This window comes from Exiguobacterium sp. KKBO11 (assembly GCF_001644945.1).
Taxonomy (GTDB): Bacteria; Bacillota; Bacilli; order Exiguobacteriales; family Exiguobacteriaceae; genus Exiguobacterium_A; species Exiguobacterium_A abrahamii.
This window is the reverse complement of the sequence record NZ_LUCU01000044.1, coordinates 170,622-264,420: the sequence shown is the minus strand read 5'-3', so window position 1 is coordinate 264,420 and position 93,799 is coordinate 170,622. Positions and strand designations below refer to the sequence as shown.

General features: G+C 47.3%; 87 protein-coding genes, 1 rRNA gene and 3 riboswitches (1 of these 91 running past the window's edge). Of the genes, 53 read left to right on the top strand and 35 right to left on the bottom strand.

From position 1 onward, the window contains the following. The 8 genes from AYO36_RS14030 to dnaA form a co-directional block, all read right to left on the bottom strand. Positions 1-109 (bottom strand): 16S ribosomal RNA (locus tag AYO36_RS14030); the annotation flags it as partial. Between the two features lie 345 nt (positions 110-454). Then, complete coding sequence (locus AYO36_RS14025) at positions 455-1,498, bottom strand: HD-GYP domain-containing protein (protein ID WP_050678883.1); 1,044 nt, start codon at positions 1,496-1,498, stop codon at positions 455-457. Positions 1,499-1,588: 90 nt separating this feature from the next. Further along, positions 1,589-4,201 (bottom strand): DNA gyrase subunit A, encoded by a 2,613-nt coding sequence (gyrA, locus tag AYO36_RS14020; RefSeq protein ID WP_064300777.1) that lies wholly within the window; start codon positions 4,199-4,201, stop codon positions 1,589-1,591. A 27-nt stretch (positions 4,202-4,228) separates the two neighbouring features. Continuing rightward, positions 4,229-6,142, bottom strand: a complete 1,914-nt coding sequence (gyrB, locus tag AYO36_RS14015; RefSeq protein ID WP_200864062.1) for a DNA topoisomerase (ATP-hydrolyzing) subunit B — start codon at positions 6,140-6,142, stop codon at positions 4,229-4,231. Between the two features lie 10 nt (positions 6,143-6,152). Beyond that, positions 6,153-7,307, bottom strand: a complete 1,155-nt coding sequence (recF, locus tag AYO36_RS14010; protein ID WP_064300776.1) for a DNA replication/repair protein RecF — start codon at positions 7,305-7,307, stop codon at positions 6,153-6,155. 1 nt (position 7,308) lies between these two features. After that, positions 7,309-7,530 carry a S4 domain-containing protein YaaA gene (gene yaaA / locus AYO36_RS14005; RefSeq protein ID WP_023469865.1) on the bottom strand — a complete coding sequence of 74 codons (222 nt, stop codon included), beginning with the start codon at positions 7,528-7,530 and terminating at the stop codon, positions 7,309-7,311. A gap of 162 nt (positions 7,531-7,692) precedes the next feature. Continuing rightward, positions 7,693-8,826: a DNA polymerase III subunit beta gene (gene dnaN, locus AYO36_RS14000; RefSeq protein ID WP_023469864.1), complete on the bottom strand. Its 1,134-nt coding sequence runs from the start codon at positions 8,824-8,826 to the stop codon at positions 7,693-7,695. 191 nt (positions 8,827-9,017) lie between these two features. Beyond that, positions 9,018-10,409 (bottom strand): chromosomal replication initiator protein DnaA, encoded by a 1,392-nt coding sequence (dnaA, locus tag AYO36_RS13995; protein WP_023469863.1) that lies wholly within the window; start codon positions 10,407-10,409, stop codon positions 9,018-9,020. Positions 10,410-11,146: 737 nt separating this feature from the next. Here dnaA and rpmH point away from each other — a divergent pair. From rpmH to AYO36_RS13955, 8 genes are all read left to right on the top strand, one after another. After that, positions 11,147-11,281, top strand: a complete 135-nt coding sequence (rpmH, locus tag AYO36_RS13990) for a 50S ribosomal protein L34 (RefSeq protein ID WP_012371910.1) — start codon at positions 11,147-11,149, stop codon at positions 11,279-11,281. A 166-nt stretch (positions 11,282-11,447) separates the two neighbouring features. After that, positions 11,448-11,798, top strand: a complete 351-nt coding sequence (gene rnpA, locus AYO36_RS13985) for a ribonuclease P protein component (protein ID WP_023469862.1) — start codon at positions 11,448-11,450, stop codon at positions 11,796-11,798. A gap of 104 nt (positions 11,799-11,902) precedes the next feature. After that, complete coding sequence (gene yidC, locus AYO36_RS13980) at positions 11,903-12,757, top strand: membrane protein insertase YidC (protein WP_023469861.1); 855 nt, start codon at positions 11,903-11,905, stop codon at positions 12,755-12,757. A gap of 147 nt (positions 12,758-12,904) precedes the next feature. Further along, positions 12,905-14,287, top strand: coding sequence for a tRNA uridine-5-carboxymethylaminomethyl(34) synthesis GTPase MnmE (mnmE, locus tag AYO36_RS13975; protein WP_064300775.1), 1,383 nt, complete (start codon positions 12,905-12,907; stop codon positions 14,285-14,287). Positions 14,288-14,330: 43 nt separating this feature from the next. Further along, positions 14,331-16,220 (top strand): tRNA uridine-5-carboxymethylaminomethyl(34) synthesis enzyme MnmG, encoded by a 1,890-nt coding sequence (gene mnmG / locus AYO36_RS13970; RefSeq protein ID WP_058265604.1) that lies wholly within the window; start codon positions 14,331-14,333, stop codon positions 16,218-16,220. Between the two features lie 5 nt (positions 16,221-16,225). Further along, on the top strand, positions 16,226-16,942 hold the full coding sequence (gene rsmG / locus AYO36_RS13965) for a 16S rRNA (guanine(527)-N(7))-methyltransferase RsmG (protein ID WP_064300774.1): 717 nt from the start codon (positions 16,226-16,228) through the stop codon (positions 16,940-16,942). Positions 16,943-16,990: 48 nt separating this feature from the next. Continuing rightward, complete coding sequence (noc, locus tag AYO36_RS13960) at positions 16,991-17,833, top strand: nucleoid occlusion protein (RefSeq protein ID WP_055969791.1); 843 nt, start codon at positions 16,991-16,993, stop codon at positions 17,831-17,833. A gap of 38 nt (positions 17,834-17,871) precedes the next feature. Next, the gene (locus tag AYO36_RS13955) at positions 17,872-18,636 is read left to right on the top strand and encodes a ParB/RepB/Spo0J family partition protein (protein WP_064300773.1); all 765 of its coding nucleotides are present in this window, start codon (positions 17,872-17,874) and stop codon (positions 18,634-18,636) included. 37 nt (positions 18,637-18,673) lie between these two features. On the opposite strand, the gene yyaC is transcribed toward AYO36_RS13955, so the two are convergent. Further along, positions 18,674-19,291 carry a spore protease YyaC gene (gene yyaC, locus AYO36_RS13950; protein ID WP_064300783.1) on the bottom strand — a complete coding sequence of 206 codons (618 nt, stop codon included), beginning with the start codon at positions 19,289-19,291 and terminating at the stop codon, positions 18,674-18,676. Positions 19,292-19,473: 182 nt separating this feature from the next. On the opposite strand from yyaC, the gene AYO36_RS13945 reads away from it, so the two are divergent. The 20 genes from AYO36_RS13945 to AYO36_RS13850 all read left to right on the top strand — a co-directional run bounded on the left by AYO36_RS13945 (position 19,474) and on the right by AYO36_RS13850 (position 37,960). Continuing rightward, positions 19,474-20,403 carry a mechanosensitive ion channel family protein gene (locus tag AYO36_RS13945; protein WP_064300772.1) on the top strand — a complete coding sequence of 310 codons (930 nt, stop codon included), beginning with the start codon at positions 19,474-19,476 and terminating at the stop codon, positions 20,401-20,403. Beyond that, positions 20,375-20,563, top strand: a complete 189-nt coding sequence (locus AYO36_RS13940) for a DUF951 domain-containing protein (protein WP_023469853.1) — start codon at positions 20,375-20,377, stop codon at positions 20,561-20,563. Before AYO36_RS13945 ends, AYO36_RS13940 begins: the two co-directional genes overlap by 29 nt. 228 nt (positions 20,564-20,791) lie before the next feature. After that, a complete protein-coding gene (ychF, locus tag AYO36_RS13935) occupies positions 20,792-21,892 on the top strand; it encodes a redox-regulated ATPase YchF (protein WP_023469852.1) in 1,101 nt (366 codons plus the stop codon). A gap of 120 nt (positions 21,893-22,012) precedes the next feature. Further along, complete coding sequence (gene rpsF, locus AYO36_RS13930) at positions 22,013-22,300, top strand: 30S ribosomal protein S6 (RefSeq protein WP_023469851.1); 288 nt, start codon at positions 22,013-22,015, stop codon at positions 22,298-22,300. Between the two features lie 23 nt (positions 22,301-22,323). Then, positions 22,324-22,842: a single-stranded DNA-binding protein gene (ssb, locus tag AYO36_RS13925; RefSeq protein ID WP_023469850.1), complete on the top strand. Its 519-nt coding sequence runs from the start codon at positions 22,324-22,326 to the stop codon at positions 22,840-22,842. Positions 22,843-22,886: 44 nt separating this feature from the next. Further along, positions 22,887-23,117, top strand: a complete 231-nt coding sequence (rpsR, locus tag AYO36_RS13920) for a 30S ribosomal protein S18 (RefSeq protein ID WP_023469849.1) — start codon at positions 22,887-22,889, stop codon at positions 23,115-23,117. A gap of 134 nt (positions 23,118-23,251) precedes the next feature. After that, positions 23,252-25,237 carry a DHH family phosphoesterase gene (locus AYO36_RS13915; RefSeq protein WP_064300771.1) on the top strand — a complete coding sequence of 662 codons (1,986 nt, stop codon included), beginning with the start codon at positions 23,252-23,254 and terminating at the stop codon, positions 25,235-25,237. Further along, positions 25,234-25,677 carry a 50S ribosomal protein L9 gene (rplI, locus tag AYO36_RS13910; protein WP_023469847.1) on the top strand — a complete coding sequence of 148 codons (444 nt, stop codon included), beginning with the start codon at positions 25,234-25,236 and terminating at the stop codon, positions 25,675-25,677. Before AYO36_RS13915 ends, rplI begins: the two co-directional genes overlap by 4 nt. A 19-nt stretch (positions 25,678-25,696) precedes the next feature. Continuing rightward, a complete protein-coding gene (gene dnaB, locus AYO36_RS13905) occupies positions 25,697-27,049 on the top strand; it encodes a replicative DNA helicase (RefSeq protein ID WP_023469846.1) in 1,353 nt (450 codons plus the stop codon). Positions 27,050-27,260: 211 nt separating this feature from the next. After that, positions 27,261-28,553: an adenylosuccinate synthase gene (locus AYO36_RS13900; protein ID WP_023469845.1), complete on the top strand. Its 1,293-nt coding sequence runs from the start codon at positions 27,261-27,263 to the stop codon at positions 28,551-28,553. A 225-nt stretch (positions 28,554-28,778) separates the two neighbouring features. After that, entirely contained in the window at positions 28,779-29,486 is a 708-nt protein-coding gene (gene yycF / locus AYO36_RS13895) for a response regulator YycF (RefSeq protein WP_023469844.1), read from the top strand. A 2-nt stretch (positions 29,487-29,488) separates the two neighbouring features. Then, positions 29,489-31,339 (top strand): cell wall metabolism sensor histidine kinase WalK, encoded by a 1,851-nt coding sequence (walK, locus tag AYO36_RS13890; RefSeq protein ID WP_029343019.1) that lies wholly within the window; start codon positions 29,489-29,491, stop codon positions 31,337-31,339. Further along, positions 31,336-32,652 (top strand): two-component system activity regulator YycH, encoded by a 1,317-nt coding sequence (yycH, locus tag AYO36_RS13885; protein ID WP_023469842.1) that lies wholly within the window; start codon positions 31,336-31,338, stop codon positions 32,650-32,652. Before walK ends, yycH begins: the two co-directional genes overlap by 4 nt. Before the next feature lie 6 nt (positions 32,653-32,658). Further along, complete coding sequence (locus AYO36_RS13880; protein WP_064300770.1) at positions 32,659-33,495, top strand: two-component system regulatory protein YycI; 837 nt, start codon at positions 32,659-32,661, stop codon at positions 33,493-33,495. A 10-nt stretch (positions 33,496-33,505) separates the two neighbouring features. Next, positions 33,506-34,297, top strand: coding sequence for an MBL fold metallo-hydrolase (locus AYO36_RS13875; RefSeq protein ID WP_023469840.1), 792 nt, complete (start codon positions 33,506-33,508; stop codon positions 34,295-34,297). Positions 34,298-34,403: 106 nt separating this feature from the next. Beyond that, entirely contained in the window at positions 34,404-35,693 is a 1,290-nt protein-coding gene (locus AYO36_RS13870; protein ID WP_023469839.1) for a S1C family serine protease, read from the top strand. A 144-nt stretch (positions 35,694-35,837) separates the two neighbouring features. After that, positions 35,838-35,999, top strand: coding sequence for a CxxH/CxxC protein (locus AYO36_RS13865; RefSeq protein WP_023469838.1), 162 nt, complete (start codon positions 35,838-35,840; stop codon positions 35,997-35,999). 72 nt (positions 36,000-36,071) lie between these two features. Then, positions 36,072-36,551: a 23S rRNA (pseudouridine(1915)-N(3))-methyltransferase RlmH gene (gene rlmH, locus AYO36_RS13860; protein WP_023469837.1), complete on the top strand. Its 480-nt coding sequence runs from the start codon at positions 36,072-36,074 to the stop codon at positions 36,549-36,551. Positions 36,552-36,729: 178 nt separating this feature from the next. Further along, positions 36,730-37,794 (top strand): S8 family peptidase, encoded by a 1,065-nt coding sequence (locus AYO36_RS13855; protein WP_082874253.1) that lies wholly within the window; start codon positions 36,730-36,732, stop codon positions 37,792-37,794. Continuing rightward, on the top strand, positions 37,766-37,960 hold the full coding sequence (locus AYO36_RS13850) for a hypothetical protein (RefSeq protein ID WP_064300768.1): 195 nt from the start codon (positions 37,766-37,768) through the stop codon (positions 37,958-37,960). The genes AYO36_RS13855 and AYO36_RS13850 overlap by 29 nt, the downstream gene beginning before the upstream one ends. Positions 37,961-38,101: 141 nt before the next feature. On the opposite strand, the gene AYO36_RS13845 is transcribed toward AYO36_RS13850, so the two are convergent. From AYO36_RS13845 to AYO36_RS13830, 5 genes are all read right to left on the bottom strand, one after another. Continuing rightward, the gene (locus AYO36_RS13845) at positions 38,102-38,965 is read right to left on the bottom strand and encodes a DNA adenine methylase (RefSeq protein ID WP_197484537.1); all 864 of its coding nucleotides are present in this window, start codon (positions 38,963-38,965) and stop codon (positions 38,102-38,104) included. 12 nt (positions 38,966-38,977) lie between these two features. Continuing rightward, positions 38,978-40,840, bottom strand: coding sequence for a hypothetical protein (locus AYO36_RS13840; protein ID WP_064300767.1), 1,863 nt, complete (start codon positions 40,838-40,840; stop codon positions 38,978-38,980). Positions 40,841-41,328: 488 nt separating this feature from the next. Further along, positions 41,329-41,481 (bottom strand): hypothetical protein, encoded by a 153-nt coding sequence (locus AYO36_RS16825; protein WP_156501865.1) that lies wholly within the window; start codon positions 41,479-41,481, stop codon positions 41,329-41,331. 156 nt (positions 41,482-41,637) lie between these two features. Next, a complete protein-coding gene (locus AYO36_RS13835; RefSeq protein ID WP_064300766.1) occupies positions 41,638-41,877 on the bottom strand; it encodes a hypothetical protein in 240 nt (79 codons plus the stop codon). Between the two features lie 15 nt (positions 41,878-41,892). Beyond that, positions 41,893-42,513, bottom strand: a complete 621-nt coding sequence (locus AYO36_RS13830) for an HNH endonuclease family protein (RefSeq protein ID WP_369792036.1) — start codon at positions 42,511-42,513, stop codon at positions 41,893-41,895. A gap of 197 nt (positions 42,514-42,710) precedes the next feature. On the opposite strand from AYO36_RS13830, the gene AYO36_RS13825 reads away from it, so the two are divergent. From AYO36_RS13825 to AYO36_RS13805, 5 genes are all read left to right on the top strand, one after another. After that, on the top strand, positions 42,711-42,908 hold the full coding sequence (locus AYO36_RS13825) for a hypothetical protein (protein WP_023469832.1): 198 nt from the start codon (positions 42,711-42,713) through the stop codon (positions 42,906-42,908). An 82-nt stretch (positions 42,909-42,990) separates the two neighbouring features. Next, positions 42,991-44,178, top strand: a complete 1,188-nt coding sequence (locus tag AYO36_RS13820; protein ID WP_035395462.1) for a DUF4317 domain-containing protein — start codon at positions 42,991-42,993, stop codon at positions 44,176-44,178. A gap of 176 nt (positions 44,179-44,354) precedes the next feature. Next, a complete protein-coding gene (locus AYO36_RS13815) occupies positions 44,355-45,434 on the top strand; it encodes an alpha/beta hydrolase (protein WP_231884721.1) in 1,080 nt (359 codons plus the stop codon). 16 nt (positions 45,435-45,450) lie between these two features. Next, the gene (locus AYO36_RS13810) at positions 45,451-48,210 is read left to right on the top strand and encodes a glycoside hydrolase family 3 protein (protein ID WP_064300765.1); all 2,760 of its coding nucleotides are present in this window, start codon (positions 45,451-45,453) and stop codon (positions 48,208-48,210) included. Positions 48,211-48,241: 31 nt separating this feature from the next. Further along, entirely contained in the window at positions 48,242-48,754 is a 513-nt protein-coding gene (locus AYO36_RS13805; protein ID WP_064300764.1) for an SF0329 family protein, read from the top strand. Between the two features lie 46 nt (positions 48,755-48,800). Here the strand turns inward: AYO36_RS13805 and AYO36_RS13800 are convergent, their stop codons facing one another. Both AYO36_RS13800 and AYO36_RS13795 read right to left on the bottom strand, forming a co-directional pair. Next, complete coding sequence (locus tag AYO36_RS13800) at positions 48,801-49,796, bottom strand: tRNA dihydrouridine synthase (RefSeq protein WP_029343007.1); 996 nt, start codon at positions 49,794-49,796, stop codon at positions 48,801-48,803. 107 nt (positions 49,797-49,903) lie between these two features. Continuing rightward, positions 49,904-51,511, bottom strand: coding sequence for an FMN-binding glutamate synthase family protein (locus tag AYO36_RS13795; protein WP_064300763.1), 1,608 nt, complete (start codon positions 51,509-51,511; stop codon positions 49,904-49,906). A gap of 142 nt (positions 51,512-51,653) precedes the next feature. Here AYO36_RS13795 and AYO36_RS13790 point away from each other — a divergent pair, with 142 nt between their 5' ends. Together AYO36_RS13790 and AYO36_RS13785 are read left to right on the top strand one after the other, a co-directional pair. Continuing rightward, positions 51,654-52,148 (top strand): LURP-one-related/scramblase family protein, encoded by a 495-nt coding sequence (locus AYO36_RS13790; RefSeq protein ID WP_035395470.1) that lies wholly within the window; start codon positions 51,654-51,656, stop codon positions 52,146-52,148. A gap of 18 nt (positions 52,149-52,166) precedes the next feature. Then, the gene (locus tag AYO36_RS13785) at positions 52,167-52,688 is read left to right on the top strand and encodes an NUDIX hydrolase (RefSeq protein WP_064300762.1); all 522 of its coding nucleotides are present in this window, start codon (positions 52,167-52,169) and stop codon (positions 52,686-52,688) included. Between the two features lie 42 nt (positions 52,689-52,730). Here AYO36_RS13785 and AYO36_RS13780 read toward each other — a convergent pair whose 3' ends face one another. Then, positions 52,731-53,954, bottom strand: a complete 1,224-nt coding sequence (locus tag AYO36_RS13780; RefSeq protein WP_050678565.1) for an MFS transporter — start codon at positions 53,952-53,954, stop codon at positions 52,731-52,733. A 247-nt stretch (positions 53,955-54,201) separates the two neighbouring features. Here AYO36_RS13780 and AYO36_RS13775 point away from each other — a divergent pair, with 247 nt between their 5' ends. Continuing rightward, entirely contained in the window at positions 54,202-55,518 is a 1,317-nt protein-coding gene (locus AYO36_RS13775) for a calcium-binding protein (RefSeq protein WP_064300761.1), read from the top strand. 181 nt (positions 55,519-55,699) lie between these two features. After that, a riboswitch (glycine riboswitch) is annotated at positions 55,700-55,777 on the top strand. A gap of 159 nt (positions 55,778-55,936) precedes the next feature. After that, positions 55,937-57,304, top strand: a complete 1,368-nt coding sequence (locus tag AYO36_RS13770; protein ID WP_064300760.1) for an amino acid permease — start codon at positions 55,937-55,939, stop codon at positions 57,302-57,304. Positions 57,305-57,344: 40 nt separating this feature from the next. Here AYO36_RS13770 and AYO36_RS13765 read toward each other — a convergent pair whose 3' ends face one another. Next, complete coding sequence (locus AYO36_RS13765; RefSeq protein ID WP_064300759.1) at positions 57,345-58,874, bottom strand: cryptochrome/photolyase family protein; 1,530 nt, start codon at positions 58,872-58,874, stop codon at positions 57,345-57,347. A 244-nt stretch (positions 58,875-59,118) separates the two neighbouring features. Here AYO36_RS13765 and AYO36_RS13760 point away from each other — a divergent pair, with 244 nt between their 5' ends. Further along, entirely contained in the window at positions 59,119-60,612 is a 1,494-nt protein-coding gene (locus tag AYO36_RS13760) for a malate:quinone oxidoreductase (RefSeq protein WP_064300758.1), read from the top strand. 46 nt (positions 60,613-60,658) lie between these two features. On the opposite strand, the gene AYO36_RS13755 is transcribed toward AYO36_RS13760, so the two are convergent. Then, complete coding sequence (locus tag AYO36_RS13755) at positions 60,659-61,201, bottom strand: ECF transporter S component (RefSeq protein ID WP_064300757.1); 543 nt, start codon at positions 61,199-61,201, stop codon at positions 60,659-60,661. A gap of 250 nt (positions 61,202-61,451) precedes the next feature. On the opposite strand from AYO36_RS13755, the gene AYO36_RS13750 reads away from it, so the two are divergent. After that, complete coding sequence (locus AYO36_RS13750) at positions 61,452-62,021, top strand: hypothetical protein (RefSeq protein ID WP_064300756.1); 570 nt, start codon at positions 61,452-61,454, stop codon at positions 62,019-62,021. Positions 62,022-62,063: 42 nt separating this feature from the next. Here the strand turns inward: AYO36_RS13750 and ahpF are convergent, their stop codons facing one another. From ahpF to AYO36_RS13720, 6 genes are all read right to left on the bottom strand, one after another. Further along, entirely contained in the window at positions 62,064-63,593 is a 1,530-nt protein-coding gene (gene ahpF / locus AYO36_RS13745; protein WP_050678558.1) for an alkyl hydroperoxide reductase subunit F, read from the bottom strand. A gap of 14 nt (positions 63,594-63,607) precedes the next feature. Further along, positions 63,608-64,171: an alkyl hydroperoxide reductase subunit C gene (ahpC, locus tag AYO36_RS13740; protein WP_023469815.1), complete on the bottom strand. Its 564-nt coding sequence runs from the start codon at positions 64,169-64,171 to the stop codon at positions 63,608-63,610. Positions 64,172-64,392: 221 nt separating this feature from the next. After that, on the bottom strand, positions 64,393-65,793 hold the full coding sequence (gene gnd / locus AYO36_RS13735; protein ID WP_064300755.1) for a decarboxylating NADP(+)-dependent phosphogluconate dehydrogenase: 1,401 nt from the start codon (positions 65,791-65,793) through the stop codon (positions 64,393-64,395). A 20-nt stretch (positions 65,794-65,813) separates the two neighbouring features. Next, positions 65,814-67,160, bottom strand: coding sequence for a GntP family permease (locus AYO36_RS13730; RefSeq protein ID WP_055969735.1), 1,347 nt, complete (start codon positions 67,158-67,160; stop codon positions 65,814-65,816). Positions 67,161-67,184: 24 nt separating this feature from the next. Then, on the bottom strand, positions 67,185-68,726 hold the full coding sequence (gene gntK / locus AYO36_RS13725; protein ID WP_064300754.1) for a gluconokinase: 1,542 nt from the start codon (positions 68,724-68,726) through the stop codon (positions 67,185-67,187). Beyond that, on the bottom strand, positions 68,719-69,435 hold the full coding sequence (locus AYO36_RS13720; RefSeq protein ID WP_064300753.1) for a GntR family transcriptional regulator: 717 nt from the start codon (positions 69,433-69,435) through the stop codon (positions 68,719-68,721). The genes gntK and AYO36_RS13720 overlap by 8 nt, the downstream gene beginning before the upstream one ends. A gap of 182 nt (positions 69,436-69,617) precedes the next feature. On the opposite strand from AYO36_RS13720, the gene AYO36_RS13715 reads away from it, so the two are divergent. The 4 genes from AYO36_RS13715 (at position 69,618) to mmuM (ending at position 74,807) form a co-directional block, all read left to right on the top strand. After that, entirely contained in the window at positions 69,618-70,532 is a 915-nt protein-coding gene (locus tag AYO36_RS13715) for a ketopantoate reductase family protein (RefSeq protein ID WP_064300752.1), read from the top strand. A gap of 206 nt (positions 70,533-70,738) precedes the next feature. After that, complete coding sequence (locus AYO36_RS13710) at positions 70,739-72,205, top strand: polysaccharide pyruvyl transferase family protein (protein WP_064300751.1); 1,467 nt, start codon at positions 70,739-70,741, stop codon at positions 72,203-72,205. Between the two features lie 109 nt (positions 72,206-72,314). Beyond that, a riboswitch (SAM riboswitch) is annotated at positions 72,315-72,416 on the top strand. Positions 72,417-72,493: 77 nt separating this feature from the next. Continuing rightward, positions 72,494-73,897: an amino acid permease gene (locus tag AYO36_RS13705; protein WP_064300750.1), complete on the top strand. Its 1,404-nt coding sequence runs from the start codon at positions 72,494-72,496 to the stop codon at positions 73,895-73,897. After that, positions 73,872-74,807, top strand: coding sequence for a homocysteine S-methyltransferase (gene mmuM / locus AYO36_RS13700; protein WP_064300749.1), 936 nt, complete (start codon positions 73,872-73,874; stop codon positions 74,805-74,807). The genes AYO36_RS13705 and mmuM overlap by 26 nt, the downstream gene beginning before the upstream one ends. A 68-nt stretch (positions 74,808-74,875) precedes the next feature. On the opposite strand, the gene AYO36_RS13695 is transcribed toward mmuM, so the two are convergent. Beyond that, complete coding sequence (locus AYO36_RS13695) at positions 74,876-75,298, bottom strand: MarR family winged helix-turn-helix transcriptional regulator (protein ID WP_035395500.1); 423 nt, start codon at positions 75,296-75,298, stop codon at positions 74,876-74,878. A gap of 181 nt (positions 75,299-75,479) precedes the next feature. Here AYO36_RS13695 and AYO36_RS13690 point away from each other — a divergent pair, with 181 nt between their 5' ends. Together AYO36_RS13690 and AYO36_RS13685 are read left to right on the top strand one after the other, a co-directional pair. Beyond that, the gene (locus AYO36_RS13690; RefSeq protein WP_035395501.1) at positions 75,480-75,935 is read left to right on the top strand and encodes a CBS domain-containing protein; all 456 of its coding nucleotides are present in this window, start codon (positions 75,480-75,482) and stop codon (positions 75,933-75,935) included. A 26-nt stretch (positions 75,936-75,961) separates the two neighbouring features. Then, positions 75,962-77,200 (top strand): MFS transporter, encoded by a 1,239-nt coding sequence (locus AYO36_RS13685; RefSeq protein WP_023469805.1) that lies wholly within the window; start codon positions 75,962-75,964, stop codon positions 77,198-77,200. Positions 77,201-77,249: 49 nt separating this feature from the next. Here AYO36_RS13685 and AYO36_RS13680 read toward each other — a convergent pair whose 3' ends face one another. Then, entirely contained in the window at positions 77,250-77,675 is a 426-nt protein-coding gene (locus AYO36_RS13680) for a DUF1801 domain-containing protein (RefSeq protein ID WP_064300748.1), read from the bottom strand. Between the two features lie 85 nt (positions 77,676-77,760). Between AYO36_RS13680 and AYO36_RS13675 the strand changes: the two genes are divergently transcribed. Continuing rightward, a complete protein-coding gene (locus AYO36_RS13675) occupies positions 77,761-78,108 on the top strand; it encodes a WapI family immunity protein (RefSeq protein WP_064300747.1) in 348 nt (115 codons plus the stop codon). A gap of 67 nt (positions 78,109-78,175) precedes the next feature. On the opposite strand, the gene AYO36_RS13670 is transcribed toward AYO36_RS13675, so the two are convergent. Together AYO36_RS13670 and AYO36_RS13665 are read right to left on the bottom strand one after the other, a co-directional pair. Continuing rightward, the gene (locus AYO36_RS13670) at positions 78,176-79,348 is read right to left on the bottom strand and encodes a M20 family metallopeptidase (protein WP_064300746.1); all 1,173 of its coding nucleotides are present in this window, start codon (positions 79,346-79,348) and stop codon (positions 78,176-78,178) included. A 139-nt stretch (positions 79,349-79,487) separates the two neighbouring features. Continuing rightward, entirely contained in the window at positions 79,488-80,318 is an 831-nt protein-coding gene (locus AYO36_RS13665; RefSeq protein WP_064300745.1) for an SDR family oxidoreductase, read from the bottom strand. 135 nt (positions 80,319-80,453) lie between these two features. Here AYO36_RS13665 and AYO36_RS13660 point away from each other — a divergent pair, with 135 nt between their 5' ends. Together AYO36_RS13660 and htpG are read left to right on the top strand one after the other, a co-directional pair. After that, positions 80,454-81,323 (top strand): PDZ domain-containing protein, encoded by an 870-nt coding sequence (locus AYO36_RS13660; RefSeq protein ID WP_064300744.1) that lies wholly within the window; start codon positions 80,454-80,456, stop codon positions 81,321-81,323. Positions 81,324-81,406: 83 nt separating this feature from the next. After that, on the top strand, positions 81,407-83,269 hold the full coding sequence (gene htpG, locus AYO36_RS13655; RefSeq protein ID WP_064300743.1) for a molecular chaperone HtpG: 1,863 nt from the start codon (positions 81,407-81,409) through the stop codon (positions 83,267-83,269). 65 nt (positions 83,270-83,334) lie between these two features. On the opposite strand, the gene AYO36_RS13650 is transcribed toward htpG, so the two are convergent. The 3 genes from AYO36_RS13650 to AYO36_RS13640 form a co-directional block, all read right to left on the bottom strand. After that, entirely contained in the window at positions 83,335-84,918 is a 1,584-nt protein-coding gene (locus AYO36_RS13650) for a Na+/H+ antiporter NhaC family protein (RefSeq protein WP_064300742.1), read from the bottom strand. Positions 84,919-85,029: 111 nt separating this feature from the next. After that, positions 85,030-85,208, bottom strand: a riboswitch (Lysine riboswitch). Between the two features lie 92 nt (positions 85,209-85,300). Then, positions 85,301-86,038 (bottom strand): uracil-DNA glycosylase family protein, encoded by a 738-nt coding sequence (locus AYO36_RS13645; protein WP_064300741.1) that lies wholly within the window; start codon positions 86,036-86,038, stop codon positions 85,301-85,303. 124 nt (positions 86,039-86,162) lie between these two features. Further along, positions 86,163-86,483, bottom strand: a complete 321-nt coding sequence (locus tag AYO36_RS13640) for a heme oxygenase (protein ID WP_064300740.1) — start codon at positions 86,481-86,483, stop codon at positions 86,163-86,165. A gap of 89 nt (positions 86,484-86,572) precedes the next feature. On the opposite strand from AYO36_RS13640, the gene AYO36_RS13635 reads away from it, so the two are divergent. From AYO36_RS13635 to AYO36_RS13615, 5 genes are all read left to right on the top strand, one after another. Then, positions 86,573-87,232: a methyltransferase gene (locus AYO36_RS13635; RefSeq protein ID WP_064300739.1), complete on the top strand. Its 660-nt coding sequence runs from the start codon at positions 86,573-86,575 to the stop codon at positions 87,230-87,232. Between the two features lie 9 nt (positions 87,233-87,241). Next, positions 87,242-88,126, top strand: coding sequence for an ABC transporter ATP-binding protein (locus tag AYO36_RS13630; RefSeq protein WP_231884720.1), 885 nt, complete (start codon positions 87,242-87,244; stop codon positions 88,124-88,126). Continuing rightward, the gene (locus AYO36_RS13625; protein WP_064300737.1) at positions 88,123-88,929 is read left to right on the top strand and encodes an ABC transporter permease subunit; all 807 of its coding nucleotides are present in this window, start codon (positions 88,123-88,125) and stop codon (positions 88,927-88,929) included. The genes AYO36_RS13630 and AYO36_RS13625 overlap by 4 nt, the downstream gene beginning before the upstream one ends. Positions 88,930-89,053: 124 nt before the next feature. Then, complete coding sequence (gene rlmN / locus AYO36_RS13620; RefSeq protein WP_023469793.1) at positions 89,054-90,127, top strand: dual-specificity RNA methyltransferase RlmN; 1,074 nt, start codon at positions 89,054-89,056, stop codon at positions 90,125-90,127. Positions 90,128-90,190: 63 nt separating this feature from the next. Further along, positions 90,191-91,627: a DEAD/DEAH box helicase gene (locus AYO36_RS13615; RefSeq protein ID WP_064300736.1), complete on the top strand. Its 1,437-nt coding sequence runs from the start codon at positions 90,191-90,193 to the stop codon at positions 91,625-91,627. Positions 91,628-91,648: 21 nt separating this feature from the next. On the opposite strand, the gene AYO36_RS13610 is transcribed toward AYO36_RS13615, so the two are convergent. The 3 genes from AYO36_RS13610 to AYO36_RS13600 form a co-directional block, all read right to left on the bottom strand. Next, positions 91,649-92,965: an NAD(P)/FAD-dependent oxidoreductase gene (locus AYO36_RS13610; RefSeq protein ID WP_064300735.1), complete on the bottom strand. Its 1,317-nt coding sequence runs from the start codon at positions 92,963-92,965 to the stop codon at positions 91,649-91,651. A gap of 76 nt (positions 92,966-93,041) precedes the next feature. Continuing rightward, positions 93,042-93,677 (bottom strand): nitroreductase family protein, encoded by a 636-nt coding sequence (locus AYO36_RS13605; RefSeq protein WP_023469790.1) that lies wholly within the window; start codon positions 93,675-93,677, stop codon positions 93,042-93,044. Between the two features lie 52 nt (positions 93,678-93,729). Continuing rightward, positions 93,730-93,799, bottom strand: the end of a protein-coding gene (locus tag AYO36_RS13600; RefSeq protein WP_050678777.1) for a nitroreductase family protein. It continues 566 nt past the right edge of the window; the window shows 70 of its 636 coding nt (coding positions 567-636); its start codon lies beyond the right edge, outside the window — the gene reads right to left on this strand; it ends in the stop codon at positions 93,730-93,732.

The following is a 93,799-nucleotide window of genomic DNA, read 5'->3' as shown; positions in this document are numbered from 1 at the left end:
ATTCCACTGCCTTCCCTCCGAAGAGTTCCGTCAGTTTCCTGCGCTCGACTTGCATGTATTAGGCACGCCGCCAGCGTTCGTCCTGAGCCAGGATCAAACTCTCCATGAAGTGTTTGACTTGCTCGTTGTGTGACCGAAGTCACGATTGACGAAGCTTGCGCTTCATTCGTTTTTGTATTCCGTAGAATACGATTTTTGCCTCATCGTTCAGTTTTCAAAGTTCGTCCGCGCCTGTTTTGGCGACTCAATTAGAATACCAAGTCTGAAACAAGAAGTCAACAACTTTTTTCGAATTGTTTTCTCGTTTGTTTCAAGCGCTTGTCGTTGTTAAGGACATGTAATAATATATCACGCGTTTTATTATTGTGCAACACTTATTTTAAAATTGTTTTTAAAATCATGAACAAGCCTCTTAAACCTTACGATTCTGGCTCAAGAGGCTGTGTATTCTCTATTAATCCATCAACTGAATAATACTATGTTGTCGTTCTTCCATTAAATCAATGATTGTCATCCGTCCTTGTTCTTCATAGGAAATGACAGGCCGATCAAAGACTGGATTCTTTCGCGTAATGGTTGCAATCTTTCCGTTACTCATCAGTACGCGATCACCAACTTCTATTGGTAGAAGTAATTGTCCGAGCAATAGTACATACTTTGAGCAATATTGCATCGGTCTTGCTTTTAAATGACGATAGGCATCAAACGGCGTATATGCTTCTCGGTACGGACGCCAACTCGTCATTGCAGCAAAGACGTCCGCTACGATGAACAATCGTGTGTGATCTGCGATCTTATCTCCTTTTACCTTTAAAGGGTAACCTGTTCCGTCTAAACGTTCATGATGTTGAACAATTAAACGATTGACTGTATCAGAGATGATCGTCTCCTTTTGCAAGGCTTGATACGCCATAGCCGGGTGACGTTGAAAAATTTCTTGTTGCATCGCTTCATATCGTTTCGTGTGACGCCATTCCATGATTCGTGCTAGTCCATAATCCGCAAAATAGGACGCCGTCCATAGTTCATGAATCATTTTCCGTTCTTTTCCGACTGCTTCCGCCAGCATTTGCGCAATTGCCCCTCGATAAATGGCATGTCGCACTGTATAAGCTTCCGTTCCCCGCTCTAGGAAGAATGGTAAGACATCTTGTCTCGTAATCCGTTCTGGAACGGACTGTTTGACCCAACTCAATGCTTCGTATACATTCGGCTTCATTCCCTGTTCCCATGACATGAAGACTTTATTGTAAAAGCGAATAAATTCTTCAAATGGATGTTCCACATGGGCTTCAACTGTTTCAGTCTGCACTTGTTCATCTTTACTGAAATCAGGTCGATCTTCAATGACGACTTCCTTAATTAAAAAACGTTGGATTCGTCGTAACTCATCGCTTCCTATTTTTTTCCCTGCTTCTACGATCGGATGATCCGTATGTAAATAGATGGATTCAGTCAAACGATCCCCGATGCGTAATTGGTCACTTGCCACTCGCATATCGCTTCGTTCCTTTCTCTTCTTTCTATATATGTAGATAAAAGCAGCAGAGTAGTATATCACTCTGCTGCTTTCTTGCTGACGTCTTGCTTATTCTTCCGCTTCTTCTGAAGCATCCGACACGATCTCATTCTCTTCTGACACAAGATTCGTGTCTTCTTCCATTTCATCAGTCTCTTCGCGTTTCAGTTTGGCAACCGTCGCAACACGGTCACCCTCTTCGATTCGAATGACCTTCACCCCTTGGGTATTCCGGCCGACACGTGAAATGTATTGCGAGTCTGTCCGAATGACGATACCACTCTCTGTCATGATCATGATGTCATCATCAACATCAACGATTCGCATGGCAACGATTTGACCGACGCGATCCGTCACCTTACTCGCGATCAATCCTTTACCACCACGAGACTGGCTACGGAACTCGGTCATCGGTGTTCGTTTACCGAATCCTTTTTCCGTAATGACAAGAACATCTTGTGCATCACGTGCAAGTTCCATCCCGACGACGAAATCGTCTGGGCGTAACGTCATCGCTTTGACCCCACGAGCACCACGTCCCATCGAGCGGACATTCGTGATTGGGAAACGAATCGCTTTCCCGCTTGTTGAAACAGCAAAGACTTCATCGTCCGTCGATGCGAGACGAACCGATGTCAACTCATCGTCTTCAAACAATCGAATCGCGATCAAACCGTTTTTGTTGATCCGTGCGTACGCAGACAACGGTGAACGTTTGACACGTCCTTTACGTGTCATGAAGATCAATGATTTTTGCTCATCTTGAACGACTTCTTCCGTTTCGAGCGTTTCTTCCGTCTCTTCAATCTCTCCTTCAATCACCTCGACAGGTGCTTCAGTTGCTTGTTGCTCCTCGAGATAACGTTTGAAGTTGACTGGAATCATCGTCTCGACCTTTTCGTCGCGTTCGATTTGGATGAGGTTGATGATTGGTACACCTTTTGATGTCCGGCTCATCTCCGGTACTTCATATCCACGAATCCGGTAGACTTTCCCACGGTTCGTAAAGAATAGAATCGTATCATGCGTCGAACAAGACAAGAGACGCGTGACGTAATCTTCGTCGTTCGTTCCGATTCCCTGAACCCCACGTCCGCCGCGACGTTGTGTCCGGTACGAATCCGTAGTCATCCGTTTGATGTAGCCACTGCTTGTCAACGTGATGATGATATCCTGTTCCGGAATCAAATCTTCGTCTTCGAATTCGATGTGGTCCATGCGGATTTCCGTCCGACGTTCGTCGTTGAAACGTTCTTTCAACTCCTCAAGTTCTGTCCGGATCAAATCAAGCAAGACTTCCTCACTCGCAAGGATGCGGTTCAGTTCCGCGATCAATTGCATGATTTCGTCATACTCTGCTTCAATTTTCTCCCGCTCAAGACCTGTCAGGCGTTGCAAGCGCATATCAAGAATCGCTTGTGATTGTTTCTCGGATAACGCAAAACGCTCCATCAACTGTTCACGTGCTGCGTCCGCTGTCCGGTTCCCGCGGATGATTTGAATGACTTCATCCAAATGATCGAGTGCAATCCGTAGACCAGCGAGCAAGTGTTCACGTGCTTCTGCTTTTTCGAGATCGAACTGTGTCCGACGACGCACGATTTCTTTTTGATGCTCGAGGTAATGATAAAGCATTTCCTTGAGCGTCAATGTTTTCGGACGTCCTCCGACGATCGCTAGCATATTGACACCAAACGTCGTTTGCATCGACGTCTGCTTATACAAGTTGTTTAAGATGACGCTCGCATTTGCGTCACGACGGATTTCCATGACGATGCGCATACCGCGGCGATCTGACTCATCTCGTAAATCGGTGATACCTTCGATCTTTTTCTCGCGAACGAGATCGGCAATCTTTTCAACGAGGCGGGCTTTATTGACCTGATAAGGCAGCTCCGTCACGATGATCCGTTCCCGGTCTTTTTTCGTCTGTTCGATTTCAGCTTTCGCGCGGACGATGATTGAGCCACGTCCTGTCTCATAAGCGCGACGAATCCCGCTCCGACCAAGAATTTCACCAGCTGTCGGGAAATCAGGCCCCGGAATGTGCTGCATCAGTTCTTGGATCGTGATTTCTGGATCGTGAGATAATGCTAAGACACCATCGATGACTTCGCCAAGCTGATGTGGTGGAATGTTGGTTGCCATCCCGACCGCGATCCCGCTGGAACCGTTGACGAGTAAGTTCGGGAAGCGTGACGGTAAGACTTCCGGTTCGCGTTCCGAACCATCGTAGTTATCTTTGAAATCGACTGTGTTTTTGTTGATATCGCGAACGATCTCCATCGCGATTTTTGACATACGAGCTTCCGTATATCGCATCGCTGCCGCCGAGTCTCCATCGACAGACCCGAAGTTTCCGTGTCCATCGACGAGTTCGTAACGGTAGCTGAAGTCTTGCGCCATGCGGACCATCGTGTCATAGACGGCAGAATCCCCGTGCGGGTGATACTTACCGATGACTTCCCCGACGATACGGGCAGACTTTTTATGTGGTTTATCGGCACGAATACCGAGGTCGTTCATCGCATAGAGAATCCGGCGGTGTCCGGGTTTTAAGCCGTCCCGTACGTCCGGAAGAGCACGTGCGACGATGACGCTCATCGCGTAGTCCATGAAGGACGTACGCATCTCTTGACTGATATTAATATCCTTGATGATTCCGTGATTTTGTTCGGACATGCTTCTGGCCACCCTCTCTGTTCAGCGTTAAATATCCAGGTTCTTGACGTAATGTGCGTGTGATTGAATGAAGTCGCGTCGTGGTTCGACTTGATCTCCCATCAAGATATCAAAGACTTCATCCGCTTCGATTGCATCTTGAAGCTCGACACGCAACATTTGACGACCACTTGGATCCATCGTAGTTTCCCAAAGTTGCTCTGGATCCATCTCCCCAAGACCTTTGTAGCGCTGAATGTCGTACCGTGCGTTTTCAGGAAGCGCTGCAAGCGCCTCTGTCAATTCACGTTCGTTATGCACGTACGTGATGTTCTTCCCTTGTTTGATCCCGTATAGCGGTGGCTGAGCGATATAGACATACCCATGCTCGACAAGCGGACGCATGTAACGGTAGAAGAACGTCAACAAGAGTGTCCGGATGTGGGCACCATCGACATCGGCATCGGTCATGATGATGACTTTGTGATAGCGTGCTTTTTCAATATTGAACTCAGAACCAATACTTGTTCCGAGTGCTGTGATGATCGTCCGAATCTCATTGCTTCCGAGAATCTTATCGAGACGTGCTTTCTCCACGTTCAAGATTTTACCGCGAATCGGTAAGATGGCTTGGAAATGACGATCACGTCCAGATTTCGCAGAACCACCCGCCGAGTCACCCTCAACGATGTACAATTCGGAAATCGAGGCATCACGTGACGAACAGTCGGCCAGTTTACCTGGAAGCGAGCTCACTTCGAGAACACCTTTACGGCGTGTCAGTTCACGGGCGCGTTTCGCTGCCATCCGGGCGCGTGACGCCATCATCCCTTTTTCGACGATTGCGCGTGCATTCGTCGGGTTTTCGAGCATGAACTGCTCAAATGCACCAGAGAAGAGTGAATCCGTAACCGTACGCGCGTCGGAGTTCCCGAGTTTCGTTTTCGTCTGACCTTCGAACTGTGGGTTCGGGTGTTTGACGGAAACGATCGCTGTCATTCCTTCACGTACGTCCTCACCGGATAACGTACCGTCTGCATCCTTCATCAAACCGAACTTCTTCGCGTAGTCATTGATGACCCGTGTCAAAGCCGTCTTGAAGCCGGTCTCGTGCGTACCACCTTCATGCGTCGGGATGTTGTTCGTGAACGAGTAGATGTTTGACGCAAATCCGTCGTTATACTGAAGCGCGACTTCAACTTCGATGCCGTCTTTTGTTCCGTGTACATAGACGGGTTCCGCATGAACGACTTCTTTTGAACGGTTCAAGTGTTCGACGTAGGACTTGATCCCACCTTCGTAGTGGAAGCTACGCGTCATCGGCTCATCCGCACGATCGTCCGTGATGATGATCTTCAAGCCTTTGTTTAAGAAAGCAAGTTCCCGCAGGCGTGTCGCTAGCAAATCATAGTCATACTCGAGCGTCTCTTGGAAAATCTCACCGTCTGGGAAGAAACGAATCGTCGTTCCTGTCTCTTCTGATGTTCCGATTACTTCGAGATCTTGCGCTGGTACACCGCGATGATACGCTTGGTAATACAGCTTCTCGTTCCGTTTGACGAATACTTCAAGTTTCGTCGACAGGGCGTTAACGACCGAAGCCCCAACACCGTGTAGTCCACCCGATACTTTATATCCGCCGCCGCCGAACTTACCACCGGCGTGGAGGACTGTCAGGATGACCTCAACGGCAGGACGACCCATCTTCTCTTGAATGTCGACTGGAATACCGCGTCCATTATCCTCGACTAAGATCGAGTTCCCTGGTTCGATCGTCACCTTGATCGTGTCACAGTATCCTGCGAGCGCCTCATCAATCGAGTTATCGACGATCTCCCATACGAGGTGATGGAGACCCTTTGATGCCGTCGAGCCGATATACATCCCTGGACGTTTACGAACTGCTTCTAATCCTTCAAGTACTTGAATCTGATCGGCACCGTACCCTTGTTCCAATTCCATATCTTCATGATTACTCATCGGTTTTCTCACCTACTGTTTCTTTATATGATGTCTCTTCCAAATCGACCGTCCCTTGTTTCACGTGGAACAACTTCGCTTGGTTGATCGTTTCATGCGCAATCCCGTCGACGCTTGTCGTCGTCAGGATCGTCTGGACCTTTTGTTGCATCGTATCGAGCAAATGTGTTTGACGATGATCATCAAGTTCGGATAAGACATCGTCGAGCAGAAGAAGTGGATATTCCCCTACTTCCTCATGAATCAATTCGATCTCCGCAAGCTTTAACGAGAGGGCTGCTGTCCGTTGTTGTCCTTGTGAACCATACGTTTGGACGTTTCGTCCATTGACTTCCATCTCGAAGTCATCGCGATGTGGTCCAAACAACGTAACTCCTCTTCGGATTTCATTTTCTTTTATTTTACCAAACTTCCGCGTGTAGGACGCAGTCATTCCTTCGACATCGAGTAATTCGCCGCCGAATGTGTCCGAACGATAGATGAGCGCGAGTTCTTCCTGTCCACGACTGATTCCGTCATGAATCGGTCGTGCCCATTTTTCGAGCTGGGCCATGAAATGATGCCGGCGCTGAACGATTTTAACGGCTAGCGTAATCATTTGCTCCGTCAAGATATCAAGGAAGGTCTCGTCTCCTCCCTTCATGGACAGTTGTTTCAGCAATGCGTTCCGCTGCTTCAACACTTTCAGGTACTGGCTCAATTCATGCAGATAGACCGGACTGACTTGACCGATCTCCATATCGAGAAATCGCCGGCGGACTTGTGGACTGCCTTTGACGATATGCAAATCTTCCGGGGCGAATAAAACGATGTTCAGTGCCCCGACATAATCACTCAAGCGTCGTTGCTCTAGATGATTCAGCTTTGCTTTTTTCCCGCGACCCGAGATGACGATCTCTTGGACATGGGAGCCGGTCCGCTTGACGACACGTCCTTCGACGCGCGCTGTTTCTTGGTCCCAACCGATCAGTTCCTTGTCATGCGTCGTCCGGTGCGACTTCGCGAGAGCAAGAACATAGATCGCTTCCAGTAAGTTCGTCTTCCCTTGTGCATTTTCACCAATCAGGACATTTGTTTTTTCGGAGAATGACAGTTCGAGTGCGTCATAGTTGCGATAATGACTGAGTCGGACTGAATCCAGCCGCACGTTAGTTGCCCTCGTTCTTGATGATGAACTGACCGTAGTCTTCTACATCAATGATGTCTCCATCCCGTAATTTACGACCACGTCGCTGATCGACCTCGCCGTTGACTAGAATCGGTACCTCTGCTAAAAACGGTTTGGCTTGTCCTCCGCTTGAGATGATATCCGATAGCTTCAGGAACTGCCCTAATGTGACGTATTCCGTTGTAATTCTGATTTCTTGCATGGATTGACTCCTCCTACCTACATATTATAAATGACGTACTCTTTATTGTACTAAACATTGAGCGATTTAGCAAAATCCCCGAACGTATATACGGTATACGAAAAAGACGGGTCCGATGTCGAAACGATCGAACCCGTCTTATCACGTATTTCGTGTTTATGCTTACGCCGTCCGGACTGGAAGAATCAGTTGCAGGACGTTATCTTGATCGACTGGGTGCAAGATAAATGGACGAATCGAACCCGTGAACTGGATTTCGATATCTGTCGCGTCAAGTGCCTTCAAGGCGTCCATCATGTACTTCGAGTTGAACGAGATTTTCAGCTCTTCTCCTTCAAGCGAAAGAATGCTGACTTGCTCCGAGACTTTCCCGACTTCTGGTGAATGTGAAGAGATCTCGACCGCTGTCGTTCCTTCAGCTGCGAACTTGATGACGTTGTTACGGTCCTCACGTGCAAGCAGTGACGCGCGATCGATCGCTTGGAGCAATTCTTTCGCGTTCATGCGGACAGCTGTCCGGTACTCTTCTGGAATCAAACGTGATGTATCCGGATAGTTTCCGTCGAGTAGACGCGAGAAGAAGAGGACGTGCTTCATCTTGAATAAGATTTGTTGGTTTGTGATCGTGATATCCACATGACCATCCCCAAGCAACTTCGATAATTCATTTAAGCTCTTCCCTGGAACGATGACGTTCTGGAACGAGATATCTGTATCTGTCTCAAATTGAGCACGACGAAGGGCTAGACGGTGACTATCCGTTGAGACACACGTCAAGATGCCTTTATCGGCTGAGAAGTTCACACCTGTCAGAACAGGACGTGTTTCTTGAACAGCGACAGCAAAGCTTGTTTGGCGAATCATCGAACGTAAGAGATCAGCCGGTAAACGGAAACGTTGTCCCCCATCGACTTGCGGAAGGCGTGGGAACTCATCTGGATCAAGACCGTTCAAATGGAATTCCGCTGTTCCTGACTGGATCCGTGTCATGAAGTTCGGTGAGACTTCAAGTGTGACTTCGTCTTTTGGCATCTTTTTGACGATATCGCCGAAGAAGCGGGCATTCAAGACGACACTACCTGCACGGTGAACCGTGACATAAGATGTTCCATTCTCTTCTGCATAGATCGTCCGTTCAATCGAGATTTCTGTATCGCTTCCTGTCAGCGTCATACCATCTCCATGAGCTTCGAGTTTGATTCCTGTCAGAATCGGAATCGTCGTGCGGGATGAGACCGCTTTGGCTACATCTTGTACTGCTTGAATTAAAGCTTCGCGTTGAATGGTGATATGCATATCGTCGTTAGACTCCTCTCGAAAATAATGGGCATGCGCCCATCATAACATAATAATATATTTTTTTAATAATAGTCTTAGGGGCTGTGGATAGTGTGGATAAGTCGGTGGATAACTTGATATAAAGCCAAAAACGGTGTGGATAAGTTGTGGATAACTACCCTACTTTATCCACATGTTTATCCACAGTTTTACGAATGCTTCAATTCATGTTTGATTTGTTCGATGACTTTCCCAGTTTCCCCATCCGATTTGATCAACATACTGATCTTTTCATGGGCATGGATGACGGTCGTATGGTCGCGTCCCCCGAATTCTTCTCCGATTTTCGGTAAAGAGCTTTCTGTCATCTCACGCGAAAGATACATCGCGATTTGACGTGGGAAGGCAATCGATTTCGTTCGTTTCTTCGCCTTCAGATCATCAAACGGTAAGTTGAAATGTTTACTGACCGACTCCTGGATGTCACGAATCGTGACTTTACGCGGTTCAGCGACCGGCATGATGTTATGCAAGGCTTCTGCAGCGACATTTGGATCGATTGGTCGCCCGACGAGATTCGCATAGGCGATAACGCGGGTTAACGCTCCTTCGAGCTCCCGAATATTCGTATCAATTTGACTTGCGATGTAGAGCATGACTTCGTTTGAGACATCAAGTTGCTCCGCATTCGCCTTTTTCCGTAAAATCGCAATCCGTGTTTCGAGATCCGGTGGCGTGATGTCGGTGATTAATCCCCATTCAAAACGAGAACGAAGCCGATCTTCAAGCGTTGGAATCTCTTTTGGTGGTCGATCGCTCGAGATGATGATTTGTTTTTGGTCGTTATGCAGGGCATTGAATGTGTGGAAAAACTCTTCTTGCGTCTGTTCTTTGCCCGCAAGGAACTGGATGTCATCAATTAAGAGGACATCGATGTTACGGTATTTATTTCTAAACTCAACCGTTTTATTATCGCGGATGGAGTTAATGAAGTCATTCGTAAAGCGTTCAGAAGAGACATAGGCAATCCGTGTCCCGAGATTTTGATCTTGAACGTACTGTCCGATGGCATGCATCAGATGGGTTTTGCCAAGACCAACGCCACCATAGATGAAAAGCGGATTGTATGCTTTAGCAGGCGCTTCCGCAACAGCGAGTGAAGCGGCATGCGCAAAACGGTTCCCCGATCCGATGACGAATGTATCGAACGTATACTTCTCATTTAATTGTCCGAGTTCACTCATCGTCAATTCCTCTGTTGGTCTCCGCATGTTCGATGGACGCGATTTCGGAGTCGGTGTTGCCTCAACACGTTCCTCTTCTTGTCGATCGAGCATTTTCTTCGCTTGTCCCTCTTCAATGAACTGAATATCGAGTCGGCTTCCTGTTACTTCCTCAACTGTGTCTTCGAGTAAAGATAAGTACTGGCGCTCGAGCCATGTCACCGTAAATGCAGCTGGTGCTGAAACGAGTAGTGTCGTTCCATTTAGCGTGACGCCTTCTGTGGATTTCAACCACATATCATAACTAGCTTTCGGTGTTCGTTCCTCTTCCTCGATCACAGATAAGACATTATGCCAAAGTTCGGCAGCGTTTTTCATAAATACCCCCCTTTTTTTATCAAGATAGAAAATTTTTGTACACAGGCTTATACACAGACAAAGTTAATGAAGAAACTCGACTTATCCCCATAACGTAAAAACTGTGGATAACGTTATCCACAGGCAGTTGAATCTGTGTATAAAGTTATCCACAGGGTGTGTATAACTTGTTTTGTCCTGAACAATCAGGATCATGTTATGCACAATTAGTGTATCAAAAGAAATGAGCCCTGGCAATGGTTGGAATGATTTATCCACAAGTAAATTAAACCGTCCACAGGTAGTTACCCACAAGCTGTGGATAGTGTGGATAAATTGTGGATAAGAGGTGGATAACTTTTCGAAAGAGGAAGCGTTGAAAAAGAGTTATTCACAAAATACGAAAGAGGACGAAAAAAGGAATCGAAAATCGAGGATTGACGTCGATTTTAAAAAATACTATTGTAGACAAAGTGAAGAGTTATCCACGGAAAGTGTGGATAATGTGGATAAGTCTGTGGATAGGTGGATAAGTCTACAAACATCCCCTCCATGATCCATATGTATTCTATCGCGTAATAGAGTTTACGTAGTCGAATCTTATCGCCTGTTTTCGAACTAGAACTCCATTAAGCAGGACAAGAAATCTTCTGAACTTTCATTGACAATGCCACAATCAGTTTATATAATGTACAAGACTGCCTTAAAGTAGAAAATAACAATTGGTTATAAAGATCTTTTAAAGGAGGTGCAGACGAATGAAACCAACTTTCAACCCAAACAACCGTAAGCGTAAAAAAGTTCACGGATTCCGTGCGCGTATGGCTACGAAGAGTGGCCGCCGTATCTTGGCTGCTCGCCGTCTTAAGGGCCGCAAAGCCTTGACTGTCTAATGCATTGATGCATCCATCACTTCGGGCATGATCCGAGGTGATTTTTTTTTATGTTTTTTCGTGTGTTCGTGCTTTTGTCACATGCGCCCTATCGCGTCGCATGTTTATTCTATGATATGATGAGAGACGACGAATTTTCGTAGTGTCAGGATGGAGTGTGAATAAGGTGAAGAAGGAATACCGCGTCAAGAAAGACAAGGAGTTCCAAGCGGTGTTTACTAAAGGAGCCTCTGTCGCAAATCGGCAATTTGTCGTGTATGCCTTGAAAAAGGAGCAACAGACTCACTTTCGGGTTGGTTTATCCGTCAGTAAGAAAATCGGGAATGCCGTCGTCCGGAATCAGGTAAAACGGTATCTTCGGGAAGCATGCCAGCAGCATGAAGCCTCGATTGCCCCGAATTATGATTTGGTGATCATCGCGCGCAATCCGGCCGCGAAGATGACCGCGCAAGAAGTGGCTGACAGTCTCCGTCACGTGCTCAAACGTTCCGGTGTCTGGATGCGATCAAAAAAATGAATCGTAGCAATGCATCCTGTTGATTTGTACGGCGCTCCCTTTCCTTGCCTTACTATAGAAGAAGATGGCGTTCGACAAAGCGTAAACAATTTCTAGGAGGAATTATGAACAAGAGAACTAAGATTTGGTTAACTCTCGGACTCATGTCCGTGCTCGCGATCGTATTATCCGGCTGTACACCTAGTTCGTATGGTACTGGTGAACCGATCACAGCAGACACAGAAGGTTTTTGGAAACATTACTTCGTTTGGCCGATGGCGTGGTTGATTCGTGAGATTTCACAGTTCTTTAGCGGTGATTACGGTATTGGAATCATCATTACGACACTTCTCGTTCGTCTTGTCATCCTTCCATTGATGATTAAACAAACGAAGAGTATGGGTGGAATGCAAGTCATTCAACCGGAAATGATGAAGCTTCGTGAGAAATACAGCTCAAAAGACCAAGAGACGCAACAGAAATTGCAACAGGAAATGATGAAGCTTTACCAAGAGCATAACGTCAATCCACTTGCAGGCTGTTTACCGATCTTGATCCAAATGCCGATTTTGATCGCGTTCTACAATGCCATCATTTATACACCGGCTATTTTCCAACATACGTTCCTCTGGTTCGACCTTGGGAAACCGGATCCATTCTTCATCTTGCCGATCATGTCTGCGGTACTAACGTATCTGCAACAAAAGATCTCGATGGCAGGTCAAGAAGACAACCCACAAATGAAAATCATGCTCTACGTCTTCCCGATCATGATCTTCATCATGGGTGTTACACTCCCATCTGCTCTTTCGCTTTACTGGGTCGTCGGTTACATCTTCTCGATCATCGTCACGATCGTCATCATGAAGCCAATGCGTGAAAAGATTAAGTTGCAGACGGAAGCGACAATGGCTGCTAAACGTGAAAAAGAAGCGGCACAAGCAGCACCGGCTCCTAAAAAATCGAAAAAGAAACGCTAATACGTGAAGAGCGACGCTTTGTTTTGACAGAGTGTCGCTCTTTTTCTTTTGCGTCATTTCGTGTATAGTTGTTTCGTTATACCCATTGCAACGATTAAGGATTAAATACTCATAAAAAGACAGAAGAAAAACGAGGTGGAAGAACGGATGATGGAATTTGATACGATTGCCGCGATTTCGACGCCGATGGGAGAAGGGGCGATTGCGATCGTGCGCTTATCAGGTCCTGATGCAGTCGCTGTAGCCGACCGTATTTATAAAGGGAGCAACCGCTTGACGGAAGTACCAACCCATACGATTCATTACGGGAAATTGGTCGACCATGAGGCGGACCGTGTCGTCGATGAAGTGATGGTGAGTGTCATGCGCGCACCAAAGACGTTTACACGTGAAGATGTCATCGAATTGAATTGTCATGGAGGAGTCGTCGCGGTCAATCGTGTCCTCGAACTCATCCTCGCCCAACCAGAAGTCCGGTTGGCGGAACCTGGTGAATTTACGAAACGCGCGTTCTTGAACGGACGCATCGATTTGTCACAAGCGGAAGCCGTCATGGATCTGATCCGGGCGAAGACGGACCGAGCGATGCATGTCGCCGTCAGTCAGATTGAAGGACGTCTCTCGAAACTCGTCCAAGACTTACGTCAACAATTGTTACAGACGATTGCTGCGATCGAAGTCAACATCGATTACCCGGAATACGATGCAGAAGAGATGACGCAACAGATCGTCGAACGTGATGCTGGTGCTGTCCGCGCGATTTTGGCAGAGTTATTAACAACGGCACGCCAAGGAAAAATCTTGCGCGAAGGGTTATCCACAGCGATCATCGGTCGTCCGAACGTCGGAAAGTCGTCTTTGCTCAACACATTGGTGCAAGAAGCAAAGGCCATCGTCACGGATATCGCGGGAACGACACGCGATACGATCGAGGAGTACGTCAATGTTCGCGGTGTACCGTTGAAGTTGATTGATACGGCAGGGATTCGCGAGACGGAAGATATCGTCGAACGGATGGGTGTTGAAAAGTCGCGTCAGGCTTTGAAGACGGCCGATTTAATCTTACTCGTCCTGAACGGGAATGATGTTCTGACGGATGAGGACGTCTTGCTGTTTGAAGCAATCAAAGGGATGAACGCGATCATCATCGTCAACAAGAGTGACTTGGCGCAACAGATTGACTTAGCGCGTGTCACGGAGCTTGCTGATGGTCGACCAATCGTCACGACATCCTTGCTCGAAGAAGCAGGCGTTAACGATCTCGAAGCAGCGATTGCGAGTCTGTTCTTTGAACAGGGTGTCGAAAGTCAGGATATGACGTACGTCTCAAATGCGCGTCACATCCAGCTCATCAAACGAGCGAGTCAAATGATTGAAGATGCTCTCGGTGCAGCAGAAGCAGCGATGCCGATCGACATGGTACAGATCGATTTACGACGAGCATGGGATACGCTCGGCGAAATCAATGGTGATACAGCACAGGATAGTTTATTGGATCAGTTGTTTTCGCAGTTCTGTCTCGGGAAATAATTCGAGACGACTGCGTGTGGAATAAGAAGGAGGAACCAGTACTATGGCTTATCAAGCAGGTGAATTCGACGTCATCGTCGTCGGAGCCGGACATGCCGGCATCGAAGCCTCTCTTGCTGCGGCACGAATGGGCTCGAAAACGGTCATGCTGACAATGAATCCCGATATGGTCGGATTCATGTATTGCAACCCGTCGATCGGTGGTCCAGCAAAAGGGATCGTCGTCCGGGAAATCGATGCGCTCGGTGGTGAAATGGCACGCGCGATCGATGCAACGTATATTCAAATGAAAATGTTAAACACGTCAAAAGGTCCTGCCGTGCGAGCATTACGGGCACAGGCAGATAAATTCGAATACCAAAACCGGATGAAAAAAGCGCTCGAGGATGAGCCGAATTTGCTCTTACGTCAAGCACTCGTCGAACGGTTATTGATTGACGACGAAGGACGCTGCGTCGGTGTCGTCACGAATACTGGAGCGGAATACCGGGCAAAAGCGGTCGTCATCACGACAGGAACGTTCATGCGTGGAAAAATCATCATCGGTGAATTGTCATACGAGAGTGGTCCGAACAATCAGATGCCATCGATCAATCTATCGAAACATCTTGAAGAACTCGGATTCGAGCTCGCACGCTTCAAAACAGGTACACCACCGCGAATCGACGGGAAAACGATTGACTACTCGAAGACGGAGATCCAACCAGGTGACGAAGTAGCACTTCCGTTTAGTCATGAAACGACTCAGATGATCACAGAACAGATTCCATGCTGGTTGACGTATACGACGGAGTATACGCATCAATTGATCGATGCGAACCTGCATCGCTCCCCGATGTTCTCTGGAATGATCAAAGGAACAGGTCCACGTTATTGCCCATCGATCGAAGATAAGGTCGTCCGGTTCAACGATAAACCGCGTCACCAAATCTTCCTTGAGCCAGAAGGTCGCGATACGGAAGAAGTCTACGTGCAAGGATTATCAACAAGCTTGCCGGAAGACGTCCAACACGATATTCTCCGCTCGATTCCAGGGCTTGAGAATTCAGAAATGATGCGTCCTGGTTATGCGATTGAGTACGATGCCGTTGTTCCAACACAACTATGGCCAACGCTCGAGACAAAACGTGTTCCTGGTTTATTCACAGCGGGTCAAATCAACGGAACAAGTGGGTATGAGGAAGCGGCAGGACAAGGGATCATGGCAGGGATCAATGCCGGACTACAAGTCCAAGGCAAAGAACCACTTATCTTGTCACGTTCACAAGGCTATATCGGTGTCATGATCGATGATCTCGTTACGAAAGGTACGAACGAACCGTACCGCCTCTTGACGTCACGTGCCGAGTATCGGTTGTTGCTCCGTCATGATAATGCGGATCTTCGTCTATCGGAAATCGGACATGAACTCGGATTGATCTCGGAAGAACGCCAAGCGAAGTTACTCGATAAACAAGAGCAAATCCGTCTTGAGATGAAACGTCTTGAGAAGGTCGTCATCAAGGCGACACCGGACGTGAATGCACAGCTAGAAGCAATTGGTGCATCACCACTCAAGGAAGCGCTGCATGCGATCACGTTGCTGAAACGCCCGGAAATCACGTATGCAATGATCGCGCAGATGACACCACCGGAAACACCACTGTCTGCAGAAGCAGCAGAACAAGTCGAAATCCAAGTCAAATATGCCGGCTACATCGATAAACAACTCGATCAAGTCGAAAAAATGATGCGGATGGAGCAAAAACGGATTCCGGATCGTCTCGATTACGATGCGATCAGTGGATTAGCGATTGAAGCGAAACAAAAACTAAACCAAGTGCGTCCGCTCTCGATCGGACAAGCATCCCGGATCTCAGGGGTTAACCCGTCTGATATCTCGATCCTGCTTGTCTATATCGAACAAGGCCAATACGCATTGACTGCGGAGTGAACGAGATGAACCAACAGCAATTCGTAACAGCATTGGCAGCACAGGGACTTGAGGTCTCAGAACATCAGTTGCATCAATTCAAACGGTATTATGAACTGCTCGTCGAGTGGAATGAAAAGATGAACCTGACAGCGATCACGAACGAAGAAGATGTCTATCTCAAGCACTTCTACGATTCGATCACAGCAGCGTTCTATTTCGATTTCACGACGGTCACGACGGTTTGTGATGTCGGAGCGGGCGCTGGTTTCCCGAGTCTGCCGATCAAGATCATGTTCCCACATCTCCAAGTGACGATCGTCGATTCACTGAACAAACGAATCGGCTTCCTCAATCATTTGGCGACGGAACTCGGACTCGAAGGTGTCGCGTTCCATCATGGACGCGCCGAAGAGTTCGGTAAAAATAAACAATTCCGCGAACGGTTTGATGTCGTGACAGCACGTGCGGTCGCCCGGATGTCCGTTCTCGCGGAATATTGCTTACCGCTTGCGAAAGTCGGTGGACAATTCGTTGCCTTGAAGGCAGCGAAAGTCAGTGAAGAGCTCGAGGATGGTGCGATTGCCTTAAAAGTACTCGGTGGGAATTTACGGGAAAGTTTCCAGTTCCAATTGCCAGGCGAGGAAAGTGAGCGTAATATCGTTATTGTAGATAAAAAACGAACAACACCCGGGAAATATCCGCGTAAAGCGGGTACGCCTGCAAAAGATCCATTAAGCTAAACACCGTTTCACGTGAAACGATGACTGATAAAGGTGAGGTGCGCCAACGTGAGAAATGCAATTGCCAAGCTGCTCGGTAAGGGAGGGCAACCTGCTACGATCGAGCTTGACCCACAAGAGACGGTTCAGGAATTACCATTGACAGAACTTGTCGCGAACCAGTTCCAACCACGGACAGTGTTTGATGGGGACCGAATTGAAGAGCTAGCCGTTACGATCGAAGAGCATGGATTACTCCAGCCGATCGTCGTTCGAAAACAAGGAACAGGATACGAAATCATTGCGGGAGAACGACGATACCGGGCAGTGCGCTCGCTTGGCTGGGAAACGATTCCTGCCATCGTCAAAGAGATGACGGACGAGACGACTGCTTCACTGGCATTGATTGAAAATCTGCAACGCGAAGATTTGACACCAATCGAAGAAGCAGAAGCCTATGAGCGCTTGCTTGCGTTACAAGACATCACGCAAGAAGTGTTAGCTCGTAAGCTCGGACGTAGTCAATCGACGATTGCTAACAAATTGCGTTTGCTTCGATTGCCAACGGATGTCCGGGAAGCGTTGAAGCAACGGACGATCACGGAGCGTCATGCCCGTGCGTTATTACCGCTCAAGGATGAAGCGCTACAAGTAACGGTACTCGCTGAAATTCTGGAACGGGAATGGAACGTCAAGGAGACGGAGCGCCGGGTGGAACGATTGATGACACCACAGCCACCGAAGAAAAAACGTCATAAGAGCTTTGCTCGCGATACACGGATTGCGTTAAATACCCTTCGCGATTCCGTCGATATGATCGAGCAAACCGGATTGACGATTGAAAAAGAAGAAGTCGATTGTGAAGACTATGTAGAGGTGCGGATTCGCATCGTGAAGGCACGTCCGGAATAAGCGGTCGTGCCTTCCGCTACGTTTAGGAGAGAAGGCAAGTGAACGAATTACCTGTTCGGGCGATTCGCCCGAATCCGACTCAACCCCGGAAACGATTCAATGAAAAAGCATTAGAAGAACTCGCCCAATCGCTCGTTCGGCACGGGATGATCCAACCGATCGTCGTCCGACCACGTGATGGCTATTATGAAATCATCGCCGGCGAACGACGGTATCAAGCAGCGAGTCGCGCAGGATTCGAACGTGTACCGGTCCTCGTGATCGAAGCAGACGAGACACGCGTGATGGAGCTCGCTTTGATCGAAAACATCCAACGGGCGGATTTATCCGCGATTGAAGAGGCGATGGCGTATGCGGAGATGATCGAGGAATTCGGCATCACGCAAGCAGAGCTTGCGCAGCGTGTTGGCAAAAGTCGTTCGCACATCACGAACAGTCTTCGGTTACTACAATTGCCGTTACTCGTTCAACAAGCCGTCATGGATGAGCAGCTATCGATGGGACATGCCCGTGCCCTATTGTCGCTAAAGCATCCAAAGAAAATCGAGCAGATGGCAGAACGCGTCATGGCGGAAAACTGGAACGTCCGTCGGTTGGAGCAGGCGCTTCGGGAACGGAAAGAATCCACGCGTCCGCAACAAGCGACCGCTGTGCAATTCGTCGAAGAGTCGCTTCGCGAAAAATACGGAGCGACGGTTCGGATCAAACAAGGGAAACAAGCAGGGAAACTCGAGATTGATTTTGCAGATGAAGACGACCTCAATCGGTTGCTCGACTTGTTATTACCCGAATTAGATCAATGAAAAAGAAGCGTTCCGGTGACGGTTCGCTTCTTTTTGATTACATCGAGCGTGGCGTAAAGGAAATCGTCGTCCGTGTCGACTCAGCGGATAGTTTCTCATCGAGCATGTGGAAACTGTTCGCGACGAGTTCTGCTAGTTCATAAACGAGGTGTAACCGTGTATTTTGGAGAATCATCATCTCCATGAAGCCACTGACGTTAACGACAGCCTTGATGTTGAAGTCACCGACCGCTGGCAATTCTTTTTGGACGCCAGCACCGGGTGCGAGTGGTCCTTCCGAGAAAAAGACATGCCCAACGCTTGAAAGCCGACCAAGACACGCATCAATTGCGATGACAAGTGGACGGTAATGGGTCGTTTGGATCGAGTGAATCGTTTCAGCGAGATTCAGTGCATGGACGGGTTTAGCGAGTGTACCGTAAACGTGGAGATGAGCAGGTGCTTGTTTTTCAAGGAATGTTCCGACAAGTGGACCGAGTGAGTCGCCCGTCGAACGATCAGAACCAATGCAGACGAGTACGATTGGTCGTTTTTCTTGGACTGCGGAGATTTGTTCGAATAGTTGTTCAGCTAAGCGTTCTTTCGCGAACGGTTCCGTATATTCTAAAAAGAAAGAATAAGGCTTGGGCTCGTGCGAATGAAAGCGGAAATTCATCGAAATCATCCTTTCTTCTCTTGGTGTCGGTGTCGTGGTGGATTGGCAAGAGTGAAGGGTTCTTAGATGATTTTCCTTTCCCGGTTTTTCCGAAAATCTAACGTCAAAATCGGCTCTTTGGTTGAAACTCAATTAAAATCACGTATACTGTCGTAATAGAGAGAACAAGAAAGGATGAGAGAATGGCTACCAATCAAGATGTACAAGAATCCGTCGCCCAAGTCGATAAACTAATCAATCAAGTAATGGATGCGGATATGTGGATTCGTTTTGGGATGAAATTACTGATTGCGCTCATCATCATCGCGGCGTTCTATGTGTTAACGCGCGTTTTGACTGGGGCAGTCTCGCGTCTCTTTACGATCAGGAAAATCAATGACCAGGACTACTTGGCGCAACGACAGAACGAGACACTGTTGAAGTTGCTCCAAAATGCGATCCGTTACGTGCTCGGAATCGTCATGTTGTTGACGGTGCTCAGTCAGTTCGGTATCAACATCACCGGTCTCGTTGCCAGTGCCGGAATCGCCGGTCTTGCGATTTCGTTCGGTGCGAAGAACTTGGTACAAGATATCATTACCGGAGCGTTCATCATCTTCGAACGCCAGTTTAAAGTCGGAGATTATGTACGCGTCGGTGTGATTGAAGGAGTCGTCACGGAACTTGGGATCCGGACGACGAAACTCAAAGGACTCAACGGGGAGATTCACATCATCCCGAACGGTCAGATTTTGCAAGTGACGAACTATTCGGTCGACAACAGTTTTGCACTCGTCGACGTCCAAGTCTCCTATGACGAAGATCTCGAGCGGGTCGAACAAGTCTTGCATGAGATCGCAGACCGGACGACGAAGAAGTATGTCGATATGTTCGTCGAACCGATCCAGATGCTTGGCGTCCAGACACTTGGTCCTTCTGAAGTCGTCTATCGTTTGATGGCAGAAGTACCACCGATGCAACATTTCCAAGCTGGTCGTCTGATCCGGAAAGAATTGAAGCAAGGACTCGAAGAAGAGAACATCAAGATCCCGTATCCACGGATGGTCATGATGAATCCAGAACAAAAGAATGGTGGACAAACGGATGATTCCAAAAACGTATCAACTCCATGATTATGTTGAGATGAAGAAGCAGCATCCATGTGGTACGAACCGATGGCAAATCATTCGGGTCGGCATGGATATCCGAATCAAATGTCAAGGTTGCGGGGCAAGTATCTTGATGCCACGTCGTGATTTTGATAAACGATTGAAAAAAGTCTTACCAGAGTGATGAAAAGCGGATCTGATCCTCGTGATTAGATTCGCTTTTTCATTGTCTTGCCTAAGTGGAGCGGTTGCGTTCGGTTAGGACGTGAGTAAAAAAGACGGTCGAGCTCCTTGCTTAAAAAAATTGAACTATCTATAATTGTGAAAGATGTGCTGACGTGGTGTAATCATTCTACCCACTGCGGCCGCTAGCACGGATTTCCTAGGAAATACCGAAAAGGAGGAATTCCAAGTGGGATTAACAGCAGGAATCGTTGGCTTACCAAACGTAGGAAAATCAACACTTTTTAACGCCATCACACAAGCAGGTGTAGAGGCAGCGAACTACCCGTTCGCAACGATCGACCCGAACGTCGGTGTCGTTGAAGTACCAGATGCACGTCTTCGGAAATTGACGGAACTCGTCAACCCGAAAAAGACGATCCCGACAGCATTCGAATTCACGGATATCGCAGGTATCGTAAAAGGTGCGTCTAAAGGGGAAGGTCTCGGAAATAAATTCCTCGCGAACATTCGTGAGGTAGATGCGATCTGTCAGGTCGTGCGTTGTTTCGTCGATGAAAACATCACACACGTGGCCGGGAAAGTCTCACCGATCGATGATATCGAGACGATCAACCTCGAATTGATCCTCGCAGACCTCGAGCAAGTCGAAAAACGGATTCAGCGTGTCCAAAAACAAGTCAAGTCACGCGATAAAAACGCAGCGGCTGAACTCGAAGCACTTGAAATCGTGCAAGCATTACTCGAAGATGAGAAACCAGCACGTCTCGCTGAATTGAACGAAGATCAAGCAGCTCTCGTCAAACACTTCCAATTGTTGACGATGAAACCGATGCTTTACGTCGCAAACGTCGGCGAAGATGAAGTCGCAGATGCGGACAATAACGAAAATGTCCGTCTCGTACGCGAATTCGCAGAAAAAGAAGGTTCTGAAGTCATCGTCATCTGTGCTCGGATTGAAGAAGAGATTGCGGAGCTTGAGCCAGAAGAACGTCAAGAGTTCCTCGTCGATCTCGGAATCGAAGAATCAGGTCTTGATCAATTGATCCATGCAGCATACAGCACGCTTGGTCTTGCGACATACTTCACAGCAGGTGAAAAAGAAGTACGCGCTTGGACGTTCAAAAAAGGGATGAAAGCTCCACAATGTGCGGGTGTCATCCACTCGGACTTCGAACGTGGATTCATCCGTGCAGAAGTCGTTTCGTACGAAGATTTAGCAGCAGCAGGCAACATGGCGACAGTCAAGGAACAAGGACGTTACCGTTCAGAAGGTAAGGAATATGTCTTCCAAGACGGCGATGTCGTCACATTCCGCTTCAACGTCTAATCGAAAACGAATCGTTATTGCATAAAGCAAAATACTTTGGTAGTATTAACGAATGTGAGTAATGAATTATTGCTCCTTGCTCGAACATTCGAGCCGCCAGTCCAAGAGGAGGTGACAGATATGCGTAAATACGAAGTACTTTACATCATCCGTCCGGAACTTGATGAGGAAGCACGCAAAGCAACAGTGGAGCGTTTCAACAAAGTCCTCACTGATAACGGTGGTACAGTTGATAAAACAACTGAAATGGGTAAACGTCGTTTCGCTTACGAAATCAATGATATGCGTGAAGGGTTCTACGTTCTTCTTAACGTTTCTGCTGAACCAGCAGCTACAAAAGAACTTGACCGTCTCATGAAGATCAGTGACGATATCGTTCGCTTAATGATCACAAAAGACGAGAAATAAGCTGAAACAGGAGAGTGATTCTGATGATTAACCGCGTCGTTTTAGTCGGTCGGTTAACTCGTGACCCGGAAATGCGTTATACGCAGAGCGGGATTGCGGTAACGCGATTCACACTCGCATGTGACCGTCCTTTCACAGGGCAAGATGGGAAGCGAGAAGCTGATTTCATCGATTGCGTCGTTTGGCGCAAGCAAGCAGAGAACGTTGCTCAGTATTTGAAGAAAGGTAGTCTTGCTGGTGTAGAGGGTCGCCTCCAGATTAGCAGCTACGACGATAAAGAAGGGCAACGCCGTTATCGTGCGGAAGTCGTCGCTGATAGCGTCCGCTTCCTTGAGTCACGTAACGCGAGCCGTTCTTCGGATGGTAGCGAAGGCTACGCTTCATCTACTGGTGGAAACGGGAATGCTGCAGGATGGGGTTCACAGCAACAGCAGAACAACTCTTCCTCGCCAGCACCCGCTTCATCGAATTCGGGCTTCGGCGCTGATCCGTTCAGCGGCGGTAGTTCGATCGACCTTTCAGACGACGATCTCCCGTTCTAAGGAAATCGTCCTGAAAAATCCAAGTTAAAAAGGAGGTTAATCACATGGCACGTCGTCCAGGTGGAAAACGTCGTCGTAAAGTATGTTACTTCACGTCGAACCACATCACTCATATCGATTATAAAGACGTAGAACTTCTCAAACGTTTCATTTCGGAACGCGGTAAGATTCTTCCACGTCGTGTGACTGGTACTTCAGCGAAATACCAACGTCCACTTACAATCGCAATCAAACGCGCACGTCAAATGGCTTTAATCCCATACGTGGCTGACTGATTTCGTAGCACCATCCTCATACGTGAGGATGGTGCTTTTTTTCGCTTCCCTTTCATCCCCTCCTGCTTTTCGGTTATAATAAACAAGTTACTAAAAATTTAAATGAACCCTATAGAGCATATAAGGAGGACACGATGGAGTCAGGTCAACAAGTATCACCGGAACGAGAACGACGCATCGTTCGCTTCATTCCGTATCTATTAATCGTCGGTCTGCTTCTCGTCGTCGCTGTACGTGAACCGATCATCTCCGCTATCGGAGCCGTCGTGACTGCCCTCCTCTTCGGATTGCACCTATTCGAAGAACGCCGTGCACGCAGGGCATGGGAGGCGTATGTCGCCGGAATCTCGATGCAAGTCGAGGAGACGGGACAAGATGCGTTGACGAACATGCCAATCGGGATTTTGTTATACGATGAGGAAACCCTCGTCACCTGGTTCAATGATCCGATGCGGGACATCTTTGATGATGTAGCGATGGGACAGACGCTCAATGAGCTCGATCCCTTATTCATCGAGATGGTCGCGACGAACGAGGACCAAGCGACGCTTGAAATCGGTGATGCCGTATATCGCGTCTTTTCAAATCATGAGAACCGGACGTTCTATCTGTTCGATATGACAGAAGAAGCACAAGTCGAACAACAACTCGTCGATAATCAGACGGTCATCGGCGTCATCTATCTTGATAACTACGATGAGATGACACAAGGTATCGAAGATCAGTTGCGCAGTGAGTTGAACAGCCGAGTTACGCAACTGTTGAATCACTGGGCAGCCGAACACGGAACGTATATCAAACGAACCGCATCTGATCGATACTTCATCGTCACGACAGAAGAGAATCTACGGATTCTTGAACGATCGAAGTTCACGATTCTTGATATCGTGCGCGAAGAGACGAGTCAGCGTGGTGTCCAGTTGACGTTATCGATCGGAATTGGTTGCGGTAGTGATCCGATTCCTTCGCTTGGTCTGATGGCTCAATCGAGTCTCGATCTCGCGCTAGGACGGGGAGGCGACCAAGTCGTCATCAAACGCGACGGGAAAGTCCGCTTCTATGGTGGCAAGACGAACCCGACAGAAAAACGGACACGTGTCCGGGCACGGGTCATTGCCAACTCGCTTCGTGACTTAATGCAGGAATCAAGCCGTGTCCTGATCATGGGGCATAAGAATCCGGATATGGATGCACTCGGATCAGCGATCGGGATTTTGAAGCTTGCGGAAATGAACGATAAGGAAGCGCATATCGTCTTACCGCCAGAAGAAATCGGTCGCGGGATTCGCCGGATGATGGACGAGATCGCTGAAGTACCACAACTCGAGACACGGTTCGTCAATGCGTTTCAAGCGGATCAGTTGATTGACGATCAGACGTTACTCGTCGTCGTCGATACCCACAAACCGTCGCTCGTCGTCGTACCGACGTTACTCGATCGATTCGAGCATATGGTCGTCATTGATCATCACCGGCGCGGGGAGGATTTCATCGAAGATGCGGTCCTCGTTTATCTCGAGCCTTACGCATCGTCGACGTCAGAGCTCGTCACCGAGTTAATCGAGTACCAGCCGACGAATCAGAAGCTATCGATGCTTGAGGCGACGGCGTTACTTGCCGGAATCATCGTCGATACGAAAGGCTTTGCGCTTCGGACCGGCTCGCGGACGTTCGATGCTGCATCTTACTTGCGTTCACAAGGTGCTGACACGGTGCTCGTGCAAGAGTTCCTCAGTCAGGATCTTGAGACGTACGTTGAGCAGTCACATATCCTCGAGCGGTCCGAGGTCTATACGAAAGGGATGGCGATTGCGACAGCGGAACCTGGCGTCATTCACGATCAAGTCTTGATCGCACAAGCGGCTGATCAATTGTTGTCGCTTCAAGGCATTCGTGCTGCCTTCGTCATCGCGGAACTTCAAGACGGACGGACAGCGATCAGTGCCCGTTCACTCGGAGAAGTCAACGTCCAGTTGATCATGGAGACGCTCGGAGGCGGCGGTCACTTGACGAACGCGGCGACACAGATGTCAGAATCGGTCGTCACGGTCGCGGATGCGTTGCGTAAAGCGATCGATCAATATCTAGAAGATGAGACAAAAGGAGAGGAATCAGAATGAAGGTTATTTTCTTACAAGATGTAAAAGGACAAGGTAAAGCAGGAGACGTCAAAGACGTGGCCGATGCTTATGCAAATAACGTACTCTTCAAGAAAAAGTTGGCGCGTCCTGCGACGACTGGCAACTTGAAGCAACATGAAGCACATGAACGTAAAGCAGCAGAAGAAGCGAAACAGAACTTGCTTGACGCACAAGCGTTAAAAGAGAAAATCGAAAAAGAGACGATCGTCGTCTCGACGAAAGCCGGTGAAGGCGGTCGTGTCTTCGGTTCTGTCACAAGCAAACAGATCGCGGAAGCACTCAAGAGCATGGGTTACAAAATCGACAAACGTAAAATCGAGCTCGAGCACCCAATCAAGGCACTCGGCTTTACGAAGGTACCATTGAAGCTACACAACGAAGTGACAGCGACGCTGAACGTTCAGGTCAAAGAGGCGTGAGTAGAAAAGGGGAACGGTGATGAGTGAAGTCATGCAAAATATGCCTCCCCAAAGTATCGAGGCAGAACAAGCCGTCCTAGGGGCGATCATGATTGATGCGGATCGTTTGATCAGTGCATCAGAACGTCTGTTACCGCAGGACTTTTACCGTGCCTCTCACCAACGGATCTTCGAAGCGATGCTCGTGCTGTCCGACCGAGGCGAAGCGATCGACCTCGTCACGGTGACAGCCGAGCTCAGTACGCTTGGCATCCTAGATGAGATCGGTGGTCTACCGTATCTAGCGGAACTAGCGGAAGGTGTACCAACCGCAGCCAACATCAATTACTACGTCAATGTCGTTGACCAGAAGTCGACGCTTCGGCGTCTCATTCGGACGGCAGGCGAAATCGTCACTGACGGATACGAACGGCAAAACGAGGTCGATGTCCTGCTGAATGAGGCAGAACGGAAGATTCTCGAAGTATCACAAGGAAAAGGAAGCGCAAGCTTCATTCCAATCTCGGACGTCTTGACGAGTGCCTATGCAACGATTGATAAATTGCATAAGCAAAGCGGCGAGACGACGGGGATTCCGACCGGTTTCCAGGATCTCGATAAAATGACGGCCGGCTTCCAGCGTAACGATCTAATCATCGTCGCAGCACGTCCATCGGTCGGGAAGACGGCGTTTGCCTTGAACATCTCGCAAAACGTCGCGACACGCGCTGACGAGAACGTCGCCATCTTTAGTCTTGAGATGGGTGCCGAACAGCTCGTCATGCGGATGCTCTGTGCCGAAGGAAACGTCGATGCGCAGCGTCTGCGGACTGGTCAACTCGAGGAAGAGGACTGGGGCAAGTTATCGCTTGCGATGAGTAACCTGTCTCAAGCCGGCATCTACATCGACGATACACCAGGGATTCGGGTCAACGATATCCGGGCGAAGTGCCGTCGTTTGAAGCAGGAGCACGGTCTTGGGATGATCATGATCGATTACTTGCAGCTGATTCAAGGGAATGGTCGCTCCAGCGACAACCGTCAACAAGAGGTCTCGGAAATTTCCCGTTCCTTGAAATCACTCGCGCGTGAACTCGAAGTCCCCGTCATCGCCTTATCGCAGCTCTCCCGTGGGGTTGAGAGTCGTCAAGATAAGCGACCGATGATGTCGGATATCCGGGAATCGGGAGCAATCGAGCAAGATGCCGATATCGTCGCCTTCTTGTATCGTGACGATTACTACAATAAAGAAACGGAAGATGCGAACACGATTGAGATCATCATCGCAAAACAGCGGAATGGTCCAACCGGTACCGTCAAACTTGCCTTCCGAAAAGAATTCAACAAGTTCGTGGATCTCGAGCCAAGTAACTCGTACGCGCCACCAGCTTAATCCAAGCTACGCTTTGTCTTCGATCGATCGGAGACAAAGCGTAGCTTTTTTTATTTTCACCTAAAGATTCTCAGTTTATTTATCAAAAACGATAATTAAACGAACGAAAGAGAATTGTAACAATTAATTGTTCGGTATTTGGTTGACTTCTCTTTTTTATCGCGTTACACTTAGTCGTGGTTTTGAATCGTACGTGGAGGTGGATGATAAGATGTCATCAGTAGTAGTAGTCGGAACACAGTGGGGCGACGAAGGAAAAGGGAAAATCACCGATTTTCTCTCGAAACAAGCCGACGTCGTAGCACGTTATCAAGGTGGAGACAATGCAGGACATACGATCGTATTCAATAACGAGACGTACAAATTGCACTTGATCCCATCAGGTATTTTTTACTCGGATAAGAAATGTGTCATCGGGAACGGTCTCGTCGTCAACCCGAAATCACTCGTCAAGGAATTGAAGTATCTGCACGATCGTGGTGTCTCAACGGATAACTTGTTAATTTCGAATCGGGCGCATGTCATCTTGCCGTATCATCAGTTGCAGGATCAGTTAGAAGAAGAAGCGAAGGGCGACGCAAAAGTCGGAACGACGCTAAAAGGAATCGGACCGTGCTACATGGATAAAGCCGCACGCATCGGAATCCGGATGGCAGACTTACTCGACAAAGAAACGTTCGCTGAGAAGTTGAAGATCGTTCTCGACCAAAAGAACCGGATGTTCACGAAGATGTATGACGCTGAACCAATCGCGTTCGACGATATCTTCGAAGAGTACTATGCGTATGGACAAGAGTTCGCGAAATACGTCTGCGATACATCCGTCGTCGTCAACGATAGCCTCGATCACGGCGAAAAAGTGTTGTTCGAAGGCGCACAAGGTGTCTTACTCGACCTTGACCACGGAACGTACCCGTTCGTTACATCATCGAACGCATCTGCCGGTGGTGTCGCATCGGGTGTCGGTGTCGGTCCAGCTCGGATTGATCACGTCGTCGGTGTCTGTAAAGCGTACACGTCACGTGTCGGTGACGGTCCGTTCCCAACGGAATTGTTCGATGACATCGGTCACCAAATCCGTGAAGTCGGTCGTGAATACGGGACGACGACAGGACGTCCGCGTCGTGTTGGTTGGTTCGACTCTGTCGTCGTTCGCCACTCGCGCCGTACAAGTGGGTTGACGGATCTTGCGCTCAACTCAATCGACGTTTTGACAGGACTCGACACGTTGAAGATCTGTACATCGTACGAATTCAACGGAAAACAGATCGATGAGTACCCAGCAAGCTTCCGTGATCTCGAAGCATGTGTTCCAGTTTACGAAGAACTGCCGGGCTGGAAAGAGGACATCACAGGTGTCCGTCGCTTTGAAGATCTACCGTTGAACGCACAGAACTACGTCAAGCGGATTGCGGATCTCACAGGTATCTCGCTCGTCACGTTCTCGGTCGGACCGGGTCGTGAACAGACAGTCGTCTTGCGTGATCTCTACGAAGAAGCATAAGTCCCAACAGCCTCTTGCCTCCCGCAAGAGGCTGTTTTTTGTGCGAAATGGTTCACAAACGGAAGCAAAAACAGGTATACTGAATACAGTGTTTCACGTGGAACCTCTCCCGTGAGACGACGAACAGCAGAGAGAGTGGCGCCGGGAGTTTCCGTCGCCACCTTTCTATATGCCGAAAAAACAGGTAAAATAGATTGAATAGAAATTTTTAAGGGGGCACACCCAGTGACGGAACGCAAAATTCTAGTCGTCGATGACGAGTTACCGATTGCAGATATACTCAAGTTTAAATTAGAAAAAGAAGGCTACCAGGTCGCGATCGCAAATGACGGCGTGGAGGCATTAGAGAAATTCGAGGAGTTCAAACCGGATTTGATGTTACTCGACATCATGCTCCCGTTAATGGACGGGATGGAGGTCTGCCGGGAAGTCCGGAAGACGTCGAAGATTCCGATCATCATGTTGACAGCGAAGGATTCCGAGATCGATACGGTACTTGGTCTTGAGCTTGGCGCGAACGATTACGTGACGAAGCCATTCAGCTCGCGCGAGTTACTTGCCCGCGTGAAAGTCCACTTACGCAACACGAGTCCGGAAGCTACACCACAACCGGTTGGACCAGGTCCACTCAAAGTCGGAGAACTGTATATCGATACGAATTCGCATACGGTGACACGTAAGGATCAAAAGATCGAGCTGACGCAGCGTGAGTTCGAATTGTTGCACTACCTCGCGAAAAACATCGGTCAAGTCATGACACGTGAGCATTTGTTGCAAACGGTCTGGGGCTATGACTACTTCGGTGACGTCCGGACAGTCGACGTAACGGTGCGTCGTCTCCGTGAGAAAGTCGAAGATAACCCAAGTACGCCAGTTTACATCATGACGCGTCGTGGTGTCGGCTATTATCTCCAAGACGGGGAGAATGAATAACGATGTTAAAAGGAACGAACTTCTTTAAATCCATCCAATGGAAACTCGTCGTCATCTATGCCTTATTGATTTTAGTGGCGATGCAGGTCATTGGCGTCTATTTCGTTCGTTCCCTTGAAAAGCAGTACATTACGAACTTCTCGAAGTCGGTCGAGGACCGAGCAGGTCTTGTCGCCTATAACGTCGGGAAGGAATTCGATAAAACAGGCGATGATGACGCCTCCAAGCGGCAGTTGTCCCAATCACTAGGGCAACTGCTGTCTGAGTTTAGTAATGGCTCCACCTCAAGGAACGACATCCTCGAAGTTCAGATCATTGACCAGGACTCGATCATCCAGGCGACATCGGATAACGAGAACCAATCAGCAGTCGGACAACGGGCGACGAATTCACTGATTAAAAAAGCGCAGGCAACGAGCTCGACCCGGACAGACACCGTGCTTGATCCGGAATCAGAGGATAAGATCCGGATCTTTGCCGTACCGGTTACCTCGGAACGAGACGGCGTAACGACCGGTATGATTTATGTTCGCGCTTCGATGGAGTCAATCTATTCGCAGATGCAACAGGTTACGCGGATTCTTGCGACCGGAACGGTCATCGCCCTCGTCATCACGTCAATTCTCGGTGTGTTGCTGTCGCGGACGATCACGCGTCCGATTTCCGATATGCGGCGTCAAGCGATCGAGATGCGACGCGGGAACTTCTCGCGGAAGGTTAAGGTCTATTCGGACGATGAGATCGGGCAACTCGCCCGTTCCTTCAACGAATTGACGGATGAGCTACTCGAAGCGAACGCGACGACGGAAGCTGAACGACGGAAGTTGACGAGCGTCCTTGAGAACATGACCGATGGCGTCATCGCGACGGATCGAACACTGCGCGTCATCTTGATGAACGATCAAGCGAAGGATATCGTCGGTGCGGACGATGCGAGCGTCGTCGGAACGAACTTGAAGGACTTACTGGCACTCGGTGACGATTTCATGATTCCGGAAGATGGTACGATGCCACCGCGTCTGCTTGATTTCAGTAGTGAGGACGAATTGTTCCTCGTCCGGGCATTCTTCTCGCCCGTCAAGAAACACAGTGGTCCGATTACCGGGATGATCGTCGTCCTGCATGACGTCACGGAACAGGAGCAAGTCGAACAGGATCGTCGCGAATTCGTCGCGAACGTCAGTCACGAGCTCCGGACACCGCTGACGACGATGCGCAGCTATCTCGAAGCCTTGGCAGAAGGAGCGTATCAGGACGAGGAACTCGCACCGCGTTTCCTTGAGACGACACAAAACGAGACGGAGCGGATGATCCGCCTCGTCACCGATCTTTTACAGCTGTCGAAGATGGACAGTAAGGAATACAAGATGAACAAGGTCCGCTTCGATTACATTCAGTTCCTGAATGAGATTCTCGATCGCCATGACATGACGAAACCGGAACGAATTCGTTTCCGTCGTAAGATCATGAAGCGGAAAGTCTATATCCGTGGGGATCAGGATAAATTGATCCAAGTCGCAGACAACATTCTGACGAATGCAATCAAGTACTCACCGGAAGGCGGAACGATCACTGTCCGGACGATGCTCCGGGCAAAACGGATCGTCATCAGCATCAAGGATGAAGGTGTCGGAATCCCGAAAGCGAATCTCCAAAAAATCTTCGAACGCTTCTATCGTGTCGATAAAGCCCGTGCCCGTAAAATCGGCGGCACCGGTCTTGGTCTGTCGATCGCAAAAGATGTCGTTTCAGCACATGGTGGCGACATCTGGGCAGAAAGTGAATGGGGACGCGGCACGACGATTTACTTCACGCTTCCGTATGAGGTGATCGAAGAGGTGGATGCCGGATGAAGAAACAACACTGGAGTTCGCTGTTACTCGTCCTGCTTGTTGCCGGTTCGATCGCTCAGACAGCGATGCTCTGGACCTATCATCCAAGCAGTGAATCAATCGAGCGGGAACAGGTCTCGTTCAACGAGATCGATGCCTCAAAGACGATTGAAAGCAACCAACTGATCAACCCGGAACTACTCGTCTATTCGGATCAGGAAGGGATCTATCAGACACAAATCATCGGTCGGACCTTCCTTAACCGAATCGGTGCGTCGTTTAACATCGGTGTCCTCGTCTTGACGGATAAAGCGAACAACATCCCGGTCGGTGACCGGAGTGTCGAGATGATCTTCCCGACACCGATCAGTGCGACGATTCTTGAAGAGTTACTCGGAGAAAAACAGATCGCCTTCTCGGAACCGATCAAACGACTCTATTTACTCGATTATGATGGACCAATCCTCCGTCTCGAGTCGGCGACCGGTCGCCTGAAGGACTTCAAGCTCGTCGGCGATGAGACGGTTCTGAAGCGACTGTTCGCGCATGATAAGAAAAAACCGATGACACGCGTCGAACTCAAAGGTGGCGATTATACGTATGTCGCGAGCGGTACGACGCGACTAGAGCAAGTCTTCGTCTATGACGAGGTGGGGCAATCGCCGAAACCACTCGACCGCATTCGGAGTGCCTTTTTTGCCGAGAACTCGAACGTCCAGCAAATCAAGAGTCGGGATGATCTCGACGTCTTAACGGACGGCGTCAGCGTTTCGACGTATGACCGAAACTATAATGTGTATCGTTTCAATACATTATCGCCGAATACGCAAAGCTCGACGGTCGATTACAGCACGCTCGTCAGCTATGTCAACATTCATGGGGGCTGGCTCGATCAAGATACCCAACGCAGTGGTTTCCGGTATTACTTTGATCAGATGAGTAAAAAGAGTGAGGAACAGACGGCGACGTTCCGGTTGTACTTGAACCGGTATCCGGTATTTGGGGAGAGTGGTCCGCTACTCGAGCAGACGAAGTTCGATCTTGCGACACTGAAGATCATGTATGAGGAAAATCAAGTCCGGTCGCTCAGTCGTAGCATGCTCCGAGCGAAGCGGAAGCTCATCCTTCGGGAAGAGACGGTGCCAGCTGTTGAAACGGTTCTCGAACGTCTGAGCCGTGCTGATCTCTTAAAAGAGATCAGTGGAATCCGGATTGGATATGAGATGACGTATAAGATTTCAACGAGCCGCTACGCCGTCTTTGAGCCGACGTGGTTCATCAAAATCGACGGCGTCTGGCAATCGATCAATCAAGCTGTCGGGAATGAGGGGTGAGGATGAATGGACTGGAATAAAGCGAAGACCTTATTGATGCTGACCTTTTTGATCCTGAACGTCTACCTTGCCATTCAATTGATGGACCGGATGGTCGAACCGCGGATCGTCGCGACGAGTGCGACCGGTAAATCGATCTTGAAGGATCGTCAAATCGATGAGAAAAAACTACAACCGGTTACGCGAGACATCGGCTATTTAACAGCCGAAGTCGATGCGCGGACGCTAGCGCCACTCGCGAGTTCACCGATTCGTGACGCGGTCGCCTCCGTCAAGAACGATGTCGAGTGGTCGGTCCGGTTGACGAAACCGTATCGACTCGATGCGAAGACGATGCGAGATTCTGCTTCATCGTTCGTTCAAGCATCAGTTCGATATGGTGCCGAATATACATTTTGGAAGTATGATAGTAAGTATCAGGAGATGACATTCGTTCAGACGTATAAGGGACAGCCGCTCTATTCGACACCACAGCAGTCGCGTGAGGACGATGCGATGATCGGACCGTCCCTGCTCGTCTTGCAGCTCAACGATGCGAAGGAAATCGTCAGCTACAAACAACGCCACTTGAACAAGGTCGTCCGGCAAGCGCAGGACGTGACGTTGTTATCGGCAAGTGAAGCAATCGTCCAGTTGTCGGAGCAAGGCTTGTTCCCGGCATCGAAGCGGTTGACGAGTCACAAGCTCGGTTATTTCTGTCTCGTCACGGAAGGCACGGAATCCGTCCAAATCCTGCCGCCGACGTGGCAAATCGAGCTCGATAATGAAGAAGTCTATTTCGTCAATGCGATTGATGGCGGTGTCCAGACCGTCGAACGATTGGATACAGTCTCAGAGAAATGAGGAATGCACGATGAGCCTACACTACAGCGTCATGGCCAGTGGCTCGACGGGGAACGCCCTCTATATCGAAAGTGAACAGACCCGCTTGCTCGTCGACGCGGGATTGACCGGCAAGGCGATGCTCGCCTTGTTCGACCAGATCGACCGGTCGCCACATGGCATCGATGGTCTGTTCGTCACCCATGAGCACTCCGACCATATCAAAGGCGTCGGCATCATGGCGCGGAAGTACAATATCCCGCTCTATGCGAATGAAAAGACATGGGCAGCGATGGAAGCGAAGATTGGTAAGATTGATCCGGCGCTGAAGTTCCTCTGGGAAGTCGGAGAGGTCAAGCAGTTCGGTGACATCGAAGTCGAATCATTCAACGTTAGTCACGATGCAGCCGATCCGATGTTCTTCCAGTTCGCCCACGAAGGAAAACGGTTGGCACACATCACCGATACTGGATACGTCTCGGACCGAATGAAAGGTGTCATTCGGGGCGCCGATGCCTATATCTTCGAAGCGAACCATGATATCGGTATGCTCCAGATGGGACATTACCCGTGGAGCGTCAAACGACGGATCCTTGGGGATTACGGACACGTCTCGAACGAGGACGCCGCAATCGCGATGAGCGAGGTCCTGGATGACCGAACGAAACGGATCCACATGGCCCACTTGAGCAAGGACAACAACATGAAGGAACTCGCCCGGATGAGTGTCTCCCAGACGCTCGCGAGCCGTGACGTCGATCTGAGTAAGATTCAGCTTCTCGACACGGATCCGGTCATTCCGACACCGCTCCTGAAGCTTTGATTATGGGAAATTACTGAATATGCTCAAAAGACCCCCACATTTGGCTCACTTGCCACGTGATGGGGGTATACTTGTGTAAAGAGAGTCATAAAGGAGGCGTATGTCGATGGATCGACCCGAAGAACCACGGAACGAATCCGAACGATACGAACAGTCATCCGATGAGAGCGGCTTCCCGCCCCGTCAGCCGGCAACGAGCGAACCGGTCAGCCCTTATCGTGAACCATATGAAGAACAACCAGAACCACCGCGTCGTCGCGGTGCCGGAAAAGCCTTTTTCGTTGGTCTGATCGGCGGAATAGTCGGAGCCTTGTTGATCGCTCTCGTCGCGTGGCCGTTCGTCCGCGATGAGATGACGAGTCCGACTCCGGTTTCGTCGACGACAGCGGAACAGACTGCGACACAGACGACAGAGGATGAAGCTGATATCGTCGGTGCGGTCGGTAAGACGAAGGAAGCCGTCGTGAGCGTGACGAACCTTCAGAGCTCGTTCCAAGGAACCGATCAGGAAACGGGTGCAGGGTCCGGCGTCATCTATAAAAAAGACGGCAATAAAGCCTACGTCGTGACGAACTACCACGTCGTTGAAGGCGCGAGCCGCTTGTCTGTCACGTTATCTGACGGAACAGCACTCGAGGCAAAAGTCCTCGGCGAAGATCCGACGTACGATTTAGCGGTCCTCTCGATTGATTCATCGAAAGTGACACAAGTCGCAAAACTGGGGGATTCGGATACGTTACGTGCCGGTGAAACGGTGCTTGCGATCGGAAACCCACTCGGGATTTTCGCGAACTCCGTCACGCGCGGTGTCATCAGTGCGCAGGAACGGACGGTTCCAGTCGATACGAACAAGGATGGACAGCAAGACTTTAATACAGAAGTCATCCAAACCGATGCAGCGATCAACCCGGGGAACTCCGGTGGAGCACTCATCAACACAGCTGGTCAATTGATCGGGATTAACTCGATGAAGATTGCGGAAGCAAGTGTTGAAGGAGTCGGATTTGCGATTCCGATCAACGAAGCGTTACCAATCATGCGTGACCTTGAGCAAAACGGTGAAGTCGTTCGTCCACAGCTCGGGATTCAGATTCGCGACGTGCAGGAATTCCCAAGCGGATACCGCGAAGATCGTCTGAAATTACCGAATGATGTAACGAAAGGAATCGTCGTCGTCGGTCTAACACGTAACAGTGGAGCCGAAAAAGCGGGTATGAAAGCGAACGATGTCATCGTTGAAATCAACGGAAAAGCGATCGCATCGTTCGCGGACCTAAAAAGTGTCCTCTACCGGGATGCAAAAGTCGGTGAAACAGTCAAAGTCACGTTCTACCGGGGCGGTGAAAAACAGACAGCAGATGTAAAGTTGTCGGCTCAGTCGCCAACCGTTCAGTAAGGCATCACTTGAAAAACCATCCACAGGTCCGACCTGTGGATGGTTTTTTGAGTGAGGAAACCTGTCGCTTTTCCGGTCAGGAAGGTCGATATTTGTTATACTGGAAGCGGATAAATGTGGATAAGTGAAAGGAGGAGACAACCTGTGGATAAGTACGTCTGTTTAGAACATGTCGAGCTCGCGCTTGACGAAATCGTAGATGAAACAGAACAATACCCGATTCTCGATCAGCTAAATCCAGAAAAAAACATCACCTGTGAATACTGTGACGCACCGGCAACATATCTTGTGTCAAGCAAAAAATAAATATCAACATGTGGATTTGTGGATAACTCTGTGGATAACTCCTGAATTTTCTGTCAGAAAGCGAGAAATAAGATGCAAATTACCATCATTACGGTCGGAAAGCTAAAAGAGAAGTATTTGAAGCAAGGTATCGCCGAATATACGAAGCGTCTCGGCGCCTACTGTTCGATCCAAGAAATCGAGGTCGCGGACGAAAAGGCACCGGAGCAATTGAGTGAAGCGGAGATGGCGCAAGTGAAGAAAAAAGAGGGCGAACGGATTTTAGCGAAGATCGGACCGGACGTTCACGTCCTCGCACTTGCTATTGAAGGAAAACAACGGACGAGCGAACAGTTCGCAAAAGAACTCGATCAACTCGCGACATATGGCAAGAGCAAGATTGCTTTCGTCATCGGTGGATCGCTCGGTCTTGCACCAGAAGTGATGCAACGTGCGAACGATACGATCTCGTTTTCAAAGATGACATTCCCGCATCAATTGATGAAGATGATTCTCTGTGAACAGATTTATCGGGCGTATCGGATTAATCGGAATGAGCCGTATCATAAGTGAATATAAAAAATGTATAGTAATTATATTGATTAACTAATTTAAGTTTTCAAACTGGAATTTAGGGTAAATTTAGAATTAAATACTCCTAAAATTACATTTTTTAGTTGTATAATAATTTTATAAAGGCTATTCTGTTTATTAAGTATAATAAAACATAGTAGCGAGTTGATATAATTTTATGGAATATATATGTCAATCATTATTTAGAAATATTGATGAAAAAATGATTAATCGAGTATCTAATAATCGAGTTAAAGTAATTTATAAAGCTTTATTTAATAACATATTTGTTATTGAATCATTAAACAAGTCTTATATTGAAGAATTGAATTTATTTTTTAAAATTTCTTCATCTAGACGATTTAAATTAGCCGGTAGTATTAGAAATGAAGTAGAATTTCAACCGCAGGTTCCTAGAGACTTGTTAAGAAGGACTCAAAACTTAGGTTGGTCTGTAAACATCGGAATTATTGATTCAGGTGTAAAAAAGAAATCAGGAATTAAACTATTTGATTCTATTGATTTCACTGGATACAATGATACGATTGTAGTCGATCATGGTACTGAAGTAGCTAAAATTGTTAAATACTATGCTTCAGGTTCTAATATAACAAGTATTAAAGTATCTCACGATGGTTATGATATTTCTGAAGCATTATTGATTCAAGCTTTAGATTTTGCTGCTGAAAAAAAACTTGATATTGTAAATTTATCACTTGAACTACAGCCGTTTAAGGATCGTAAAAATAGTTATTCTCAAGAAGAATGCAATGGTGATTGTTTCTTATGTGATTATGTCAATACTATAGTTGATGAAGGAATTATAGTTGTAAGCGTAGCTGGAAACGACGGTGAATCTGAGGGTAATACCATAACGTGTCCCGGAAGAGCTGATAAAGCTATTACCGTCGGTTCTATTAATGTTGAAGGTAAAGTTAGCAACTCTAGTGGAAAAGGAGTTTTAACATTTTTAAAACCAAATATATTGGCACCCGGTAATGTAAGAATTTTAATTGATAGCTTTTATAGAAATGTTAGTGGTACATCGTATTCAGCACCTATAATTACTGGTATCTTAGCAGCATTAATACCGACACAAGATATAGAAAAAGTTATCACTGAAATGTATAAAACTTGTACGGATATTGGTTTTGAAAAGTATGAGCAGGGATTTGGTTTGTTAAATATAGAAAAATTGGTGGAGGTGTTGAAAGATGAAGAAACAGTATCTAATTCAAGTTAGAGACAAAAATAACCTTACCTATTTAAATGAATTTGGTTCAATAGTATACATTGCTAGATTAAAAGGTTTAGTTATATTTGAAACTAGTCAAAATAGAGCTGATGAACTATCTAAACACCCTCAAATCCTTTCAATAAAATTGTCTAGAGAATTTAAACTTGCATGAGTCTCAAACCTAAGTACTGCTCCTATTCAATTTTTCAATAAGATTACTCAAAAAGACTCCGATGTAACATCGGAGTCTTTTTGAGTAATCTTACAAATGTTATTTTAAAGTATAAATTATTATTTAGACATTTTTTAGAATTCAATCAAGTATTAAATAATCTTCTATATTTTTTGAAGATATCTGGTTAGAAAATATTATATATTCCTTACCTTGTCCTGAATTAGCTAAACTATAATTTAACTTGTATATAAAATTTTCATATTTTTTATATAATTTTTCTATTTCTGATGAATAATCATAAGTTAAGATCCACTTCTTATTTACTAAATATTTTTCTATAGAAGTAGCTAAGTCGACATGATCAACGTGTTCGTAAAAATTTGTGTATAATGCTTTTCCCTTACAATAATAAGGAGGATCAAAAAAAGTAAATGAATTTTTTGTTTTGGTTATATTGTGTTTAATAAATTCAATTGCATCTTTATTGTATAAAAGTATTTTCGATTTATAGCGACTAATTATTTTAACTTTTTGAATTAGTTCATTTTTATTAAATCTACAATTCATTTTATACTGACCTAATTGTTCTTTTCCTCCAATAACTCCAGCATTTATAATCCCAGATCTATTTGTTCTATTTAAATAGAGTGTAGAATACCCTAAAGATATTAAAGGTTCGTTATTTTTATTTTTTTGTATAGATTTTTGTATCTTCCATTCTTCTATAGTAAATTTTGCATTCTCTATTAATGAAATAAATTCATTTGGAAAATTTAAAACAGAGTACCATAATGCGTAAATTGATCTGTCAAAATCATTAATAATGATTTTTTCAACGTCATTATTTATTAATAATTTAAAAGCGACTGCAGCTCCACCACAGTAAGGTTCAATATAAGTAGTAGATCTAGTTTCTTTAATTAAATATTTTACATAAGGATAAACTTTATTTTTACCCCCAGGGTATCTTAAAAGACTGTAATTATTTATTTTTTTTTGCATAATAATTCTCCATTACTTAAAATCAATTAAAAAAGTCTTTATCGCATTTATATAAGGGAAATATTTTTGAAGTATTCTTTTAAAGTCTTGGTCAGTCAGAGTGGTTTGATAATCATGAACTATTCCGTTAAGACTTTCAATATCATCATGTGCTTTAATTGCTTTTTTCATTTCAATAGTGAATATGTTAGTTTTTTTATTAAACATATCTTCAGATACAACTTTCACTAAATGTGGTAAGTTATCATTTTTGTTTTCTTTCTCATTTATTAAATATATATCTCGGTATGCTTTTGACAAATACTCTAATAATGCTCTAATTAAAAATGAGGTGAGAAGAACACTGCTTTGTGTCTCGTTATTATTTTGTGAGCTAATTTGTTTTTGTAAAGACATTAGAACTTCAACAATTTTAAAGTATTTATTATTTTTAGAAAGTGAAGTAATAATTTCGATAAAATCAAATGAGTAATGTGAACTGCTCGTTAATAATTTACTTTGAATAAAAATATCAAACGTATCTAACGTATCTAGTTGACTATCGAATGTAACTGAAATTGAGTAATATCCTGGTTTAGTATTTTTTATTACTGTAGATTCTTTTAATAATATATTATTTGAAGAACATGAAAACTTGATTTTTTTATATTGAGAACTTTTACTCGGAATAAGATTACCATCATTATCATATAATTTAGTGAATTGAATTAAATTAACATCTGAGTCAGTATAGAAAGACTTTTCTTTTAATAATGTTCTATCGACAAATAATCGATATTTAGTTATTGTATCGTTAGAATTATTAGGTGATTTTTCATTTAATTCTTCATGTACGGAATCTTGTTGAGAATTATCATTGGTAAAATCATTTTTATTTTTTTCATCTTTTTTTACTTTATTGTTCTTAGAAGTAAAATCTTCATTTACAAGAGAACTCGAGTCTTCATCACTATCAGAATCGCTGTTACTATGATTTATGTTCCATTTGTCTATAAGTTCTTTTAATCCGGGAATTATTTTATTGTCCTCAAGGATAGTTTCCCATTGAGATTGCTTTTGAAAAGAGCGTGTATTTAAAATAAATTTATTATCTTTAATATCTTCTTTATTAATCCAAGCAGCGTGACCAATAGCTTTTAAAATTTCTTCAAATGTTTCTTCTTTGATTTTGGGAATATCAAAATAAAAATCGGAATTTTCTTTTAGTTTAAGTTCTTTCTTTAATGCACTGTATATTCTACTCGTTAAAACATCGTTGTCTAAGAGTGACAAAGGCTTTATAGATGGGTAATCTTTTTTTGTGAAATTATGCATTTTCGATAAGAAAATATAGAATTTTATGTCTTTTTTTATTTCTGCTAGAGATTCTGGAGTAGTAGATTTAATAAAATCTAGTGACTGTTTAGAGTTATGTTTATCTAGCAGCTTATTGTACATGTTAAAGTAGTAAACATATTTTTCAATACTTTTCCAACTCTTTATAGAAGAAATATGTTTAGAGGCAATTTTATAATTAGCATCATTTCTGTCATAGACTATATCACAATCTACTTGAAAATCTTCACTTTTAAAACGTTTAACCTTTTCTCTATAAGTTGTTTTTAGAAGACTTTGATGAATAAATATAGCTTTAATAGCTGCAATTCTTCTGTTCCCTTCTAAAACTGTATATTCCTCATCTGTTTCTAAGACAATAACTCGTTCACCCAAAGTCATATAACCTTTTTTTAAATAAGAATCAATTAACTCATAAAGATTTTCATATTCTAATAGATGATTAATTATTTCTTTCTCATTAGAAAATTTAAATAGAGAAAACCTAGGGTTCTCATAATCTAATTTTAGATTCAAAGGATTAAGACTCATTGATTTCATAATATGATCACTCTCTCATTAAAGTTATGTAAAATTCATTTTATCATAACTTGAAAATAGAAAAAAATTTACATTTAACTATGTAAAAAATTTAACGATTTTTTATTATCTGATTTAGTAGGTTTATAAGTATTCGATGGTGGTGTCATAATCCAGCATATATGTTTAATATCGTCTGTAAATCTTTTTTTTCATTTTCCTGTATACTAAGGCTTTAGCGGCTCTTCATAATAATCTACTTCATCGAATAAGTATAATTTGTATCTACATATGCTCTTGATAAGTTGTTTGAGACGGAGTTCTAATACTTCTAGTCTATAGAACGTGATCTATATAGAGGTTCAATAGATTTGTCGACTTCAATTTATTATGGTAAGTACAAAAAACATTAATTTTCAAAAAAATTATTATTTATTATACTCGCTAATTGAGATAACGCGGGGTAAGGTAATGTGAATAAATGGTCTTTTTACCTATGGCATAAACATTTACTCTGACTTTTCTTTCGTGATGATACCGACACCGCAACCAAACAGCATGATGATGCCCGTAACGAGTAACGCAGGCACATGACCCTCTAATGCCATGTAGAGACCTGCACCACTTAAGATGACGCCGGTTGGAATCAAAACATTTCGCATGAGCTATACCCCCTTAAACGGATAATGACGTTGATCTCACTATACCGGATAAGTAGTCAGATAAGTACATACGATTTAGTAAATAATAACAATCTAATTTTAAATACTTGAGAATAAAACAGACGCTGCCCAGTGATTGGACAGCGTCTGTTTTCATTATGTTCGTTCCAGTACATTGACGAGCATTTGATGAATGACGTCATGATCCCGGACGTCATGGACACGATAAGTGCCGGGTAACGTATAGACGTCTATCGCTCCGACGTAAGCAATCTTTAGTTCCAACGTTCCATCCTCCTGACAGGTCGTCCGGAGTTCGAGTTCACCGCTGATGACACCAACTTCTTGCGTCATGACGCCATGCGTGGCGGTAAAGGTAGAGGTTTTCGTTTCCATCGAATCGACTCCTTTTTAGTATGTACATGTGTTCAACATCGTTTGTAAGGCTGTTTTTTCACTCGACTGTAAGCTGAGGTTCCAGCGGCTCTTCGTATTGATCCACATTTTTGAGTAAGCACAGCTCGCACCTGCCCGTGTCGGCTTCCATGTCGACGGATCCTGATCCCCTTTTGAACGGTTCGAGCTTGCAGAGACAGCAATCAATTGTGGACCTGTCAAATCGTTTGCGAACGCTTGACGTGTGGTCGTTGTCCAGCTGCTTGCGCCTGAGCGCCATGCTTCAGCAAGCGGTACGACGTGATCGATGTCGAGGTCAGACGGGTTCGTGAATGTCAGTCCGTCATAGTAACTATACCAAGAACCGGATGTGACGGGGCACGATCCGACATATGAATCGGCGTCACGTTTTAAGACGACTTGTCGTGTGTCACAGCCGCTTCCTTGACTGCTCCAGTGCGGGAACAAATCACGCGAATAACCGGTCATGCTGCCTTCTGTTTTAACCGTTAAGGCATCGAGTTGAGACTGGGCCGTCGCTTTCGATGAGATGCCCGATGGTAACGCGGAAACAGACGTCGTATCGAATTGGAAAGCGGTCAGGCAGACGAGCGTAGTGATGACGATGGACTTGATGGCTTTGAACACGTGTCATTCCTCCTATGTATGAGACGAGATGATGTGATGTGAAGACACCCTTCACAATTTTTAGTATGGCATCACTTATTTAGGAAGAAATGAATATCGTGTAAATGTTATTAAAATTAAACTTTTGTCATTATATAGAAGGGTCTGATGTTAGGATTTAGGTGGAGAAGAAAGGAGACTACATCATGAACGAACGAATTAGAGGATGGTTGATCGTGTTCGGCGTATTTTTAGTCGTAAGTGGCACGTTGACGGAAGCGCAACGTTATTTCAACACAAAAGAACTAGATAATTGCATCGCGCAAGCTCGCGCTGCCCACCAAGAATATGAATATGAGATCGTTAATCCTGTCACACGCGCGTATTCATTCCGTGCGCATTGATTTTCTAAAAGATGTCTGGTCATCTCGCATATGGTACGCTTTTCAGGAAGCAGGATTTTAATGATTCGAGGAGCTGGTATGCATGAATAAAAAAGACATCGCCGACATCCGTCGTCACTTCAAGATGGATGCCGATTTACTAAAAATCCATGAAATCTACAACGTCTATATTCGAAAAGAGACGAGCGAAATCTATCATGAGGAAGCCCGACCGTTTCCATTGCTTGATCCGGAACAACAGGAGCTGTTCCTCGCGAACTTCAAGAAAGTATTAGGTGGAAAACTCGACGTCAAGCTGTTCGAGGTCAAGTTCACGCATCCGGAAGAAGGAGAGACGGGTCATACGCAGCAGCTCCTTTATGAAGGACTGTATGCGGAAGAGCCGGAGGACTGGGTCGAGCAGATGCAGACGATGGCGTTGAAGATGGTCCAAGACGTTCAGTACGAGAATGACCTCGTCGTCACGTTTATTCGCGGGCAATACTATAAAACAACGAAGCGCCAAGCGGATGAGACGGAGATCGATCCAAATGACGATGTCTATACGACACCGTTCATCCTCGGTAGCCTTAACTTGACGGAGTTACCAAAACAATCGCTCGTCTTTGATTTCGTCGAACGGGAATTCAAGTCGAACTTATTCATCAATCCGGTCATCAAACTGGCGTCGCCGATTGGTGGGTTCCTCTTCCCGACCTTCACTGACAATGCAGCAGACGTCAATCATGTCTTGTATGCAGCGGGCAAACCGAATAAACCAGATTTCGGCTTCCTTGAAAACGTCTTGAACGGTCAACCGATCGTCACGGCAGATGAGGATAAAGCGATCTTCGAGGAGATCGTCAAATCGGTCGTCGGTGAATCGATGGATACGAAGACGTTAGCCGGTGTCTATGAAAACATCAACCAGTTGATCGTCGTCGAAGAGGATCAAGATGAGGAAGAAGTACCGATGCTTGACGTTCAGGAAGTCGAGCGTGTGCTCAAGGCAAGTGGTGTCGAAGATGTCAGCACGGAACAAGTCGAACGGGCATTCAAGACGGTCGTCGACGATCCTACATACGAGATGAAAGCGAGTAACATCGTCCCGAACTATGAAGCGAAATCGATTAAAATCAATACGAAGGTCGCGAACATCGCAATCAGTCCGCAAGACTTGAAGTACGTCAAACAAGTCAACTATCAAGGGAAACGCTGCCTGTTGATCGAGGTCGAGGAAGACACGGTCATTGATGGTTTTACAATCGTTTCACAAGAACAATTACGATGAGGATCAGCGCAGGCGACTGCGCTGATTTTTTTAGGTGAAACATTTGCTTCTCCTGTCAAAGACAGGTATATTGTGATGTAAGCGGTCTCTTTTTTGAAAAAGAGGCATTCGAAATTTTTTTAATTGTTATCGAAAGCGCTTTCGATAACGGTTTGACTAGAAAGGAAGCGATCCACTTGTCTACCGCATCGATGCAAGATTTACTGCGAACGTTACGAAATCGTTCATCCATCCATCAAGACGGACTTGAGATCGTCGATAAGCCAATTCCCGACGTCTCGACTCCAGGAACACTCGATCCGCGTGTCCGTGAGGTCGTCCTCACGCAGCGTCCATCGATCTCGATGCCAGAAGGAGCGTCGCCAGTTGAATTGGCGCGTGCCGGCATGGGTTGGGACAACGAAGACGTGACGACTCGAAAAATCTCAACGGACGTCCTCGCGATCCCAAGACCCGGTACCACGATCGAAGCACGGCTGTATCGTCCGGAAGCGGCACGTCCGCTCCCGCTCGTCGTCTATTTCCATGGAGGTGGTTTTTTCGGTGGTACGCTCGAGACGGTCGAGAATCCATGTAAAGCATTAGCCGATAAGGGGAACGTCGCCGTCTTGTCAGTCGGCTACCGATTAGCACCCGAGCATCCGTTTCCAACAGGACTTGAGGATTGTCATGCAGCGATCGATTGGGCAGTCGAACACGCTGATCGACTTGGGATTGATCCAGGTGCGATCGCTGTCGCCGGTGATAGTGCCGGTGGGAACTTAGCGACGGTCTGTTGTTTGCTCGACCGCGAGCGTCCGATGCCGTATATCCGCTATCAAGTCTTGTATTATCCAGTCGTCAATGTCGGGGAACATCCGAATTCGGAATATGACTGGACGCTTGAAGCGTATGACCGACAAACGGAACCCGAGCTACTCGAACGGATCATTTTGTCGCTTCAAGATGAAGAAGGTGTCCTCGAGCAATGGTACGTTCAAGCAAGTGATTCGAAGGATCGACGGATCTCACCGTTGTTCGCGACGCTCGACGATCTACCAGAAGCACTCGTCATTACAGGAGAGTTTGACTACTTACGTCTTGAAGGGGAAGCGTATGCGAAAAAGCTCGCGCGCGCCGGCGTCAAGACCCGTTATCTCCATTACCGCGGGATGGAACATGCCTTTCTTGATAAACTCGGTCTGTATCCGCAAGCCGAGGACAGCTTAGACGAAATCGCGAAGGATTTAAAACGACTTTTTTCTCAAACTAACTAACAAAGGTGGATGACGCATGACATACAAACTCGATTGGCAAGCCTATACAAAACTCGCACGGCAAACCGTCGCGGAAGGGGCGGTCCTCTTACAAAATGATGGTGTGCTCCCGTTGCAACCCGCATCGACGGTCGCTGTCTTCGGACGTAATCAGTTCAACTACTATAAAAGTGGAACAGGATCAGGCGGGATGGTCAACGTCACGAACGTCGTCAGTCCGCTCGACATGCTGCGCGAAGACGTAACGCTGAACGCAGACGTCCTTAAGGCATACGAGAACTGGCTTGAAGACCATCCGTTTGACCAAGGCGAAGGTTGGGCAGCCGAGCCGTGGTCGCAAGAAGAGATGCCGCTTGACGCGACACTCGTTCAGCAAGCAGCGCTTGACTCCGATGTTGCCTTGATCATGATCGGTCGTACGGCTGGGGAAGACCGCGACAATACAGCGGATCCAGGGAGTTATTTTTTAACGGAGACGGAACAGGAGATGCTCCGACTCGTGGCGACACACTTCAAACAAACTGTCGTCGTCTTGAACGTCGGGAATATCATCGATATGCGCTGGGTCGAAGAGACGGCGCCAAGTGCTGTCCTCTACGCGTGGCAAGGAGGGATGGAAGGCGGAACTGGACTGAGTGATCTCTTGCTCGGCCGCGTCTCGCCGTCTGGAAAACTACCGGATACGATCGTCCGTTCACTCGATGATTATCCGTCGACACCATACTTCGGTCATGCCGATCGTGCGTTGTATCAAGAAGACATCTATGTCGGGTACCGTTACTTCGAGACGTTCGCACCGGAAGTGGTCTTGTATCCGTTCGGGTATGGATTATCGTATACGTCGTTCGACCTGACGACAGACGTGACGACGTCAGCTGATGCTTGGACGATTACGGCGACGGTGACGAATACCGGGCAGACGAGTGGGAAGGAAGTCGTACAAGGATACCTCGAGAAACCACAGGGACAACTCGGGAACCCGACGCGTCAACTTGTTACGTTCGGAAAGACAGAAGAACTCGCACCAGGTGAGCAAGAATCTCTCACACTCGTCGTACCGTTCGCCTCATTTGCGAGTTATGACGATAGTGGCGTCACCGGGCATAAATCGTCTTATGTCATAGAACCTGGCACGTATCAGCTCTATCTCGGAACGGACGTCAGGTCGGCGGTTCCAGTCGCAAGCCATTCCGTCGAGACGCTTGACGTCACGGACGTCTTAACGGAGAACATGGCACCGGTGACGGCGTTTGAACGCATCAAACCGCAAGCGACCGAAACAGGATATACGGTAACGTATGAAGCGACACCACTGCGGACGATCGATCCGGAACAACGTCGTCAACAGGAGCGTCCCGTTGACCGGACGCAGACGGAAGATGCCGGTTGGAAATTACGCGACGTCAAAGAAGAACGTGTCACGCTCGAGACGTTCCTCGATCAATTAACGGATGCGGATCTCGCGGCAATCGTCCGAGGTGAAGGGATGAACTCACCGCGCGTCACACCGGGAACGGCGGGCGCCTTCGGTGGCGTGACGACAGAACTCGAAGCACTCGGCATTCCAGCAGGCTGCTGCGCGGATGGTCCGTCCGGAATCCGGATGGACATCGGGACGAAAGCCTTCTCGTTACCGAACGGAACATTGCTTGCCTCGACGTTTAACACGACGTTGATTGCCGATCTATTTGAGATGACAGGTCTTGAGTTACGGAAAAACGAGATTGATACGTTGCTTGGACCCGGGATGAACCTTCACCGCCATCCACTCAATGGACGGAACTTCGAGTATTTCTCGGAAGATTCGTATCTGACTGGAAAAATGGCAGTGGCACAACTCGACGGCATGCACCGGGTTGGTGTGACGGGAACGTTGAAACACTTTAGTGCCAACAACCAAGAATTCCACCGACACGATCTGGATTCGATCGTGTCAGAACGGGCGTTACGTGAGTTGTACCTGAAAGGATTCGAGATGGCCGTCAAGGACGGGAAAGCGTACTCGATCATGACGACGTACGGTGCCGTCAATGGAATTTGGACTGCCGGCTTATATGATCAGAACACACGTATTTTGCGCGATGAGTGGGGCTTTGACGGAATCGTCATGACCGACTGGTGGGCGAAGATCAATGCCGAAGGAATGGAAGCAAATCGTCAGCAAACGGCGACGATGGTCCGTTCGCAAAACGATCTCTACATGGTCGTCGGCGAACCGGGAACGAATCCGTTCGAGGATGATACGTTGACGGCTCTCGCTGACGGAACACTTCGACGTTCCGAGTTACTGCGGAGTGCCGCGAATATCTGTCAGTTCTTACTCCGGTCACCGGTCATGGACCGTGTGATGGGAACAGTATCACCGGTCGAAGTTCTCGGGGCACCGGTCGAAGAGGAGACGCTCGAAGAGCAAGCGGTCTCGCACCAACGCCTCATCAGTGGAGATGCCTTCCCGTTAACGGACGTCACGACGACGACAGGCAGCAGTCATGTCTTCGCTGTCACGGCGGAAGAGACAGGGATGTATCAGGTCACGTTGACGGCACGTTCGAATGCTGGTGAACTGGCGCAGATGCCAGTGACGTTGTTTGCGAACAACATGCCGGTCGCGACCTTCACCTTCAACGGAACGAACGGCGAGTGGGTCAGTCAGACGAAGGACGTCTTCGTCTTCAACCCACACAACTATCTGAAACTCTACTTTGCACTCGGTGGTCTCGAGTTAAAAGAGTTGACGTTTACGCTGGCGGAATCGTTTCATATGAAGAACGGCTGATTAGATTAGCTGGACGGAAAGGACGGATTGCGTGCAATTTTCCATCATCAAAAAACGGGTCGAGCAACTACTCGCCCCGTCGTTACAGGGACGGATTGCTTTTCATGCAGCTGTCTACCGGATTCAAGATAGTCCTAGTCGCGTCTGGGTGACGTTTGACGGAGAAGAGATTCTCGGAGCAGACGACTTTCGCTTCGAACGGGAAGTCGAGCGGCGTTATGCATTACAAGCTGCACAGTTACCGGAAAAACCAGCCGGATCGTTATGGCAGTCCGACTGGTTGAAGCAGTCGCATGCGTTATCCGCTGAGATCGAACGACAGGTCAAACAGGACGGGTACATGGAGAACTACGAGATGCAACAGGACTTGTTGCAGTACCCGAACCTTGCGTTTGAACAAGCGCTCGTTCATCCACATCCTTTCATCCGCGGCATCGCACGGCTCGATCGGCGACTCGGCAAACGACGTTTCCTGTTGCTGACACATCAGTCTGACTTTGAACAATGGTGTGCAGATACACGTCAAACTATCGAACACTGGTGATACGAAAAAAGCACGCTTCCTCAAGACGAGGAGGCGTGCTTTGTTGTTAGATTGAAAACGAGTTGACCTCGTGAATTCCTTCTTCTTCAACGAAGGCGTCGAGTAAGGCACGCACTTCGTCCGTTGAGTTCGTTTCCATCAATTTGACCCGCAGTTCACTCGCGCCACGGAATCCGCGGACGTAAATCTTGAAGAACCGGCGTAATGGCTTGAAGAGACGGGGCTCGAATTGAGCCGAGTAATGATCGTGCAGATCGAGCTGGAGACGTAACAAATCGAGGAGTTCTTGGCTCGAATGTTCTTTTTTCTCGACTTCGAATGCAAACGGATTGTGGAAGATCCCGCGACCGATCATGACACCGTCGACACCGTATTTCTCGACGAGTTCAAGACCGTGTTGGCGATCGTTGATATCCCCGTTGATCGTCAGTAACGTCTGTGGTGCGATTTCATCACGTAACTTCTTGATTTCCGGAATCAATTCGAAGTGCGCTGGAACGGCACTCATCTCTTTACGTGTCCGGAGGTGAATCGAGAGGTTCGCGATATCTTGCTCGAGGATGTGGCGCAACCAATCGTGCCACTCTTCGACCTTCGTATAGCCGAGACGCGTTTTGACGCTGACTGGGAGACCGCCCGCTTTTGCAGCTTGGATCAGTTCAGCTGCGACTTCCGGACGATTGATCAAACCGGAGCCTTTACCGTTAACAGCAACGTTATGGACGGGACAGCCCATGTTGATGTCGATCCCGCTAAACCCCATCTCTGCCATGCCGATACTCATTTCGCGGAAATATTCTGGTTTGTCGCCCCAGATGTGAGCAACCATTGGTTGTTCATCTTCCGTGAACTCGAGACGTCCGCGGACGCTCTGCTTGCCTTTCGGATGACAATAGCTTTCTGTATTCGTGAATTCCGTGAAGAAGACGTCCGGACGCGCCGCTTTCGCGACGACGTGGCGGAAGACGACGTCGGTGACGTCTTCCATCGGTGCTAAGACGAAAAATGGTCGTGGTAAGTCCTGCCAAAAGTTCTTTTTCATAGTATATTAAACCCTTTCCTTAAGGTAATGCACATGTGTGGTTAAAGAATTTCATCAACTATACACTTTAAGCGCTCTGGCTAAAAAGTGCAAGTGAGTGCTATTCGTTACCGTGAGGAAAGAGAGCGATCCATCATATGCCGTGTCATCCAGTCCGGTCCCGGAATCAGGTGTCCGGCTTCGTCCTTATAGATGACGTGTTTGGGACGAAGTTCTGTTGGTGAGACGAGTCCTGCTGCTGCCGTCAGGTTATAGAGACCTTCTCGTAACGAGATGATGTAGTTCGTCACGCGGAAACTTTTTTCGTCGACGATCAGCGCCTTTTGCAGCTTCGGATCGGTCGTCGCGACACCGACCGGACAGTGATTCGTATGACAAACTTGCGCTTGGATACAGCCGACATTAAACATCAGACCACGTGCGATATTGACGAAGTCGGCACCGAGAGCGAGAGCAATCGCAATCTTATCGGCACTGATCAGCTTACCGGACGCAAACACTTTGACCTTGTCGCGTAAACCAGCTTCCGTCAGGAGTTGATGGACGAACGGTAAGGCGGAAAAGAGTGGTAGACCGGCAGCATCCGCGAGTTCTTGGAACGTCGCGCCTGTCCCTCCTTCACCTCCATCGACCGTCATGAAGTCCGGATGACGTCCGGATTCTTTCATATAAGCAATCAACTGCCGCATGTCTTCAAGATTACCGACGACGACTTTGATTCCGACCGGTTTTCCGCCGATCTCACGTAGACGTTCGACCCAGTCGAGCATCGTCTCTGGTGTCGTGAATTCGTTGAACCGGTTCGGACTGTCAATTCCGACACCGACTTTGACCTTCCGGACAGCGGCAATCTCTTCTGTTACCTTTGATCCTTCGAGGTGACCACCGCGCGTTTTAGCTCCTTGAGCGAGCTTGAGTTCGAAGGCTTTGACTTGCGGTAACTCACTTTTTTTCTGGAACTCATCGAACGAAAAATCACCGTCTTCCGTTCGGACACCGAACAGACCGGGACCGATCTGACAGATGATGTCGACGTCACCTTTAAGATGAAAGTCAGACAGCCCGCCTTCCCCGGTATTCATCCAGCTCCCTTTGGCGCGACCCAGTCCGATCGAGAGCGCGGTAATGGCACGGTCACCGAGCGCTCCAAAACTCATTGCTGATTGACCAATCAGTCCTTGGATTTGATAAGGGTGTCGACATGTCGTTGCGCCAATGACTGGTGCATCCTCCATTTTCAAGAGATACGGTGAAATTTGCTTCGCAACGAGATGTTCTTTACGTGTAAATAGTTCATCGCGGTCAATCTGATAGATGTGTGTGTCGACACGTTCCGACTGGTCGATGCGTAATTCCTGACGATTCGTTGGAAAGAGGGCGTTTTGTACATAAAAACCAGCTTCTTCAAAATCACGTTCCGATCCAAAACCGAGAATCCGACTTTGGTATTTGCCGGAAAGGACAGCCGTCTTGTATTCATTACGGGAGAAGGGTTTCCCTTCGTTATTGTTGAGAAATAAGTATTGGCGAAGTTCCGGTCCCATGTTTTCGAGGATATAGCGCATTTTTCCAAGGACAGGGAAGTTACGCAGGACCGCGTGTTCTTGCTGACGACGATCAGCGCGCCAGACGTGCCAAAGAAGAAGCGGTGGGACAAGGATGATCAACAGGGCGATGGCGAGTAAAATGAAGAGAACAATCGTATTGATAGACATCAAAATTCCTTCTTTCCCGTAGATTCGTGATATGTAAGTTGATACCACTGAAAGTCCGGACACAAACGATAATTTCCAGATATTGAATCTTTTCCGTCGATGATCACGTAAATGAGACTATACACTAAAGGAGGAGACCGGGATGCATACACTCTATATGAAAGAAAAAGCGTTCAGTTTACGTGGACGATTCTCGATTCAAGACGAAGCAGGGCACGATGCCTATCACATCGAGGGTAGTTTTATGAAATTACCGAAGACCTTTACCGTAACGAACCGAAACGGAGAAGTCGTCGCCGAAATCGAGAAGAAAACGTTCAGTTTCCGACCGGTCTTTTATGTCGAAGCAGCAGGGCAATCATTTGAAATTATTAAAGAGCTTACCTTCTTCAAGGACCGCTATACGATTAACTCGGATCAGTTCGAAGTGACGGGTGACTGGTGGGATGTCGATTTTGAAGTTCTACAACAGGGACAACGGATTGGTCGCGTTCAGAAAAAATGGATTTCTTGGACCGACCAGTACATGATTGAAGTCGAAGATGAAGCGATGGAAGAATTGTTGATCGCTCTCGTCGTCGCGATTGATTGCGTCAAGGCGGAGGAAAGTTCGAACTCTACATCTTTCATTGATTAAAAAGGGGCATGATTTAGGATGGAACAGTGGGACGTATACACAGCAGATCGTAAGAAAACAGGACGGCTCTGGACACGGGGAACGCCACATACAGCCGGCGATTATCACATGACGATTCACGTCTGTGTCTTTAACGCCAAAGGAGAGATGCTCGTCCAACAACGGCAACCGTTCAAATCCGGTTGGCCGAACATGTGGGATCTGACGGTCGGGGGCAGTGCGATTAGTGGGGATACGAGTCAGATGGCAGCGCAACGGGAACTGTCGGAAGAGCTTGGACTCGATATCGATTTCACAGGCATCCGTCCCCATCTGACGATCCCGTTTGAAATCGGTTTTGACGATTATTATCTCGTCGAGCAGGAAGTGGATTTGACGACTTTGATGCTGCAGGAAGAAGAAGTCCAGCGCGTCTCTTGGATGACAGAAGAAGCAATCGTTAACGGAATCGAAGAAGGATGGTTCATCGGTTATCATGAATCATTGATTCGGCTGTTATTTGCTCTTCGTCATAGTTATGGCGCGCATAACGAGGCATAAAAAACAAGCCCTTCCGGTGATTCGGAAGGGCTTGTTGCTTGATTAAGCGGATTTTCGAAGTGCATCCGTCCGTTTTGGTTTTGTTTCTGGTAAGAAGAACGTGAAGAACAGATACACGGAACAGCAGAGGAAGAAGACGATCATCGAGACCGTATATCCCGCATGTCCGAGTGCGTAACTCCAAATGATCGTAAAGATCGTCTGCGTCGCATAAGCAATCGCCCAGAAGAGACCGAATAAGACGGTAATCTTTTGCGGTGTCATCCCTTTTCGTTCGTGTGCCAAGTTCATGAAGATCGGATACTGGATGTACATCGCAAATCCGGAAATGAACGCAAAGACATACGAAACGAGTGGCGAGATGTTTCCGAACAAGACCGTGACGAGGAAACTCGCGATCATGACCGTCCCGCTGATCAACAGAATCGGTTTACGAGGTGTTCCTTTGTTACCGATCCGTAGACCGACGAACGTTCCGACGATTCCGGCACCTGAGACCAACAGGTTGACGAGCGAACCGTTCAACTGCGTATACGTATCGAACACAGGTTTCAAGCCGACGAGCGATAAGATATAGAGCGTCAAGAAACCGCCGAAGGCAACCGCATATTTCCAGAGGAACGGATCGCGGACAGCATCTCCGTAACCGTAAGGCGTTTCGTCCGCGTCCGCAGCATCGTTCAACTCGAACGACTCACTACCAATCCACCATGCGAAGAAGAGAATCGCTGTCAGACTCGCGAAAATCGTCAACGTCAGTTTCCAGTCACTGACGAATTGATCGGCAAACAAGGTGAACAAGAGTGACACGACGAATGCACCGACGTTATAGGAAACAGTGTTGAAGGCGTTGATCCGTAATTTTTCAGCCGGATCTTGGACGTAACGTGTCACGACCGGATTCATGTAGACGATGACCATTGAACCACCGAGTCCCATGACCATGCGAGCGACCGTATACGCCCAGTAGTTCGGCAGATAGATGGCAACGATCGACATCATCAGGAACAACAATGCGAGCAACGGTGCTTTTTTCGGACCGAGCTTCATCAAGATGAGCGCAGCGAGAATGTTGGCGAAGACACGCGCCGTCGTAATCGAATAGTTGACGAGTTGTGAGATGAGGGGGTCAACGGTCTGATTACCGAAGAAATGCGCCGTGATTTGTGGCGTCAACGATGAACCCGCGACCCAGTTCATGGCGAAGGTCGCATAGGCGAACCAGAGGACGATCATCATGAAATAGCCTTTTTTTGTGGTAGACATAAAAATCCCTTCTTTTCTGAAGTTCCGCTTCATACCTGAATCGAAAACTACTTAACTTTATTATCAATTCATTCAATATAAAGCCGTTCCGAAGGGAAGTAAAATAGATAGTTCTTATGCTGAGTATAAGAAAATAGAATAAAAGAGAATATATAAAAACTAATAAATTACATAATTAGTTAATATTTTTGAATAATTTACCGATAAAGATATGCACAAATAATTTTGTTGGATAGGGGAAGTAAGAATGAGATTAGCTAAAACGATTATAACGGTATTATTACTTGCAATTTTAGTACTTGTTGCAAATGAAAATTTAGTAACAGCAAGTACAAAAAATTTAAAAGCAAGCGATGGGAAAAAATGTACGATCATTGGTACAAAAGGAAACGATACCTTAAAAGGTACTAGCAAATCTGATGTAATTTGTGGTTTAGGCGGAAATGATAAAATTCAGGGTCTTGGAGGAAACGATACAATTGATGGTGGAAGTGGTGATGATTCAATTGTTGCGGGTTCAGGAGACGATAAACTATATGGAGGAACAGGAAACGATACACTCAAAGGGGAAAGTGGATCAGATTATTTTAAAGGGAACGAAGGAATCGATACCGTTTCATATAGCGATAAGAAAAAAGATTTGAATATCAGCTTAAATAATAAAAAAGATGATGGAGAAAAAAACGAAAAGGATTTAATTAGTAGTGATGTTGAAAACTTAACTGGCGGAACAGGAAACGATAAAATCCAAGGGAACGATCGTAAAAATACGCTCATTGGACTCGCTGGAAACGATAAAATCGAAGGTAATAAAGGGAATGACGAAATCGTTGGAAAAGAAGGCAGTGATACTTTAAAAGGTAATCAAGGCGACGATCACATTGATGGAGGACAAGGTAGTAATACATGCTATTTAGATCAAGAAGATAGTGAGAGTTCGAGTTGCCAGCTGTTAAAAGACCTAGGTGATTTAGTGGTCCACGTAAAAGGAACCATTCATAACAGTGATTTGAAAGGTTGCTATTTTTTCATGAATAGTCCGATTGGGGAAGAACCTGCTGCTTCCGGTTTAATTGATAAAAATGGTCATTTTGAATTCGACGCCTTTACAGGAAAGTATCTTAACTGGCAGGTTGGCAAACTATTTGATAGTGGTTACACGGATTACCCTGGAAAAAATCCAGAGTGCACATCAAACATCAGACTTAGTGGAAACATGTATAATCTTGAAATTATTAAAAATATGCCCGAGTTTTCGATCACATTACCTGACGTCATTGAGGCAACAATTAGTGTAAAAAATGCTGCTGGAAAAAGAGTAGCAGGATTGAATTCAAGTTATATTACCGGTGGTCAAAGTCGAATTCCTTCATCATGGGATAAGGAAAGTTATTATAATTTATCAATTCCACCGTTCACAACACAGGCAAACCAAGATCAAAAAGTACAAGTATTAGAAGGTGACGACTACGATATTCGATTAAGCGGGAAGATTTATGGAATGAAGATCTCTAGAGAATTTGAAGGAAAATGGTCTAAAAAAGTTAATCTAATCATCCAATGATTATTAATAAGAAGTAAGCGGATACAATTAATTTTGATATTAAAACTTTAAAATTAATATCAAAATTAATTTGACAAACGCTTTAGAGATTACTAGAATTAGAAACAATTCATCGATGCAGCGACGCATCGGATAATCAAATAAAGAGAAAGCTATGATTGTCATGGGTCACACTATGGCAGGAGCAGCTTCTGGAGAGACCGTGTCGACACGGCGCCGAAGGGTTCACAATCTCAGGCAAACGGACAGAAGAGTAATCACATGCAGCGACGGGCATTCATGGAATGTCGTAGTGGCGTGTATGGGTTATTCCTTTGATTTTGTTGAGATTGGACATTCGTCCAGTCTCTTTTTTCTTTTTCAGGACCGACAGAACGGTCTGAAGCGTAGAGAAACCATCACAAGGAGGAGTTCAGGTTTGGAACAGCAAGGATTAAAACGGGATTTATCGAATCGTCATGTACAGTTGATTGCCATTGGTGGAACGATCGGAACGGGTTTGTTTTTAGGATCAGGTAAAGCGATCCAACTCGCCGGACCATCGATCATTTTTGCCTACTTACTCGTCGGGATCGCGATCTTCTTCGTCATGCGTGCACTTGGGGAATTGTTATTGTCAAAAGCAGGTTATCAGTCACTCACAGATATCGCAGAAGATTATCTCGGACCACGTGCCGCGTTCGTGACCGGTTGGACGTACTGGTTCTGTTGGATCATGACTGCGATGGCGGACATTATCGCCGTCGGTCTGTACGTCAAGTATTGGTTTGATATCCCGCAATGGATTCCAGCCGTTCTCGCGCTCTTGATTTTACTTGGCTTTAACTTATTGACTGTTAAATTGTTCGGTGAACTCGAGTTTTGGTTCGCCTTGATCAAGGTCGTGACGATCCTTGCTTTGATTGGTGTCGGAATCGTCTTACTCGCAATAGGTTTTAAAACAGACGCCGGTCCCGTAGCCGTGTCAAACCTCTGGTCACATGACGGATGGATGCCAAACGGGATTTCTGGATTCTTGCTATCGTTCCAAATGGTCGTCTTCGCTTATGTCGGAGTCGAGCTCGTTGGGGTATCGGCAGCAGAGACAGCGGATCCGAAAAAGAACATTCCGTCCGCGATCAATAAGATTCCGCTTCGGATCTTATTCTTCTATGTCGGTGCCTTACTCGTCCTCTTGATGATCAACCCATGGACAGGATTAAGTGCGACAGAAAGTCCATTCGTCAAGACATTTAGTCTGATCGGGATTCCACTCGCAGCAGGAATCATCAACTTCGTCGTACTGACGTCCGCTGCTTCTGCGTGTAACAGCGGAATGTTCTCGACGAGCCGGATTCTGTATAACCTGGGAAATCAACAGCAAGCGTCGAACAAGTTCTCGAAGTTGAATAAAAACCATGTCCCGGCAAACGCCTTGTTCGTCTCAACGATCGTCGTCTCAGTCGGTGCTTTGCTCAGTAAACTGTTACCAGGACAAGCGTTCAGTATCGTTACGACGATCAGTGCGATCTGCTTCATCTGGGTTTGGGGTGTCATCCTCGTCTGTCATCTCCGGTACAAGAAACAAAATCCGGAATTGCATGCGGCGTCGACATTCAAAGCACCATTGACACCACTCGTCAATTACCTCGTGCTCGGATTGTTTGCGGTCATTCTCGTCGTCATGCTGTTTTCTGACGATACACGCCCAGCCTTGTTGCTGACACCGGTCTGGTTCCTCGGACTATTCGGACTGTATCACCTCCGGAAAAAGAAACAACAAGCAGCTGAACAAAAAAGTGCGTAAGCCAAAACAAGCCGGTCGGATCTAATCCGACCGGCTTGTTTTATGGTGTATCGAAAGCACCGTCCTGCAGTTGTTTTCGAAGTGCTTTCGCTTTCTTTCGAATATCGCGTTTGCTGTCCGCATCGCGCTTTCCCCATTGCCGATACATCATCGACATCCGCTGATTATCAGCGAACCGTTTTTCATGCCGGTCGATGAAGTCCCAGTACAAGGCGTTAAACGGACAAGCATCCTCTCCGAGCATGTCCTTTTGATGAAAAGGACATCCCTTGCAATAATCACTCATCTTATGGATGTAATTCGCCGAAGCGATGTACGGTTTAGTCGATAATGTTCCTCCGTCGGCATGAAGCGCCATCCCGAGGACGTTCGGTAAGACGACCCAGTCATAGGCATCGATGTACATCTCGTTGAACCAATCTGCCGTCTGTTGCGGCGAGATCGCAAACAGATTAGCGAAATTCCCGAGCACCATCAAGCGCTGGATATGGTGATTGTGCGCATGCTCGACAACAGGACGTAACGATTCAGCGACACAGTTCATGTTCGTCTTCCCGGTCCAGAAAAAGTCCGGTAAATCCGCTTCATGCCGTAGCGCATTGACGGAAGCATAGTCTGGCATCTCGGCTAGGTAGACGGCACGCATGTACTCGCGCCAGCCGAGGATTTGTCGAATAAAACCTTCGACCGCATTGAGCGGAGCATCTTGATCTTCGAGGGCGGCTTCAACTTGACGAATGACCTCTTCCGGTGTCAGCAATCCGAGATTGATTGCTGCTGATAAGAGCGAATGCGATAACGTATCTTCACCGGTCAGCATGGCGTCTTGATACGTTCCGAACGTCTCAAGTCGTTCTTCGATGAAACGATGAAGAGCCCGCGTCGCTTCCTGTCGCGTAACCGGCCAATGAAAGGAATCAAGTGCTCCCGGATGATTGGAAAAATCACGTTCGACCTTGTCGATGACATCCTTTGTGATGCGATCGGGACGAAACTGAATCGGATCGGGGAACGTCGTCCCGGACTTCGCCGGTTTCCGGTTCTCGGCGTCAAACGACCACTTTCCACCAATCGGTTTGGAGCCGTTCATGAGAACGTTTCGTTCCTTGCGCAGTTTGCGATAAAAACGGTCCATCTTGTAGGGCTTGTCGCCGATTGCTTCGACCGCTTCTTCCTGTGTCAGTAAAAACAACGGCACGTCGGAACAGACCTCGACCTTGATTTTCTTCGGTAAAGCGTCTTGCCACTTGTGCATCGCCTTTCGCATCGGTTCGTCCGTGATTGCCGTATAGAATACATGATCCGGATCATGATCTTTCCGGTGCGCCTTAAATGCCTGATCGAACGAATCAGCTTCCCGATAATCGACGGTGAAGCCTTTTTCGCGCAGTTCTTCCGCAAAATGTCGCATCGCTGAGAAGACGAGGACAAGTTTTTGTTTATGGTACGTCTTCCACTTGGAGCGTGAGGTCGCTTCGACCATCAGGATGACGTCGTCTTGTTTGTTTGCTTCCTGTAATAAGGGGAGATCGTGATTTAATTGATTGCCGAATATCCAGCGTGTTGCCATGAGTGTTCCTCCTTTTACTTTCGTTATATGATTACCGTTTTTCGTCAAAGTCATGCCTGGTTGTGTGCCGGCTGACGAAAATCTTCTTACCTGAATCGTCGCTTTTACACATTTCTGAATGTAAAAGAAGTTCCTTTCTGTGCAAGCTATGATAGGGTTATAATGGAAAGGTAAGTTGTCGTCATGAGGGGGAAGTTTTTCATGACAGGTAGTCCATAATATCAACGGGGATAGGAAGGATATCATGAGCAGTATGCCTAAAAAAACAGACGTTATTTTAATTGGTGCCGGAGTCATGAGCGCGACGTTAGGGGTCTTGTTAAAAGAACTCGCGCCTGAGATGAACATCAAGGTATTCGAGAAACTCGCGAGTGCCGGGGAAGAGAGCTCGAATGAGTGGAACAATGCAGGAACAGGTCACGCCGCACTATGCGAACTGAACTATACGACGGAAAATGCTGATGGTTCGATCGATATCAGTAAAGCGGTCAAAGTAAACGAACAGTTCCAACTGTCACGTCAATTCTGGTCGCATCTCGTCAAGGAAGGTGTCTTGCCGAATCCGAAAGAATTCATCATGCCGATTCCACATATGAGCATGGTTGAAGGAACGGAAAACGTCGAATTCCTGAAAAAACGATTGGAAGCGCTATCAGCGAATCCGTTGTTTGCGGGAATGGAATATTCAGAGGATCCAGCGAAATTAGCCGAGTGGATTCCACTCATCATGAACGGTCGGACGTCACCAGAGCCGATCGCTGCGACAAAAATCGATTCAGGAACGGACGTCAACTTTGGTGCGTTGACACGAATCCTGTTTGAATATCTCGCACAACACGATGTTACAATCAACTACCAGCACGGCGTCGAGGATTTGAAGCGTGTTGACGGGGGTTGGGAAGTCAAAGTGAAGAATGAGCGCGATCACCGGATCGAGCATCATACGGCGCAGTTCGTCTTCATCGGAGGTGGCGGCGGTAGTCTGCCGTTGCTCCAAAAAACAGGCATCGAGGAATCGAAGCAAATCGGTGGTTTCCCGGTCAGTGGTTTATTCCTCGTCTGTAAAAATCCTGAGATCATCGAACAGCACCATGCGAAAGTCTACGGAAAAGCGAAAGTCGGAGCACCGCCGATGTCAGTACCGCACTTAGATACACGATACATCGATGGGAAGAAATCACTCCTCTTCGGACCGTTTGCTGGCTTCTCACCGAAGTTCCTAAAGACAGGATCAAATCTTGATTTGATCGCGTCTGTCAAACCGAACAACGTCTTGACGATGCTTGCTGCGGGAGCCAAAGAGATGGGATTGACGAAGTATCTGATTGAACAAGTCCTCTTGTCGACGGAACAACGGATGAACGAATTACGAGAGTTCATCCCGAATGCGAAGACAGAAGACTGGGATGTCGTCGTCGCTGGTCAACGTGTCCAAGTCATCAAGGATACACCACAAGGAAAAGGGACACTCCAGTTCGGAACAGAAGTCGTCAGTGCAGCCGACGGATCTGTCGCTGCCTTACTCGGGGCGTCTCCAGGTGCCTCAACAGCGGTACCGGTCATGCTCGAAGTGCTCGCGAAATGTTTCCCATCCGAATTACCAGCGTGGGAAGCAAAAATCAAGGAGATGATTCCGTCTTACGGGATCTCACTCGTTGAACATCCGGAGCTGTTCGAACAGATTCATGCCGAAACAGCAAAAACGCTCGAACTCGAACAAGGTCAACCGATTCGCTAAACGAAAACCGTCCGACTCTACGAGGAGCCGGACGGTTTTTTTGGATTTAGCGGAAGTTACGGAAGAAACGCGTTTTCTTCAGTGCAATCCCGACTGGAATCGCAACGAGGATTCCGACGACGTTTTGTGTGATGTTTCCTGGAATTGAAGCGACTGGTGCGACCCAGTTGCTGTAAAGAATACCTTCACAAATATAGTAAACAGCAAGCATGACAGGAGCAGAAACAATCATTGCAAAAATATTTAAGCCAGGGTTGTCTCCTTTGTATCGCGAAGACCAGGCGATACGCCCGACAATATATCCTTGGAGTCCTCGAGCTACGATTGTAAATGGAGCCCAGAGTGTCCATCCACTGATAAGATCAAATAATCCCATACCGATTGCTCCGGCAATCAGTGCTGTCCGTGGACCGAATAAAATCGCGATGAGAAAGAGCATTGCTGTTCCCATATGAACGAGACCACCGCTTGAAGCGATTGGCAATTTGATATTGATGAATAGTGTCGCAACAAGAACAAGTGCGATTGACATCGCAGTGATGACGAGCTGGCGGGTACGAGTGCTAGAATACGGTGCTGCTTTTTGCATGTGGCTAACCTTCTTTATGATAGATTTTAAGATATCTTCAATCTATCAGATGCCTGGACTAGTCAAAAGTGTCAACTTTGAATTATTTATAGGGGTCAGATTGACTAAAAAGTCGTCATTTGTTCTTAATTCCAAAAGAGTTTAATCTATTCATACAGTCTTAAATGAAAAAATCTCCAAAACGGTTGTCGTTTTCGAATCTATTCCTCGTTTTTTTCGTACAATGAACAGCGAAAGGAAGGGGAAGTCAATGAAATATCAAATCGCGACAGCCGTTGTCATACTTGCTTCGTTGTCACCAGTCATATCGGAGGCAAAGGACCAGACGACACAACATCAACGTTATTACGCAGCATATGAAAAAATCGTGGAGAAAATAAATCGGACACAGGAAAATGCGGACGTCACATTGCTTGCAGCAAATCAATTCGCAGACGAGGACTGGGTTTCGCCAAAACGTTTTCAGGAACGAGTAGTCAAGCGGTTAAAGCCGTTGCATGTTCAACTGAGTATTTATGGAGATGGTCAACGAGCACTTGAACGAACACAAGGTGGAAAAGAAGTTCGGATCACGGGGAATTTCGAAACGGAGCTTTTGGAGCAAAGTGAGCGACAGTGGTTCTCTGATGTCTTTTCGATGACGTCTCAAGCCATCAATGATGGCATTTGGACACAGAAAGGATTTGATGGTACCCGAATCGATGCAGGACAAACGATGGTCGTAACGGTCAGTGGTACATACGCGAAGCAAGGTATCTTAACTAGACATCACATCACGAAAGAATTTCATTGTTCATCTGTTGGTGAAATCTACTATTGAAATACAAAAGAGCGAAACTCGTCTGAGTTCCGCTCTTTTGCATTAATTCCGGATCAAGTGGTCGAAAGCACCCAGTGCAGCTGTTGCACCAGATCCCATCGAGATGATGATCTGTTTATACGCGCTATCCGTGCAGTCTCCTGCTGCGAAAACGCCTGGTACGTTCGTTGCGCCGTGGCGATCGACTTGGACTTCACCGAACTTGTTACGGTTCACTGTTTCACCGAGCCAGTCCGTGTTCGGTACGAGACCGATCTGGACGAAGACACCTTCGAGCTCAACGTGACGCTCGACGTTCGTTTCGCGCTCGATGTACGTGATACCGTTTACTTTGTCCGTTCCTGTGATTTCCTTCGTCTGTGCGTTGACGACGACCGTGACGTTCGGAAGAGAAGCGAGGCGTTCTTGAAGAACAGCATCGGCTTTTAGTTCCGGTGCGAATTCAAGGACCGTGACATGCTTGACGATTCCCGCGAGATCGATTGCTGCTTCGATCCCTGAGTTTCCGCCACCGATGACTGCGACACGTTTTCCTTCGAACAACGGACCATCACAGTGTGGGCAGTAGGCGACGCCTTTGTTCTTGAATTCGAGTTCGCCTGGGACACCAACGTTACGCCAGCGTGCACCTGTTGAAAGGATCAAACTCTTCGTTTTCAAGACAGCACCATTCTCAAGCTCGAGCTCGAGGAGGTCCTTCTTCTCAAGACGAGTTGCTCGTTGCAGGTTCATGACATCGATGCCATATTCCTTGACGTGCTCCTCAAGACTTGCGACGAGTTTTGGTCCTTCCGTGTATTTCATGCTGATGAAGTTTTCGATGCTCATCGTATCCATGACTTGTCCACCGAAGCGTTCTGCGACGATTCCTGTCCGGATGCCTTTACGGGCTGCATAGATGGCGGCACTCGATCCAGCTGGACCACCACCGACGACGAGGACATCGTATGGATCTTTATCAGCGAAATCAGAAGCATCGGCACCTGTGCCAAGCTTCGCCAAGATTTCTTCGAGTGACATCCGTCCGTTACCAAACGCTTCGCCGTTGACGAAGACCGTCGGAACAGCCATGATCTCTTTTTGTTCGACTTCTTCCTTAAATGCCGCGCCATCAATCATCGTGTGACTGATGTTCGGGTTGAGGACGCTCATGACGTTCAATGCTTGTACGACATCTGGGCAGTTGTGGCAGCTCAAGCTGATGTACGACTCGAAGTGGTACGTTTCTTGAATGCCTTGAATCTGCTTGATGACGTCCGCATCGACCTTCGGTGCTCGACCGCTGACTTGTAGCAGAGCGAGAACGAGGGACGTGAACTCATGACCGAGTGGAATTCCCGCGAACGTGATGCCGCTTGTCTCACCGACACGGTTGACTGTGAAACTTGGTGTCCGGGGAAGGCTTGCCTGCTCGACGGAGATGCGTGGTGTCATGCTTGCGATCTCTTCGACGAGTGCGCTCATCTCAAGCGAGACGGCGTCTGTCCCAGCGCTAACCGCTAGGACGAGATCGCCTTCGAGAAGCTCGAGGTATTGCGCGAGTTGTGCTTTAATGTCTGGTGCTAAAGCCATCGCGAATCCGCTCCTTAAATTTTTCCGACGAGGTCAAGGCTTGGTGTGAGTGTTGCAGAGCCTTCTTCCCATTTCGCTGGGCAGACTTCGCCTGGATTGTTACGTACGTATTGTGCTGCTTTGATTTTGTTGACGAGCGTGCTTGCATCGCGACCGATACCGCCTGCGTTGATTTCAACCGTCTGGATGACGCCGTCTGGGTCGATGATGAACGTACCACGGTCAGCAAGACCATCTTGTTCGTTCAAGACTTCGAAGTTACGTGAGATGACGTGTGATGGGTCGCCGATCATGACGTACTCGATTTTACCGATTGTTTCTGATGTTTCGTGCCATGCTTTATGTGTGAAATGCGTATCTGTTGAGACAGAGTAAACTTCAACGTCAAGCGCTTTGAGTGTTTCGTATTGGTTTTGGAGATCTTCGAGTTCTGTCGGGCAAACGAATGTAAAGTCTGCAGGGTAGAAACATACGACACTCCATTTACCGCGAAGGTTGGCATCCGTTAGGTCAACGAATTCTCCGTTGTGGAATGCTGATGCGCTGAATGGTTTTACTTCACTTCCGATTAAAGACATGATAAAAATCCTCCTCAAGGGTTCTATATTTAGAATCTGTTCTAGTGCATACAAACAATCTGTATTTATCACACTAGAATAATTCTAATCTAATACTAATTTCATATAGACCAACACTTTTGTCAAGGTATAATCGGCAATTTCTTATTTCAGGAAAGATTGTGTGAACAAAAAAAGAAATCCCGACTCCTAAATGAAACAGGAGTCGGGAGCTGTATTCTTTATTGCCAGTCCGTGTGGAAGATCCCTTCGCGGTCTGTCCGTGCATACGTATGAGCACCAAAATAATCGCGTTGTGCTTGCAGCATGTTGGCATTTGAATTCGCTGTCCGGTAACTATCGTAATACGTCAGTGACGTCGATAGAGATGGGAGCGCAAAACCAGATAACGCACCCTCGGCAACGACGTGACGTAACGATTCTTGATACGCCTGTACTTTCTCAGCGAAGAACGGGGCGAGCATCAAGTTCGAGAGGTTCGCATCATTTTTGAATGCTTCACTGATGACGTTCAAGAAGTCGGCCCGGATGATACATCCACCACGGAAGATCAAGGCGATCTCCTCGAGGCGTAAGTTCCAGTCATACAACTCAGACGACGTCCGGTACTGGGTGAAGCCTTGCGCGTATGCGGCGACTTTCCCCATATAAAGCGCTTGACGAATCCGTTCGACCCACTCGTCTCGCTCAAGCGTTGACAAGTCTTCTGGTCCCTTTAGGACAGCAGATGCTGCGACGCGTTCTTCTTTAATAGCTGAAAGGTAACGCGCGAACAGGGCTTCCGTAATGATCGAAGAGGCGATCCCATTATCAATGGCTTGCAGGCTCGTCCATTTTCCGGTTCCTTTTTGACCGGCTTGATCGAGAATGACATCAATCAACGGTTGCCCTGTCTCGTCATCCGTTTTCCGGAGGATGTCCGCTGTGATCTCAATCAGATAACTCTTCAGTTCGCCTGCATTCCACTCGGCGAAGATGTCCGCGACTTCCGTGACGTCGAGTCCGAGACGGAAACGGAGGAAGCTATACGCTTCAGCGATCAGTTGCATGTCCGCATACTCGATCCCGTTATGGACCATCTTGACGAAGTGACCAGCGCCCTTCGGACCAATATAAACACAACATGGATCTCCTTCGACGTGAGCGGCGATCTTCGTCAAGATTGGTGCGACATGTTCGTAAGCTTCTTTCGATCCACCAGGCATGATCGCAGGACCGGTCCGCGCACCGACTTCACCACCCGATACACCGACACCGATGTATTCGATCCCGTGGCGTTGTAACTCGTCGAAACGACGCTCTGTATCGAGGAAGTGAGAGTTCCCACCATCCATGATGATATCGCCTGTTTCGAGATGCGGAAGCAACGATTCGATGACTGAATCAATCGCGCTACCAGCCGTGACCATCATAAAGATTTTACGTGGGCGAGCGAGTGATTGAACGAATGCTTCAATGTCATAGTACGGATGAAGAGGTAGTCCCTCATCATGTGCGACGAGATCGTCCGTTAAATCACGTGTGTAGTTATAGATGGCGACTTCTTCTTGATGACTCGCCATATTCAGTGCCAGGTTGCGTCCCATGACGCCAAGCCCGATGACTCCGATAGAATGTTGCATAAGTAGAACGACTCCTTTTCTTAGACGACGAGGCTGAGGAGAAGAACGAACCCAAGTCCACAAACGGAAATGATCGTCTCAAGCACAGTCCATGTCGCAAACGTTTCTTTTAATGATAATCCGAAATACTCTTTAAACATCCAGAAGCCTGCATCATTGACGTGTGAAGCGATCAGACTACCTGCACCAGTCGCGAGAACGACGAGCGCTAAGTTGACGTCGGATTGCTCCAGTAACGGAATGACGAGACCTGCCGTTGATAGGGCAGCGACTGTCGCGGAACCAAGTGAGATCCGGAGAATCGCAGCAATCAACCAAGCGAGTAGAATCGGGGATAACGCTGATCCCTCAAATAATTGGGCAACGTATTTCCCGACACCGCCGTCAATCAAGACTTGTTTAAAGGCACCGCCACCACCGATGATCAATAGCATCATCCCGATTTGGGCGATTGCCGTCGTACAAGACTCCATGACCGTTTGCATCGGAATCTTACGCGCGATCCCCATCGTGTAGACCGCGACGAGTAACGAAATCAACATCGCCGTCGAGGCGTTCCCGATGAACTCGATTGCCGAGATGACACTGTTTTCACCCCAGCCGAGTGTTTCTTGTAAGAGCGTGAAGATCGTTGCGACCGACATCAAGAGAACCGGTAGCATCGCCGTGAAAACACTGATACCGAAGCCTGGTGTCTCGTCTAAATCAAATTCTTTTTGTTCCCCGAGTGACGCGATGTTACCTGTCCGTGTAAACGATTCAGGAACGAGTCGTTTGGCGATTTTTGTAAAGATAGGACCAGCGATGATGACTGTCGGAACAGCAACGATGAAACCATACAATAAGACTTCCCCGATATTGGCTTTATACTCCCCAGCGATGACGGTCGGACCCGGGTGAGGTGGTAAGAAGCCGTGCGTGACAGATAGTGCTGCGACCATCGGGATCCCGAGATACAGGATCGAGACGCGGAGCTGACGTGAAATCGCAAAGACGATTGGAATCAACAGGACGAGTCCGACTTCGAAGAAGAGGGCGATCCCGATGATGAACGAAGCGACGACGACCGCCCACTGGATGTTCTTTTCCCCGAATCGGGCGACAAGCGTCATGGCGATTCGCTGCGCCCCCCCGGCGTCAGCAATCAGCTTTCCAAGCATGGCACCGAGACCAAAGATCAGTGCCAAGTGACCAAGCGTTCCTCCGATACCGGCTTCGATTGTCTTGACGATTTGATCGAGCGGCATGCCGAGTAGTAGTGCAACGCCAAAGGAAACGATGATGAGTGAGACGAACGTATTTAATTTCAACCCCATGATGAGAACGAGCAATGCGACAATCCCAATTCCTACGATGACTAAAGGCATGATGACTTCCCCCAAAAGATTAAGTTAGTTTTCTTCTTGAATCAAGCTCCGTTGATACGTAGCGATTCGTTTGTGATCCTCAGACAATGTCCGCGCTAGACTAATGAAAATTGGTAAGAGCTGACGATATTCATGCATCGCTTCTTCATTTGGTACATGGCGATGCGTTTCCCCGATCATCTCAGAGACGACTTCGAACGAATCGACTTCCCCTGTCGCATACAGTCCGAGAATACAAGCACCAAGACATGAACTTTCAAAACTTTCCGGAATGACGACTTCTGATTCAAAGATGTCCGCCATCATTTGGCGCCAGACTTCGGACCGGGCAAACCCACCCGTCGCCTGAATCCGTGTCACGGGACCGTCCATGCACTCGATTAGGGCGAGGAAGACGGTATAGAGATTGTAGATGACGCCTTCTAGTGCCGCCCGGATCATATGCTCTTTTTTATGTGAGAGCGTCAAACCGAAGAACGAACCGCTGACATCCGGATTCCAGAGCGGCGCTCGTTCACCGGACAAGTAAGGATGGAACAATAGCCCGTCGGATCCAGGACGGACGCGTTCGGCAATCTTCGTCAAAACAGCGTACGGATCGATGCCAAGGCGTTTTGCTGTCTCGACTTCGGCTGAAGCGAGTTCGTCTCGGATCCACCGTAAGACCATTCCACCATTATTGACGGGTCCGCCGATGACCCAGTAGTTCTCGGTTAGCGCGTAACAGAACGTCCGTCCCTTTTCATCGGTCTGCGGACGATCAATGATCGTTCGGATGGCACCGCTCGTTCCGATCGTGATCGCAATTTCCCCTTTGCGAATCGCGTTGACACCTAAGTTAGAAAGGACACCGTCACTGGCACCGACTAGGAACGGCGTATCGACGGAGAGTCCCATTTGTCGTGCGTAATCAGCATTCAGTCCGGTACATGTCGTCGTCGTCGGTACGGGTTCCGATAAGTAGCTTGCATCGATCCCTGCGACGTGTAACGCGCCCGTATCCCAGCCTAATTCATGAATGTTGAAGAGACCGGTCGCTGAAGCGAGAGAGTGGTCGATGACATATCTGCCGAACAGTCTTTGGAACACGAATTCCTTGATCCCAACATATTTTTTCGTTTGAGCGTGGAGCTCCGGACGATCATCGACAAGCCAGCTGATTTTACTGAGCGGCGACATCGGATGAATCGGTGTTCCGGTCCGGTGATAGATCGATAGACCATATTGTTCCTTGATCTTGTTCGACCATGCTTCACTCCGGCTGTCAGCCCACGTGATGCAGGCAGTCAATGGTTGATGTTGTGCGTCCATTGCGATCAAGCTGTGCATCGCACTACTGAACGCGACGAACTTTGGTGGCATGCTCGGATGACGTTTCGTGATCAAGCGGATCGATTCGAGTACAGCATCAAAAATTTCTTCCGGATCCTGCTCCGCCGTCGAGCGATTCGGTGTATGGAGCGGGTAACCGACGTTCGTTTGTCCGATGACCTCTCCTTTTGTCGTAAATAAGACCGCTTTCGTACTCGTCGTTCCGATATCGACGCCTAACATGTATTCAGTCATGTGAATCGACTCCTTTCGACATCATTTGTTGCGTTTTCCAGAGATCTTCGACTTCCTGGACGTCATCAAAGTTCTGATGTAAGGAAGCAACCATCCGTTCACGGTCGCCTGTCTCGATCGCTTCGATGTACAAGGCGTGGTTCGCGAGGATGCGTTCGAAGTCTTCGATGTCTTCCTCGAATCGTACCCGCATCGATAGGAGGATGAAACTTTCCATGACCGGTTTGAGATTTTGCCAAATCATGCTGACATATCCATGATCAATCGAGCGGATGATTGTTTCATGAAACAGTACATCCTGGAAGGAGAATTCATCGGCATCCTTGTATTTGATGGCAACCTTCATCATTTCGAGAATCTTACTGAGTTCCCGGACGAGTTCTGCCCGTTCGATTTTGACGAGTCGCTCGAAGACAAACGTTTCGATGAGTAGCCGGACATCATAGATTTCCTGAATGTCGCGCTCGGACAAACCGACGACGACTGCTCCCATCCGCTCGAGACGAATCAATTGTTCGGATGCAAGGACCTTTAATGCATCACGGACAGGCGAGCGACTGACTGAAAAATCAGAGGCTAATTTGTTCTCAGATAAGATGGTACCGCTTTCAATCCTTCCTGAAATGATGCGCATCCGTAGCTCGTGTGCAACACGATCTCCGGCGGAGGCTTTTGATAACCATTTCAAGGGGTATAACATTTCTGACATGGAATCACCTGATTTCTAAAGTGAGTATACTTGTATACAAGTTAGTATATACGTTTTTTTCTAAAATGCAAACGCTTAACTTAAAACGGATCGATCCACGCAGAAATCAGGAAATCGGTTCCAAATATGTTAGGGTGAAGGAGTAAGCAACGCACAGAACGGGTAAGGAGGAGATAGTACATATGAACATGTTAGTTGTAGGTGCAGGGGCAGTTGGAGGCTATTTCGGAGGTCGTCTTGCTGAGCAAGGGGAGCAGGTGACATTCCTCGTCCGTTCGAATCGATATGAACAACTACAAAAAACAGGACTACACATCACTAGTCCTCATGGCGATATGACGATTACGCCTCAGTTGATAACACGAGACATGCGACCGGATCGTGCATTTGATGTCATCTTGCTTTCGACGAAAGCCTATCACTTAGATGACGTCCTACAGGACCTCGCGCCATTCGTTTCGAGCGAGACGTATATCATTCCTTTGTTGAACGGCATGCAGCACATTCGACGATTAACAGAAGTCTTTGGAGAAGATCGAGTTTTGGGCGGTCTTTGCTTTATTGAGTCGACGCTTGATGCAGAAGGGCGCATTGTACAGACAAGCCCGTCGCATCGGCTGCTATTTGGTTCACGAACCGGTAAACCAACAGCGCGTCTAGAGAAAATCGCAGCGTGTTTTGCGAAAGCGAAGGCACCAATGACGTATTCGATGCATATCATGGATGACATGTGGCAAAAGTATCTCTTCATTTCGACATTCGCGGGCGTGACGACGCTATTTCGCTCAGCAATCGGTCCGATTCGGGAAGAAGCTGTTGGACATCAAATGATCCTAGACGTCATGGCGGAAGCGAAACAGGCGATGGAAAAACAAGGGGCAGTCTTTAATGACGATGTAGAAGCGGTCTTGCTGAAGCAGATGCATGCAATGGAAGATACGATGAAATCATCGATGTTACGGGACATGGAAAAGGGTCAGCCCGTCGAAGTGGAACATTTTTTCAGTGAATTATTAAAGCCTGCTACGACTGATCAGATGCATGCCTTGAAATTAGTTGAAGCGAATCTACGCATGTATCTCGAAACGATTAAATAGTCACATTTTTCTATTTTAGAAAAATGATGGTGTGGTGCAAATGTTTCGTTTTGATGACGAAAGACCTGTTTCCCTTAGGAATCGTTGACTTCCGAAATAAAGTTCATCTATTCTTAATGAGATTGAAAAAAACTGATAATATATTTTTCCGTATTTTTTTTCTTGCAAGGACGAATGAAGCAGACGAGAGGGGAAGTTTATCCATTATGAAACGTATTATTATTCGTGCAGGTATGACACCATTCGAACAGTTCGATGCTCCTTATTTGATGAAACATAATTCCATTGGAGGAAACGTTGGAAATCTTATCTATCAATACAGTATCTTTCGGACGTTGATGACAGAAGGTACGACGATTACACCTGACTATTACTATTACGACGAAGAACGGGCAGACGAAATCAATGCCAACTTTGATCTTTATGTCATTCCGTTAGCGGATGCATTCCGAAAAGAATTCGTACCGACGTTACGGAAATATACACGTCTCATCAAAAAATTAAAAATTCCAGTCGTCGTCATCGGTGTAGGGTTACGTGCACCGTTTGAACCAGACTTAGATGGTGGATTCCCATTCGATGAAGATGTCAAAGCGTTCGTCAGTGCCGTTCTCGAGCGCTCGAGCATGCTGGGTCTTCGCGGGGAGATCACGTCGAAATACTTAACACGTCTTGGTTTCCGCGAAGGGATCGATCATCGCGTTATCGGATGTCCTTCGATGTACGCGTTCGGTCGTGATTTGCACATCCGTGAAACGAACATCACACCTGAGTCGATGATTACGGTCAACTCGTCACGTTTAGCTCCACAAAACGTCCTCGATTTCATTACACGTGGGATGGAAGAGTATCCAAATCATTACTTCATTCCCCAATGGATGAAGGAACTGAAGTTGACGTATACAGGGACGCACCCGATTGCAGATCTTTCAGTGACGAACTATCCGGTGAAAATGTCGGATCCTGCTTACATGAATGATCGGGTTCGTTTCTTCTTGAACGCACAGACATGGTTCGATTTCATCGGACAAGCAGACCTTAGTTTTGGTGCGCGCTTGCACGGAAACATCACAGCAACGCTTGCAGGTACGCCGAGTATCCTCATTCCAAAAGATGCACGGATGCGCGAATTGACGGATTACCATCAGTTGACGCACATTTGGGCGAACGACATCACAGCGGATACACAATTATCCGACGTCGTAGCAAGCGCTGACTTCCAAAGTCCGGCACGTGTTCAAGCGCGTAACTTCGACAACTTCGTTGACTTCTTGAACGTGAACAATCTTGAGCATATCTATCAAGAGACGAACTATCCTGAGAATGTACCGTTTGACCGTCAAATGGCGCAAACCGAGTTGCTCCCACCAGTCCAACCGATCTCTGGCGTAAGTCTTGAGGAAGCAGTCGCTCGTTTTGAACGGTTCTTCCCGGAACAAGAGAAGAAGATTGCGGATGCGCAAAAACAAACAAAAGCACAATTAGCTGAAAAAGATAAGAAAATCAAAGCATTACAGAAACAAACAGGAACGGCTCAAAAGGATCAAGAGATTGCGGCGCTCAAAGCGCAATTGGCTGCCCAAACGAAGAAAATGAAGCACCAGCAAGGAACATTGAATCGGAAAGCGGTTCGTGCAGCCTTGAAAACAGCGGATTTATTCGCCAAAAAATAAACCTCCAAACATTCCGGATCGATACGATGCGGAATGTTTTTTTTGATAGGAGTATTCTGAATTGTGTTGACAATTTGAAAAAGACTTGATAGGGTTAGGAACAATTACATACTTATCCAGAGAGGTGGAGGGACTGGCCCTATGAAACCTCAGCAACAGGTCGAAAGATACTGTGCTAATTCCTGCGGGTGCTGCACCCGATCGATAAGATTTCCGAATTGTCGACCGACGCATCCGTGAGGATGCGTTTTTTGTTTGGAATAGGTGGAACGAGGAGGAAATGGATTCATGAAAACGAGCGGAGCGTTTCGACGCAAGATGGAATCACGTCATCTGATCATGCTGTCGTTAGGTGGTGTCATTGGAACAGGATTATTTTTAAGTACAGGTTATACGTTGGAACAAGCAGGACGCGTCGGAACGATTTTATCGTATTTGATTGGGGCCGTCGTCGTTTACTTAGTCATGTTAAGTCTCGGTGAACTCGCCGTGCACATGCCGGAAACCGGATCATTCCATAAGTACGCAACGAAGTACATTGGACCCGGCACCGGTTATACAGTGGCCTGGCTCTACTGGCTGACGTGGACGGTCGCCCTTGGTTCAGAATTCACGGCAGCAGGCATTTTAATGCAACGTTGGTTCCCGTCGATTCCGGTTTGGGTGTTCAGCGCCTTGTTCGCTGCGATGATCCTTGGTATCAACGTCTTGAAGGTTCGCGTGTTCGCTGAAGTCGAGTTTTGGTTTTCCGCCATCAAGGTCGTGACGATCATTGCTTTCATTTTACTTGGTGCGGGAGCGATCGTTGGTTTCATTCCCTTACAAGATGGTAGCCCGGCCCCATTCTTTTCTTCGTTAACCGAAGGCGGATTGTTTCCGAATGGAGCTTTCGTCATCTTCATGACGATGCTTGCTGTGAACTTTGCTTACTCGGGAACGGAACTAATCGGTGTCGCAGCGGGTGAAGCAGTCGATCCGAAACGGACGATTCCGCTTGCGATCCGGACGACGATTTTGCGACTCGTCCTCTTTTTCGTCGGTACGATCATCGTATTAGCCGTCTTATTGCCAACGGATGGGAAGGGTGTGCTCGAAAGTCCGTTCGTCGCCGTGTTTGAACGGATCGGAATTCCGTATGCGGCAGATGTGATGAACTTCGTCATTTTGACAGCGATCTTGTCGGCAGCGAACTCTGGACTTTACGCCGCTTCTCGGATGCTCTGGTCGCTTGCGAACGAACGCATGATTCCACGCTTTTTCGCCCAGGTGACGCCAAGTGGGGTTCCACTTCGAGCTGTATTGTTCAGCATGCTTGGCGGAGGACTTGCCTTGCTGTCTAGCATCTATGCAGCAGGAAGTGTTTATATCGCGCTCGTCTCGATTTCCGGTCTCGCTGTCGTCGTCGTCTGGATGAGTATCAGCATTGCTCAGTATCGCTTCCGGAAACAATTTCTCCGCGAAGGGCATACGGTCGACGAATTGGTCTATCGCACACCACTCTTTCCATTCGTACCGATCGCCGCTTTCGTCGTTTGTTTGATTTCTCTGATTGGTATCGGATTTGATCCGACACAACGAATCGCCTTGTACTGTGGTATTCCATTCATCGTGATCTGTTATATCGTTCATGCGTTCACGAATTCTTCTCAGAAACGGAGTGTTGAAGATGTCCCGAATCAAAAATCCAGTTGATCAACGATTACAGGAAGTTCCCTTTCTCATTTTAGATGGTGCCCTTGCAACCGAACTTGAACAGAAGGGATTCGACCTGAACGACCCACTTTGGTCAGCACGTCTCTTAATCGAAGCACCGGAACAGATCGAGCACGTCCATCGTGACTACTTTGAAGTAGGTGCCGATGTTGCCATCACTTCAAGCTATCAAGCAAGTATCGAAGGATTCAAGCAACGTCATATCACGACAGAGGAAGCACAGTCGCTGATTCGACAAACGGTCACCTTGGCGCAAAACGCACGCACGCGTAGCGGAAAGAGTGACGCATTAATCGCAGGATCAGTGGGTCCTTATGGTGCCTACTTAGCAGATGGTTCTGAGTATCGCGGTCATTATGGAGTGTCAGCAGATGTGCTAGAAGCCTTCCACAGACCACGGATTGAAGCATTGATTGAAGCGGGGGCTGATCTGCTGGCATTTGAGACGATTCCGTCGCTCGAGGAAGCTGTCGTATTGTTCCGGATTCTCGAAGCGTATCCGGAAGTGTCCGCTTGGCTGACGTTTTCGCTTCAAGATGCGACGCACATTAGTGAAGGAACGGCACTTGCGACGTGCATCGAGACAATTGGACAACATCCACAGCTCGCAGCAATCGGTGCAAATTGTTTTCCGGCATCTTACGCGACCGACTTTATTCGTCACGTCAAGGCGTTGACGGACGTGCCAATCATCGTCTATCCGAACTCCGGTGAGGTTTATGATCCGGTCGCAAAAACATGGTCGGGTACGAATCAGTGTACATCGTTCCAAACCGTCGCGAAGACATGGTATGAGGCAGGGGCACGATTGATCGGTGGTTGTTGCCGAACGTCACCTGAACACATCGCACAAATTCGTTTGGTTTGTCAGGTTTCTCATACATCATGAAGAATGACGAAAAAACGGACGCGAAATCGATTGATTTCGCGTCCGTTCCTTTAAATGGTGTGATTTTGTTACCGCTCGCGCAAGGCACGGTTGAATTGTTGCAATAGACGTCCAAAATCTTCGGCATCGTCCGATGGCCAATCCGTCAGGAGACGTTCGATGCTCGCGAGGCGCGCTGTCCGGTAAATCGTGAGCTCTTCTTGTCCTTTATCCGTAATATGATAGAAGAAGGCACGACCATCTGTCGGATCTTTTACTTTTTCCACAAGTTGCTTCTGATCGAGCGCTGCAGCTTGGCGGCTGACGGTCGAGACATCAAGCTGAAGTTCACGGGCAAGTGTTTTGACACCGACGTTGCCGGAATCCGCTAGTTGTCGCAGTAAGAGGTAGGAAGCACGATCTAAATTGCGATTGTCTGCCGTCGCTGTCGTCAAGCGCCGGATCAGGATTGCTAACTCCAATTCAATGGTTTCGAGTGCTTGTTGAGACATCGGGTATCTCCCCTTTCAAAAAGTCTCTCTGTCCCTCATGATTACCCAATGTGGATAAGCTGTCAATGCGAAAAGCAGGAGGCTTGACAGAGTTGTAGTTGTATTATACAATCATTTTTGTTCTTTTAATTGTATCATACAACTTTCGTAGATGAAAAACGAACGACAAAGGAGAATTCAGATGAAAGCTTATGAGTCGATGAAACAAGAGGTCATCACGGTAAACGATACAGATCTGATTCGGACGGTCATCGAACGATTCATTCAATCTGGTATTAGCGGCGTTCCTGTCATCAATGCTGAGCAGGAGGTCGTCGGGTATATCAGTGATGGAGATATCATGCGCGCGATCGGAAAACACAAGGACATCATCGTCGATACATTCTTATATGTAGATGTCATCAAAGGAGACGAAGAAGATTATGAAGATCGGATTCGTCATATCTTGAATCGACCTGTCATGGAACTGGCACGCCGGAAAGTCGTAACTGCGGACGCTGACACAGAAATGGAAGAGATTGCAGCAACGCTCGGCGCAAAACGGATCAAAAAGCTTCCAATCCTTAAAGCAGGACGGCTTGTTGGGATCATTAGTCGAGGCGACGTCATCCGCCATTCGTTTAAACAGTTCATGTAACACATCCAATAGAAAGAAGGGACACTATGGCACTTGCTGAAAAAACAACGACGCTTGAGCCGGAAACGGTATTAGCAGAGAGCAAACATGGATTATTCCATCAACCAGTTGCTGTCTGGGCAGTCTTTTTCGCCAGTATCACAGCATTCATGGGAATGGGGCTCGTCAATCCGGTCTTACCGACGATTGCCGAGAATTTAGAAGCGTCAAAAAGTGAAGTAACGCTCTTATTTACAAGTTATAACGCCGTCATGGCATTCGCGATGTTGATTACAGGCGCGATCTCATCACGGATTGGTCAAAAAGGAACGTTGATGCTCGGAATCGCCGTCATCGCAACCGTTGCTGGTTTTGCTTCACAAGCAGACAGCATCTGGACGCTCGTCGCGTTACGCGGTGGTTGGGGGCTTGGGAACGCCTTATTCGTCGCAACTGCACTCGCTGCGATTGTTTCCTTATCGTCAGGCGGAACAGCCAAAGCGATCATTTTATATGAAGCAGCCGTTGGTCTTGGGATTTCGATTGGACCATTGTTAGGTGGAACGCTCGGTTCAATCACATGGCGCGCCCCGTTCATGGGTGTTGCGACAATCATGGTTATCGCGTTCCTCGTTTTGCTCTTCTTGATGCCAAAACCAGCAGCATCTGCTGCACCGAAACAGAAGTTATCGTTAAAAGCACCGTTCCAAGCGATGAAGCATCGTTCGCTCTTGACACTCGGAATCGTTGCAGCGCTTTATAACGTGGGGTTCTTTACGATCATGGCCTATGCGCCATTCGTCATGAAATTACCAGCGCAAGGACTCGGATTCGTCTTCCTCGGCTGGGGAATGTTGCTTGCGATCACATCGGTCTTAACGGCTCCGAAACTGAAACAATGGTTCGGAACAATCAAAGCGATGGTCATGATGTTGATCACATTCGCAATCTTGCTTCTATTAATGGGGATCTTCACGGAAACACCAGCCGTCGTCATCGTCTGTGTCATCTTGGCGGGAGCCGTGCTTGGGAATAACAACACGCTCATCACGACAGCTGTCATGGACGCAGCACCTGTCGAACGTTCGACAGCATCTGCGGCATACAGTTTCCTACGTTTTCTCGGGGCAGCCATCGCGCCATTCATGGCCGGGAAATTGGCTGAAATCTTCAACGCAAACCTACCATTTTATGTCGGAAGTGGCTTTGTCCTCTTATCCGTCATCATCATCGGGGTCAATCTCAAACACATCCGCCATATCGATCGGACGGAAGGCGGACATTAATTTCAAAAAACAGCCGAAGCGAATCTGCTTCGGCTGTTTTTGATTGAAATCAAGAAGGGTACATGTCTCGTAACGTGCGGATCGAGTGCTCAATCATTTCCCGAAGAACGTCTAAATCGATGTCAGTCAGTCGTTTGACGTAGAGGCAGGACTTACCGCGTCGATACGTACCGAGACTAGCAAGCAGTCGTTCCGATACATCGTCTTCACCAAGCGCGAGGTAAAGGACGAGGTTCGTCTTGCGCGGAGAAAACCCCACATAAAAGCTGTCGCCCTCGCGACCGGAGGCATAGCGATAATGATAGGCACCAAAACCAATCAAGGAAGACCCCCAAATGACGGCTTCGTATCCCGTGACATCTTCGAAGAACTGACGTAACGTGATACCATCTGCTTGACGTAGTGGCGGTTCGACTTGTGCCAAAAAGGCATCAACGGACTGTTCGGTAGGACCTGTCTTTGGCGTATCAGACATAAGCAGATTCCTTTCGGATGAAGAAGATATCGGTTACTTTCGAGAAAGGCTAGTAAATATCCTGTAACTCAGAGGTGGAAATCGAATGAAGCATCGCATCGTGTTTCGAGGAGAAGAAGACAGTATATCGTGGGACATCTTACACGTGTATCCAAAGCAAGGTGAACTAACGATTCAGATGACGGGACAAGATAGTAAACACGACATTTCAGTTTCATTCGACGAATATGATCTGTTCATCCGTGATTTTGCCCATGTTCATGAATCGTTACAGGGAGAAGTCGTATTTGAGCAGGGCGTGATACGTCTCCGTTTACGATATGACCGGCTTGGTCGTGTCTTCATCAGTTGGTCTGACGGACAAACGAGTCATCAGTTTCGCAGTGATCAAAGTTATTTAAGTGAGGCATTGGCACAGCTTGGTGTGTACTAAACTAGACACAGTAAAAGTAGAAGGGACGACTTTGGGTATTGCACCCGAATGTCGTCCCTTCTTTTATTTAGTGTGATGAAAGAGGTTGATGTAATGGTGTGTTGATCAAGTTGAAGCAAAACGCAATCGTTTGTTCATATTCGGATAACGGAATCGACTCATCGACTTGATGCGCGAGACGGAAATCATGGAAAGAAGCAATCGCGATTGGGAATGCTTTTTTTGCTTGGCTGAACATCGCACCATCCGTTCCACCTGGAATCGCGATTTTTCGTGGTGTCACGCCGCTGACCTGCTCCATCGTATCTGCGACCTGCTGCAAGAAAGGCGCTTGTTCATCGGTTTCACAGGAAGGAATATCCTTGATGACGATCACGCTCATATCAAAGTCAGGATCTTCTGCAACAAGTCGACGCTCGATATCCGTAAAGGCAGCAAGAACGTCCGCTCGACCGAATCCCGGAATCGTCCGGATGTCCATATAAAACGAAGCCTGACTCGGAACGACGTTTGGTCCTTCGCCTCCTGTTATGGATGTGATTGACGCCACGACCGGACCGAGTGCCGAGTGATGATTCGTCGTGATCGAAAAACGCTCCGACTTCACTTCTTGGATGACGCGATATACGTCATCAATCGCATTACGTCCAAGTTGCGGGGCAGAGCTATGTGCACTTTTCCCACGGCATGTTACTTCAATCCCAACGACCCCTTTTTGTGCATAACCGATCATCCCACTCGTCGGTTCTGTGATCAGTAGAGCATCTAAATCATCCGCATGCCCTTGTTCCGTCAAATGCCGAGCTCCTGTCATGCCATTTTCTTCATCGGATGTAATCAGAAGTTTGACGGTGTTCGGACGGTTTTGACGTTCCTTGTATTGAATGAGCGCTTGCACCATCGCCATGACACCTGACTTCATATCCGAAGCCCCACGACCATAAATGCGTCCGTCTTCGATTTCACCACCGTATGGATCTTTCGTCCAGCCGTCTCCTTGAACAGGAACCGTATCGAGATGACCAGATAGCCCGAGTACGGAAGGGCGTGAAACCTCTTCACTCGCAGGAACGGTCGCGACGAGACAAATCCGTTTAGGTGAGACTTCGATCCATTCTGTCGAGATGTGATGATCAATTAGTACATCGTACACATAACGTGCAACGGCTTCCTCTCCGTCCGTCGGATTAACGCTTGGAATTTGAAGACATCGTTGTAAGTAAGTAATTGCTGTTTGCATAAGTATTTCCCCCTTTACCTATCCTGTACCCTGATAAAAATACTTCAGGGAGGTAAACGAATTCGGAAAATAATTTACGGAGCTGAACGTCTTGAGATAAAAGAAAACGGTGCAACCAGAGGGTTACACCGTACCTTGCTCATTCACTTTTTTCTGCTTCGTCTTTCCACTTCGAATCAATCAACATCTCTCCCGGCCATGTATAAGCCATGATGCCACCGTCTGCTGTGATATCTTCACCTGTGACATATGAGCTGTCGTCAGAAGCGAGGAAGAGGGCGACCGTTGCCATCTCGCGTGGTTTACCGAGTCGTCCGAGTGGCGTAATCCAAGCGTTCGCATCGCGGAACTGTTTGCCTTGCTCTTTTTCTTTTTCACCGACAAGTGTATCGATGAGTGGTGTTTCGATTGTTCCTGGTGATAACGAATTGACACGAATGCCATGACGCGCATAATCGATTGCCATCGCGCGCGTGAAGTTCGCAATCCCACCTTTCGCTGCGTTATAACCGGATCGGTTCAAGTCAGCTGCGCGACCAGACATCGATGACGTATTGATGATTGAACCACCGTTATCAAGCATGAGTGGAATCAAGAATTTACTGACGAGGAATGTACCGCGCAAGTCGACCGCGATGATCCGGTCGAAGAGATCGATTGGATACTCGTGGACTTTCCCGCCTTGTTCATCGATTCCGGCATTGTTGAAGAGGATGTCGATCGTACCGTATGTCTCTTTGACGTGCTTCGCAAGTTGCTCGACACTCTCGACGTCTGAGACATCGACATGGACGGCTTCCGCTTTCCCACCTTGTTGTGTAATCTGTTCTACTGTTTGTTGTGCTTTTTCAAGTGAGACATCGGCACAGACGACCGTTGCTCCCTGTTCTGCGAAGACAAGTGCAGTCGCTTGTCCAATCCCTGTTGCCGAGCCGGTAATGACAGCTACTTTTTGATCGAGTCTACCCATTGTTAAATCCCTCCTAAGTCGTATCGTTCACCTTATGAAACATTCCCGGAGAAATGGAGATTAAACCCATCGATGCGTCTAGTGATAGAGGATAGGGGGTACATCTACAACAGCACAATCGCTGTATAGAGGGAGATGAGAACGCTGACATCCGATCAATGGCAACTTGCCAAAAAATTATTACACGAAGCCGTCCAGTACCAAATAACACTCGAGAAGAGTGCATTCGCAAGTGAATTGATCGACCAAACGACACCGGTCCTCTGGTTTGGTGATGCGACGCGTAGCAGTTGGGTGACGATCGCGACGAACCCATCTCGATCGCAGTTTTTAGACCGAACAGGTACATTACGATTTGCCGAGCATGGTCCGCTTTTCATACGTCCGAAGTCGATGGCATGGGAGGATTATCTGCAGGAGAAAACGCTGACGGATTCGATCCGGCGCTTCAATCGTTACTTTAAACAACCAAATGTGTACCGGACCTGGTTCGGTCGACCAGGTGGCGGTAAGCTCGAAGGATTCTTGAACGGACTCGGTGCGTCGTTTTACGAAAAGACGTTTGATCCAGTCATTCACTTGGATTTTTTCCCGTTTCCGACACACCACTACATGGGAGCGATCAAAGAACGCAGCGTGTTGGAAGATAGTCCATTCGGTCAGACATTTTTGTTACGCCTGCTTGAACTGTTTTCGATAAAAGGAATCATCCTGCTCGGTAAGGAGCACACGGAACGATTTGCGAAGCTCGAACCAGATATCGATTGGACAACCTATCGACCAACGGATTATCCGGACGCGATTTTTCAAGTCGGCTTCTCGTCACGATTTCAGGTACCCGTCGTCGGACTCCACTTCAAACCGAGTGAGCAGTTCATCGGTCTCGGTAATCGAAAGGATGAAAACGGCGTTAGCCATGGCACCTACGGGTCAGCAGAACACTTACGTCAAATTGGAATGATTGTCCTTGAAAAAGTTACGACATACAGTGCAAAAGGAGATTGACAGATATTTCGAACTCCCTAATAATAGGAGGTGAATTAGCACTCTATATGATTGAGTGCTAAAAAAGGGGAGGCAGAATGAGCATGGAAACGAAACAATTTAAGGCGGAATCAAAACGATTGCTGGAGATGATGATTCATTCCATCTATACGCATAAGGAGATTTTCCTGCGCGAATTGATCTCGAATGCAAGTGACGCCATGGATAAGATGTACTACAAAGCATTGACGGACGAGACGATTTCGTTCGAAAAGGAACACTACAAAATTACGATCGAACCAAATAAAGAAGCGCGTCAACTCATCATTCGTGATACGGGAATCGGAATGACGAAGGAAGAACTAGAAGACAATCTCGGTACGATCGCAAAAAGTGGATCGCTTGCCTTCAAGGCAGAGAATGAAGCACAAGATGGTCATGATATCATCGGTCAATTCGGTGTCGGATTCTATTCTGCCTTCATGGTCGCAGACGTCGTCACTGTCGTTACAAAACCGTTCGGCAGTGCGGTCGCTTATAAATGGGAATCGCGCGGTGTCGAAGGTTATACGATCGAGGAAGTCGACAAGGAAACCGTCGGAACGGAGATTACGCTCCATATCAAGGCGAATGAGGAAGAAGAATCGTATGACGAATACCTCGAGACGTATCGTTTGCGCAGTATCATCAAAAAATACTCAGATTTCATTCGTTATCCGATCGAGATGAAGGAACTCGAACGTCAGCCGATCGAAGGCAGTGACGAGACGGAAGAGGTCGAAGTCGTCAAGACGATCAACAGCATGGTGCCGATCTGGCGGAAGAACAAACGGGAATTGACAGACGAGGACTATAAGAACTTCTACCAAGAGAAGCGTTATGGTTTCGACACACCAGCGAAACACATTCATATCAGTGTCGACGGCGCTGTTCGTTATCAATCGATCTTATTCATTCCGGAGCAAGCGCCGTACGATTATTATTCGAAGGAATTTGAAAAGGGTCTTGAACTCTATGCCAACGGTGTCTTGATCATGGAAAAATGCAGCGACTTGTTGCCGGATCACTTCAGTTTCGTCAAAGGGATGGTCGACTCGGAAGACTTATCGCTCAACATCTCGCGTGAGTTACTGCAGCACGATCGTCAATTGAAATTGATCGCGAAAAACATCCAAAGTAAGATCAAGACACAACTCGAAGCACTTCTGCGCGAGGATCGTACGAAGTACGAAACGTTCTATCAAGCGTTCGGACGTCAGCTGAAGTTCGGTATGTATAATGATTACGGCATGCATAAAGAACAGGTGCAGGACCTCGTCCTCTTCTACTCAGCCAAGGAGAAGAAGTTGATCACACTCGCAGAATACGTCGCAGCGATGCCGGAAGATCAGGCACATATCTATTACGCTGCTGGTGAGAGTACGAATCGTCTGGATAAATTACCACAATCCGAGCTCGTTCGTGATAAAGGGTATGATATCTTGTACTTCACGGAAGAGATCGATGAGTTCGCGATTCAGATGCTCGTGACGTATAACGAGAAGACGTTCAAGTCGGTCACAAGCAGCGATTTAGGGATTGAAGCAGCAGAAGCGGAGACGACGGACGCACAAGCAGAGATGTTCCAAGCTATGCAGGAAGTGCTAAGTGGACAAGTCAAGGAAGTCAAAGCCTCAACGCGTCTCAAATCGCATCCCGTCTGTTTTGCGACGGACGGCGCCGTCTCGATCGAGATGGAGAAAATCCTGAAGGCGATGCCGAATAACGAAGGGGTAGAAGCGGTCAAGATTCTTGAATTGAATCCGTCACACGCAGTGTTCCACTCTCTTGAAACGGCATATCAAAACGATCGTTCGAAGTTCGAGCGCTATACAAAACTGATGTATCAACAAGCATTGCTTGTCGAAGGGCTTCCACTCGAGGATCCAGTAGCGTTCGCGAATGATGTGTGTTTATTGATGGTATGAAACGAATAGATGTAAAAAAGGCATTGGATGCGCGCATCCAATGCCTTTTCTCGTACAGTGTTACATTAATCTGTTTGTAAATCAGAAGCAGTTTCACCTTTTTTTGAGAGAACGTTCAAAACGACGACAAAGAGTACGAATGTAACTAAGGCTCCGATGAAACCGAAGACTGAAGACTCGGTGAAACCGATGACTAAATAACCGACTGCCGCAGTAACAGCACCGACTAGCGCATACGGTAACTGTGTCGCAACGTGATCGATGTGATGGGATCCAGCCCCTGTCGAACTTAGGATTGTCGTATCGGAAATCGGTGAACAATGGTCACCGAAGACAGATCCAGCAAGAACAGCAGCAAGCGTCGGTAACAAGAGTGAGGCATCAACAGCCATGACGAGATCCGCACCGATTGGCAACATGATTCCGAATGTGCCCCAACTTGTTCCTGTTGAGAATGCCATCAAGCCGGCAATCAAGAATAATAAGAATGGCAAGTACGAAGCAGAAATCGAGTTGCTGACGAAGCTCGCGAGATAGTCACCGGTTTTCATATCACCGATGACAGCGATGATCGTCCAAGCGAATAACAGAATCACGACTGCTGGCCACATCGAACGCATACCAGCGACAATACTTGCACGGTAATCGCGGCCCGGAATTTTCCGACCGATAAGCATCAGGAAGGCAACGATCAAACTAATGACGACACCTGTGACGAGGGAACGGGTGACGTCCGTTGCCTCAAATGCACCGATTAAAGTAAACGGGCGGTTGTCGGCTGCAAGTGCCTGAGCACCTGTTCCGAGTAACGCACTGATCGTAGCAATGACGAGAACGACGATCGGAACGACGAGATCCCGAACTTTTCCGTTCGTATGTTCGTTGACCTCTTTTGCCATTCCCATCGGTGTTCCTTTTGACGCATCAAAAAGTTCACCATTCGCGGCACGGCGTTCATGCTGTTTCATCGGTCCAACAGAGACGCCAGAGTAAGCGATGTAAAGTGTTAAAAGTAATGCGAAAATCGCATAGAAGTTCATTGGAACGATCATCATAAAGGCACTAAACGCTGAGTAATCCGTAATCGAGTGCGTCGTTAAGATACCGGCGATGATAGAGATGATGAATGCGCCCCAACTCGAAAGCGGACTGATGACACAAACAGGCGCAGCTGTTGAGTCAATCAAATAGGCAAGCTTCGCACGTGAGACACCACGGCGATCCGTTAACGGACGACTGACGTTGCCGACAGCGAGACTATTGAAGTAATCATCGATGAAAATTAGGATACCGAGTCCGAAGGCAACTAAGCGTGCACCACGCGCTGTCTTGACGTGCGTAGAAGCCCATTCACCGAAAGCGCGAGCGCCACCTGATGTCTGAATCAATGTGGAAAGGACGCCGAGCAATAACAAGAAAACAAGTAATAAGACGTTCCACTCGTTTAAGGCACCGTCCGCCCAAAAGAGGCTGAAGATGTTCTTGCCGAGATAGGTTACCGTATCGATCGGGTTAAAACGGTGAAGTAACAGGGCACCGACGAGAATGCCGACACCTAACGAAAGAACGACCTTTCGGGTAAAAATGGCTAATAAGATAGCTAGTAAAGCAGGTACAAGGGCAATAATGGAATCTGAATAGTTGACCATGAAAAATATCCTCCTCTTTAATAAATGGCTTAAAGATGAGACCCCGCGGCACAAAAAAAGCAAGGGCACCGGCAACAAAGCCGACACCCTCGCTGGATGCGTCTTTCTTAGCCGAATTGGAGCGCTCCATACAATTGTTATGTATGGCAATCGATCGGGTGTTTCCCGAATCGACCAACGACGATATGCTCGACACATACTGTCATTTCGGCGATGTCACCTTTCCTGTAGTCGTCTTCGTTGTCATCCTCGGACCAAGTACTGATTGAAATCGCGCCTCTACCTCATCGATAGAATAGTCATATTCTGTTCTTATGGACACTTTATCATGTATTTCAGAAGCGATTCAACCATATATTCTGATAATTTAAGATAAAGTTGTTTATTCAGCAAAATATTGAATGAGCTGTTTCATCAAATAGGCTTGGTTTTCCTCGAATTGTTTTTTTCGATGACCGTTCGCGCCAGATGGGTGGGGGAATCCGGAAAGAAGCTGATGCTGTTCGATTCGTCCATCATGAATCAATCCACGGACTTGCGTCTCGACGACCCGACCGAGCGGAAGCAATAACGCTGGTTTTTGTAACTGATTGATCTCAGCGACGAAGTGTTCTTCCGCGTAGTGCCTTAATAAAGGGCTACGATTGATCTTCGGTTGATGACCCGAGTAATTCTTTTCGCGATAAAAGACGGGTTGCTTTAACAGTGACGTTGGATGCAATAATTTCTGATGTTGATGAAATAAGCTAGCCGTCGTCTCGATTCCGAGCAATGCTGGAAGCTCGAGTGTATCAAGCATCTGGACGAGATTACGTCGCATCGTTCCAGCAAAGCTTGCTGTATATTTGACGAGGCGTGCCGTCTCTTCTAATGAAACACCATGATGGAGGGCATCCGTCGCTTCTTCGAAAGCGATTCGCATCTGTTCAAAACCTGGTGTGATCCCGATGATGACGACTTTTGCTTCAGTATTGACATATTCGCCAATCGGAGAGTAATAGACGGTCAGCTCGTTCTCCTGTTGCAATAAAAAATCGTCCGTCCATAATTCATCACGTCGTAACGTACGATCGTCAGGTAAGCTACGAATGGCTTGTTCAAATATAGTTAATGAATTCATGAAGGACCCTCTCTCTCTGTAATGGCACTATGATAACAAATAATACCATTTGTGACAATTCGACCCTTTCACTATTTGTGTATAGGTATATAAAAAAGGACTCGATACGAGTCCTTTTCGTGCATCATGCGCGTTCTTTGACCGAAGCGACTTCATATGTCAGAATCTCGCTGCCGAGCATTGGCGATTCTCCTGCCTCACTACTCGCAGGTCGACTATGTGACGCTTTGAAATCGTCACTCTCCCGCCACGCTTGAAAACTCTTCATATCTTCCCAGTGCATGTTGACGTTCATTTCATCGTGTTCTTCGATGTTTTGCGTCAATAAGACCTCAACACGGATGAATCCGTCCATCGTATCAAGTCCACTTGGACGTGTAAAACGAGGAGCGAGAGCTGCAGCCATCCCTTTTTTGACTTTAATCCGGTTCGTAACGACGATCATCATAAAATCCCCTTTCAAAAAACGAGTAACGTACTTCTTCAGTATAGTACGATGAGGGAAAGAATGCCGGAAAGAAGGAACAAAAGACGATGAATGAACAGGAATATGATCAACGATTACGAATTGAGACCATTGAGATGCAACACCTTTATGGTGTGTTTAGTCACTACAATCGCTATGAACCGACGCCTTATGCGGCACTCAGCGAATTATGCGAAACCTATCCGTTTCAAAAAGAGGATATTGTCATCGATTTCGGGTGTGGGAAAGGGCGTTTAAACTTTTACTTACACGATCGTTTTGACTGTTCCGTCATCGGAATCGAGATGAACGGACAATTTTACGAGGACGCACTTCGGAATATGGCGAACTACCAAAGTCGACGGAAGCGGCGTTCCGGAAGTTTGCGATTCGAACAGACGTATGCCGAGCAGTATACCATTCCGGATGAGGCGAATAAGTTTTATTTCTTTAATCCATTCTCTTCACAAATTTTCATGAAAGTGATCGATCACATTTTAAGTTCGGTCGAACGTTCCCCGCGTTCGGTTGATCTCATCTTGTATTACCCGACCGATGAATACCGGGAGTACTTGGAGCGCCATACCGTATTCGAGCAAATCGATGAGATTCGATTACGAGACCTCTATGAAAAAAATCATGACGAGCGGTTCGTCATCTATCGCTTTGATCCGAACAAACTGCTTCAAAACGGGTATGAATACAGTGAGGAAAGAAATAAAAGATAGGGAGGTCGGATGATGATCCGTTTGGAGCATGTGACGAAGGAATTTGCGCCGGGGCGTGGGATATTCGATGTCAGTTTTACAGTTGATCCGGGTACGATATTCGGTTTCATCGGACCAAACGGATCTGGAAAATCAACGACACTCCGACATTTGATGGGACTACTGGCGGCGGATGGTGGAAAGGCGACGATCGGTGGTTTTGATTGCTGGAATCAAAGTAAAGAAGTGAAGAAATTGGTCGGTTATTTGCCAGGGGAGATTAGTTTACCTGGAGACATGACGGGAGCAGACATGCTGGATTTGATGCAACGACTACACGGTAGCGATCCGGCACGGCGACAACTGTTGTTGAAACGATTTCCTTTTGAGACGAAGACGAAAATCCGCAAGATGTCAAAAGGGATGAAACAAAAATTGGCACTTGTCGGTTGCTTCATGAAGGATGCACCCGTCTATCTACTTGATGAGCCGACCAGTGGACTCGATCCTTTGATGCAAGAGCGTTTTTTAGAGTGGATCGAACAGGAGAAGCATGCTGGAAAAGCGATTCTAATGAGTTCACACCATTTTCCGGAGATGGAAAAATCGTGCGATCGAGCGGCTTTAATCAAAACAGGGCGCATCATCGTCGAATCGGATATTCATGAGTTGGTTCGATCGAGTCGAAAGACGTACACGATCGTCTTCCGAACGGAGGTGGAAGCAGCACAGTTCGCGATGCAAGTCGGTGTTGAACCGAAGCGGACAGAAGTCAGTTTTCAAACGGATGAGACGCTGAGCTTGAATCAGGCGATCGCTTATTTAACGCAGTACGATGTACGGCTGATTCGTCCGTCAGCAGATGATTTAGAACAGGTCTTCTTGCATTATTATGGAGAGGAGGAATCGTCGTGATATTGCTGATCCGCTCTTTATTCAAGCAGGTTAGAAAGCCCGTGCTTGCTTATGCGATTGGAACGAGTCTCTACTTATTGATGCTTGCGTTGCTTTATCCATCGATGATGAAGACCGGTTTACTAGAAGCAAAACTAGAAGCGTTACCTCCAGAAGTCTTAAAAGCATTTCAATACGATAAGGTGACAGGGTTCGAGAATGTACTGGATCTGCTCGGGGGAAACTATTATGGACTGATTTTTCAAGTCATTGCGAGTCTATTCTTGCTCTCATTAGCAGCGCGACTCGTTGCGCGACCAATCGACAATGGAGAGCTGATCGTCTATCTCGCAGCCCCGATCACCCGGAATGCGTATACGTTTGCTGTTGCGATCGTCATGGGTATCGCAAGTATGGTTCTCGTAGGACTGAATGGACTTGTCTTGATGGTATCCGACTGGTGGATGACAGATATTTCGATCAATGACGTCATCTTATGGCGGATTCAACTCAATGCGCTATTGTTACTCTTCGCGATCGGTGCCTTTACGTTATTCGTTGCGACGTTATTTGACGAAGAACGTCGTGCTTTTTCGCTTGCTGGTAGTGTGCTTGTCCTATCGATCGTCTTGACGATTCTGTCGGAACTAAGTGACAAGACGGAGTGGCTCCGTTATCTATCCGTCTTCTCCTTATTCAATACGACGCAATTACTAGAAGGAACGGATCATTTTCTTCTTCATTCCATTCTTTTACTTGTCCTCTGTCTTGTGTTCTTGACTGGAGCAGTTGTTCAATTCGGACGTCGGAGTCTGTCGATTTGATCGAAAGTGGCGCAAAAACTTTACAGAAAGTGAACATTTAGGATTTGAACGTTGCGTCACGCGCTGATTTTTACTAAGATAAAGGAATGTTGTAGTTCTGGAAAAAGAAATGAGGTCTTTCGAAATGAATAAACCATCCATTTATGGATTAACGCTTGAGCAGATGACAGAATGGTTATCGAATCAAGGGCACAAACCATTCCGTGCCAAACAAGTATGGGATTGGCTCTACCGTAAACGTGTCACGACTTTCGCGGAAATGACGAATGTCAACAAGGATTGCCTTGAGTTGTTAGATCAGAGTTTTACGATTGACTCGATGACAGAAGCGGTCAAGCAAGAATCAGCAGACGGAACAATCAAGTTCCTTTTCAAATTATATGATGGCAACTTGATTGAAACGGTTTTGATGCGTCATAAATACGGTCTTTCTGTCTGTGTTACGACACAGGTCGGCTGTAACATCGGCTGTAGCTTCTGTGCAAGTGGTCTTATCAAGAAGAGCCGCGACTTGTCAGCAGGCGAAATCGTTGAGCAGATCATGAACGTTCAACATCACCTCGATGCAGTCGGTAACGAAGAACGTGTCAGCCACGTCGTCGTCATGGGTATCGGTGAACCGTTCGATAACTTCGACAACATGGTTGACTTCTTGAACGTCATCAAGGACCACAATGGTCTTGCGATCGGTGCACGTCACATCACGGTTTCAACAAGTGGTTTGGCAGACAAGATCTACAAGTTCGCTGACTTGAAACTCCAAGTCAACTTAGCCATCTCGCTTCACGCACCAAACAATGAATTGCGTACGCAAATCATGAAAATCAACCGGGCGATCCCGCTTGAGAAATTGATGCCAGCGATCGATTATTACGTTCAAACGACGAACCGTAAAATCACGATCGAGTACATCTTGCTTCGTGGCGTCAACGACCAAAAAGAACACGCAGTCGAACTCGCAAAACTGTTCGAAGACAAACGTCACCTGACGTATGTCAACTTGATTCCGTACAACCCAGTCGATGAGCACGGTCAATATCAGCGCAGTACGTCTGAAGATATCACGACGTTCTACGATACGTTGAAAAAGAACGGCTTGAACTGTGGTGTTCGTCTCGAGCACGGAACAGACATCGATGCGGCATGTGGTCAATTACGTAGTAAGCAAATCAAAAAAGATAAAGTAGCATCCAAATAATTCGTTGGGCTTCTCATCGTTTCGGTGGGAAGCTTTTTTTACGATAAGAAATGAGGACATTCTATGACACGTACACGATTCAATGATTTTAACTTAAGCACACCGATTCTCGATTCAATCGAGCAACTCGGCTACACGATACCAACCGAAGTCCAGCAATCCGTCATTCCGGTCGTACTATCTGGAAAAGATGTCATCGTCAAATCACGGACGGGGAGCGGAAAGACGGCATCGTTTGCGATCCCACTGTGTGAACTCGTCGAGTGGGAAGAAAACAAACCACAAGTCTTAGTCTTGACGCCAACACGTGAGCTCGCCTTGCAGGTCAAAGAAGATATCATGAACATCGGACGTTATAAGCGGATCAAAGCGACAGCTGTCTTCGGCAAGCAACCGTTCCGTGGACAAGTCACGGAGCTCAAGCAAAAGACACACGTCGTCGTCGGAACACCGGGACGCGTACGCGATCATATCGAGCGGGGCACGTTATCGCTTGAGAAAGTCCGTTACGTCGTTTTAGATGAAGCGGACGAAATGCTGAACATGGGCTTCCTCGATCAAGTCGATGCCATCTTGTCTGAGTTACCGAAGGAGCGAATGACACTATTGTTCTCTGCGACCTTCCCAGAAGACATCGAACAGTTGAGTGACCGTTACATGGAGGCACCAAAACGAATCGAAGCGGGTGAAACCGTCGTCTCAACGATTACGCATAGTTATATTCCGGTGACGGATAAGACGAAGTTCGCCATTTTAAAAGATGTCCTGGTCGCTGAAAACCCGGATCGTTGCATGATCTTCTGTCGGACGAAAGAACACGTTGATTTCGTCGCGAATGGTCTACGCGCACATGACTATCCGGTTGAAGCGATCCATGGTGGGATGGAACAAGACGATCGACTCGATGCGATGAAAGCCTTCCGTGCCGGGAAGTTCCGGATTCTCGTTGCAACAGATGTCGCGGCACGCGGCATCGATATCGAGAACATCACGCATGTCATCCAGTATGATCTCCCTGTCGAACGAGAAAGCTATGTTCACCGGACCGGTCGAACGGGTCGTGCAGGAGCAGCAGGACAAGCAATCAGTCTCGTCACACCGGCAGACGAACGTCGCCTGAAGGAAATCGAGCAGTATCACGGGAAGCTGACACGTCGCCAAGCACCGACAGAAAAGGACTTGATGCGGACAGCGGATGCGTTCGAAGAGAAAATGGCGACGGAAGATACACGTTCTTCGAAAACGGAACAGCTTGATGCGGACATCATGAAGTTGTTCTTCAACGGTGGGAAGAAGAAGAAACTCCGTGCCGTCGACTTCGTTGGAACGATTGCGAAGATTGAAGGCGTCACAGCAGACGACATCGGCATCATCTCGATTCAGGATACGTTGACGTATGTCGATATCCTCAACGGAAAAGGTCCGCTTGTCCTCCGGGCGATGAAGACGACGAAGGTCAAAGGGAAACAATTGAAAGTGTACGAAGCATTCAAGAAATAAGACAAGCCGGTCATTCTCCGCTTAAGCGAAGAGGGACCGGCTGTTTTGCGTCAAGGCATGTCCAAGATGGAGTCCGCTTGCGGCTGCTTGGGCAAGCGAGTGTGTAGCACCGGAACAATCACCGATCGCATAGACACCAGGACATGTCGTCTCAAACGTCTCTGATGTCTCAAGCATCGGTGCGTAAAACTTGCCATCTAGTCCATAAAGCAACGTATCTCCCGGAAGTTCCACTTCAAGGAGTTGCTCAAGGCGTTCTAAAAACCCTTCTAAGACGAGCAGGTCTTCTGCAGGCATTTCTGCATGCAAATTACCGGGAGACGCGGTTAGGGAAGGGACAATGGTGTTACGACTCAATTGATCGTGTGCCGTCGCTCGCGATGCTCGGAAATCACTGAGTCGCTGAACGAGAATGCGATCACCACCTTGGTTGATTCCGCCAATGATGCGTGCGGCATACGCATTCGCTTTCGCTAGTGTTGAAAAATACCGCGGGAGAAATAGCGTGAAGTTCAGATTTGTCGAGCCGTCTGTTGTCTCGTGGACATTTTGACCGTCCGGCATGACGAGTCCTTCTTGATATTTGCGGATGATCCGTCCGCGCGGATTCATGCAATAGGTGACGGCTTGACCGTAAGGCGAGTCGTAACCGAGCTTCGTCTCGAACGTCTCCTGTAACAATGTCCGAAATAGTACCTCATCCGTCTCAATTCGCACCCCGAGATCGAGTCGGGTCCGCTGTGGGGTGATACCAAGCGTCGCTAACTGGTGCAACGTAAAGTCTGCACCAGAACGACCCGTCGCGAACACGATCCGTTGACTGACGAAGGTCTCGTCCGCTGTTTTGATCGTAAACGACTTCGACTTCGTGATCTGCTCGATTGTCGTTTCGAATCGGGCATCGAGACGCGGTAATAAGGCGTCCTCAAACGCCGTGAAGACAGCAGCTGTCCGTACTGTGCCTAAATGACGGACGGTCGTCTCGACCGAATGTAGATCGGCGCGACGGGCACGAGACGCTACAGTAGGGGAATGCGTGGAATAGGTCTCAACTGTACCTCCACCATATGTACATAAGAGATCATCGACTTCTTCGAACAGTCGTCGTGTCGTCTCTTCACCGATTTTTGAGACGAGTTCCCCGCCGAATCCCGTCGCATAATTGAACTTTCCTTCTGATTTGCCAAGCCCTGCGAATCCAAGATACGCATCTTCTGCCTTGCGCTCGCGAATCGGTTTTCCGGCATCGAGCAGTAGGACGCGTTGTCCATCTTCAACGAGCTGATGGGCGAGGAAAATTCCTGCCACACCGGCTCCGATAATCGTCACATCATACATCACAGACGCCTCCTTTTCTTTGAGTATACAAAAAAGCCGGATTCCTGTGAAAGGAATCCGGACTAGGTGAGATCGCTTATTTCCACTCTGCGATGTCAGCGATTGGTAGACGAACTGATGGGTATCCTGCGTCGACTGCTTTACCGATTGAAAGCAGCATGACTGGAAGATAACGTTCTTTTTCAAGACCGAATGCTTCTGCGATTTGGTCTTTTTCGTAACCACCGATTGGGTTTGTATCGTAACCGTGTGCACGAGCAACGAGCATCAATTGCATCGAAACGAGACCTGAGTCGATCAAGATGCTATCACGTAATGTTTCAACGTCTTCTGGACGGTAGAAACCTTTGATAGCTGGTACTTGGCGATCACGTACTTCTTGCGGCATAAGACCTTTTTCCACAGCCATATCATAGATTGTCTCGATGCTGTCGACTGCGTTCATGTCACCGAAGACAGCGATGACAGCAGAAGATGTCTCGACTTGAACTTGGTTGAATTTTGCGAGTGGTGCGAGTGTCGCTTTACCTTCTTCGCTATCGATGACGAGGAAACGCCATGGTTGCATGTTAACTGAAGATGGTGCAAGTGTTGCTTCTTCAAGGATTTGTGTCATTTCTTCTTTTGAAATTTTTACGTTCGTGTCGTAGTTACGAATCGAGCGGCGTCCTTTGACGATTTCCATGAAGTCCGTTGTTGTTTGAGTAGTCATAATTATTCAATCTCCCTTGTGTGTGTTTTCTTTTTTTATAGTGTAAAAAAACTTATTTCCAGTCTGCGATGTCGTTGATTGGTAGGCGAACCGATGGGTATCCTGCGTCAACCGCTTTACCA

Coding starts and splice junctions, on each gene's coding strand:
- rpsF (WP_023469851.1), top strand. CDS start 22,013: ATGCGTAAATACGAAGTACTTTACATCATCCGTCCGGAACTTGATGAG.
- dnaN (WP_023469864.1), bottom strand. CDS start 8,826: ATGCATATCACCATTCAACGCGAAGCTTTAATTCAAGCAGTACAAGAT.
- AYO36_RS13850 (WP_064300768.1), top strand. CDS start 37,766: ATGAAGAAACAGTATCTAATTCAAGTTAGAGACAAAAATAACCTTACC.
- AYO36_RS13690 (WP_035395501.1), top strand. CDS start 75,480: ATGAAAGCTTATGAGTCGATGAAACAAGAGGTCATCACGGTAAACGAT.
- AYO36_RS13840 (WP_064300767.1), bottom strand. CDS start 40,840: ATGAAATCAATGAGTCTTAATCCTTTGAATCTAAAATTAGATTATGAG.
- rlmN (WP_023469793.1), top strand. CDS start 89,054: ATGAATAAACCATCCATTTATGGATTAACGCTTGAGCAGATGACAGAA.
- AYO36_RS13640 (WP_064300740.1), bottom strand. CDS start 86,483: ATGATCGTCGTTACGAACCGGATTAAAGTCAAAAAAGGGATGGCTGCA.
- AYO36_RS13785 (WP_064300762.1), top strand. CDS start 52,167: ATGGAACAGTGGGACGTATACACAGCAGATCGTAAGAAAACAGGACGG.
- AYO36_RS13825 (WP_023469832.1), top strand. CDS start 42,711: ATGAACGAACGAATTAGAGGATGGTTGATCGTGTTCGGCGTATTTTTA.
- AYO36_RS13800 (WP_029343007.1), bottom strand. CDS start 49,796: ATGAAAAAGAACTTTTGGCAGGACTTACCACGACCATTTTTCGTCTTA.
- AYO36_RS13875 (WP_023469840.1), top strand. CDS start 33,506: ATGAGCCTACACTACAGCGTCATGGCCAGTGGCTCGACGGGGAACGCC.
- AYO36_RS13900 (WP_023469845.1), top strand. CDS start 27,261: ATGTCATCAGTAGTAGTAGTCGGAACACAGTGGGGCGACGAAGGAAAA.
- htpG (WP_064300743.1), top strand. CDS start 81,407: ATGGAAACGAAACAATTTAAGGCGGAATCAAAACGATTGCTGGAGATG.
- AYO36_RS13605 (WP_023469790.1), bottom strand. CDS start 93,677: ATGACTACTCAAACAACAACGGACTTCATGGAAATCGTCAAAGGACGC.
- AYO36_RS13630 (WP_231884720.1), top strand. CDS start 87,242: ATGATGATCCGTTTGGAGCATGTGACGAAGGAATTTGCGCCGGGGCGT.
- AYO36_RS13775 (WP_064300761.1), top strand. CDS start 54,202: ATGAGATTAGCTAAAACGATTATAACGGTATTATTACTTGCAATTTTA.
- AYO36_RS13940 (WP_023469853.1), top strand. CDS start 20,375: ATGATTCCAAAAACGTATCAACTCCATGATTATGTTGAGATGAAGAAG.
- AYO36_RS13685 (WP_023469805.1), top strand. CDS start 75,962: ATGGCACTTGCTGAAAAAACAACGACGCTTGAGCCGGAAACGGTATTA.
- walK (WP_029343019.1), top strand. CDS start 29,489: ATGTTAAAAGGAACGAACTTCTTTAAATCCATCCAATGGAAACTCGTC.
- AYO36_RS13660 (WP_064300744.1), top strand. CDS start 80,454: ATGAGAACGCTGACATCCGATCAATGGCAACTTGCCAAAAAATTATTA.
- rlmH (WP_023469837.1), top strand. CDS start 36,072: ATGCAAATTACCATCATTACGGTCGGAAAGCTAAAAGAGAAGTATTTG.
- dnaB (WP_023469846.1), top strand. CDS start 25,697: ATGAGTGAAGTCATGCAAAATATGCCTCCCCAAAGTATCGAGGCAGAA.
- mnmG (WP_058265604.1), top strand. CDS start 14,331: ATGGCTTATCAAGCAGGTGAATTCGACGTCATCGTCGTCGGAGCCGGA.
- mmuM (WP_064300749.1), top strand. CDS start 73,872: ATGTCCCGAATCAAAAATCCAGTTGATCAACGATTACAGGAAGTTCCC.
- rpmH (WP_012371910.1), top strand. CDS start 11,147: ATGAAACCAACTTTCAACCCAAACAACCGTAAGCGTAAAAAAGTTCAC.
- AYO36_RS16825 (WP_156501865.1), bottom strand. CDS start 41,481: ATGCGAAATGTTTTGATTCCAACCGGCGTCATCTTAAGTGGTGCAGGT.
- AYO36_RS13835 (WP_064300766.1), bottom strand. CDS start 41,877: ATGGAAACGAAAACCTCTACCTTTACCGCCACGCATGGCGTCATGACG.
- AYO36_RS13615 (WP_064300736.1), top strand. CDS start 90,191: ATGACACGTACACGATTCAATGATTTTAACTTAAGCACACCGATTCTC.
- AYO36_RS13765 (WP_064300759.1), bottom strand. CDS start 58,874: ATGGCAACACGCTGGATATTCGGCAATCAATTAAATCACGATCTCCCC.
- AYO36_RS13635 (WP_064300739.1), top strand. CDS start 86,573: ATGAATGAACAGGAATATGATCAACGATTACGAATTGAGACCATTGAG.
- AYO36_RS13680 (WP_064300748.1), bottom strand. CDS start 77,675: ATGTCTGATACGCCAAAGACAGGTCCTACCGAACAGTCCGTTGATGCC.
- AYO36_RS13855 (WP_082874253.1), top strand. CDS start 36,730: ATGGAATATATATGTCAATCATTATTTAGAAATATTGATGAAAAAATG.
- AYO36_RS13750 (WP_064300756.1), top strand. CDS start 61,452: ATGAAATATCAAATCGCGACAGCCGTTGTCATACTTGCTTCGTTGTCA.
- AYO36_RS13710 (WP_064300751.1), top strand. CDS start 70,739: ATGAAACGTATTATTATTCGTGCAGGTATGACACCATTCGAACAGTTC.
- AYO36_RS13820 (WP_035395462.1), top strand. CDS start 42,991: ATGAATAAAAAAGACATCGCCGACATCCGTCGTCACTTCAAGATGGAT.
- AYO36_RS13720 (WP_064300753.1), bottom strand. CDS start 69,435: ATGTCAGAAATGTTATACCCCTTGAAATGGTTATCAAAAGCCTCCGCC.
- AYO36_RS13715 (WP_064300752.1), top strand. CDS start 69,618: ATGAACATGTTAGTTGTAGGTGCAGGGGCAGTTGGAGGCTATTTCGGA.
- AYO36_RS14025 (WP_050678883.1), bottom strand. CDS start 1,498: ATGCGAGTGGCAAGTGACCAATTACGCATCGGGGATCGTTTGACTGAA.
- rsmG (WP_064300774.1), top strand. CDS start 16,226: ATGAACCAACAGCAATTCGTAACAGCATTGGCAGCACAGGGACTTGAG.
- AYO36_RS13675 (WP_064300747.1), top strand. CDS start 77,761: ATGAAGCATCGCATCGTGTTTCGAGGAGAAGAAGACAGTATATCGTGG.
- gyrA (WP_064300777.1), bottom strand. CDS start 4,201: ATGTCCGAACAAAATCACGGAATCATCAAGGATATTAATATCAGTCAA.
- gnd (WP_064300755.1), bottom strand. CDS start 65,793: ATGCAACATTCTATCGGAGTCATCGGGCTTGGCGTCATGGGACGCAAC.
- AYO36_RS13795 (WP_064300763.1), bottom strand. CDS start 51,511: ATGTCTATCAATACGATTGTTCTCTTCATTTTACTCGCCATCGCCCTG.
- dnaA (WP_023469863.1), bottom strand. CDS start 10,409: ATGAAAAACGCTGCCGAACTTTGGCATAATGTCTTATCTGTGATCGAG.
- AYO36_RS13650 (WP_064300742.1), bottom strand. CDS start 84,918: ATGGTCAACTATTCAGATTCCATTATTGCCCTTGTACCTGCTTTACTA.
- AYO36_RS13880 (WP_064300770.1), top strand. CDS start 32,659: ATGGACTGGAATAAAGCGAAGACCTTATTGATGCTGACCTTTTTGATC.
- AYO36_RS13665 (WP_064300745.1), bottom strand. CDS start 80,318: ATGGGTAGACTCGATCAAAAAGTAGCTGTCATTACCGGCTCGGCAACA.
- AYO36_RS13755 (WP_064300757.1), bottom strand. CDS start 61,201: ATGCAAAAAGCAGCACCGTATTCTAGCACTCGTACCCGCCAGCTCGTC.
- gntK (WP_064300754.1), bottom strand. CDS start 68,726: ATGACTGAATACATGTTAGGCGTCGATATCGGAACGACGAGTACGAAA.
- AYO36_RS13810 (WP_064300765.1), top strand. CDS start 45,451: ATGACATACAAACTCGATTGGCAAGCCTATACAAAACTCGCACGGCAA.
- AYO36_RS13760 (WP_064300758.1), top strand. CDS start 59,119: ATGAGCAGTATGCCTAAAAAAACAGACGTTATTTTAATTGGTGCCGGA.
- AYO36_RS13845 (WP_197484537.1), bottom strand. CDS start 38,965: ATGCAAAAAAAAATAAATAATTACAGTCTTTTAAGATACCCTGGGGGT.
- AYO36_RS13670 (WP_064300746.1), bottom strand. CDS start 79,348: ATGCAAACAGCAATTACTTACTTACAACGATGTCTTCAAATTCCAAGC.
- AYO36_RS13610 (WP_064300735.1), bottom strand. CDS start 92,965: ATGTATGATGTGACGATTATCGGAGCCGGTGTGGCAGGAATTTTCCTC.
- rplI (WP_023469847.1), top strand. CDS start 25,234: ATGAAGGTTATTTTCTTACAAGATGTAAAAGGACAAGGTAAAGCAGGA.
- AYO36_RS13695 (WP_035395500.1), bottom strand. CDS start 75,298: ATGTCTCAACAAGCACTCGAAACCATTGAATTGGAGTTAGCAATCCTG.
- ahpF (WP_050678558.1), bottom strand. CDS start 63,593: ATGGCTTTAGCACCAGACATTAAAGCACAACTCGCGCAATACCTCGAG.
- mnmE (WP_064300775.1), top strand. CDS start 12,905: ATGATGGAATTTGATACGATTGCCGCGATTTCGACGCCGATGGGAGAA.
- AYO36_RS13780 (WP_050678565.1), bottom strand. CDS start 53,954: ATGTCTACCACAAAAAAAGGCTATTTCATGATGATCGTCCTCTGGTTC.
- AYO36_RS13705 (WP_064300750.1), top strand. CDS start 72,494: ATGAAAACGAGCGGAGCGTTTCGACGCAAGATGGAATCACGTCATCTG.
- AYO36_RS13945 (WP_064300772.1), top strand. CDS start 19,474: ATGGCTACCAATCAAGATGTACAAGAATCCGTCGCCCAAGTCGATAAA.
- yycH (WP_023469842.1), top strand. CDS start 31,336: ATGAAGAAACAACACTGGAGTTCGCTGTTACTCGTCCTGCTTGTTGCC.
- AYO36_RS13790 (WP_035395470.1), top strand. CDS start 51,654: ATGCATACACTCTATATGAAAGAAAAAGCGTTCAGTTTACGTGGACGA.
- yidC (WP_023469861.1), top strand. CDS start 11,903: ATGAACAAGAGAACTAAGATTTGGTTAACTCTCGGACTCATGTCCGTG.
- AYO36_RS13730 (WP_055969735.1), bottom strand. CDS start 67,160: ATGCCTTTAGTCATCGTAGGAATTGGGATTGTCGCATTGCTCGTTCTC.
- ahpC (WP_023469815.1), bottom strand. CDS start 64,171: ATGTCTTTAATCGGAAGTGAAGTAAAACCATTCAGCGCATCAGCATTC.
- AYO36_RS13870 (WP_023469839.1), top strand. CDS start 34,404: ATGGATCGACCCGAAGAACCACGGAACGAATCCGAACGATACGAACAG.
- AYO36_RS13645 (WP_064300741.1), bottom strand. CDS start 86,038: ATGAATTCATTAACTATATTTGAACAAGCCATTCGTAGCTTACCTGAC.
- rpsR (WP_023469849.1), top strand. CDS start 22,887: ATGGCACGTCGTCCAGGTGGAAAACGTCGTCGTAAAGTATGTTACTTC.
- gyrB (WP_200864062.1), bottom strand. CDS start 6,142: ATGGAATTGGAACAAGGGTACGGTGCCGATCAGATTCAAGTACTTGAA.
- yaaA (WP_023469865.1), bottom strand. CDS start 7,530: ATGCAAGAAATCAGAATTACAACGGAATACGTCACATTAGGGCAGTTC.
- AYO36_RS13915 (WP_064300771.1), top strand. CDS start 23,252: ATGGAGTCAGGTCAACAAGTATCACCGGAACGAGAACGACGCATCGTT.
- ssb (WP_023469850.1), top strand. CDS start 22,324: ATGATTAACCGCGTCGTTTTAGTCGGTCGGTTAACTCGTGACCCGGAA.
- yyaC (WP_064300783.1), bottom strand. CDS start 19,291: ATGAATTTCCGCTTTCATTCGCACGAGCCCAAGCCTTATTCTTTCTTT.